Below are 115343 nucleotides of genomic sequence, written 5' to 3' on the forward strand. Positions count from 1 at the left end.
AAGGCCGGAACCCGAGCGAAAAATAGTAGCTCAGTACAAGTTGCTGGTTTTTTAAGCAGCAGATTAGCAGTATATTGCTACGATATACACGTCACTCTTCTGCTTCCCTGATGGGTTTTCGCTACGTTTTGCTGCTGGCGGGCAGCTTGGTTGGGTTCCGCGCCTCGGCCCAGGTGGCCGCTACTCCTATTGCGCCCGATTCCACTGTTGCCGGGGCCGCACCGCTGGCTCCGGTAGCTACTGGGCCGGCTCATCGGCCCTTGCAGCTGCTTACCCGACCTGCCACGTTGCGGGTAACCGTGCCGCTCAGTCTTATTGGGGTAGCTTGGCTGAGCAACCAAGACAACCTGCTGCGACAGACTAAACGGGAAATTCAGGAGGAAACCCTCGAAGCCTTTCCCACCTTCGATACCCGCCTCGACGACTACACGCGGCACGTACCGGTAGCGGCGGCCTACGCGCTGCAGCTGGCCGGCGTAAAAGGGGAGCGGGGCCTTGTGCCGTTTACCCTGATTTATCTGCTGGCGCACCACGTGAATATGGGCGTAACCAGCAACCTCAAGCGGGTAGTGCGCGAGCAACGGCCCGACAGTCCCACCGATTTCAGCTCCTTTCCCTCGTCGCACACCAGTGAGGCTTTCATGACGGCCACGCTTTTGCACGAGCAGTATGGCAAGACCAGCCCTTGGATCAGCGTGGGCGGGTATGCCGTGGCTACGGCTACGGGCACGATGCGCGTGCTGCACAACCGGCATTGGGTAACCGACGTGCTAGCCGGGGCCGGTATCGGGTTTTTGTCGGCCGAAGCGGTGTGGCGGGTATACCCGGCCCTGACGCGGCTACTGCCCGCCAAACTTTCCCAGAAGCTGCTGTTGGTGCCTACCTACGCGCCAGGCGGCGCACTGGGTGTGGCCGTGGCCATTCGCCAATAGCAGCCACGCACTAGAAACGCAGATAAGGCCGGAGCCGCTCCAGGGTTTCGGCGTCCAGAATCCGAATTTGGCGCAGGTCGTCGGCTTGCTTGAACGGCGGATGTTGCAGCCGGAAGGCCACCACCACCCGGGCCAGCCGCTTGCCCACGTACGGATGCACCTGTAGCACTTCAAAAGGAGCCGTGTTGATGTCAATGGGCTGGGGTGCGAAGGCGGGGTTTACGAACGTGTACTTGCGCAGGCTGTCGACCAAGTCGGGGGCGTCGCGCAGGCTGTAGATTTCGGTGAGCTGGTCTTCCCGCAGAAAGCCGCCCAGCTGCTGCCGGTACTCCACTACGCGCTTCGACAAGCCCCGCCCGATGCCCCGAATCTGCATCAGCTGGGTGGTATCGGCAGTGTTGAGGTCGAAGGGCGCCAGATTCGTTGGTTTGCGCGCGTATTTGCTGGCCGGGCGCGGCTCGTAGGGGCGTTTGTTATCGGCGTAGGCGGGGCGACTTTCCCGGGGCGGCAGCTGGTCGGGTAGCTGGATATAAGGAGCCAGTCGCGCGTACACCGAATCGGGCAGGCCGTAGGTACGCCGAATCTGCTCCTTGGCTTTGAAGCCCCCGATAACGTCGCGGAAATGCACCAGGCGCTGGGCCAGAAAGTACGGCATTCCCCGGGCTTCCCAATCGGTAGGTGTCAGCACGTTGGGGTCGAAGGGCGCCAGGGCCACTTGGGGCACGGCCACGCGGCGGGGGTAGGTGCGGCGGGGGTAGCGCGCGGCAAATACGTGCGGCTGCCGCTGGGCCGCCAATTCCGTAGCCAGTTGGTTGAGACGCTGCTGGTCGGGCGCGGGGTTGTAGACTGGCAGTGCCGGCAGCAGCAGCCACGGAGTGGCCAGGAGCCCTAGGATCAGCAGGAGCAGCAGAATGGTGCCGGAAGTTTCCCGGCGTGAAAACCCAAAATACCGACGCGCCCAACGCTGCCAGCCCGCTGGCGCAGTTGCCTGAATAGTTTTATGCTTCACAAAGGATATCGTAAATAACTACCGCAGTATAGAAAATTAGCCGCAGAGCAACTGCCCGCCCGACAGCTTATTTTTCAAAGAAATAGGAGCACGACTCTGCTAAGGTGGCCGGCGGGCCATTCGCAAAGAAAATGGCGGCCATACTAACCATATCTGAAATACCGGCTAGCGCGTAATTGCCAATAAACCGGCGTTAGGACGTAATATTACGCGCTGTTGCCGCTCCCCGTATTTTCCCTGCCTGCCATGAGTAAGTCTGCCCCGCGTACTACCGACTTCCTTGACCAACTCGCCGCCGACCTGCAAACCCTGCGGGAGTTGACGGTGCAGCGTTTTCGGCCCCTTTCCGACGACCAGCTCAACCGCCGGCCTTCCCCCGACAAGTGGAGCGTGGGCCAGTGCCTGGAGCACCTCAACATCGTGGGCGGCCATGTGCTGCCCGTGATGGTGCGCAAGCTGCGGCAGGCGCAGGACAGCGGTACGCGCCCCGCTGAAATCGTGAAGTCGGGCTTTATTGGCCGCAAAATGATTGACGCCATGCAAGTGCCGGCCAGTGAGAAGCCGCTAAAGTCGCCGCAGCAGTACGCGCCCAGTGGCAGCCGCCTGCCGCGCACGGTGGTTGAGGTATTTGGCCGCCAGCTCGATGAGCTGGTGAACATAGTGGAGCAGGCCCGGCAAGTCAACGCCAACGCTATTCGCATTCCCAATCCGGTGGTGCCGCTACTCTATCTGCGCCTCACCGATCAGCTAGAGCTGCTGGTGGTGCATATCAAGCGCCACGTAGCCCAGGCCGAGCGGGTGCTGGACAACAGCCGGCAGTAGAGAAAAAGTAACAGCCATAAAAAAAGCCCCTCACGATTGGTGAGGGGCTTTTTTGTATTTCCAAGGGGGAAATTACTCGCCGAAGAAGTATGAGATGCTCAAGTGGAATACACGGTTTTTTAACTTGTACTCCGGATCCTTGTCGTCTTCATCGTTAGGAACAAGATTCGACAAACCCAGGCCGTAGCCCAACTGTGCTTGGAGAGCACCCGCTTTGTACCCCACACCGGCATTCAAACCGAAATCCAAAGCGCGATAATATTCGGTTTTGTCGGCGTCACCCTCTTTGCTGGCAAATTTGATTTTGTCTTCGCCGCTCGACTTTTGGCCGTTATCATCTTCCTCGAACTTCGCTTTACCACCAATGCCGAAACCTGCGTAAGGGCCGGCAAATACCTGGAAGCCTTCGGTGCCGCCGGTGGTATACACCAAGTTTACTGGAATTTCGGCGTAGCTAAGGCGGGCAGTTGCCTTGTAAGAATAATCGTCTTCATCCTCTTCGATTTTGTAGCCTTTTTGCGAAAACAGCAAGGAAGGCTGAACCGACAGATTGCCAAACTGAGCATTCAGCGTCAGGCCAATCTGGGGCGCAAAAATGGTCTTCGTATCAATTTCAATACTACCGGGCAAATCGGTAGCAACATTGGCCACGTTCAGGCCCACGCGCGGGCCGAAAGTAATTTGGGCTTGGGCTGAAGTAGCGCCGGCCACTACTAGTGCGGCGGCCAACAGGCCACGCTGTAAATTCTTTTTCATAATTCCTTGGGGGAGAGAGGATGAAGAATAGGTGAAAAAAACTGTGCGGTTAGGCGGGCAAATATAGGATTATGAGAAGTATTTTATTTCATACTAGCGGAAAGTTAGGCTTAAAATAACAGCGAATAAGCCTGCTTTTGCATAAAGTATTGATAGACAAATATATAGTTGATTAATTGTGATTGTGGAATTGGGTTGTAGCTAGCATCATAACTTGCGCAACCCTTTCGTTTCCCCGCTATGCGCTCATTTCTGTTGTTTATTCTCTGCAGCTCCATTATGCTCCTCGGCACTTCTGCTCCCTCGCCTCCTTCGAAACCCGACCCGCAGAAGTGGAAGCGCATAGATGCTTTGCTGGCTAAAAACCAGACCGCCTCGGCCGCCCCGCTAATAGACCAGATCTACCAACTGGCCCGCCGGCAGCAGGACACGCCCGAATACCTGCGAGCTTTGCTCTACAAGCTGCGGCTGCTGGAGGCCAAGGAGGAAGAGGCCGACGAAAAAGCCATTGCTCTGGTAGAGGCCGACCTGAAAGCGGCGCAGTTCCCGGCCCGGTCCATTCTGCACAGCCTACTGGCCCAGCTCTATGCCACTTACTATCAGGAACACCGCTACCAGCTCTACGACCGGACCCGCACCGCTGCCGGAGTTGATACTGCCAACCCCAGCGCAGCCGATATCCGGACCTGGGACGCGGCCCGCCTCGGCAGCGCCGTGGTGCAGCACTACCGCGCCTCCTTGGCCGATGAGCCTGCCCGTCAGCAGCAGCTGAAACTGGCCACGCTGGGCTACGCCGTAACCGGCGCCGATGCCGAAGGCCGCGCCCTGCGCCCCACGCTCTACGACCTACTGGCCCACCGCGCCATCAACGCACTCGGCAACGATGAATACTATATAACGAAGCCCGCCGCACAGTTCGAGCTGAAAAATCCGGCGCTGTATGGCCCCGCCGCCGATTTTGTCCGCCTCAAGCTGGTTGCTCCCCAAGCCGATTCTCTCAACGGGCAGTTCCATGCCCTGCAGGTGCTGCAGCAGCTCACCGCCTTCCGTCTGGCCGACGCCGCCAACCGTGCCGCTTTGGCCGACGTGGACCTGCGCCGCCTGAGCTTCGTGGAGCAGCATGCTACGCTGCCCGACAACGCTGCGCTCTACCGCGCCGCCCTGGCCCGGGAAGCCGCCAACTACCAGGCCCTGCCGATTTCCACTGAGTTTCTGGCCGCCCAGGCCGGCAGCCTCGAAGCCACTGACCCCGCCCAGGCCCGCGAAATTGCCCTGCAAGCTGAAAAGCGCTTCCCCAAATCCCGGGGTGCCCAGCAGGCCCGGGCCCTGCGGCAGCGCATCGAGGCCGTTGACGTAAGCTTTACCACCGAAGAAGTAGTGCTGCCCAGCCAGCTGTGGCTGCTGAAGCTGGCCGTGCGCAACGCGCCGCGTCTCTACGCCAAAGCGTATCGGATAACCACGGCGCAGATGGTGCGCCGGCTGGAGCGTGCCCGCAACAACGAGCTGGACGGTACGCCGGCCGGCTTCCGCAAGTTCTACGCCCGGGCTTTAGCCGCTACTCCCGCTGCCGCCTGGGTTCTATCTGTATCCGGTCCCGCCGACTACCGCAGCCATACCGTGCAGCACGCCGGTCCGGCACTGCCGCTGGGGCACTACCTCATCGTGCTGAGCACCACGGACGAAAACCCGACGAAAGAAAGTGCCGGCGTAACCACCAGCTACGCTGAATTGAGCGTGAGTGAGCTGAGCCAGGTGCGGCGGGGCGTGGCGGACCAGGAAGCTGCGGCCCTGCTGGTGCTGCACCGGCAGAACGGTCAGCCCGTGGCCCAAACGGCGGTGCTGCCCTTTTACCAGTATTTCGACCAGAAAGCCCGCGAGTATAAGCAGCGCCGTGGCACCTTGCTGACCACCGATGCCGAGGGCCAGACGCAGGTGCCGGTAGATGCGGCTCTGGGGCTCAATAACCAGTTGCGGGCCGTGCTGCTCACCAAAGGCCGCGACTCCCTGCTGGTAACGGAAAGTGGCTACTACCCGCGCCGCCCCCACCTTGATGAGGACCGGCCCCAGCGCCGTACTTTCCTCTACACCGACCGCGCCATATACCGGCCCGGCCAGACTCTTTATTTCAAAGGCATTCTGGCCGAAACCCGCGCCGGCAAGTCGCAGCTGCTTACTGGGCAAACTGTATCGGTGCGCTTGGTAGACGTGAATGGCCAGACCGTGCAGACGCTGCCCTTTACCACTTCCGACTTCGGCTCCTTCCATGGCTCGGTAGTGCTGCCAACCAGCCTGCTAAACGGCGAAATGAGTTTGCAGACTGATGACGGCGGCACCAGCTTTGCGGTGGAAGACTACAAGCGGCCCACGTTTCAGGTTACGTTTGAGCCGGTAGCCGGCACGCCCGTGCTGGGCCAGCCGATTACCGTGCGCGGCAAAGCCACCGCCTACGCCGGCCAGCCCATCGACGGGGCCACGGTGCAGTACCGGGTAGTGCGCCGCACGTTTTGGCCTATGTTTGGTCGGGGCTTCGGCAGCAGTCAGCCCGAGCTGGAAGTGCTCAGCGGCACGGCCCAGACAGATTCGGCGGGCGGCTTCGCGGTGACGTTTGTGGCCCAGAGCGAAGCGCAGCCCGGCAGCAACAAGCGCGGCCCCTGGGGCCCGGGCTACGTATTTACGGTGACGGCCGACGTAACCGACGCGGCCGGCGAAACCCGCACCGGCGAACAGCGCCTGAGTCTCGGCAGCACTGCCCTCACGCTACGTCTGGAACTGCCCGAGCTGCTGAACCGGGAAGATGTGGCCAAATTGCAAGTGCTCAGTACCAACGCGGCCGGCGAGGCCCGCCCCGCCAAAGGCCAGCTGCGCCTCTACCATCTCACGCCGCCCAGCCGTGCACTGCGGCCCCGGGCCTGGGAGCGGCCGGAGCGCGAGGCTCTGAGCCGGGAGGAGTTCAAGCGCCAGTTCCCGCTGGATGCCTACGGCTCCGAAGACAACGACAGCACCTGGGCCCGCACGCTGGTGGCTACCCAGGAGTTTGACACCGATAAAACCCCACTGCTGAGCGAGCTGCCGGCTGTGCTGGCCCGGCAGGAGCCCGGCCGCTACGTGCTGGAAGCCACGGCTCCGGCCGCCGCGGGTGTGGAGGAGGTAAAAACCGAAAAAGCCTTTACGCTGTACTCGGCTGCGGCTACCACGCTGCCCGTGCCCACGCCCGACTGGTTTGTAGCCCTGCAAGACAGCGTGACGCCCGGCCAGCCGGCCCGCTTCCTGGTGGGCAGCTCCGAAGCCGGGGCGCGCATCCTGGTACAGGCCGAAGCCAAAGGGGGCAGTCTGCGCCAAGAGTGGCTCACGCTGCGGGCCGGCGAGCAGCGCGTAGTGGAAGTGCCCACCACAGCCGCCCTGGACGAGGCGCAGCTCTACGTGCACGTGGCGCAGGTGCGCGACAACCGCCTGTATCTGCACTCGGCTGCCGTGCAGGTAGCCACGCCGCCCGCGCCGCTGGTGCTCAGCGTTGCTACGTTTCGGGATAAGCTGCAGCCCGGCCAGAAGGAAACCTGGCGCGTGACCATTCACCAGACCGGCGGTCAGCCTGCCAAAGCCGAGCTGCTGGCCTCCCTCTACGACCAGTCGCTAGACGTATTCCGGCCGCACCGCTTTATGGAGCTGGAATTCCCCAAGCCCTATTATCCGGCCCTGCTGGCCTGGAACGGGCGGTTTGGGACGGAGAATTCGCAGGAACTATTCAGACCTGACCTGACCGGTGCGTATCCTGAAGTGCTGTATCCACATCTCAATATGTGGGGGCTGGCCGGTGAGGATATGCAGCAGGCTTACGGCGGAGTAGCTACCACAACGGTAAAAGGCAACACGGAAAACGCCGCCGAGGAAATGGGCTTGGCCGGCAGCGTAATGCCTTCCGCTGCCGCACCTGCACCAATGGCCATGAAGCGCATGGCAATGAATGCCGATGCTGCTCAGCTCAACGAAGTGGTTACAGTGGGCTACGGCACACAGAAAGCCGGGGCCGCCGCCGCGCCCGACCTCAGTGGCGTACAGGCCCGCAAGGACTTCCGCGAAACGGCTTTCTGGTTGCCCGCGCTGCGCACCAATGCCCAAGGCGAAACCGTGCTGGAGTTCCAGATGCCCGAAGCCGTGACGCGCTGGCAGCTGCTGACCCTGGCCCACGACCAGCAGCTGCACAGCGGTCTGCTGCGCCGCGAGCTGGTGACACAAAAGCAGCTGCAAGTAACGCTCAACGCCCCGCGCTTCTTCCGGGAAGGCGACCAGCTGCGCTTCTCCGCCAAGCTCAGCAACCTCACCGACCAGCCCTTGAGCGGCACGGCCCAGCTGTTTCTGCTGGATGCCCGTACCCAGCAGCCCCTCGAAAGCCGGGTGCTGCAAGGCGCGGCTCAAATGAAATTCGATCTGCCCGCCAACCAAAGCAGCGCGGTGGAGTGGGAGCTGCGCATTCCCGAAACCGCCGAGGGTCAGGTGCCGCTCGAAGCCATTACCTACCGCGTAGTGGCCCAGACGGAGCCTGCGAAAGGCAAAAAGCGCAAAGCCAAAAACCAGCCGCCCACCGAAATCTTCTCCGACGGGGAGGAAAATACACTGCCCGTGCTGCCCAACCGCCTGCTCATCACCGAAAGCCTGCCGCTGCCTATCGTGGGGCCAGCCACGCGCGAGTTTGAGCTCAAGAAGCTGACCAGCACCACCTCGCCCACGCGCCGCAACTACTCCCTGACGCTGGAAATGACGGAAAACCCGGCTTGGTACGCCGTGCAGGCCCTGCCGTACCTAATGGAGTACCCCTATGAGTGCTCCGAGCAGGTATTCAGCCGCCTATATGCCAACCTGCTGGCGGCCAAGATTCTGCAGAGCAATCCGCGCATCAAGCCTATGCTGGAGGAGTGGAAGCGCGCCGCCCAGAGCGGTGACAAATCGGCCCTCACCAGCAAGCTGGAGCAGAACCAGGAGCTGAAAAACCTGTTGCTGCAGGAAACTCCCTGGGTGCGCGACGCCCAGAGCGAAACCGAGCGGATGCGGCGGCTAAGTGAGCTATTCGACGAGCCCCGCCTGAAGGCCGAAACAACCCGCGCCCTGGCCAAGCTGGCCAAAATGCAGCAGCCCGACGGCGCTTTCCCGTGGTTTGAGCAAATGCCCGCTGACCGCTACATCACTCAGCTGATTGTGGCCGGTTTTGGCAAGCTGCGCAAGCTCGGCGCCTTCGATGCCACCCAGGATGAGCAGTCCCGCCCAGTGCTTACCAACGCCCTGCGCTACCTCGACGACCAGTTGCAGCGCGACTACGCCGAATTGCGCAAGCAGAAAGGCGTGGACCTGAAGCAGGACCACCTGGCCGATATCCACATTCAGGCGTTGTATGCCCGCAGCTTCTGGCTGACACAGCCGGTGCCGAAGTCGGCCCAGCTGGCGCTGGCCTACTTCCAGCAGCAGGCCGCCACGTTCTGGACCCGGCAGACGCGCTACCTGCAGGCCCAGCTGGCGCTGGCCCTGCACCGGCAGAAAAGCGCGGCCCCGGCCGTGAAGGATATCATGACCGGTCTGCGCGAAAACGCGCTGCACTCCGACGAACTGGGCATGTACTGGAAAGAGGTGCGCGGCGGCTACTACTGGCGCGAGGCCCCTACCGAAACCCAGGCCACGCTCATCGAAGCCTTCGACGAAATCAGCAACGACCAGAAATCGGTGGATGAAATGAAGCTCTGGCTGCTCAAGCAAAAGCAAACCCAGAACTGGGAAAGCACCCGTGCCACCGCTGATGCTTGCTACGCTCTGCTGCTGCGCGGCTCCGACTGGCTGCAACCCGTGCAGCCCGTGCAGGTAACGGTAGGCGGGGAGGCCATCAAGCCCACGACTAAGCAGGCCGGTACCGGCTACTTCAAAACCACTTTTGCCGCTGCCGATATCAAGCCGGCCCAGGGCAAGGTGACGGTGCGCAAAACCGACGCGGGCGTAGCCTGGGGCGCATTGTACTGGCAGTATTTCGAGCAGATTGACAAGATTACGCCCGCCACTACCGGCCTGCAGCTGGAGCGGCAGCTCTACCGCGAACAGCGTACCGCCGGCGGGCCGGTGCTAGAGCGCCTCACGGCCGCCGCCCCCGTGCGCGTGGGCGACGTGCTGGTGGTGCGCCTCGTGCTACGTTCCGACCGAAACCTGGAGTACGTGCATCTGAAAGACCAGCGCGCCGCCGGCCTCGAACTGATTGGCCAGACCAGCGGCTACCGCTACCAGGGCGGGCTGGGCTACTACGAAAGCCCCCGCGACGCGGCCACCAACTTCTTTATGGGCTATTTCCCGAAAGGCACCCACACGTTCGAATACCGGCTGCGGGCGGCCCAGAGCGGCAATTTTTCCGGGGGGCTCAGCCAGATTCAGTGCCTCTACGCGCCCGAGTTTAGCAGCCATTCGGCTGGTACCCGCGTGCAAATTGAACCACTTGTAAAGAGGTAGAAAGAAATTGCATTTTTCAGGACTGAATCGTAGCTCAGGCAGGCGAAAAGGCCTTTGCCGGAGTTTAAATAAAAGCGTCGTTTGGTATTAAAAAATGGCAATAGTAATTTTGCCGCTTCCTAGTCTTTTGGAACACTGCCTATGCGTACGATTTATGTTCTGGCCGGCCTGCTGTTTTGCAGCGTTTCGGCTTCTGCTCAGGAAGGAAAAAAGCCGGTTTCAGCCGACCACAAAAGTCAGTTGACGGCCACGCTACCCGGTGAAGAAAAGCTGACCGCTCGAGAGCGGGCCGAGCGTGACTTTATCATGCCCGTGCGCCGCAAGCAGGCCGCCGCCCTCAAAGCTGCCGCCCAGGAAGAAAGTGCCGCACAGGCCGCCGCCACATCAGCGGAGGTATCGGCCCGCAACTTTATCGGTCCGGAAGAGGCTAAGCCTGAAGAAGCCGCCGCTCCGGCCGTTAAGCCCGCCGCCCGTCCGCGGACTTACCACCGGCGCCGCTCGGCGCACCGTCGCTCATCGGCCTCCTCAGCCCGCAAGCATACCACGAAGAAGAAAAGCGGCTCAACGAAGAAAAAGACGACCTCCAAGAAGCGTCGCCGGTAAGAATTTACTCTGCATACCCCAACAAAAAAGGAGAACCGGTCTGGTTCTCCTTTTTTGTTGCTGCCCAGCGGTGACTTACGTGTTCTGGGGCATGAGGCGCACTACTAGGCCATCGAGGCGGCTGGTGATGCGGATCTGGCAGGAAAGGCGGCTGCCCTGCGTCATGATGGGCAGGCTTTCGAGCATGGCTAGCTCGTCGTCGCTGGGCTCATCGAGGGCGGGGCCGGCCAGCACCTCCACGTGGCAGGTGCCGCACAGGGCCATGCCGCCGCAGGTAGCCTGAATGTCGTAGCCGCTAGCCTTGAGCACTTCCATCAGGCTCAGAGCCATATCGGTGGGGGCCACCACCTCGCGCCGCTGGCTGGGCGCTTCCTCTACATATACGCGTACTTCGTCGGTCATCTTGGCTGTTAGTTGTTGGTTGTTAGTTGTCAGTTGTTAGTTATTCAGAGCATAGCAACCCTAACAACTGACAACCAACAACTAATAACTATAGAGTGGGTACCCCGTTGACGGTCGTGTACTTGAGCACGTACTTCTTGTCGGGGTTGATGTATTTGAAGGCGCCCTGGGCCATCAGCGCCGCCTCGTGGAAGCCGCAGAGAATGAGCTTGAGCTTGCCGGGGTACGTGTTGATGTCGCCGATGGCGAAAATGCCGGGGACGGAAGTCGAGTAGTCGAGCGTATTCACCTTCACTGCGTCGTCTTCCAGCTCCAGGCCCCAGTCGCCAATCGGGCCAAGCTTGGGCGTGAGTCCGAACAGGGGAATAAACGAGTCGACGGGCAGGGTTTCGGCCGTGCCGTCGTTGGCCGTGATGGTCACGGCTTCGAGGCCGTCGGCGCCGTGTACGTGCGTCACGTTCGACGACAGCACCAAGCGGGCCCGGCCGGCTTCGTGCAGATTTTTCACCTTCTCGGCCGAGTCGGCGGCGCCGCGGAAAGTGGTGCCGCGGTGTACCAGAGTTACTTCCTTGGCCACATCGGCCAGGAACACCGTCCAGTCGAGGGCCGAGTCGCCGCCGCCGGCAATAACGATGCGCTGGTCGCGGAAGGTTTCCGGGTCGCGCACCATGTAATACACGCCCCGGCCGCTTTCGTAATTTTCGAGGCTTTCGATGGCGGGCTTGCGCGGCTCAAACGAGCCCAGGCCGCCGGCAATGGCAATGGCCTTGCAGAAGATTTCGGTGCCGTCGGTGGTGAAAAGCTGAAACGAGCCGTCGTCGAGCTTCTCGAGGCGCTCTACCCGCTCGCCCAGCGTGAAGGTGGGATGGAAAGGCTCAATCTGGCGCATCAGGTTCTGAACCAGGTCGCCGGCCAGAATATCGGGAAAGCCCGGAATATCGTAAATCGGCTTCTTGGGGTAGATTTCGGAAAGCTGCCCGCCCACCTGGGGCAGCGCATCAACTACGTGACAGCGCAACTTCAGCAAACCGGCTTCAAATACGGCGAATAAGCCCACTGGGCCAGCCCCGATAATGCAGATATCGGTCGAAATGGAATTGGTCATGAACAAAGCAATAAAATGAGCGGCCCCCGGCCAGCAGCTTAACAGGTAAACTGCCGAAAACGTTGGCATAAAGGTCCATGCAGTGCCTGAAAACGGCGCTAAACGGTACCGGCTGGAGTGGCTTTGTGCTTTGGGCAAAAGCCTAACGGGCCGCAAAGATACAAACAAGCCGGCCGTTTTCGCAGCCCTCTTTACGCTTTGAGCAGCCAGGCTACGGCTTCCTCGGCAGTAGCGAAATAGCGGAATTTCAGCGGGGTGGTAAGGGCCTCGCCAATGGCCCGGGCCGCCAGCCGCCCCAGCGGTGTCTGGTTCTCCAGAATGGCGCAGTGGCTGTAGCTGGTTTCACGCATTGCCTGCGGAATCCACTCCTGAGCAATCCACTGCTGGGCCGTGAGCGGCAGGGGCTGGCGCCGGCGGTGGTCGGTGAGCAGGCGGCCGGTGCGGTGATGCTTCATGGCTTGCAGCGCGTGGGCGTAAATGGCACGCAGGTCGGCTTCGGTGGGCGGCGCGTCGGTCCAGAGCAGCTGCACGTAGCCCGGCGCGTGGTAGGAAATCGTGCACAGCGAATTGCGAAAATACACGGAGGAAGCGGCGGCGGGCTGGAGCATGGAGTAAAGAAACGACGCTCACATGAAGAACCAATGGAGAATTTCTGAACAAGTGAGTCTTTCCCGATCAAAGCTCCTTCGATTAGTGGACCAATGCCGACAGTACTTACCTTCAGGAGGAAGCCACAAATAGTGTGTTTTATGTATTCTTAAAAAACAATAAAAAAACGAAATTGTGCAGTAATATAGGATTGTTTCTCTTTCACTAGTAAATTGCGCCTTTCTGGTATTTTGATCTATGAGTTTTTCTGGTGATTTGAGCTGTATATAGTTCAGTATTTTCTGCAGATAGATTTGTCCGACTGCCCGAGGAGTTACAGAGTGAATTGTTCTTGACAGCCCTACTACCGGTTTAGTGGGGCCTTACGCCTCTTGCATTGATTAACGTTACAAAACCGTTTTTGCCACCTCTGGCTGAATACACCGATTATTTAAACCGCATCTGGGCCCAGCGCCGCCTGACTAATGGCGGCCCGCTGGCCGAAGAGCTGGAACTGGAGCTGGCTGCTTTTGTAGGCAATGAGGCTCACGTACAACTCGTGGCCAACGGTACAGTAGCCCTGCAATTAGCTATCCGGGCCCTGGAGTTGACTGGTGAGATTATCACTACGCCCTTTTCGTACGTAGCTACTACCGGCTCCATTCTCTGGGAAAAATGCACCCCGGTATTTGTCGACATCGACGAAAGCACTTTTTGCCTTGATGCAGCCAAGATTGAGGCGGCCATCACGCCCCGTACCCAGGCCATTCTGGCTACGCATGTGTATGGCTACCCTTGTGACGTCGTCCGGATTGCCGAAATAGCCGAGCGCCACCAGTTGAAGGTAATTTACGATGGGGCGCATGCTTTCGGTACCCGGGTGGCCGGCCGCTCCCTGCTCACCTACGGTGACATAACAGCGTGTAGCTTCCACGCCACCAAGCTGTTTCATATGGCCGAAGGAGGCGCCCTCGTGACGCGCGAACTGGCTCTGGCCGAGAAAATCGGGCTGCTTCGTACCAATGGCCACCACGGTGACCACTACGTAATGGCCGGTACCAACGCCAAAACCTCGGAACTGAATGCTGCTCTGGGCCTGTGCCTGCTGCCGCGCGTACCTGGTTTCATCGAGCATCGTGCTGCTCTCTACCGCCTCTACCGCGAAGAATTAGCCGGGCTGCCGCTGAGCTATCCGCTTCTGACTGTGGATGTAGACTACAACTACGCGTACTTTCCCGTGATATTTTCCACGGAGATGCAGCTGCTGACTACCAAGGAGCAGCTAGCCGCGGCGGGCGTGGGTACGCGGCGCTATTTCTTCCCGACGCTCAACGCCTTGCCCTACCATACGGGTGCGCCTTGTCCCGTTGCCGAGGATATCTCCCAACGAGTGCTATGCCTGCCGTTTTACCAAGAGTTGACCCCAAGCCAGGTACAGTTGATTGCCCAGCTCGTCAGAGTCAGTATGCCTGCTGAAGAGGCCGAGCTGGCTTTACTGTGCATAAATGAGTAGCCCCTCGCACCCGAAGGTAAGTGTGGTAATGCTGGCTTATAACCACCAGCAATTTATCCGGCAGGCCCTCGACAGCGTGCTGATGCAGGAAGTGAACTTTCCCTACGAAATCATCATCGGTGAGGACTGCTCAACGGACCAGACGCGGAGCATCGTGCAGGAATACGCCCGGCTCTACCCCGATATCATCCGGCCCATCTACCACTCACCCAACGGAGGAATGGGCCGCAACCTGCAGGCCTGCCTGGCCGCCGTCCGGGGCGAATACCTGGCCCCGCTGGAAGGCGACGACTACTGGACCGACGCCCGCAAACTGCAAAAACAGGTCGACTTTCTGGCGACGCACCCGGAGTATTCCATGTGCTTCCATGAGGTTATGGTCATCGATGAAGAGCCCTACCAGGTCCGGGGCATCACCAGCAACGAAGACGAGTACACTTTCGAAACGCTGCTCGCCTCCAAGCGCACCGTGCCCATGACCTGCTCATTACTGCTGCGCAACCGGCTGGCCGTGCTGCCGGAGTGGCTGTTCGCCGTACCCATGATGGATTATCCACTCGTTATTCTGCAGGCGGAGCATGGCAAACTCAAGCGGCTGCCGGACGTGATGGCCGCATACCGTAAGCATGCGGGTGGCAGTTGGTCGGCAGTGTCGCATAGCCAGAATCACCGGCGCTACATTGCTATGTATCAGCGGCTGGCGGCTCACTACGCACCTACTTCCCGTGGTGGCATCGTCCGGCAGGCCCTCTATCGGCACTGCCTGTACCTTGCTGACCATCTGATTAAGTCCGGCGAGGAGCCAACGGCTCCTTACTTCCTGCAACGGGCACTGGCCACCGGCCCAGGCCTGAGCCTTGCGAACCTGAAAAGCCTGGTGGGCGTGACGAGCCGGTACCTGCGGGCTAGCTTGGCGCCTCGTGGTTCCCGCCCCAATCAACTAGACGAAGCATGAAAGTTGTCATTTATGGTCTGGGCAAACACGCCCAGATGGTTCATTACCTCTTCACCCACGACAGCCCCGACGAAGTAGTCGCCTTTTGCGTCGATGCGGCCTATATGCCGGCCGACAATGGCCAGTTCTGCGGCTTGCCGGTGGTCAGTTTTGAAGACCTGCCGGCTCACTTTCCAACCACCGACTACGTGCTGCACATTGCTATTGGCCAGGTCAAGGGGCGGCGGCGCGTGTACGAGGCGGCTAAGGCGCGGGGCTATTCCTTTGCCAGCTACATTTCCTCCAAAGCCCAGACCTGGCCCGACCTGGTGGTAGGCGAGCATGTGTTCATCGACCCCATCTGCTCCATTCATCCGTGCGTGACCGTTGGCGACAACACGATGCTGCTAGGAGTAATCCTTGGGCATCACACCTACACCGGCAGCCACTCCACTATTTCGGCCTGCATCATCGGTGGCGGCGTTACCATTGGCGACGGCACGTTCGTTGGCATGGGTACGGTCATCAATGAAAACCTGGCTATTGGTAGTAACAACATCATTGGCTCGGGGTGCCTGCTTGCCCGTTCTACGGCCGACAACGCCGTGTTTTCGGCCCCGGCCACCAAGCCTCGGGCTATTGATGCCAACCGCATAGCTATGTTCCGCAGATAGCCGGGCTGGCACCGACGACGCTTCAGGCAAACATGCCCACGGCGTCCTTGCTCGGCAGGGCGGTTTTGCCCGTCAGCAGCGCGTCTACCCGGCGGGCCACCTCGCGGCCTTCCGAAATGGCCCACACCACCAACGACTGGCCCCGGCGCATATCCCCGGCCACAAAAACTTTGGGACGGCTGGTCGAGAAGTCACCTTCCCGGGCCTGCACGTTGGCCCGGTCGTCCAGCGCCACACCCAGCTGCTCGAGCATACCTTCGTACTGGGGCGCAGCAAAGCCCAAAGCCAGCAGCACCATCGTACAGGGAATTTCGCGCGCCGAGCCTTCGATTTCAGTAAAGCGCAGACGGCGGCCCAGTACGTCGGTTTCCCAGGTAATATCCGTTACCAGCAACGCCCGCAAATGGCCGTTGTCGTCGCCCAGAAAGGCTTTGGTTTGAATGCCCCAGTAGCGCTGGCAGCCTTCTTCGTGGGAAGTGCTGGTCCGGAAAATGGCTGGCTCGTGGGGCCAGGGCGTGTGGGCGGGCCTCTCGGCCGAGGGTTGGTGCATGAGGGCAAACTGCGTGACGCTGCGGGCCTGCTGCCGGTTGGCGGTGCCCACACAGTCGGAGCCCGTGTCGCCGCTGCCGATAACCACCACGTGCTGCCCTTCGGCCCAGAGTGGAGCGGCTTCAATGGGCAGGCTGCTCACGCGGCGGTTGTGCTGGGTGAGGTAGTCCATGGCGAAGTGGATACCCGTCAGCTCCCGGCCCGGAATGGGCAGGTCGCGGGGCAGGGTAGCGCCGCCGGCTAGCACTACCGCGTCGAAGGTGCGCGTAAGCTCCTCGGCGGGCAGGTCACGGCCGATTTCGGTGTTGCAGCGAAACACCACGCCGTCGTCTTCCAGCAGCTGAATGCGGCGGTCAATAACCCACTTGTCGAGCTTGAAATCGGGGATGCCGTAGCGCAGCAGCCCGCCGGGCCGGTCGTCGCGCTCAAATACCGTGACGCTGTGGCCGGCCTTGGTGAGCTGGGCGGCGGCGGCCAGCCCGGCCGGACCGGAACCTACCACGGCCACCGTTTTGCCCGACTTCAGCACCGGGGCTGTGGGCTGCACGTAGCCCCTGGCGAAGGCAATTTCGATGATGTGCTTCTCTATTTCCTCAATAGCCACCGGCGCCGAGTGGATGCTCAGCACGCAGGCTGACTCGCAGGGCGCGGGGCAGATGCGGCCGGTGAATTCGGGAAAGTTGTTGGTCGACGACAGAATCTGGTAGGCTTCGAGCCAGTCCTGCTTGTGCACCGCGTCGTTGAACTCGGGAATAATATTGCCCAGCGGGCAGCCGGCGTGGCAGAAGGGAATGCCGCAGTCCATGCAGCGGGCGGCCTGCTGGTTAAGCTGGGGCTCGGAGTAGGTGCCCACAAACTCGCTGTTGTGCTGAATCCGCTCCTGCGGGGCCGCTTTAGGCGGTAACTCGCGGCTGAATTCCTTGAAACCGGTGACGTGTCCCATAAGCTGGTATATCGTGGTAGTCATGATGAGAGCAGCGAAGCGCCCCGCTTTTCGTTGTTGCAGCACCGAAAACCGGTTTCGCCCGGCACTCCGACTGCGCTCAACATGACGTTCTTTTCTGAGTAGATGAAGTGCTTAGCCAGCCGTGGCGTACTGCGCGGCTTGCAACACCTTTTTGTATTCGGAAGGAAATACTTTCACGAAGCGCCCGGCTTTCTCCGGCCAGTTGCCGAGCAGGTAGGCCGCCAATTGGCTGCCCGTGAGCTGCTGGTGCTTCCGCAGCAAGGCCTGAATCTGGGCTTCGTCGTCGGCATCGAGCGGGTCGAGTTCCACCATTTCCTGGTTGCAGTTATCCGGGAACGTGCCGTGCGGGTCGTATACCCAGGCAATGCCGCCGCTCATGCCGGCCGCGAAGTTGCGGCCCGTGGCGCCCAGCACCAGGGCCCGGCCGCCGGTCATGTACTCGCAGCCGTGGTCCCCCACGCCTTCCACCACGGCCGTAGCCCCGGAGTTGCGCACGGCAAACCTTTCTCCGGCCTGCCCGCGCACAAACAGCTCGCCGGACGTAGCGCCGTAGAGGGCCACGTTGCCGATGATGATGTTGTGCTCGGGTACAAAGTTGCCGTCGGCGGCTGGGAATATGGCCAGCTGGGCCCCGGAAAGGCCTTTGCCCACGTAGTCGTTGGCTTCTCCTTCCAGCGCAAATGACAGCCCCTTCACGCTGAACGCCCCGAAACTCTGCCCGGCCGAGCCCCGGAAACGGAAGTTCACAGTATTCTCAGGCAGGCCCGCAGCGTGGTAGCGCTTGGCTACCTCGTTGGAAAGCAGCGTGCCGATGGTGCGGTCGGTGTTGTGCACGTCGAACTCGGCAAACACCGGAATCCGCTCCTCCAGGGCCGGGGTGGCGTGGGCTAGCAGCTGCCAGTCCAGGATGTTGTCGAGGCCGTGGTCCTGGGCTTCGCTGTGGTGCAGGGTGCCGCCCGAGGGGTTGGCGGCGGGCTGGAGCAGGCCGCTGAGGTCCAGTTTGCGGGCTTTCCAGTGCGTAATGCCCTCGCGCACCTTCAGAAACTGCGTGCGGCCCACCATGTCGTTTATCGTCCGGAAACCCAGCTCGGCCATGATTTCGCGCAGCTCCTCGGCCAGAAAACGGAACAGATTCACAATGTGCTCGGGCTGCCCGCTGAAGAGCTTGCGCAGCTCGGGGTCCTGGGTGGCCACGCCCACGGGGCAGGTGTTGAGGTGGCACTTGCGCATCATCACGCAGCCGCCGGCTACCAGCGCGGCCGTGGCCACGCCCCATTCTTCAGCCCCAAGCAGCGCGGCTACGGCCAGGTCGCGGCCGGTTTTCAGCTGCCCGTCTGCCTGCAGCACCACCCGGCTCCGCAGCTGGTTGCGCAGGAGCGTCTGGTGGGCTTCGGCTAGGCCCAGCTCCCAGGGCAGGCCGGCGTGCTTGATGGAGCTGATGGGCGAGGCACCGGTGCCGCCGTCGTAGCCAGCAATGAGAATCACGTCGGCGTGGGCCTTGGCAACGCCGGCGGCAATGGTGCCCACGCCGGCTTTGCTAACCAGCTTTACATTGATGCGGGCGGCGCGGTTGGCATTTTTCAAATCGAAAATCAGCTGGGCCAGGTCTTCGATGGAGTAGATGTCGTGGTGGGGTGGGGGCGAAATCAAACCCACGCCGGGCGTGGCGTGGCGGGTTTTGGCAATCCAGGCATCCACCTTGTGGCCCGGCAGCTGCCCGCCTTCCCCCGGCTTGGCCCCCTGCGCCATCTTGATCTGCAGCTCGTCAGCATTGGTCAGGTAGTGGGCCGTGACGCCAAAGCGGGCCGAGGCAATCTGCTTGATGGCCGAGCGCATGGAGTCGCCGTTGGGCAGCCGCTCGTAGCGCATTGGGTCTTCGCCGCCTTCGCCCGTATTGCTTTTGCCGCCAATGCGGTTCATGGCAATGGCCAACGTGCTGTGCGCCTCGTGCGAAATCGAGCCAAACGACATGGCCCCGGTAGCGAAGCGCTTCATGATGCCTTCGGCCGGCTCCACTTCCTCGATGGAAATAGAAGGGCGGTGGCGGGCAAAATCGAGCAGGCCGCGCAACGTAAACATCCGCTCGGGCTGCTCGTTCACCAGCTTGGCGTAGCGGCGGTAGGTTTCATAGTTGCCGGTGCGCGTGGCCAACTGCAGCAAATGCACGGTTTCGGGGTTGAACATGTGCGCCTCGCCCCGCCGCCGCCACTGGTAGATGCCGCCATCGGGCAGAAGCTGCTGCTCCTCGGGGGTGCTGCTCTTGAAGCCCTGAAAATGCTTATACAGCGTTTCACGGGCTATTTCATCCAGCCCCAGCCCGCCAATGCGGGTGACGGCGCCGGTAAAATAATTGTCTACTACCTCCTGATTCAAGCCTAGAATTTCGAACACCTGCGCCCCGTGGTAGCTCTGCAGCGTGCTGATGCCCATCTTGGAGAAGATCTTCAGCAGCCCGTCGCACACGGCTTTCACGTAGTTTTTTACCAGTTGGGGCGCGTCATGACTCGTGTTGAAATTGCCGCCCTGCTGCATGGTCTGGATGGTGGCCAGGGCCAGGTAGGGGTTGATGGCAGTGGCTCCAAATGACAACAAACAGGCAAAATGGTGCACTTCCCAAATGTCGCCGGCTTCTACCACCAAGCCCACTGAGCCCCGATGGCCTTTGCGGATCAGGTGATGATGCACCGCCGATACGGCCAGCAACGACGGAATAGGCGCGTGCTTGGAATCCAGGCCGCGGTCCGACAATATCAGCACTTCAAAGCCGTCATTCACGGCATCTTCGGCGTAGCGGCAGAGGCGCGCCAAGCCATCCTGCAGGGAGCCGGGCTTGCCATCGGCCTTGAAGTAGGAAAGCAGCGTTTTGGCGTTGAACATGCCGGTATCGATGCTGCGCATCTTTTCCAGCTCGTGGTTGGTCAAAATGGGCTGGCGCAGGGCTACGCAGTGGCAGTGCATCTTGTCCTCGTCGAGGATGTTCCCGTTGTTGCCGATAAAAGTGGCCAGACTCATTACCAGCCGCTCCCGAATCGGGTCAATCGGCGGGTTCGTCACTTGGGCAAAAAACTGCTTGAAGTAGCTGCTCAAATGCTGGGGCTGGTCGGACAGGATAGCCAGGGGCACGTCCACGCCCATCGAGCCGATGGGTTCCTTGGCTTCCAAGGCCATGGGCGTGATAATCGTGTCGATATCCTCGCGGGTGTAGCCAAACACCTGGTGGTACTTAAACACGGAGTCGGCGGCCAGGTCGGTAAACACTTGGCGGGGTTCGGGCAGCTCTTCCAGCCGGATCTGGTAGTCATTCAGCCACTCGCCGTAGGGCTGCTGAGCGGCGGCCTGGGCCTTGATGCCCTGGTCGGTGATAATTTGACCGGCCACGGTGTCAATCAGCAGCATTTTACCCGGCTGCAAACGGCCCTTCTGAATAACCGTTGACTCCGGAATGCCCAGCACCCCGGCTTCGGAAGCCACCATTACGCGCCCGTCGTCCGTCACGACGTAGCGCAACGGCCGCAGCCCGTTGCGGTCCAGCATGGCCCCGATTTGCTGACCATCGGTGAAAATCAGCGCGGCGGGACCGTCCCAGGGGGCCATAAACGTGGCGTGGAACTCGTAGAAGGCCTTTTTCCAGGGGTCCATCTGGGTATTGCCGTCCCAGGCCTCGGGCACCAGCATCATCATCACGTGGGGCAACGAGCGGCCCGAGTGCAGCAGGATTTCCACCACGTTGTCCAGGCACGCCGAGTCCGACTGACCTTCGTCAATAACGGGCAGCAGCATGTCCATTTCCTCCGGGGAAAAGTAGGGCGAGACGTAGCTGCGCATGCCGGCGTAAAACCAGTTCAGATTGCCCCGCAGCGTGTTGATTTCGCCATTGTGGGCCAGCAAACGAAATGGTTGGGCCAGCTTCCATGACGGAAACGTGTTGGTCGAAAAGCGGGAATGCACCATGCCGAAAGCCGACGTGACCCGCGCATCCGATAAATCGGGGAAGTAGCCGCGCACCTGGTAGGTGGTGAGCTGACCCTTGTAGACGATGGTTTTGCACGAGAGCGAGGCAAAATAAAAGTCGCCGCCGGCCTTGAGGTTGGCTTCCAGCACCAGCTTGGTGATGTAGCGACGTAGCACATAGAGCTTCCGCTCAAAATCCTCGGGGCTGGAAACGCCTTCGGGCCGGCCGATGAAGACCTGCTCCATGTCGGGCTCGGCGGCCAGGGCCGTGGGCCCGATACCGACCGGATTGACCGGCACCGGCCGGAAGCCCAGCACGGCCATGCCCAATTTCTGCGCGGCGTCCTGAATAAGCTGGCGGCAGGCGTCCTTGGTCGAGTGCTTTTTGGGCAAAAACACCATGCCCACGCCGTAGCTGCCGGGCTCGGGCAGCCGAATGCTCAGGGCAGTGCATTCTTCCAGGAAAAACCAGTGGGGCAGCTGGAGCAGAATGCCGGCCCCGTCGCCCGAATCGGAGTCGCAGCCGCAGGCGCCGCGGTGCTCCATGTTTTCGAGCATAGTCAGCGCGTCGTCAATAATCTGGTGCGACTTCTGACCGTTCAAGAAGGTGATAAAGCCCGTACCACAGGCGTCGTGCTCAAACTCGGGGCGGTACAGACCCTGGGCAGCTATAGCGGGATTCATCGGAAGTCGGTGTCGTGAAGAGAGGCCGTCGGGCGGGTATGGCCCGGCCGAATTGGCAAGATATTCTCCCGCCGCAGGCAGACACGCCCGACTTGGCCCCGGCTACGATTTCCAACGCCGCTTCTCACCTAGTCGGTGACCAAAAATAGCGGGATACAGCCCGATTATGCGGGTTTTGCAACCGGCTTTGCTTACAATAGCCGATGCCTTTCACCGGCAAGTAGAGAAGCGTATCGGGGTTTGCTGCAAAGCCGATATCGACCAATGAATAGCCTGGATTGGCGCGGGGAGCTGCAAAAGCGGTAGCCCGTAGCCTACAGGTTGCCACAACCGGGTTTGCAGCCCTGGGTTACGGCAACGACGTAGGCTACGGGCTAAGATTCGCGCCACAAGTCACTAACTATCGTCTGGATAAATCTAACGTCAGGCGGCGCGGTCTTCCAGGATATAACCGATGCCGTTGAGGGTGTGTATTAGCTTGGGGGTGAAGTCTTTGTCTACTTTCTTGCGCAGGTAGTTCACGTACACATCTACCACGTTGGTGCGGGTATCGAAGGCTAAGTCCCAAACTTTGTGCACGATTTCATGGCGGGTGAGGGCGCGGCCCTGGTTGTGCATGAAATACTCCAGCAACGCTAGCTCGCGGCCCGTGAGGTCGATGCGCTTGTCGCCGCGCTTCACGATTTTACTGCTGCCGTGCAGCTCCAGGTCGGCCACTTTCAGCACGTTCTGCTCGGGAGGGGCCGGGGCCGGATAGCGGCGGTGCAGGGCGCGCAGGCGGGCCAGCAGCTCCCCAAACTCGAACGGCTTCACCAAGTAGTCATCGGCTCCGGCCTCGAAGCCACGCAGCTTGTGCTCGGTATCGTTGAGGGCCGTAAACATGAGCACCGACAGCTTATCGTAGTGCTGCCGGATGTGGCGGCACAGCTCCAGGCCGCTGACCTCGGGCAGTTCCGCTTTGAGAATAACGGCCGTGTATTCGGTGGCGGCCAGCATATGGTAGGCCGAAGGCACATTCAGGGCCACGGCCACCGCTATGCCCTGCTGTTCCAGGCTGCTTTTCAGCAGCGCAGCCGCTAGTAAGTCGTCTTCAACTAACAATATTTTCATCCTCGCACAAGCAGTTGGCGGTACTGCCCCCGCCGATTGGGAAAACCGTCGGGGGCCGCAGCCGGGTTTAAAAAAACACTTTGGGTGGGATGGGAATCGGGTGGGGCAGTAATGAATAGTGGGGTTACGGCACGCCCAGGGCCGCGTCGCCATCGAAGGGCGGAATGGCAATGATGGGGCCGCGTCCGGTGCCGGTGCTTACCGAGTAGATGGACGGCGGCTGGTGCAGGTTGCCAGCCAGGCGGCGCAGCCCCTCGGGAGCCACCTGGTAGCGGAAAATGGTGTCGTACTCGGCAAAGTCCCGGCGCACGTCTACTTCCAAATCCCGGATGACGCCGCCGTGAATATCGTAAACCCAGCCGTGCAGGTGCAGCGGCGCGGCACCTTCGTAGGCCTGCTGTACGCTGGCGTTCTGGTGCAGGTTATACACTTGTTCGATGACGTTGAGCTCCACGAGGCGGCGGTACCGCTCGTCCTCGGTTTCCAGTTCGCCCAGCTCATGGTCGTGCTTATGCATTACCTCGCGCACCGTGCTCAGCCAGCTGTTCACCGCGCCTTCGTCCACGTTTTGCATGGCCGCCTTCACGCCCCGGCAGCCATAGTGCCCGCACACGATGATGTGCTGAATTTTGAGCACCTCGACGGCATATTGCAGCACCGACGACAAATTCAGATCGGTACTTACCACCAGGTTGGCCACGTTGCGGTGCACGAATACCTCACCGGGTGCGGTGCCGGTCATCTCACTTACCGATACGTGGTTGTCGGAGCAGCCGATGAACAGGAACTTGGGCGTTTGCTCAGCGGCGGCCTCGAAAAAGCGCGGGTTGCGGCGCAGCTTTTCGGCCACCCAGTTGCGGTTGTTTTCAAAAAGCTTGTAATAGGCCTCAAAGTCGGCTTCCTTGCCGCTCACGTGGGGCTGGCCAGCAATGTTCTGGGCGTAGTCTTCGCCTTTGCGCAGGAAAATGAGCTGGATATTACGCTGCCGAGCCGTTTCGCGGAAGTTCTCGATGGCACCCAGCACGTCGCGGTCAATGAAGGCGGAGTTGGTGCCGTCGATTTCCACGGTCGTATTCACCGGAATATCCTTGAGCACGGTCATGATGCTGGCCTTGTTGAGAAACGAGACATGCTCGCCCAGGCTGATGCGCAGGTGCTCCTGGCCTTCGACGGAATAGCTCTGGAAGAAGTGCGCGTTTTTGTAGGTTTCGCGCAGCACGAAGAACAAGCCGACAGCCGCGCCAATGCCGATACCGATGAGCAGGTCCGTGAGCAGAATGGCCACGATGGTGACGATGAAGGGTAGAAACTCGGTGATGCCCGCCTGAAAGTGCTGCTTGAAGATGCTGATGCGGGCCAGCTTATAGCCCGTAACAAGCAGGATAGCGGCCAGCGCGGCCCAGGGAATCAGATTCAGCAGGCGCGGAAACAGGATGACGCTCAAGAGTAGAAAGCTGCCGTGCATCAGGGCTGCCAGCTTTGTGCGGCCCCCGGCGTTGATGCTCACCGAGCTGCGCACGATAACCGAGGTAAGCGGCAGGCCGCCGAGCAGGCCGCTCACGAAGTTGCCCACGCCCTGGGCCTTCAGCTCGCGGTTGGTGGGGGTTTTGCGCTTCAGCGGGTCCAGCTCGTCGGTGGCTTCCACGGCCAACAGGGCTTCGAGGCTGGCTACCAGGGCAATAGAAAACGCGGCGGTGTAGATTTTGACGTTGGCCAGCTGCGAGAAGTCAGGCAGGGTGAAGAGGCCGATGAATTCCTCAGTACTCTTAGGCACCGGCAGTTGCACCAAGTGGGTGCCAGCCAGCATGTAAGCGGGGTCGAGCAGGCCAGCCAGGGTGTTTAGCGTGACGCCCAGAATGATAACTACCAACGCCGCCGGCACGGCCGAAAGCACGGGGTTCTGCTTGAAGAAGGGCTGTTCCCAGCCAATAAGTACGGCCAGGCTAACCACGGCAATAACCAGCGCCGTAGCATTGAATTCGCGCAGGGCGTGCTCCAGCAGGCCTTCCAGGTTGCCGCCGTTCCACGAAAACAAGGCCAGCGACTCTACCGCGTCGGCATCGTAGCCCATAATGTGGGGCAGCTGCTTCAGAATCAGGATAATGCCGATGGCCGCCAGCATGCCTTTGATAACCGACGAGGGAAAGAAGTTGCTGATGATACCGGCTTTCACCAGGCCCATGATGATCTGCATCACGCCGGCCACGCAGATGGCCAGCTGCAGCGCCTTAAACGAGCCCAGGGAGCTAAGGCTGCTCACAACAACCAGGATCAGGCCCGCTTCCGGCCCCGAAATACTGACGGCTGAGCGGCTCAGCGCCCCCACCACCAGCCCGCCGACGATGCCGGCGATGATACCCGAAAACAGTGGGGCACCCGAGGCCAGCGCAATGCCCAGGCACAGCGGTACGGCCACCAGAAACGACACCAGGCCACCCTGCAAATCGTTTTTGAAGTAAGAAAAATCCCAGGTTTTGGGAGTAGTTGATACGGTAGACATAAGCATTGGAAAAGGCATGAGAAATCCGGCGTGGCTTAAAAGCCGCGAAGGAGAAAACACTCGGAAGTGGGTGGGAAGCAGAGCCGGCCGCGTGGAACCGGTTGCGGTGGTGCAGCGCTAAAAAGAATTTCTAATCAGAGCAGGTCGGTGAAAAAACTTCGGAATCAATCAGTTGAAATTTCTATGACAAAGGTAAAGGCCAGAAACAGGCGTAGAATTAAAGGGATATTATAAGGTTATTAGATTTTCATTAAAGCATAATTAGAAAACGATAAGAGAAAAAAGTTATGGTTTTTGAGTAAATAGTGGGATAAAACAACTTTAAGCTTAATTTAATGCATTGAGTATTTATGGTGTATATGCATGAATATCAACAAGATATTTAAATTAAATTTGCCGCATAATGTTGATGGTTGTCGAAAAAATAGCTTTTAACATGCTATATGAAATTGCTTTAATCTGTTGTTAAAGCGTATTAATGTTGAAATTTAGCCGGTTCAGGGCTTCAAAAGTATAGTAGTATATTTTACTGGAAAGTACAGCGTAGATTAGCTTTCTCATCATAATACTAGCGAGAAACAGTGGGGTGCCAGAACGGACTGAGTGGCGGATAGCCACCAAAAAAAAATACCCCGCCAGCCATTCGAAAACGGCCAGCGGGGCATTGTAGCAATAAGGCGCAAAAGCTAGGCTTTCTGCTTGCGGCGGCCCTCCAGGATGCGGAAGAACGAGCGGGTCTGGATTTCTTCCAGCGTGAGGCCAGTAGCCAGTACTTCGTCTTCGGTAATGGCGCCGCAGTTCATAGCTTTCAGGAAGAAGTTGAGCAGGCCCTGACCCGTAGCGGCGTCGTCGAAGATGTCGCCGGTGAGGGTGGAAATGGCAGCCCGCTCCACAAAAGTTTTCAGCCGGTTCAGCGCGTCGTCGTAGCTGCTCAGGAAAAAGTTGTAGGTAGCCGCGTAGCGCATCGGCAGCTGGGCTGGGTTCAAATCCCAGCCCTGGTAGAGGCCGTTGATGAGCGAGTGGGTGGTGTGGTGGAAGCCCTGCCGCCAGGCGTTGTGCACCGAGTCGCGGTTTTCCTTGAGCTGCTCGAACGAGAGGTTGTCGCCGCGGTGGGGGCCGATGGGCATCACGTTGGTAGCCCCATCGGAGAGGAAGATGCCGGTGCCGCCCAGCGCCACCTTGGTCATGTGGTGGGCAAAGTCGCAGACGGGGTGAGCCATAGTCTGGTACTTGGCCGTAATGCCGGCCGAGGCCGTGTAGTCGTAGGTGCCGAAGTGGGCGGCCACGCAGCGGCCCTCACTGGCCCGGATGATGCGCATGAGCGGGTTGCGGCCTTCCTCATCCATGATGATCTGAGTGGCTTCCACCATCGTTTCCATCTGGAGCGTGCCGGCGGGCAGGTTGTTGGCCTGTTCGATGAGCTCAAACAGGCGTACCATCGTGGTCATCTGCTCGGGAATGGTCACTTTGGGCAGCATCACCACGAAGTTGTCGGGCAGCTTGCCGCCGGTTTTTTCCAGCAGCGTGGTCAGGAAAATATCCAGCGTGCGCACGCCCCGGGCCTTGAGGTCTTCGGTAAAGGGCTTGATGCGGATGCCGATGAAGGGCGACAAGGTGCCGTTTTCCATGCCCTTAGCTACTTCACCAGCGGCGCGCACGGCGGTTTCGTCTTCCTCCGCGTCGGGCCGGTTGCCGAAGCCGTCCTCAAAGTCGACCCGGAAATCCTCTACCGGCTCGCTCTGCAGCTTTTTGATGATCTTGTTGTAGACCGAATACGCCAGCCAGGCGTGCTCTTGCTTGCGTTCCTCGGGGCTCATGGCATCGAGGCGGGCGGTGAGGGCAATGATGTCTTTTTCGAGCGTGGGCAGGTGCTCGTGGCCTTTCAATTGCAGCACGCGGGCCAGCTCGGTGAAGTTGGGCGCGTAGCTTTTCAGGTTGTTGAGGGCAATTTCACCCATCCGCACGCAGGTATCCGACTTAAACAAATTAGCCCCGCCGTACACGGTATGCACCGGCTGGCGGTCGGGTTTGTCGCCGGGGTAGGTTTGCTGGAACTGGCGGTTGGCTACGCCGAGCTGGTCGAGCAGCTGGCTTTTTTCGGAATCCTGAAGGCTAAGTTTCATATGGGAAGAGTAGGCGGGAATTTGAAAAGTGGGGCAGCTAAGGCTAGAAATCTCGCGGAATCAGCTGCCGCGGTAGGTGCTGTAGCCGAAGGGGTTGAGCAGCAGAGGAATGTGATAATGCTCGGCAGCCAATACGTTGAAGACGATTTCCACGAAGGGGTAGAAGTTAGCCGTACCCTGCTGCTCGAAGTACTCCTGGGTGAAAAACTTCATGCGGTAGGTGCCCAGCGGCAGCTGCTGGTCTTTGGGCAGCAAATCGGGAATCCGGCCATCGGGGTTGGTGCGGCCCCGGGCCAGCTCCTGCCAAGCTTCGCCGTGCAGGGCGGAAAGAGCAATGGTGACGCCCTGCGCCGGGCGGCCCAGGGTAGTATCCAGAATGTGGGTCGTAATCTGACTCATGCGGCTAAGAGTTTTTCGAGGCGGATGCGGGTGATTTTGTCCTGCTCGCCCATGGCAATGTGAATTTCATCCTGGAGCAAGTTCGGCAGACGGGCCTGCAGCAAGGCCAGCATTTCCTCGGCCGACTTCCCCGTAGCGCACACGATAAAGATGTAGCCGAACTTCTGCTCGTACTCGTCATTACCGGCCGCCAGAGCTTCCAAGGTGTCCTGCGAAGCCTGCTTTACGGATGCCTGTTCCCCTTCGGCCCAGGTGCTGGTGCTGGCAAACTTTTCGCGCAGCGCGGCTACGTTGCCCCCGATTTTGGGATGGTGGGTAAAGGCCTCGCGCCAGTCGACCTCCGCGAGGCCGTACCAGATAGTTTTGGCCTGCTCAAACAGCGTATCGGCGTCGGCGACGGGGAAGATGCTGTTCATTTGCTCCACCCAAGCGGTAGCGCCGCAGCACTTGGCTAAGGCCTCGGCGCGGGCCGGGGCAGGGAGGGAATTGAGTTCGGAAAGGGTCATTGGGTTACTTTTCTTCTTGCCGCAGCTCCGGATGGCTTCGGGTGCGACTCATAAATTCGATGGTGCCCGAGTAGCGGCGGGCTTTTTCGGCCAGCCGGATTCCGATGCCGGAGCCGAGCAGTGCCACCAATAGGCCAATGCCCAGGCCCCACCACTCGGGCATATAAAGCCAGCTAAGCACGCCCAGAATAAGACCGAGGATGGTGGGCGAAACGAATACCTGCAGCCAGGCCAGTGCGGAAAGAAAACGGTGCAGAATATTCATTAGGCGTACATAGCGGCAGCTTACATTACCGTTGGGAAGCGGTTTACGTTCTTATAATAGATGTACACCGACGGCTCCTTGCCCATGGTAGTGGCCCACTGCTGGCAATAGGGCGCCATCCAGATCGAGTCGCCTTTCTTGACCGGGTACCATTGCTGGTCGAGCACGTAGATAGCCTGGCCTTCGAGGTACATCAGGCCGTGCTCCATGATGTGGGTTTCGACCATCGGCAGGTGGCCGCCCATGTCGTAGGTGAAGATGTTGACGGCCATATCGAAGCCCAGCTCGTTGGGAAGCAGCTCCTGAATGCGCAGCGCGTCGTCGTTCATGTAGATGGGCGCCTTGGCAATATCCCGCGCCCCAAACAGCACGCCGGGCGTTTCGTGGCCGGCCAGGGGCTCATACACTTTGTGGAAGGTCAGCACTTGGGTGCCTTCGGTGGGAGTGTGGAACCGGTAGCTCTTTTCCACCGGCACGTACACGTATTCGCCTTTGGCCAAAGTCTTTTCCTGGCCGTCGACGGATGCCTGCAGCTGGCCTTCTACCACGTAGAAGAATACTTGGGCGGCCTGAGTGGTGCCTTGTAGCTCGCCGCCTTCGCGCAGCGTAATCAGCGTCTGGGCCAGGCGGGCACCCATCTGCTCGTTGATGATGACGTTGACGGTGCAGTTCGTCCAGCCGGGCACGTTGCTGTTGATGTAGCCGTCGGGGGCAATAATGGCGTGGTTGTGCTTTACCACGGAGCGGGTCAGGGCGGAAATTTCCATCTAGTTCGAAAGGGAGTGTTGGTAGTGAGAGAAAAGCAGCTGCAAAAACCGCTCGGAAACCTGCACGGCGGCGGCCACGTCGGCCACTTCCACGTTTTCCAGCGGATTGTGGCTGATGCCCTTAAAGCAGCGGATAAACAGCATCGTAGCCGGCGAAACGGCCGAAATCGGCACCGCGTCGTGCCCGGCGCCGCTCACGAGCTGCACCACGTCGTGGCCCGCTTCGCCGATAGCCTGGGCCAGCAAGGTATTCATTTCCGCCGCGCAGCTTACGGGCGCCGTGTACTGAATCAGGTTCCAGTCGAGCGTCAACTGGCGCTTTTGGGCAATGGCCTGGGCTTTTTCGCGCAACTCCTCATAGGCCGTAGCCAGGCGGGCGGCGTCGGCGCTGCGCAAATCGAGACTGCACACCACCTCGCCGGCAATGACATTACTGGCCGAGTTGCGCACGTCGAGCTTACCGATGGTAGCTACCAACTCGTTCTTATTAGCCACACCAAACTGCTCGGCGGCCAGCACGAATTCGGCGGCGCCGGCCAAGGCATCCTGACGCATGTCCATCGGCACGGTGCCGGCGTGGCCAGCCATGCCGTGCCAAGTCAGCTCCACGCGCTGCTGCCCGGCAATGGCCGTGACGAGGGCCACCGGAATCCGGTTTTCCCAGAGCACCGGACCTTGTTCAATATGGGTTTCGAAATAACCCAGCCACTGGTCGGCGGCAATGGCGTCGGCGGCCAGCGTCTGCACGTTGCCGCCCATCGTGGTAATGGCCTGACTGAGCGGAATACCGTGGGCGTCGGTTTTGGTAAGTAAGTTCTGGTCGAAGGAGCCGGCTACTACTTTGCTGCCGAGGTAGGTGGTATGATACCGCACGCCTTCCTCGTCGCTGAAGGCAATCAGCTCAACGTGAAACGGTAATTCCACGGCGTGCTGCACCAATTGCTCTAGCAAATCGAGGCCCATGAGCACGCCCAGGGGGCCGTCGTATTTGCCGGCATTCACCACCGTATCGATGTGGGAGGCCATTACGAAAATTTTAGCTCCGGCCTGCCGGCTCACCAGCCGCCCGCGCACGTTACCGATACTGTCGATGTGTGTGCTCAGGCCGGCCGCGTCCATCCACGATTTGACCAGGGCGCTGCCCTGCAAAAAGGCCGGCGTACCAAATGTGCGTGTCACGCCCTGCGCATCTTCGCTGATGGCGGCCAAAGCCTCGATGCGGCGCAGGATTTTCTCGGCGCGGGAAGTGTAGTTGTCGTCCACCCAAATTGCGGGTTAAGGTTTGAAAAAGAAGCCAGCACGATGGAGACGCAACCTTGCGGCTCCATCGTTGCTGATGCTGTTACGGCGCGTTGCCAATCGTTCAACGAGGAGACGCAAGGTTGCGTCTCTACATCGTTCTATCGGTTAGCAGCTGGCCCTGGTTGAGTTGCACAAACTTCGGCCGCTCGTACACCAGCTGCCCGGCCAGCCACGTATGCTCGACCACGCCGCGCAGCTGCCGCCCCACGTAGGGCGACACCTTGTGGCGGTGCTCAATCATGTCGGCCGTCACGTTAAATGTCTGCTCCGGGTCCAGAATCAGCAAATCGGCATCGAAGCCCGCGGCAATCTGGCCTTTACGGTGGCTTTGCCCGATAAGCTTCGCCGGATTAGTGCTGAGCCAATTTGTCAAGTCGTTTAGCGTAGCGCCCCGTGGCTGCGCGGCCGTCCAGAGCACCGGCAGAGCCAGCTGTAGCGAGGCAATACCACCCCAGGCCGTGGTAAAGTCGCCGGTTTCAATCTGCTTGAGGTCGGGCGGGGCGGGGGAGTGGTCGGTGGCGACGAAGTCGATGATGCCCTGCTGTAGGGCGGCCCAGAGCTGGTCATTGTTGTCCTTTTCCCGAATCGGCGGGGCGCACTTGAACTGCGTCTGGCCGTCGGCAATGTCTTCGGCGTTGAAAAACAGGTAGTGCTGGCCGGTTTCCACCGTCAGCGGCAGGCCCTTCATCTTGGCTACGGCCACGGCGGCAATAGAATCGGCCGACGAGAGGTGCACAATGTGCACGGGGCAGCGGAACTCCTCGCAGAGCCGGATCATCAGATTCACCGCGTCGTCTTCCCAGTGCTTGGGCCGGGAGGCTAGGTAGTTCTGGTACGAGCGTTTGTCGCGCTGCTTCCACTCGGCGTCGTCGGTGGTTAGCTCGCAGTGTACCAGCAGCGGCAGGCCGTGCCGGGCCAGAATCGGCATTACTTCCCGCAAATCAGCCTCGGTAGCGTTGGGAAAGTCGTCGATGCCCGAGTGCGTCAGGAAGGCTTTGAACCCCAGCACGCCCCGGGCAATGAGGCCTTCAACCTCGGCCGCGTTGCCGGGCACGATGCCGCCCCAGAAGCCCACGTTGGTGTGCAATTGGCCCCGGGTAGCGGCCAGCTTTAGCTCGAAATTGGCTACCGACGTCGTTACCGGGGCCGAGTTCAGGGGCATGTCCACGAGGGTAGTGAGGCCGCCGGCCAGCGCGGCGCGGGTGGCCGTGTTGAAGCCTTCCCACTCGGTGCGGCCCGGCTCGTTGATGTGCACGTGCGGGTCGATGACGCCGGGCAGCACGGCGTGGTTCTGCACGTCAAGTATCGGGCAGCTTACGGCGGCATCAACGGGCAAAACGGCGACAATGCGGCCGTTTTTAATTAGTACCAACGCGGGCTGCTCCCCGTGGGGCAACACCACACGCTGGCTTTTTATGGCTACCTCTGACATACGGGATTTACTTTCTCTTTAAATTGGGGGCTTTTCCAAGCCAGTTCTCCCCGACTTTCCCCTCGCGGCACAGGTATTTATCTTGTTGTTCTGCGACCAGGAATCCGGCTTAGCCTGCTGCTAACGCCGAATTTTTGCCGGAAAGCGGCCTACTGGCCCGAAGAATCCTATTTCTCCCACCCTTCCCAAGGCCCCTTCCCGGGGCTGCTTTCTGATTGCATGACTCAAGTTTTACTTTTTTCTGCCTTCCTGCTGGGCCTCGTGCTACTGCTGGGAGCTACGTACGCGCTGCAGCGTTTTGCTAAAGTCGACAAAAGGGGCGGTAAGCTAGGGGAAAATGGCCTGACTATGCAAGGCTTCTCCTATGTTCTTATTCTGCTGACGGTTATTTACGTGCTGGCCGTGTTCTACATTCTCATCAAAGGCACGCCCTGGGAAGGCCATTTGATGGAATGGATGAACATTGTGGTGCGCCTGATGCACATCACCTTCGGCATTGCCTGGATTGGGGCCTCGTTCTACTTCGTGTTCCTGGAAAATGCCCTGAACCGCACCGATAACGTGCGCGACGAGCTGGCCGGCAACCTCTGGGCCGTGCACGGCGGGGGCTTCTACTACCTCGAAAAGTACAAGCTGGCCCCCAAGGAAATTCCCCGCGACCTGCACTGGTTTAAGTACGAGGCCTATTTCACCTGGCTTTCGGGCTTTAGCCTGCTCTTTGTGGTGTACTACTTCAACGCCGGCTCCATGCTCATCGACCCTAGCGTGCTGGCCATGGCCCCGCTCACGGGCGTGGCCATCGGCGTGGGCTCGTTTGTGGTAGCCTGGTTGATCTACGACGTGCTTTGCAAGTCGCCGCTGGTGAAGAAGGGAATGTGGTTTGCCTTGCTGGGCTTTCTGGTCATCGTAGGTTTTGCCTTCTTCTACTGCCAGGTGTTCAGCGCCCGGGCCGCCTACATTCACTTCGGGGCTATGCTGGGCACGCTCATGGTGGGCAACGTGTTCTTTACCATCATTCCGGCCCAGAAAGCCATGGTGAAGGCCGCTACCCTGGGCCAGCCCCTCGACCCGACGCTGGGTAAAAACGCTCTGACCCGCTCCCTGCACAACAACTACTTTACCCTGCCGGTGCTGTTCGTGATGGTCAGCAACCACTTTCCCAGCACCTTCGGCCACAGCCAGCCCTGGCTGATTCTGGCGGCCATTTCCCTGGGCGTGGCCGGCGTGAAGCACTGGCTGAACCTGCGCGAAAAGAAGCAGGCCACCACCTGGATTCTGCCCGCCTCGGTGCTGTTCCTGCTGGCCGTAGCCTTCGTTTCAGCGCCGCCGCGCCAGGCCGCCAATGGTGCCGCCGCCTGCACGCCTAATGTGAGCATTGCGCAGGTAAATGCCATTGTGCAAACCCGCTGCGTGCAGTGCCACTCGTCTAACCCTACCGACGACGTGTTCAAATCGGCCCCGAACGGCATCAAATACGACACACCTGAGGATATTATCCGCCTTCAGGACAAGATTATGCAGCGCGTGGTGGTCACTAAAACAATGCCCCAGAACAACAAAACCAACATGACCCAGGAGGAGCGCGACCTTATTCGCTGCTGGATAGAGCAGGGCGCCCAGAATAAGTAAGGCAAGTACAGCAGCCTCGCAACCACCGAAAAGGGCTGGCGGCTGTGCTTTAAGATTAGCCTAAATCGAGGAGCAAGGATGGGGCCTGCCCTGCGGTGCGGGGCTGCCTACTGAATGTAGGGCGCCAGCTCCCGCGCCGCCGAATCGTTGCTGGTGGCCAGGTGGGTGGCAATAGCGGCCCGCTCGGCCACCGACTTGTTCTGACTCAGCTTCTGCTGACCCTGCAGGGAAGTTACCTCCACTTCGAAGGCCACGATGCCGCGCATCATCCCCACTTTGTAGCTTTCGGGTAGGCTGTCCCACTGCGCCTGGTAGGCAGGCTCGTACGTGGCAATGAGCTGCTGCAAGGCCCGCGCCGTGTCGGCTTCGCTATCCAGCGGGCGCACTTGGCCGTAGGCGTGCACGGCGATATAATCCCAGGTGGGCACACTCTCCCGCTTGTCGTAGAGGGAGGGCGAAATGTAGGCGTGGGGCTCGGTAAAGATTACCAATACGTCTTGCCCGGCCCAGGATTTCCACTGCGGATTGGCCCGGGCCAGGTGGGAGGTAAGCCGCACCCGTGAGCCCTCGGCCGCGACGCTGAACGGCAGGTGAGAGGCAATGGGCAGTTGCTGGTCGATGCTGACCAGGGTAGCAAAGCTGTAGCGCTGCATGAAGGCCACGGCCTGGGCCTGATCGGTGAGCTGGAAGTTTGCGGGGATATACATCGGAGCAGGTGATGAAGGAAAGCGGGGCAGGGCGCAGCCGGGAGCCGCAAGGTAACAGTGCTTTAGCATCCGGAAGGTTCTTGGTAGAAAATCGGCAGGGAAGCTTTGCCCGCGGGTATTTTTCTTTTTGACCTTTCGCTACGACCATGCCGGCAGTATGGAATTGCGCGGTTACTTTGCCGGGCTCAACTCGGGGTTGGGTTGAGCAGAACGCGCTGAACACATACGGAATGAATTGGAGCACCGTGGAAGTAGCGCGGGTGCGGGGCCAGAGTCGCCTCATCACCTGCCACAACCGCCAGCCCCTAAAGCTGCTGAACCCGAAGTCGCCGACGCCGGCCTGCCACGTGGTGCTCAGCAGCTACGGCGGCGGCATGGTGGCCGGCGACGCCATCCGGCTCCGCGTCCACGTCGAAGTCGGGGCCCGGCTCTTCGTGAGTACCCAGGCCAATACCAAGATCTTTAAGTCGACCGACGGGGCCGTGGCCGAGCAGCACGTGGCGGGCACCGTGGCTGCCGATGCCCTGGCCGTGGTGTTTCCTGACCCCGTAGTGCTGCAGGCCGCCAGCCGCTACCGCCAAATTCAGCACTGGCAGCTGCACCCGGCGGCCACGCTGCTGCTGGTCGACTGGTTTCACTCGGGCCGCATGGATCAGGGGGAGAAGTTTGCCTTCACCAGCCTGCACTCCGAGCTGCGCGTGCACCGCGGCGAGAAACTGGTGCTGCTCGATAAGCTCAGCTTCGAGCCCGAGCACCACATTGCCGCCTCCCCCGCCAACTTCGCCGGTTACCAGACCTTCTTTTCGCTCTATGTAGTCGGAAATCCGGAAAGCACGCTTTTCCAGCGGCTGGCCGCTCGTCTGGAGCAGCAAAAGATGCCCGGCAGCACGGGCCCGCACTTCCAGATCAGCAGCCAGGAGTGCGTGGTGGCCGTGTCCAGGGCCAAGGACGACGTGTTTATTCTGCGGGCCGCCGCCCACAGCCGCGCCGCGCTGCAGCCGCTCTGTGAGCAGGTGCTAGCGGAGCTGGCCGGTGAGGAAATGCTGGGCTACAACCCGCTGCTGCGCAAGTATTAGCTTGTGGTAGAGAGGCGGGTTCGTATCCTGTCTATTTCCTCACTGTTCGAAAACGATTGTTTTGGGACGTTGAGGCGGCCTCACTGCTCCTAAACGATTGTTTTCGAGCAGTGAGGCCGCCTCACGGTCTGTATTTATTTGTTTTTGCCTTGTGAGGCCGCCTCACTGTTCGAAATCAATTGTTTTTGCCCGGTGAGGTTACCTCACTGCTCCTAAACGATTGTTTTAGGCCGTTGAGGACTTACCGCCGGTCTTCGCGCACTGAGGCCAGGGCGCGGGCCTTGGCGGCCTGGATATGGCCGATGATTTCATCCAGTCCGTGGCCGTCGATGGCGCGGGCGAAAAGGAAGGGGCCTTCGCCGCGCATCTTGCGCGAGTCGCGCTCCATGACGCCCAGGTCGGCTTTTATCAAATCCTTGAGGTCAATTTTGTTGATGATCAGCAAATCGGACTGGGTGATGCCGGGGCCGCCTTTGCGCGGGATTTTGTCGCCGCCCGATACGTCGATGACATAGATGGAATAGTCGACCAGCTCGCGGCTGAAGTGGGCGGCCAGATTGTCGCCGCCGCTTTCCACAAACAGATAGTCTAGCTTATTCTCGAAGCGCACCATCAGGCCTTCCAGCGCGTCCATGTTCAGGGAAATATCCTCCCGGATGGCCGCGTGGGGGCAGCCGCCGGTTTCGACGCCCACAATCCGGTCTTCGCTCAGGGCACTGTTGCGAATCAGAAAGTCGGCGTCTTCGCGGGTGAAAATGTCGTTCGTCACTACACCTAGCTCGTGCTCGTGGCGCATTCTTTCGCATAGGGCTTTGAGCAGGGCCGTTTTGCCGGTGCCCACCGGTCCGCCGATGCCCACGGTGAAGGCCCGCTGGCGAAAGTTGCGGTAGGAGGGCAGGCGGCGGGTTTCGCGCTGGGCAAAGTCGCCCGGCGACTCGTAGGCTTCGTGCTGGTGGCCGTGCAGCAGCAGGGCCAGCTTTTCGACAAATGCCATGAAGTGAAATGGTGAGGTGGTGAATGAGTGAGTTGTCGTTGTTTCTCAGTTCTGGAATAGCCGGGAGTAAATGTCCTCGTGCAGAACCTGGGCCACATCGAGTACAAAGGCGGAGCGGGTAGCTTCAGCGTAGGTTTTGCCCGCCTGGGCCGCTACAATATGCTCGAAGACGGCGTAGAAATCGTGTTGGAGCTGGTGGCCTTCCAAGGGGCCCAAAAAGCCCAGACGAATGGCAGCACTGAGCTGGTCGCGCAGCAGCATATGCAAGTACATTGTCTGGACCTGCTCGGCAGCAAAGCCGGCCCGCTGCAAGCCCAGGGCAAATACCAGCGTGAAGTGCAGGGGTATTTCCTGCTCGGCAAACCATTGACTGATGCCGCTCATGGCCGCGGCGGGGTAAAACGAGGTGAGCAGCTTGAGCCAGTTGCGGCCCTGTACTACACTGGCTTTGTGTAGGGCGGGTACCAGTAGCAGCGCCTCATATTCCTGGGCGGCGGGCCGCAACTCGTCTGTGAGGCCCAATTGAAAGCAGGAGTTGATAAAGGGCAATTCCAGGCTGCCGATTTGCTGGAGGTGGGAGTAAAGAAAGTTGCGCAGCTCCGATTGGGTGCGTACTAGCCCAAACGTAATGCTGCTTTCCAGCCCGTAGGAATAGGCAAACGAGCCCGTTGGAATGGACGAGTCGACGAGGTGCAGCAAGCGGGCAAATTGGGACATAAAGGGTAAAAGGTGTAGCGCAAACTGTGTAGTTCGCCTGTCAGAACGATTCTACCGGCGCGAGGACGCGAACTACACAGTTCGCGCTACTCTAAAACAGGCTGTAGAGCTGCGCCAGCGGCAGTTTCTTCGCCGGCTCACAGGTCAGATGCAGGCCATCCACCGTCACGCGGTAGGTTTCGGGGTCCACCTGGATATTGGGCAGGTAGTCATTCAGGGCCATGTCCTTTTTAGCCACCGTGCGGCAGCCCTGCACGGCTACCACCTGCTTCTGGAGGCCGTAGGTATTACGCACTTTTTCCACCGAGGCCGCCGATACAAATACCATCGACGCCTTGCCCATTGCTGAGCCCAACGCCCCGAACATGGGCCGGGAAAAGGAGGGCTGGGGCGTGGGAATGGAGGCGTTGGCATCACCCATCTGGCTTTGCGCGATGATACCGCCTTTGATGACCATTTCGGCCCGCACCCCGAAAAACTGCGGTTTCCAGAGTACCAGGTCGGCCAGCTTGCCTGCCTCAATGGAGCCGATTTCGTGGGCAATGCCGTGGGCCCGGGCGGGGTTGATGGTGTACTTGGCCACGTAGCGCCGGGCCCGGAAGTTGTCGGCGGTGCCGGCCGCATCTTCGGGCAGCGGGCCGCGCTGCTGGCGCATCTTGTGGGCTGTTTGCCAGGTACGGGTAATGACTTCACCTACCCGGCCCATGGCCTGGGAGTCGGAGCTGATAATACTCAGCGCGCCCATGTCGTGCAGGATATCCTCGGCGGCAATGGTTTCCTGGCGGATGCGGCTTTCGGCAAAGGCCACGTCTTCGGGAATGTTCTTGTCGAGGTGGTGGCACACCATAAGCATATCCAGGTGCTCGTCGATGGTATTGACCGTGAAGGGCCGCGTGGGGTTGGTGGAGGAGGGAATGACGTTGGGCTCCCCGCAGATTTTGATGATGTCGGGGGCGTGGCCGCCGCCGGCGCCTTCGGTGTGGTAGGCGTGAATGGTGCGCCCCTTAAACGCCGCCGTGGAGGTTTCGACGAAGCCGCTTTCGTTGAGCGTATCGGTGTGGATGCAGACCTGCACGTCGTATTCTTCAGCAATGGTCAGGCACTGGTCGATGGCGGCGGGGGTAGTGCCCCAGTCCTCGTGCAGCTTAAAGCCCAAGGCCCCGGCTTCCACCTGCTCGCGCAGGCCCTCGGGCTTGGAGGTGTTGCCCTTGCCCAGAAAGCCGAAGTTGAGTGGGTAGGCCTCGGTGGATTTGAGCATCATTTCCAGGTAGAAGGCGCCGGGCGTACAGGTGGTGGCCGTGGTGCCGGCCGCCGGGCCCGTGCCGCCGCCAATCATCGTGGTCAGGCCCGAGGCAAGGGCTTCGGGAATCTGCTGGGGGCTGATGAAGTGAATGTGGCAGTCGATGCCGCCGGCGGTGAGAATTTGGCCTTCCCCGGCAATAACTTCGGTGGTCACGCCCACGGTCATGCCGGGCGTCACGCCCGGCATGATGTGGGGGTTGCCGGCCTTGCCGATGCCGCTGATGCGCCCGTTCTTGATGCCGATGTCAGCCTTATAAATGCCGGTGTAGTCGAGCACCAGGGCGTTGGTAATTACTAAATCCAGTGCTTCGTCCTGACTGACACCGGCAGCCTGGCCCATCCCGTCGCGCAGCACCTTGCCGCCCCCAAACTTGCATTCCTCGCCGTACACAGTGTAGTCCTGCTCGACCTGGATCAACAAATCAGTGTCGCCCAGGCGAATTTTGTCGCCGGTAGTGGGGCCGTACATATCGGCGTAAGCGCGGCGGGAAATGGGTAGGGACATACGTGTATAGTTGAGAAGTACAGAAGTGGGTTACTGCCGGTTGCGGATGACAAAGTCCGCTATTCGTTCGTTTGCCTGCAGTTCCGGCCGTTCGTAGTAGTAAACAGTGTCGGTGTTATAGCTGACGGACTTGGCCGCCACAAGCACGTCGTTGCGGTAGTCTTCGGTGCGAAAAGCAAACAGCATGTAACCCTGCTCAATCTCATGCTGCAGATTCAACTCCCTTACGTTATCCGGGAGGTAGAAAACCGGTGCCTTAACGTCCGAATGCCACCCCTGAAAAAAGGCGGAAACAAGGAACACGTTAGAGAAGATAATTTCAAGTTTGTGGCTGTATGTTAAATCTTCACTACCAGCAATTATCAGCTCTGAACCATTGTAAGAAAGCACGTGGAAGTCAAGCCAAAGGTGTTTGCGAATCTCCTTGTCTATCTGTTCGACAATATGGATAATATCAGCCGCTCCAGTAGCTATACCTAAAGCATTGGTGTTGCTGAGCCTGCATTGGCAGCCTTGGCCAAAGCTGCCGGCTTGTTCTCCTCACTCAACTGCCCATCAATCCACCCATTGCCGCCGTACACGATTCTCTCGCCGCCCAGGGCTACCAGCGTCACCCGCTTCCGCTCGCCGGGCTCGAAGCGCACCGCCGTGCCGGCCGGAATGTTGAGGCGGAAGCCGTAGGCCGCGGCCCGGTCGAACTGCAGGGCCGCGTTGGTTTCGAAGAAGGGGTAGTGGGAGCCCACCTGCACCGGCCGGTCGCCGAGGTTTACCACTTCGATTTCCAACGTGTCGCGGTTTTCATTCAAAATCAGCTCGCCTTCCGTCAGCTGGTATTCGCCGGGCATTTCGTTTATCAGGTTGTCGGGCTGGGTTACGGCCGCCGTACGAGTCAGGCCGGAGCCGTAGAGGGCCAGGGCCGGGTCGCCGGTTTCGCGGCAGATGGGGTGGTGTACGGTCACGAGCTTGGTGCCATCGGGGAAAGTGCCCTCCACCTGCACCTCATGAATCATGGCGGCCACGCCGGGCATCACGTCCTGCAGGCCCAGCAGCAGCTTGCCCTTGTTCATGAGCGTGGCTACGGCCTCTCCGTCGCGGATAAACTCCAGCAGCTGGGTGGCCAGCAGGGCCAGGGCTTCGGGGTAGTTCAGCAGTAGGCCACGGGCGTAGCGCTTCTGGGCCAAGAAGCCGGCCTGGTGCAGCACCAGTTTATCGAGGTCTTTCGGAGTGAGGTGCATGGCGTATTGTTGATTGCGGTAAGATGATTGTTGATTGCACCGGGTTACTTGCGAGTAAGGGGCCGTTGGGCTTCTACTTAAACAACCAGTAATTGCAGTCAGCAACTAGCCCACGTTCTGCACCACCATCCACACCCCGTAGCCGATACACAGCGCTGAGGAAAGAAAGATGCTGCTGAATTTCAGGGTTTTATTGATTTTCATGCGGCGCGTAAACGGAATGCTGCACAGGCCGGCCACCACAAACATTCCCAGGATAGAGCCCACGCCAAACACCAGGATGTACAGAATGCCCGGCAGCGGCCGGCGAATTTCGCTCATCACCAGTAGCACCAGTGCTCCGCTGCCGGCCAGGCCGTGCAGCAGCCCCACGGTGTAGGCCAAGCGGTGCTGATAGCGCGTGGGCCGTACTTCAACGGGCTTATTCCAGTTAAGGAGCCGGCTCAGGCCCATCGTCACCAGCAGCACGCCCACGGCGGCCTCAAAGTAGCCCGACGTCAGGAACGTGGCCCGGCTCAGGATGATAACCGAACCCACCAGCACCAGCATCGTGGTGTGGCCCAGGCCCCAGTATATTCCGTCGCGCAGGGCCAGCACGGTACTATCCCGGCGCGACACCATGTTGCCCACGGCCAGCAGGTGGTCCGGCTCGAAAGCGTGGCCCATACCAGCCACAGAGGCAAACATAATCGGGACTAAAGCTTCCATTCCGGAGGGCGCATAGAGTAGGCTTACGGGCTCAATATAGAGAGGCGGCGGGCTTTCCAAGGCCTAACGGCCGATTTTTTACTTGCGCAAAATATTTCGCCGGCTCCGGTAGCGGCGTGCAACATAGGGGTTTCTGCATAGCTCCGGGCTGGTGTAGCTCGTCGGAAGAGCCGCCGCATTCCGTTCAACCAGCCTGAGCCGGTGTTGGGGCGGCAGCGGAACCGATTCAGCCAAAAATCCCCTTTCCCGTCCTCAAAGTCTATTTCTTGCATAGTTGCCCCATGTCGTAGTGCCCATCATGTCCGAAGTATCTTCTCTCCTTACGGCCCTGCCGCCCACCGATTTTGCCCAGGCCCAGGCGCGCATTGCTCAGCTCGAACAAGCGCTACAACAAGCCCAGGCTGCCAAGCGCGTTGCCGATGGCCGAATGGCCTACTATGCGGATTATCTGACGGAAGGAGTAGTGCTGCTGGACTCGGAAGGCCGGATTCTGCTTCTGAACGAGCCGTACTGCCGGTTTTTTGGCATTCCGCTGCCCACCAGCCAATGGGTGCAGCGCCCGGTGGCCGAGCTGAACGCCGCCATTACCCTCTGCAGTGACCAGACCCAGGAACTGGCCCACGAATTTGCGGCGGCGGTGCAAAGCGCGGTGCCTTCTCATAATGTGCAGGTGTGCCTCACCAGCGGCCGGGTGCTCGACCGCGACGTGGTGCCGCTGCAGGCCCTGGAGCCCGGCGCTACTAACGTGCTGCTGCGCTACCGCGACATTACCGCCCAGCACCAGGCAGCGGCGGCGCTGCAGGCTATGTCGCGCATTCCCGAGCAGAACCCCAACCCGGTGCTGCGCTTCAACCGGCAGGGCGAAACGCTGTTTATCAATGCGGCCCTGCGCCAGCTGCGCGACGGTATCGAGGCAGCGGAACGCGCACAGGTGTGGGAGCTACTGCTGCAGGCGGCCCTGCGGGCCCTCAACGACAATGCCCCGCAGAAACTAGAAGTATCGTTTGGGGAACGGCTATTCCGGGTAGTGGCTATGCCTTTCGCAGAAGAAGACTATGCCAACCTGTACCTGCAGGAAATAACGGAGCAGCGGCAGGTGGAGCAGCAACTGGCCGAGCAGCGGCAGTTCTATGAAACCATACTTGACGAGCTGCCGGTGGAAGTAGTCGTGCTCGATGAAGCGGAGCGCTACCTCTACGCCAACCCCTACGCCGTGCCCGATACCGAGCCCCGCGCCTGGCTATCGGGCCACACTATCACCGAGTTTTGCCAGCGCTACAATTATCCATTGGAACTGGCCGAGCAGCGCCACCGCATGTTTGAGTTGGCCCGCGAGCAGGATCAGCTGGTGGTGTGGGATGATATAACGCCTTATCCGGAAGGCTCACGCTGCCACCAGCGCCACTTCAAAGCCATTGCCAGCCCCGATGGCACGCTGCGCTTTATGCTGGGCTATGGTCTCGACATTACCGGGCGCGTGCAGGCCGAGCAGGAGTTGCTGGAGCAGCAGAAATTCACTCAGCAGGTACTCGACACGATTCCCAGCCTGATTTACGTGCGCAATGCCGAGGGCAACCTGATTTTTCGCAACCACGCCATGCGGCAGCTGCAGGAGTTCCGGCAGTTCCGCGCCCGTGCCCTGCAGGACCCCAACAGCATTCAGACCCGCGAAGAGCAGGAATATACCGCCGCCGATGCTCACGTACTGGCTACGGGCGAGGAAATCAAGAAGGAAGATGCCTACACCCTGCCTTCGGGCGAGGTGCTCTGGTTCCAAACCATCAAACGGCCCCTGCGCCGCCCCGATGGTAGCCTGGAAGTGCTGGGTGTCAGCACCGACATTACCGATTTGAAGACGGCTACCGAAGCCGCGCAGGCCGCCGCTACGGCCCGGGAAAATTTCCTGTCCAACATGAGCCACGAAATCCGGACGCCGCTGAACGGGGTGCTGGGTATGGCCGGGCAGCTGGCCAAAACCCAGCTCGACGTGCGCCAGCAGGAGTTGCTGAAGGTAATTCGTTCCTCGGGCCAGCACCTGCTGGGCGTGCTCAACGACGTACTCGATATGGCCAAAATCACGTCGGGTAAGCTGGAGTTCGAGCAGTCGGCCTTCAACCTCTGCGACTCGATGGGCCAGGCCGTGGAGCCGTTGGCGCTGCTAGCCGCCGAAAAGGGCCTGGCCTTCAAAGGCACTCCGCTGCGCGACAGTTGCCCCAATTCCTGGGTGGTCGGCGACCCTTTCCGCCTCAACCAGATTCTGATCAACCTGGTATCCAACGCCATCAAGTTCACCGAGCGGGGCACCATCACCGTGGGTGGCTATTTCGTGGCCGAAACCGATACGCACCTCACCACCGAGTTCCGGGTAACGGATACCGGCATCGGCATCGCGCCCGATAAGGTGGCGCGTATCTTCGAGGGCTTCACCCAGGCCTATGCCGATACCACCCGCCGGTTTGGGGGCACGGGCCTGGGCCTGAGCATTAGCCGGGCGCTGGTCGAAAAGCTCGGCGGCACACTTACCGTAACCAGCGAAATAGGCCGGGGCAGCACGTTTGCCTTCACTCTCACGCTGCCCAAGGCCGAGGCGCCCCGGGGCAAAAAAGAAGAAGTCGTAGACAATGGTTCCCTGGCCGGCCGCCGGGTGCTGCTGGTCGAAGACAACGAAATCAACCGCGAAGTGGCCCGCCTCATGCTGGAAGAATGGCAGGTAGAAGTAGATGAAGCCCCCGACGGCCTGGAAGCCGTGCAGATGCACGCCGACAATGCCTACGACGTGGTGCTGATGGACATTCAAATGCCCAACATGAACGGGCTCGAAGCCACGGCCCGCATCCGGCAGCACCCCGACGGCCGCCGCGCCCAGGTCCCGATTCTGGCCCTCACGGCCAATGCTTTCCGGGCCGACAACGAGCAGTACCTGGCCGCCGGCATGAACGACTGCCTGGCCAAGCCCTTCGAGGAAGATGACCTATACCAGAAGCTGGTAAGTCTGATAGCCACTACTGCCACCGGCAACCAGCGCAGCTACGACCTGACGGCCCTGCGGGAGTTGGCCCGGGGCAAAGAGGCGTTTGTCGACAAGATCATCCGCTCCTTTCTACGCAACATACCCGATACGATGCAGGAAATCCGACTGGCAGCCGCCGAAGGGCAGTGGCTGCGGGTAGCCGAGCTGGTGCATCACATCAAGCCCAACCTGGTGCAGCTAGGCGTGGAAGGCGTGGAAGAAGCCGTGAAGCAACTGGAGCAGGCCCGCCACGGCGTGGGAAACCCGGAAACCCGCACCGCCGCCGTGGGTCACCTCACCACCCGCCTCGACCGAGTGCTGCAGGAGTTGCCCGACGAGCTGCTGCCCGAAGCCTGATACACAACGAGCTAGAGGCTGCGCAGCTTGCGGAAAAAGTCGTCCTGGTAGGATTTGCCCACCGGAATTTCATACTCGCCCAGCAGCAGCTGGTTATCTTCCACGGCCTCAATACGCTTGGTATTGACGATAAACGACCGGTGGACGCGCACGAAATGGGTGAACGGCAGTCGGTCTTCCAGCGCTTTGAGCGTAATGTAGACGATGTGCTTCTGCTTCGGCGTCACGAAAATCGAGTACGTCGACATAGCTTCGATGTAGAGCACATCGTTGAAATCGAGCTTAATAAGCTTGTTATTCACCTTCACAAACAAATCGGAGCCTTCTGCACCAGCTGGCGTTTCAAGGGCAGGGTGTGAGGTGGGCAGAGTGGCGCGCTGGGCCAGCACCCGAGCCACGGCCTTGCTGAAGCGGCCATAGTCGACGGGCTTCACAAGGTAGTCGGCCACAGCTAGCTCGAAAGCGGCCACGGCAAAATCGGCGTGGGTAGTTACCAGCACTACTTCGGGCTGGGGCTGGGGCAGGGCCCGCACCAAGTCCAGGCCGCTGAGGTGGGGCATTTCAATGTCCAGAAACAGCAAATCGATGGGCGTACCGCTGCGCAGCATATTCAGGGCCTGCACCGCATCGGGCAGGGAAGCTACCAGCTCCAGCGAATCGGTCATCTCCACAAAATGCTCAAGGGTGAGCCGGTTGATTTCGTTGTCGTCGATAATGAGGCAGCGCAGGCGGGCAGGAGACAAAGGCATAGAAACGGGCAAGAGCAAATAAGAAAAAGCAGCGGCAGTAGGGCAGAAGGCAGGCGGCGCCCGGCGTTGGCATCGGTAAGAATAACACTCAGAGAGTAAAAAGGGCTGCTGAGCCAGAATGCCAACGGAGAGAAACTCTACAATTTACGTTTGTGCCGTTCAGTTTCACAAGCACTTCTCGCCAACCTAATTCTGCTGCCCGATGAAAAACGTACTGCACCTGCTGACCGGATTCACCCTCGCTGCAATTTTCAGCTGCGCCACCCCCGTGGCTACTGCCGCCCAAGGCGTTTCTTCGGGCAGCCAGCCATTGGCCCCCGCCAGCCCGGAGTGCCAGGCCCGCTCCCTGAAACTGACTTGCTACTACACCGATGCCCTGCGCCTGAGTAGCAGCCAGGCCGCTGCCGTGCGGCTGGCCACCCAGCAGGAGTTGCAGCAGCTTGAGCAACTGGAGGCAGCTATTGTTGACGAATCGGCCAAAACGTTGCCCTTCACAGCCACGCAGGTGCTGGCGCAGTACGATGCCCATATGCTGAGCATCCTCACGCCGGGCCAGTACAATGCCTTCCATCTGCTGCAGGAGCGGCAGGCCAGCCTGACGCTGATCAACCACGTAGCGCGGAAATAGCGGCGGTTAGTAGCTGCTCATGCCAGGGGCAGCAGGAGCGGCTTGCCGGCTGATTAGCAGGGGCTAAGAATAGAGAAAATAGTTTTTATTATTATTTTTCACTAATCTTAAGGGCCGCTTTTATCAACCCGCGCTCATGAAATACCTGGCTGTATTCTCGCTCCTGCTGGCCTCGTTCAGCTCCACTGCAGCACAGAAGGGCCAGGCCGGGCGCGTGCTGGAACAACGCCAGGCCGCCCTGGGCACCGATGTTCGCAAATTCCGTCACTTGGTGCCCGAGCGGGTAGAAGCCAGCACCCAGACGGTGTACTACACCAGTAAGCGCGAAAACCTGCGGGTAGGCTCCTACACCGTCACCGGCATAAGCTACGGTTTCTACAAAGACAAGCTTTGCTCGATTGAGTTGCGTGTAATGGGCGACAACAACTGCAAAGGCATTCATAGCCTGCTGCTCTCGCAGTATGGCCCCAGCCAGCGGGTAGCTGCCAAAAGCGAAAACTGGACTGACCCCCAGGTGACGCTGCGCTACACCGAAGTGCCCCAGGGCTTCGCTACCATCGTGCTGGCCAGCAAAACTCTAATGGAGCAGCGCCTGGCCGAAAGCAAGCTGCCGGCCTACCACAGCGCGTAACCATTTTTTTCTGTCATCTTGAGCCCTTGCGAAGGACCTGCCTCGCCTACCTCACTACAGTTTTGCCAATGTAAAAAGCCCCTTACTACTTGCGTGGTAAAGGGCTTTTTGCGTTGAAAGGCGCTTGACGCTGCGGCAAGAAAGGACCTTCGCTTGGCTTAGGATGACAGGCGAAGCGGGAATTGCTACTTCAGGCGGCGAAACTTGCGTTGCATGATTTCCTGCACCGGCACGTTCTCAATCTTACTTTCGAGCCAGGAAATAATGTCGAGGTAGAGGAAGGGGCGACGCTCGAATGGGTCGGCGGCAATGCTGATGAGCTGTTCCTTAAGATGGCTGAAGGCGGTTTTCAGTTCATCGGGGGCAATGTCGCCTACGCTGCGCAGAAACTGGAAGATGGCTACCTGCATTTGCTGTTGGTCGTTCATTTTTCCCAAAAAGCGGTACACCGACTTAATCTGATACTCCAGAGCCTCGTCGCGGCCGGCCTCGTAGTGCGCTATCAGGTTCAGGATGCGGGCAAAGCACTGAATATCCTCGCGCAGGCTCACATCGCGGAACTGGATTATTTTGGTGAGGTACTCAATAGCCTTGTCGTTGTTGCCGCTGCCAAAGTAGAGGCTGGCAATCTTGTAGTAGAATACTAGCCGCCGGTGCGAGTCGAGCTGCACCTGGAAACGGTCGAGGTTGTCGAGCAGGTCGGGAATGAGCTGCAGGCCCTGCGTGAAGCTGCCCCGCAGGAAGTGGGCATTGATGCGGTTGGTGTAGATGTACAAGAACAGCAGCATCTCCGTGTTCGGGTTGGTGCGCCGCTCCGGGTCGGCGGCGAAGGCCTCCAGAGTTTTCAGGACTTCGATGAACTTGCTGTAGTAGAGCAGGTTGTAGAGTGAAATCAGCAGGTTGTGCAGGCCCTTGAGGTAGAGCATGGCTTGCTGCTCCTTCATGCCGGGGTTCTGCTCAAACAAATCGACCCACTTCTGGGCGTAGCGGAAGCAGGCCGGGAAATTCTGGGTGATGGTGTGGTACCAGACGTGGGCCTGGTAATAGTAGAGCTGCTCGTAGAAACCGGCTTTCTGCATATCTACCAGCGGCAGCGCCTCCTGGAAAAATCCCGTGATGCTGTCATAGTCCTGCTGGTTGCGCACGTGCCCGATCTTGAGGTAGAGCCCATACATGCGCAGCGCCAGATTCGACAGCTCGTGCGTTTGGGCCACGTGGGCAGCCGTGTCGGAGGCCTCCATCGATAGCACCTCGGCCCGGCCGCCCAGGCTGCGGGTGATGTACTGGGCCTCGATGAGCTTCTCAAAATCGAGGGCCAGTAGCGCAATGTGGGGCATTTCGGCCTGCTGCGCCGTGGATTTTACCTTTTCCAGCATTTTAAGACTCTGCTGGTAAAGGCCGCGGTTGTAAAGTACCCGGGCATAATCGAGCTGCTCGTGGAGCTGAATGTCGAGGTTCTGGCCCGAGTGGTACATGCGCAGGCTCGCCAGGAGCTGCTTGTAGAGGTTGGCCTTGAGGTTGGCGACTTGTACTTTTTTAATGGCTGGCACCTGGGCCAGCACCCGCTCCTCATCGTAGGTGCTTTGATCGTCGAGGGCGTCGAAAAGCTGCAGAAACTTAAGGCCCTCGTTGGAACCCTGCCGGTTGGTAAACAGCCGGAAGTGCCGCTTTTCGGAGCGCGTCAGAGACTTTATTAGCTGAAAAACCGGGTCAAGACTTTCGTTGGGCATTGTATTCTGTTGTTTGTCAATAAATTGAATTTCAGTAATTTATAGATAAATAAGTCGTATTTGGAAATAGTTATACCTCTGAATATTGGTTTTCGCAGGGCGCTGCGGCGCTACTACTTGCGTGCAGCTTCGGGCAACAACCAGCCGCTGCCGGGCAAGTTACAACCGCTTCCGACTTTGGCCGATTGCCGCCAAAAAGTTCGGACCGTCGGGAGTTAGCTAAACAGGAAGCAGCGCCTGGTTATTGCTCACCAACCGGAATAGCTGACCGCCAATTTAAATGAAACCAAGTGGATTGTTGGGCCTCGCTTCGCTGCACGCATCAACCCCGCCAAGCTTCTAGTTGCCATGCAATCTACCGTTCTAGTCGTCATTCAGGTCATTATTCCGCTGCCGCCGGGCTGAAGGAACTGCTTCTGTTTTGCCAAGAACAAGCCTTTCTAAGCCCCGCGCTCAGGAAGGCTTTTTTACTGCCCAACCGCTGAAACCGCTTCCACTTAACGCCACCGTTCCTATGTATTTCAACAGTAACACCGTCGCTTTCCTGGATGGTGAATTCGTTCAGGCCAGTGAGGCCACCTGTGGGGTGTATGCCCAGTCGCTGCACTATGGGTATGCCGTTTTTGAGGGTATCCGAGCCTATAATACGCCCCAGGGCTCCCAGATTTTTAAGGCCCGGGAGCACTATGAGCGGCTGCACTACTCCTGTAAAGCCGTGGGTTTGCCACTGGAATACTCGGTGGAAGAGCTGACTCAGATCAGTTACCAGTTGCTGGAAAAAAACGGCCTGACCGACGCCTACATCCGGCCCTTGGTGTACGCGGCCACACCCAACATGAGCCTGAAGCACGCCACGAGTGGCAACCTGCTGATGGCCGTGTGGGAGTGGGGCAAATACCTCGGCGACCAAAGCCTGCGCCTGACCATCTCGCCCTACGAGCGGCCCAACCCCAAGGCCGTGCCCATTGAGGCCAAAGTGGCCGGGCACTACGTCAACTCCATCATTGCCAGTTCCGAAGCCAAGGGCCGCGGCTACGACGAAGCCCTGCTGCTGGACATGAACGGCTTTGTGGCGGAAGGACCGGGTGCCAACTTCTTCTTCGAAAAGGACGGCGAATTGTACACAGCCCCGGCCGGCAGCATTCTGCGCGGCATCACCCGCAACACCATCATCGACCTAGCCCGGGAAGCTGGCATTACCGTCTACGAAAAGTTCTTCACGCCCACCGAGCTACAGGGCGCCGTTGGCGCCTTTATGACGGGCACCGCCGCCGAGGTTATCGGCGTGTTGTCGGTAGATGAACTGGTGTTCGAAAAGCCTTTCGCCGAAACTCTGGGTGCCCAGCTGGCCAAGCGCTACCACGATTTGGTAACCGGCGTACTGACGCCCGCACTGTCGTCCAAATAACTTTTCCGAACTCCGAGTAGAACCGCTTTTCATGGCTCTGAATACCTACAGCCGCATTTATACCCAGGACGACAGCCTGCCCGCGTCCCAGGCCATGCTCATCGGCTCCGGCCTCTCGGAAGCCGATTTGCGCAAGCCGTTCGTGGGAATCTGCTCTACCGGCTTCGATGGCAACACCTGCAACATGCACCTCAACGGATTGGCCGACCAGGTGAAGGAAGGTGTGCAGGCCCACGGGCTGGTGGGGCTGCGGTTCAACACGATTGGCGTGTCCGACGGTATTACCAACGGTACGCCGGGCATGCGCTACTCCTTGGTGTCGCGCGAAATCATTGCCGATTCCATCGAAACCATCACCGGGGCGCACAACTACGACGCGCTGGCCTGCGTGGTAGGCTGCGACAAAAACATGCCCGGCTCGTTGATGGCTATGGCCCGCCTGAACCGCCCTGCGCTAATGGTGTACGGCGGCACGATTAAAGGCGGCTCGTTTAAAGGGCAGCAGCTTAATATCGTGTCGTGCTTTGAAGCCTATGGCAAAAAGCTACAGAATACCATTTCTGACGAGGACTACCGCGGTATTATCAACCATGCCTGCCCGGGCCCGGGCGCCTGCGGTGGGATGTACACGGCCAATACTATGGCCTCGGCGGCGGAGGTGCTGGGTATGTCGGTGCCGTTTTCATCGTCGGCTCCGGCCGTAAGTGCCGAGAAACGGGCCGAGTGCCTGCGTACTGGCGAATATTTGCTGCGGCTGCTGGAAATGGACCTCAAGCCCCGCGACATCATGGTGCGCGAGGCTTTCGAAAACGCCATGGTACTCATCACGGCGCTGGGCGGCTCCACCAATGCCGTCATTCACCTGATGGCCATTGCCGACGCAGCCGGCGTCAAGCTCACGCTCCAGGATTTTCAGAACGTGAGCAACCGGGTGCCCATGCTGGCCGACCTCAAACCCAGCGGCAAGTATCTGATGGAGGATTTGTCGGCCCTGGGCGGGGTGCCGGCCGTGATGAAAACGTTGCTCAACGAAGGCCTGCTAACCGGTGACTTGCCGACTGTGACGGGCCGGACGCTGGCCGAAAACCTGGCCGATATTCCGGCCCTGGGCGAAGAGCAGGACTTGCTGCGGCCGTTTTCCAACCCGATTAAAGTCGACGGCCACATCCAAATTCTCTACGGCAACCTGGCCCCGGAAGGCGCAGTGGCCAAAATCACCGGCAAGGAAGGCACCCGGTTTGAAGGTCCGGCCAGCGTGTTCGATTCCGAGGAAGAACTGAACGAAGGCCTAAGCAAAGTAGCGCCGGGGCAAGTGGTCATCATCCGCTACGTGGGGCCCAAGGGCGGGCCCGGCATGCCCGAAATGCTCAAGCCAACCTCGGCCATCATCGGGGCCGGGCTCGGCGACAAAGTGGCCCTGGTAACCGACGGACGCTTTTCGGGCGGTACCCACGGCTTCGTTATCGGCCACGTGAGCCCCGAAGCCTACGACGGCGGCCCCATTGCCCTGGTTCGCAACGGCGACCAGGTAGTGCTCGACGCGGCCAACAACACGATGAGCGTGCTGGTGGACGAGGCCGAAATGGCTGCCCGCCGCGCCCAATGGACGCCGCCGGCCGTGAATGCGCCGCGCGGAGTGCTGCGCAAGTACATCCGCACCGTGGGCTCGGCCAGCGAAGGGTGCATCACCGATTCTTGAGCAAGTAAAACGCACGAGCTATGTTGATTCAGGAAAAGCCAATTCAGCTGTTGCCAGAAACGGCCCGCCAGACGATGTCGGGGGCGGAAATGACTTTGCGCGCTTTGGTGGCCGAAGGCGTGGATACGATTTTTGGCTATCCGGGCGGGGCCATCATTCCGATTTACGACGCGCTGTACGACTTTAAGCAGGAGCTCAACCACGTGCTGGTGCGCCACGAGCAGGGCGGTATTCACGCGGCCCAGGGCTATGCGCGGGCGTCGGGCAAAGTGGGGGTCGTGTTTGCCACCAGCGGGCCGGGCGCTACCAACCTCGTAACCGGCCTAGCCGACGCGCTGATTGATAGTACGCCACTGGTGTGCATCACGGGGCAGGTTTTCGCGCATCTGTTGGGCACCGATGCTTTCCAGGAAACCGACATCATCAACATTACCACGCCGGTTACCAAGTGGAATTTCCAGGTGACGGAGGCCAGCCAGCTACCCGAGGCGCTGGCTAAGGCCTTCCACATTGCCCGCAGCGGCCGGCCCGGCCCGGTACTGATTGACATCACCAAAAACGCCCAGCTCCAGCAGTTCGACTTTCCCGAGTACCAGATATGTCACCACATCCGCAGCTACCGGCCCGCGCCCATCGTGCGGCCCGAGTACATCCGGCAGGCCGCCGAGCTGATTAACCAAGCCAAGCGCCCCTTCGTGCTCTGGGGCCAGGGCGTCACGCTGGGTCGGGCCGAAGCTGAATTCCGCGCCTTTATCGAGAAAAGCGGCATTCCGGCGGCCTGGACGATTCTGGGCGCCGGCGCGCTGCCCACCAGCCACCCGCTGAACGTGGGCATGCTGGGCATGCACGGTAACTACGGCCCGAATGTGTTGACCAATGAGTGCGACGTGCTCATTGCCATCGGCATGCGCTTCGACGACCGGGTAACCGGCCGGCTCGACAAGTACGCTCGGCAGGCCCAGGTTATTCACCTCGACATTGACCCCACCGAAATCGACAAGAACGTGGCCGCCACCGTGCCGGTGTGGGGCGACTGTAAGGAAACCCTGCCGTTGCTCACGGCGCTTGTCGAAGCCAGAACGCACCCCGAGTGGCGGCAGCGGTTCGAGCAGTTTCAGGCCGAGGAAGTGGCCGCCGTCATTCAGGACGAGCTATTTCCGACTTCCGACGAGCTGACCATGGGCGAAGTCATCCAGCAGCTCAATGAGCTAACCCAGGGCGAGGCTATTGTGGTAACCGACGTAGGTCAGCACCAGATGGTAGCCTGCCGCTACGCCCGCTTCAACCATGCCCGCAGCAACATCACCAGCGGCGGCCTGGGCACTATGGGCTTTGCGCTGCCGGCGGCCATCGGCGCCAAGTTCGGCCGGCCCGACCGGCCCGTGGTGGCCATTATCGGCGACGGGGGCATCCAGATGACGATTCAGGAGCTGGGCACGATCATGCAGACGGGTGTCGACGTGAAAATTATCATTCTCAACAACCAGTTTCTGGGTATGGTGCGCCAGTGGCAGGAACTGTTCCATGAGCGGCGCTACTCCTTTGTCGACATTGCCAGCCCCGATTTTGTGACCGTGGCCAGCGGCTACAGCATTGCCGGCAAGCGGGTTTCGGAGCGCCAAGAGCTACAGAGCAGCCTGCGGGAAATGCTGGCGCATCCCGGCTCCTTTTTGCTGGAAGTCATGGTGACGAAGGAAAACAACATCTTCCCCATGGTGCCCCAGGGCTGCAGCGTGAGCGAAATCCGGCTGCGCTAACGGTGAAGTTGTGAAAGGTGAAGTTGCGAAAACACCATAAGTATTTCCTCTGCTCGCCATTCATCCTTCGATGATTTCACAAGTTCACCTTTCACAATTTCCCCTTTATGAGTGAGCACCCCATCGACCGGCAGGAATATAATATCACGGCCTACACCGAGAACCAGATTGGCTTGCTCAACCGCATTGCCATCATCTTCTCGCGCCGTAAAATCAACATCGAAAGCCTGAATACGTCGCCCTCCGAAATCGAGGGAATTCACCGCTTCAACATCGTGATTCACGAAACGGAAGACGTGGTGCGCAAGATTGCCAAGCAGATTGAGAAGCAGGTGGAAGTGCTTAAGGTCTACTACAATACCAACCAGGAGGTCATCTGGCAGGAAATGGCGCTCTACAAGGTGCCCACCGACGTCATTGCCGAAAAAGCCTCCGTGGAGCGCCTCCTACGCGAATTTGGGGCCCGCGCCGTAGTCATCCGCAAGGACTACACCGTGTTTGAAACCACCGGCCACCGCGAGGAAACCGACCGGCTTATTACCGTTTTGCAGCCCTACGGCCTCATCGAGTTCGTACGCTCGGCCCGCATTGCCATCATCAAGCACAGCGACGGATTCAACCGCAAGCTGCGCGAGTTTGAGCGCACCGAGCCCGGCTCGGAAGTCGTGGAAAACGAGTTTTTGAACAACCGCGACGGAGTGTTTTCGATGTGAGTAAGCTCGGAATGACGGCCTGATAAACAAGAGTAAAATCAACAATAGTCAACCATAAAAACCCAACCCCCAACAACATGGCAACCATCAACTTTGGCGGCGTAGACGAAACTGTAATCACCCGCGACGAGTACCCGCTGTTCAAGGCTCAGGCCTATCTGAAGGACGAAGTCATTGCCGTGATTGGGTACGGGGTGCAGGGTCCGGGCCAGGCGCTGAACCTGCGCGACAACGGCTTCAACGTCATCATCGGCCAGCGCCAGGACTCGCCCTCCTGGGAAAAGGCCCTGCAGGACGGCTGGGTAGAGGGCGAAACGCTGTTTAGCATCGAGGAAGCCGCTGAGCGCGGTACTATCATTGCCAACCTGCTTTCGGATGCCGGCCAGATTGCGCTGTGGCCCACGTTGAAAAAGCACCTCACGCCCGGCAAAACGCTGTATTTCTCCCACGGCTTTGGCATCACCTTCAACGACCAGACCAACATCATTCCGCCCGCCGACGTGGACGTGATTCTGGTAGCGCCCAAAGGCAGCGGCACCAGCTTGCGCCGCTTGTACCTGCAGGGCGGCGGGCTGAACTCGTCGTACGCCGTGTTCCAGGATGCTACCGGTGAGGCCCTGGAAAAGGCCATTGCCCTGGGTATTGGCGTGGGCTCGGGCTACTTGTTCGAAACCGACTTTAAGCGCGAAGTATACTCCGACCTCACCGGGGAGCGGGGGGTGCTGATGGGCGCTCTGGCCGGCATCATCGAGGCCCAGTATCAGGTATTGCGCCAGCGCGGCCACTCGCCCTCCGAAGCCTTCAACGAAACCGTGGAAGAGTTGACCCAGAGCCTGGTGCCGCTGGTGGGCGAAAACGGTATGGACTGGATGTTCAGCAACTGCTCCGTAACGGCCCAGCGCGGTGCCCTCGACTGGAAAGGCCGATTCCGCGAAGCCACGCTGCCAGTGCTCAACGAATTGTACGACAGTGTGGCCTCGGGCCAGGAGGCGGCGCGTACCATTCAGCGCGGCTCTACGCCCAACTACCGTCAGGAATTGGAAGTAGAACTGAAGGAAGTGCGGGACTCGGAGCTCTGGCAGACGGGGGCCACCGTGCGCCAGCTCCGCTCCCTGAAGAAAACCGCCGAAGCCGATGCCTAGCGACACCATAGCCCCTTCAGCCCCTGCAGTGCTGCTCTCGAACGTGGAACAGGCCGCTAGCACCCTGCAGGGCGTGATTTGCGAAACCCTGCTCCAGCAAAACCTGGGCCTTTCGGCCGCCTATGGTGCGACGGTGTACCTCAAGCGGGAAGACTTGCAAGTAGTGCGCTCCTACAAAATCCGGGGCGCCTACCATAAGATTTCCCAGCTGGCCCGGGAGCAAAACCAGCCGGAAGTAGTGTGCGCCAGCGCCGGCAACCACGCCCAGGGTGTGGCCTACGCCTGCCAATTACTGGGGCTGAAGGGCTATATTTTCATGCCGGCCAACACGCCGGCCCAAAAAGTGAGCAAAGTGCGCCTGTTTGGTAAAGAGCAGGTCGAAGTCATCCTGACCGGCGCTACCTTCGACGACACGTTCCAGGCCGCCCGGCAGTTTTGCGACGAGCGGGGCAGCTCCTTTGTACACCCCTTCGATGATCTGGCCATTATTGAAGGGCAGGCCACCGTCGGGCTGGAAATCCTGAAAGCTGCTCCCGCGCCTATTGACTACGTGTTTATGCCTATTGGGGGCGGTGGCTTGGCCTCGGGCGTCGGCAGCGTGTTCCGCCAGCTCAGCCCCCAAACCAAACTCATCGGGGTGCAGCCGCTGGGGGCTCCGTCCATGCAGCAGGCTATTCGGGCCGGGCGGCGGCAGGCCCTAGAGCACATCGAAAGCTTCGTAGACGGCGCGGCCGTAAAATGCCCCGGTGCCCTGACCTTCGAGTTGTGCCGGGAACTGCTCGATGAGGTGGTGCTGGTGCCCGAAGGCCAGGTCTGCGAGGATTTGCTTCGGATGTACAACGAGGAAGGCATTGTGCTGGAGCCGGCCGGCACGCTCAGCATCTCGGCGCTACGGCAGTTTGCCGACGAAATCCGGGGTAAAACAGTGGTGTGCGTGCTCAGCGGTAGCAACAACGACATTACCCGGATGGAGGACATTAAGGAGCGGGCCATGCGCCATCAGGGCCTCAAGCACTACTTTATGGTAACCTTCAACCAGCGCCCCGGGGCGCTGCGGCGCTTCGTGAATAATGTGCTGCACCCCGACGACGACATTATTCACTTTCAGTATATCAAGAAGAACAACAAGGAAAAGGGGCCGGTTTTCGTCGGTATCGAAGTCAAAAAGCCCCACGAAATCGAGGGAATCCAGCAGCGGATGCAGCAGGAAGGCTTTGCCTACGAATACCTGAATGAGAAGCAGGATTTCTTGAGCTTACTGGTGTAACAGAGCGAATACTAGAACGTCATGCTGGGCTTGCCGAAGCATCTCTACCGCAATGCTAGCTTCTTCTCCTGTCATCCTGAGTGCAGCAAAGCGGAACGAAAGACCTTTCTCCAATGAGTGACAAGCGTAATTAAACGTGGCAAAGCCCTTTACCGCCCTGGTGGTAAAGGGCTTTGTTATATTGGATAAACCGCAGTGAGGAAGGTTCTTGGCAGGCGTACGCCAGATGAAGGATGACAGTCGACGAGTACATTCCCATTGCACGCGAGATTTCTCGCTCTGCTCGGAATGACGTTCAATGTAGTGTGCTGCCAACCACAATTTCTTCGTTAGCCGTTGTATTTCAACAATCAATAATGCATTGATAATCAATATATTATAAAATAAAATGCCGCTACTAGAAATAGTAGGCGTGCCGAAAATTTGTTTTCCCTGCCGCGCTTTGCCGGTGTACTTGCGAGCAGCAATTCGCTGAAAGTACTCCGAGAAACATGGCTGCTCAGAAAATTCAGATCTTCGATACGACCCTGCGCGATGGTGAGCAGGTGCCCGGCTGTAAGCTCAACCAGGATGAAAAACTGGTTATTGCCCGACAGCTGGAGCTACTCGGCGTCGACGTGATTGAGGCGGGCTTTCCCGTGTCGAGTCCCGGCGACTTTGCCGCCGTGGCAGCCATTGCCGCCCAAACCCGCGAGGCTACCGTCTGTGGCCTGTCGCGGGCGGTGGAAAACGACATTCGGGTGGCGGCTGAGTCGTTGCGGCACGCTCGTTACCCACGCATTCACACTGGTATCGGTACTTCCGAGTCCCACATCAAGTTCAAGCTGTGCTCTACGCCGGAGCAAGTCATTGAGCGGGCCGTGGCCGCCGTGAAGCTGGCTAAATCCTTCGTGGAAGACGTGGAGTTTTACGCCGAAGACGCCGGCCGCACCGACAACGAGTACCTGGCCCGCGTCTGCGAAGCCGCCATTCGGGCCGGAGCCACGGTGCTCAACATCCCGGACACCACCGGCTACTGCCTGCCCGAGGAATACGGGGCTAAGATTAAATACCTCTACGAAAACGTGCGGGGCGTGCAGAATGTGACGCTTTCCACGCATTGCCATAACGACCTGGGGCTGGCTACGGCCAATTCCATTGCCGGCGTCATGAACGGCGCCCGGCAGATTGAGTGCACCATCAACGGGGTAGGGGAGCGGGCCGGCAACACGGCCCTGGAAGAAGTAGTGATGATTCTGCGCCAGCATCCTTACCTCAAGCTCGACACCAACATCACGACGCAGCTCTTGGCCGAAACCTCGGCTATGGTTTCGCAGATGATGTGCATGGTGGTGCAGCCCAACAAAGCTATTGTGGGAGCCAATGCCTTTTCGCATTCGAGCGGCATACACCAGGACGGCGTTATCAAGCACCGCGAGACGTACGAAATAATTGATCCGCGCGAGGTGGGCGTGGCGGATTCGTCGATTGTACTAACCGCTCGTTCGGGGCGCGCCGCCCTGGCTTACCGGCTCCAAAAAATTGGCTACGACTTCGATAAAGCCGCGCTCAATAAGGCCTATGCCTCGTTTGTGCAGCTCGCCGACCGGCAGAAGGAAGTAGTGGATACCGACCTGCACCAGCTGGTGGAACAGGAAAACCTGGTAGCCGCCAACTAATACGCTTACGCTCATGAACATGCCCCTGCAACACAGCCAAGTCGAGCCCCGCAGCGCTACTCGCTCGTCGCGCTGCCCCGACTGGATAACCTACGCCGCGGAGCAAGTGCGCCAAGGCAACCGTCCGGCGGAAAACACGCCTTCCAAGGCTTCAAAATAAGCATCATGGCCAAGTCCTTATTCGACAAAATATGGGATGCTCACGTGGTGAAGGCCATTCCGGGCGGCTTGGAGGTGTTTTACATCGACCGGCACCTGATTCACGAAGTCACCAGTCCGCAGGCCTTTGATGAGCTGCAGGAGCGGGGCCTGCCGCTGAGCCGGCCGGCGCAGATATTGGCCACCGCCGACCACAACGTACCGACCCGCAACCAGCACCTGCCCATTCAGGACCCGTTGAGCCGCTCCCAGGTGGATAAGCTCACCGAAAACTGTGAGAAGTTCGGCATCGAATTGTTTGGGCTGGGCCACCAGTACCAGGGCATCGTGCACGTCATCGGGCCGGAGCTGGGCGTCACCCAGCCGGGCATGACCATCGTGTGCGGCGACAGTCATACTTCCACCCACGGCGCTTTCGGGGCCATTGCCTTCGGTATTGGCACCAGCCAGGTCACGCAGGTCATGGCCTCGCAGTGTCTGCTTATCAGCCGGCCCAAGCGCATGCGCATCACCGTGGATGGCGCGCTACAGCCCGGCGTGACGGCCAAGGACATCATCCTGCACATCATTTCGAAGCTCGGTACGGGCGGGGCCACCGGCTACTTCGTGGAGTACGCCGGCAGCGCCATTCGCGGGCTGAGCATGGAAGGCCGCATGACGGTCTGCAACATGAGCATTGAAATGGGTGCCCGCGGCGGCCTCATTGCCCCCGACGCTACCACGTTCGAGTATCTGCAAGGCCGGCCCTACGCCCCGCAGGGTGAGCGGTGGACGCAGGCCCTGGACTACTGGCAAACGCTTTATTCGGAGGAAGGCGCCGAGTTTGAGTCGGAGCTGACGTTTGATGCCGCCGCCATTACGCCCATGATAACCTACGGCACCAACCCCGGGATGGGCATCGCACTGAACGGCTCGATTCCGGTGCTCGGCACCGACGGGGAAGCTGCTAGTTTTGATAAGTCGTTGGCTTACATGGGCTTCACGCCGGGCGAATCACTGTTGGGCAAGGAAATCAACTACGTCTTTATCGGCAGCTGCACCAACTCCCGCATCGAGGATTTGCGGGCCGTGGCGGCCTACGTGAAGGGCAAGCACAAAGCCGAGCACGTGGAGGCCATCATCGTGCCCGGCTCCAAGATGGTCGAGAAGCAGGCCATTGCCGAGGGCCTCGACCAGGTGCTGGCCGAAGCCGGCTTCGAGCTGCGCGAGCCGGGCTGCTCAGCCTGCCTGGCCATGAACGACGACAAGATTCCGGCCGGGGCCTACTGCGTCTCGACCTCCAACCGCAATTTCGAAGGCCGCCAGGGCCCGGGCGCCCGCACCCTGCTGGCCAGTCCGCTGGTGGCGGCTATAACGGCCGTGGAAGGCCGCATCGTGGATATTACTCAGTATTTGAACTAACCAAAACGAACCACATACCCCTGCCATTCTGCCGCGGCTTCTGAGCCGCACGGCACGCAAGCGAGAGGAGGAATCGGCTGAGGCAGCTGGCCTCGGGCCCGCCGGACCAACTGGCTACCAACGCTGATTTCTCCTTTCACTTAACGCCGGCAACAGCATCACTCCATCGAATCCCACCCATGGAAAAATTTCAAACGCTCCGCTCGGGCGTCGTCCCGCTGCCCATCGAAAACGTCGATACGGACCAGATTATTCCGGCCCGTTTCCTGAAGGCCACCACCCGCGAGGGGTTTGGCCAAAACCTGTTTGCCGACTGGCGCTACCAGTCCGACGGGCAGCCCAAGGCCGATTTCGTGCTGAACAACTCGCGCTACCACGGCCAAATCTTGCTGGCCGGCAAAAACTTCGGCTGCGGGTCCAGCCGGGAGCACGCCGCCTGGGCGTTGTATGATGCGGGCTTCAAAGTGGTTATTTCCAGCTACTTCGCTGATATCTTCCGGGGCAACGCCCTGAACACCGGCCTGCTGCCCCTGCAGGTTTCCGATGAGGTGCTGCAGGGTTTGTTCCGGCAGATTGAGTTGGAGCCCGAAACCCAGCTGGTCGTCGATTTGCCCAGCCAGACCTTATCAATTCCGGTGTGGGACGCCACCATCGGCTTCGAGCTGGACGCTTACAAGAAGGAGTGCCTGATCAATGGCTACGACGATATCGACTACCTGGTGAGCCAAAAGGACGCCATTACCACCTACGAACAGCTCCGCAAATGGGTATTTTAAGCAAACGAATCGTGGTACTGTCGGGTGATGGTATCGGGCCGGAAGTGTGTCAGGAAGCGGTGCGGGCCCTGAAGGCCGTGGCCGACAAGTTTGGGCACGAGTTTCACTTCGACTACCAGCTCATGGGCGCCTGCGCCATCGACGCCACCGGCGACCCGCTCCCGGCAAGCACCCTCGACGCCTGCCGCGCCGCCGATGCCGTGCTGCTTGGGGCCATCGGCGACCCGAAATACGACAACGACCCCACGGCCAAAGTGCGCCCCGAGCAGGGTTTGCTGCGGCTGCGCAAGTCGCTGGGGCTCTACGCCAATATTCGGCCCGTAACAGCCTATGAGCAGCTACTGGAACACTCACCGCTCAAGAAAGACCGGATTCAGGGCACCGATATGCTCATCTTCCGCGAGTTGACCGGCGGTGTGTACTTCGGCGAAAAAGGCCGGAATGAAGATGGCTCGGCCTACGACAACTGCACCTACAGCCGCTTTGAAATTGAGCGGATTGCGCACCGGGCCTTCCGGGCCGCCGAAACCCGCCGGGGCAAGCTCACGCTGGTGGACAAGGCCAACGTGCTGGAAACCTCCCGGCTATGGCGCGAAGTGGTGCAGGAAATCTCGCTGCAATACCCCAAAGTGCTGGTTGATTACCTGTTCGTGGACAACGCGGCCATGCAGGTGATTCTGAACCCGAAGCAGTTCGACGTGATTCTGACCGAGAATATGTTCGGCGACATCATCTCCGACGAAGCCTCCGTTATTGCCGGCTCCCTGGGCCTATTGCCCTCGGCCTCCATCGGCGACGAAGCCGCACTGTTTGAGCCCATTCACGGCTCCTACCCGCAGGCCAAGGGCAAGGGCATTGCCAACCCCATTGCCACTATTCTGTCGGCGGCCATGATGCTGGAGCATTTCGGACTGCCGGAAGAAGCCGCTTCGGTGCGCAAAGCCGTGGACAATGCCCTAGAGCAAGGCGTGCTGACGCCCGAGTTGAACGCCAAAGCGCCCTACACCACCGAGCAGGTAGGTAGCTTCGTGGCCTACGGCATCCTGGATATTCTGGACTGTCAGCTCCACAAGAACAACATTGCCTTGGGATTGAGTACGATTATTTAAGATTGGTTTGGAATGTAAAAAGGCCGCTCCCAGTCTGGGAACGGCCTTTTTGCGTTTCGGGGGTGGCGGAACTCTACTCCGCTTCCTTGATAAAGCGGCGCGTTATGCTGGCTTGGCCCGCTGCCGAAATCCGCAGCGTATAGACTCCAGCTTTCAGCGTCGACACGTCCAGGTCGGTGGCCGCAAGCTGGCCCTGTAACACGGTGCGGCCGGTAATGTCAATTACCTCGAACGAACTGCCTGCTAAAGCCGATTCAGCGCGAAAATGCAGGGTGCGGGCCACCGGATTCGGGTACAACTCCAGACTACGCTCTAAGCTGCCGGCACCGGATGCGGCCAGCGTGGTACCGGCCGGCCGGGCGGCTGTGGCTACTTTGGTGATGCGCAGCCAATTGAAGTTCCAGCCGCCGGCCTGCGCGTACACGCCGAAGCTGTAGGTGCCGGCATTGATGGTCACCGTTTGAGAAACCGTGGTCCAGTTCTGCCAGCCGCCGGTAGCTGGAATAGCCACGTTGCCGAGCTGGATGCTGCCCGCGTTCAAATCAGAGGACAAGGTGCTGCCGCTGGGGCTGGCTACGCGGTACTCAATGGTGTAGGTGCCGCTGGTTGGGAAGCTCACGTTGGCATAGGCCAGCCAATCGGTGGCGTCGATGTAGCCCACATTCTGGCCGCCGCCCGCGTCGGTGGTGGCTTCCACCTGCACGCCCTGCATGCTGGTAAAGGCTTCGGCCTGAATGGTGGTAGCGGAGGTGGGCGGGGGCGTGGTGCTGGCAAAGTTGAGCCAGTTGACGTTGCAGCCCGTGGAAGCCGCCGCGTACAGGCGCAACGTCTGGCGGCCGGCGGGCAGCGTTACGGTGGCGTTGATGGTTTGCCAGCTCTGCCAGCCCCCGGTGTTGCCCACGCTGATGCTGCCCAATGTAGCTCCGCCGCTGTTGCGCAGCTGCAGCGTGGCCCCGCCCGTGGCACTGGCCACCCGGAAACCAAGCGTATAGGAACCCGCTGTGGCCACGTTGACGGAATAATCCAGCCAGTCGCCGGTGTCGAAGTATGATACGTTCTGGCCGCCGCCGGTATCGGTGGTAGCTTCGGTTTGGGCGCCCGTCTGGGCGGCAAAACGCTCGGCTTCTACCCGGCCTGGAACCGGGTGCACCGTTACAGTGGTGCCGTTGCGCTGCACCACTACCTGGTTGATGGCTGTGAGTAGCGAGTTGGCGCCGGTAGCATCCTGCGACAATTCCCAGATCATGATGCCGCTGCCCTGGTCGAAGGCCAGATTCGTTTTGCTCTTGATGGTGGGGATGCCATTGTAGCCCACGCCGTTGAACACATCGGCATTAGGACTGGCGCCGCGGGCCAGCAACTGGGCGTACGATTCCCAGGTGGGGCGGCCGTAGAAGGGCACGCCGAGCACAGTTTTATTGGCCGGCAGACCCCGGCCCCGCCAGTAGCTGATGGACTGCGCCGCGTAGTCGTAGGTGGAGTGGTCGAAGTTGTTGAAGTCGTAGGCCATCAGGTTCAGAAAGTCGACCGACGTGAAGACGCTGTTGAGGATGCTGGCCCCGTTGGTACCCACCACGGCGGCTGTGAGCAGCTTGCCGCGGCTGTGCATTTCGGTGGAGAGCTGCTGCATGAGCAAGGCGTGGTTGTTGGCCGAAGCACCGGCGTCGGGGTATTCCCAGTCGATGTCCACGCCGTCGAGGTTGTACTGATTGGCGAAGTTCACCAGGTTGGTTACGAAGGTGTTGCGGTAAGCTGCATTGCCACCGATGCTCTCGAAGCCGCTGTCGTTGCCGTCGTTCCAGCCGCCTACCGAAATCAGCACTTTCACGCCGTTGGCATGGGCCAGGGAAACCAGGCTTTGCAGCTTGGCCGGGTTTTCAATGGGCTGCAGCCCGCCGGTGGCCGTGGGCAACAGGAAGGCATAGTTGATGTGCGTCAGCTTGCTGTACTGCACGCTGTTCACGTCGCCGGCCCAGGAAGGCACGTAGCCGATAACCCGGAACTGGGCAAACGTGGGCAGTACCGCCAGCAGCAACAGCAGCAGGAGCAGCCCGGTTTTTGGAAGGGAAAAGCTCGTTTTCATACAGTGGGATTAGGTTGGAAAAGGACAGGAAAAGCCAAAAGTCAAAAGTGGCCTTGCCGATGAGGTACACCGCAACGCGGAGCCCTGGTGAGCCCCCAAACGTGCCCGACTCTCACTGGCAAGGCCACCACCGACCCGCAGGCTGGCAGGGTTTGCCTACTTCATAAAGCGCTTCGTGGGCTGCGCTTTGCCCTCAATAACGAGCCGGAGCGTGTACATGCCGGGCTGCAGATCGGCTACGCTCAGCCGGCCGGCAGCCGCCGAGCCACTGGCTACCAGCTTTCCCCAGGCATCCAGAATCTGGTACTCACTGCCCGCCAGGTTCTGCCCCGAACGAATCAGCAGCTGGTCGGTAACCGGGTTGGGGTAGATTTCCAGCGTGGGAGCCGCTGCCGCGAAACCAGCCTCGGTAGAAACTGACGCCAGCCGGGCCGTGCCTACTTTGCTCACGCGCACCCAATTGAGGTTCCAGCCACCAGTTTGGGCGTAGATGCCGAAATTGTAGGTGCCGGCATTCACGTTCACCGTTTTGGACACGGTAGTCCAGGTTTGCCAGCCGCCGGTAGCCGGAATGGCCGTGTTGCCAAACTGAATCGAGCCGGCGTTCAGATCGGCCGAGATGGTGCCGCCGCTGGGGCTGGCCACGCGGTATTCGATGAGGTAGGAGCCCGAGGTCGGGAAGTTGATGCCGTTCCAGACGAGGTAGTCGCCGGCATCCACGTAGCCCATGTTCTGGCCGCCGCCCGCGTCGGTGGTGGCTTCCGCCGTCATGCCGTTGTTTACGCTGGCTGTTTCGGCCTGCAGCGTCACGCTGAACGAGGACGTGGCGGCCTGTACCCGCAGCGAGGTGGCCTTGTCGTTCCAGTTGCCGGTAGCCAGGGCGTTGTTTACCAGGCAGGCATTGTTGGCCGTCACGGTCAGGGCCGCGCCACCGAAGTTGTCGTTTTCGTACAGCACCACCTGGTAGCCGCTGTTCACGGTGAGGGAAGAAATGTCATCGTTCAGAATGCCCCGACTTTGCAGCGCGGCCAGGTTATAGTCGCCGGCGGGCAAGGCTATGGCTGTGCCGGTGTAGTTGCAGTCTTTGTACATAGTGGCTACGCCGCCCGAAGCCGGCGCCGGCACGGTGCCCGAAATGTAGAACGTGCCGAGCGAGCCGTAGTCAGAATACCCGTCAGTAACCGGGTTGCCGTAGCTGGTGCCATCTATCTGTAGGTAATAGGTACCTGCCGCCAGGTTGGCGCTCAGCGTCGTGCCCAGGCTGCCCTGCGTGTCGTAGGTCCCGACGAGGCCGCCGCCGCTGTTGAAGAGCCGGCCCACGATGTCCAAGTCGCCGTGCCGGCTCACCGTGTTCAGGCCCAGACTCACCGCACCGCCGCTGGTCGAGAAAACGAAGTAATCCTGATCGGCAGTCCGCTCGATGATGCCCGAGCCGGAGACGCTGTTGCCGTTGCGGGCCAAAGCTGTAGCGCCGGCCGTGCCGTTGGCGTGGTCGTCGTTGCGGTAGCCCACGTTGAAAGTCGAGCCCGCCATGATGGCCAGGTCGTCCTGGGTCTGGCTGGCCGACGCATATTCGCCGCGGCTCCAGTGCGTGACGGGCTTGTAATAGCCCGCGCCCATAATCGGGGCCCAGTTGCCGGCCGAGCTGCGGGCATCGTAGTATTCTTCCTTGGGGTTGAGGCGGCCGTCGTGGCTAAGGCCCAGTGTGTGGCCCACTTCGTGCGCAGCAGCTTCCCCGCCGGCTTTGGCCGCCGTCATAAACACCCAGCAGGGCGTGTCGTCGTTCCAGTTGAAGCTGGGCACGTAGGCCACGCCGCCCGCGCCGGGCGCGGCCGTGTTGGTCGGCGTCACGATGCAGCGCATCCGCATGTTCTTCGGATACGAGTTGAACACCGCTTCATCGGTCGTCACGTTCAAGCTGAACGGGCGGAAATCCTCACTCACCAGCTCCCAGAACTCCTGAATCTGGGCGTCGCTGATGCCGGCCGGGGCCGCGTTGATGGGGTTGCCGTTGTTCCAGGGCGTACCGGCCACGTACTGTCCGTCGAAGTCCAGCATCACGCAGCCCCGGGCGCCGGGGTAGCTTTGCAGGGCAATAACGTTGGTCTTGCTGGCCGTATTACCCTGCACCGGCGCCGGGTTCTGGTAGCCTACGGGCTGGTTGTAGTCGATGCAGATAACCTTATTGATATCCACGGGCTGCACCCGCACGTTGCCGGCGGCATCGGCCGAATAGCGGTAGGCCTGCCGGGTGTTGCGCAGCACAATGTGGCCGTCTACCCGCGCGCCTTCAATACGCAGCATAAACGATGAGCCCGGCACGTTCTGGATTTCGCCGATGACGTATTCGCCGCTCGAAGACAAGTCCTGCCGGTAGTTGACTTTGCCCACAAACGCCTGCGTGGCCGAAACACGCAGCGCCACGGTCGGTACAGCTTGCCGGGCGGCGGCCGTAGCGGCCTGGGCTTCCAGCTGCCGCACCAGCTCCTGACTGGAGCCGAGCGGATACGCTGCCTGCTGCTTCTGGTCTTGGGCCCACGCCGGGCTACTCAACCCGCTGCCGAGCAGCAAGGCACTAAGCCCGTAGGAATAAACTTTTTTCATGGTGAGTTGGAAAGGAAGTGGATGGTGGAGTGGAAGCCGGAGTGGTGAACCCGGAAAATAAAGGGCGCGGAATAGAAGGCTGCCCCCAGGAGCAGCCTTCCAAGCGCAGATAGGCGAGGGTTATTTGCTGAAGCGGCGCGTCAGCTTCTGGTTGTCTTTCGTGACGATAACCAGCGTGTAGAGGCCATTTTTCAGGCCGGCCACGTCCAGGCGGCCGGTGCGGGTAGCGCCGCTGGCTACCACCTTGCCGCGCCCGTCCACAATCTGGTACTGGCTGCCGCTTAAATCCAGCGCCGACTGCACATTCAGCTGATTCGTGGCCGGGTTCGGGTACAGCTCGATTTCCGCAGCAGGAGCCGCCATAGCTGTTGAGGCCTCCGGAGCTGCCATTCGGGCACTACCGGCTTTGGTGATGCGAATCCAGTTGATATTCCAGCCGCCGGTCTGGGCAAAGACGCCGAAGTTGTAGGTGCCGGCATTCACGTTCACCGTTTTGGAAACGGTGGTCCAGTTCTGCCAGCCGGCGGTAGCCGGAATAGCCACGTTGCCGAGTTGAATAGAACCCGCATTCAGATCCGACGACAGCGTGCCGCCGCTGGGGCTGGCCACGCGGTACTCAATGGTGTAGGTGCCGCTGGTCGGGAAGTTGATGTTATTATAAGCCATCCAGTCGCCGGCATCAATGTAGCCCACGTTCTGGCCGCCGCCCGTATCGGTGGTGGTTTCGAGCTGCACTCCGTTCATCGAGCCATACGACTCGGCCTGAATAGTGACGGACGAAGTGGGTGGGGGCGTGCTGGTTTTCTGGTACACCCGCACGTAGTCCACGTACATCGTGGCGGGTAGCTTGCTTTCGTCCACGGTCTGGCCGGGCCAGTTGCCGGCCACTGCCAGGTTCAGGAGCAGGAAAAAGGGCCGGTGAAACTCCTCGGTCCCGCCCACGTTGTTCTGAATGCTCATCACGTGGTACTGCACCCCATCCAGATACCAGCGGATGGCACTGGCGTCCCACTCCACGGAGTAAATGTGGTAGTCGGCGGGCGTAGTGGTGGCGCTGCCGCCGTATTCGGCGTGGCCGTTGCTGTCCCAGTGGGGCGTGCCGTAAATCTTGTTTTCGGAGTTGATGTGCTCCATAATGTCGATTTCGCCGCAGGCCGGCCAGCTCACCTGGCTGATGTTGCCGCCCAGCATCCAGAAAGCCGGCCATAGGCCCTGGCCCAGCGGCAGCTTAATACGGGCCTCCATCTTGCCGTAGGTAAACTCCTTGATGCCCTTGGTAATCATGCGCGAGGAGGTGTAGGGCATGCCGCCCACGTTTTCCTTGCGGGCCGTAATCTGGAGGATGCCGTTGGCCACGGTGGCATTGGCGCGCTGGTAGTACTGCTTCTCGTTGTTGCCCCAGCCGCCGCCGCCGGTTTCAAATACCCAGTTCGAGCTGATGCCCGTGGTAAACTCGTCGGCCCAGACTTGCTGATAGGTTTGGGCTTTAACCGGAACGTGGCACAATGCCAGGAGGGCAGCGGCCCGCCACAGGGTGGTAAATACTTTTTTCATGATGTTGGTGGGGTTGGAAAAAAAAGGAGTGGACATGCCGGGCCGGGCCAGCAACATGCTGTGCCGATGAACCGGACGGGAAAGCAGAGTAAGAAAAAAAGCTAGGCGACGGCGCGAGCTGCTAAGAGAGCCGTGAAGATGAGCAACAGGTCGGTAGCAATAGGAGAGGTGTAGCCAAATATACCCCGCCGGGTGGCCTAAAAGCAAGCTGGAAACCAGCCGCTACGGCTTGCCAAGCAGGTACCCTCGCTGTATTTACACGCTTAGCACACACCTGGTAAACCGCGGTATGCGGTAAAATACGGCCGGCTGACTACTGCTTACGCACACATAGACACGGTTAAAAAACACGAAAAAAATATTCTGATATAACCTCTAGTATTGATATAATATCAATGGCGGTGTTATTATTTTGAAAATACGGCAATAAATCAGTCATCTTTGAGGCTTTCTTAATCACAACTGGTTAACCACCAAAACGCAAAAAGCCGGACGCAGCTACGTCCGGCTTTTTGCCCAAAAGGGAATTCTACTACTCAGCGCCCAAAGTCGTCCTGCACCCGCACAATGTCCTGCTCGTCGGAAGGCTGGCCGGCGTCGGTGTGCTGCCAGATTTCGGCTACCACGCCCCAGCCGTCGAGGCCAACCAGCCGGTGCCGCTCACCCTGCTGCAGCGTTACGGTGTCGCCTGGGGCATAGACTTCTACGGGTTCGAGGGCATCGGTGAGGCTGCGCACAATGCCCACTGGGCCCTGCACCACCCGCCAGATTTCGGCCCGGCGGTGGTGATATTGCCAGGATAGGCGCTGCTGGGGCGCTACCAGCAGCAGCTTTGGGCTCAGCCTGCCCGATATCCGCAGCTTGTCAATCGACAGGCCATCGAAGTAAAAGTCGGCAAACTGCTGGGCTTGGCTTTCGTCGATAACGAAAAACCCGCCCCATGGCCTCGAATGGTCTATTTGCTCAATCCGGAAGCCCTGCTGCTGCAATTGCGCGTGGGCTTCCAGAAACATCGTCTCTTTCTCGCTTTCCAAGGTTTCCAGTACTTCTTGCACGGTAGACTAATTTATAAGTGGATGAAAGAAAGTTCTAATATAACAAAACAAAGTATATCCGCTCTCCTTTCCCAAAAATTAGTTTTGCAGGTCACTCCTTACGCCGTCAGCTACTTATTATTACTTACTGCGCCTGGTATTTGGACTTGATGAAATCCAGCATTTCCTGAATCTGCTCATCGGTCTTCTGAGCCTGAATCTTCCAGAGCGCGTCAATCAGCAGTAGCAGCAGACTTACTTCCTTGTCTGGCTCATCGTAGCTGAGCTTCTCGAAGGCCCGGTGCAGCAGGGCCGGCACGGGCTGCAAAAACCGCTCGTGCTGCTTCTGGGCCACGTCGCTGTTGGTCAGCCGCGACTGGAGCTTCCAGAAGTACGGTTCTTCCTTCACCAGTTTGTAGGGCAGCTCAATTACGCTGTGAATCAGGCCCAACGGGTCGCGCTCTTCCAGCCAGCCGCGGTTGTGCTCGATAATGCGCTTGTAGCCGTTCTTGATGATAAACTCCAGGAGCTGTTCTTTGGAGCCGAAGTATTTGAAAATCAAGGCTTCCGATACACCCGCCTCCTTGGCAATAAGCTGGGTAGGCGTGTGTTCGAAGCCCTTGTCGCCGAATAGCTGCAATGCTACCTGGGCAATATGCTGCTTACGGTTCGTCATGGGCGCGTGTGGTTTCGTCGGGGTTTCCCGGCTATGCTGCTGACCAGCAAAAATGCTAAAAGTGCTGCTTAAGATAACTGAGCTGTGGCTTATACAGCGCACTACAGCGTTGGGCAACCTTGCAAATCTATTAATCTGCGGCTAGCTAACCTCAACTGCGGGCTACAAAAGGCAAGAGTTTTGCCAGTTTTGTCAAGCGGGGCGGCCGGCTATACTACAAAAAAAGCCCCCGCATAGTTTTGCAGGGGCTTCTTGGTAAGCAGTTTAGCCACTAAGGCCGCCGCGGGTTAGGGGCGGCGGTTGATGGCGTTCAGGTCTTCGAAAGCCTGCTTGAGACGCGCCACGAAGGTTTCTTCGCCCTTGCGCAGCCATACGCGCGGGTCGTAGTACTTCTTGTTGGGCGAGTCGGCGCCAGTGGGGTTGCCGATCTGGCCCTGCAGGAAGCCTTCGTTTTTCACGTAGTTGTCCTTGATGCCCTGCCATAATGCCCACTGCAGGTCGGTGTCGAGGTTCATCTTGATGGCACCGTAACTGATGGCTTCGCGGATTTCCTCCTGCGACGAGCCCGAGCCGCCGTGGAATACGAAGTCGATGGGCAAGGCCTCTTCGATGTTGTGCTTCTGGCGCAGAAACTCCTGGGAGTTGTGCAGAATCTTAGGCTGCAGCTTCACGTTGCCGGGCTTGTATACGCCGTGCACGTTGCCGAAAGCGGCGGCAATGGTGAAGCGGTTGCTTACCTCGCTCAGCTGCTCGTAGGCGTAGGCCACTTCCTCGGGCTGGGTGTAAAGCTTCGAGGAATCCACATCGGAATTATCTACGCCGTCTTCCTCGCCGCCGGTTACGCCCAGCTCGATTTCCAGCGTCATCCCGATTTTGCTCATGCGCTCCAGGTAGCGCTTGCAGATTTCGATGTTTTCCTCAATCGGCTCTTCCGACAGGTCGAGCATATGGGAGCTGTAAAGTGGCTGGCCGTACTGGGCGTAGTGCTTTTCGCCGGCTTCGAGCAGACCGTCAATCCAGGGCAGGAGCTTCTTGGCGGCGTGGTCGGTGTGCAGAATCACGGGCACGTCGTAGAGCTCGGCCATCAGGTGCACGTGGTGGGCGCCCGAAATAGCGCCGGCAATGCTGGCCTGCTGCTTGTCATTCGGTACCGACTTGCCGGCAAAGAACTGGGCGCCGCCGTTCGAAAACTGGATAATAACCGGCGAGTTAACGGCCTTAGCCGTTTCGAGCACGGCATTCACCGTGTTGCTGCCCGTCACGTTGACGGCCGGCAGGGCGAAGGCCTGGGCCTTGGCTACCTTGAACAGGGATTGAACTTCGTCGCCGTGGAGCACGCCGGCGCGCAGACCGGTAAGCGTTGATTCTGCCATTGAGGGAGAGAAAATAAGGGTGCGAAACGAGAATGGGAGGAAGGAAAGCAGAAATAAAAAGCTGCTGCCCCGGCGTGGATATCCTGGCAAGAAAAACTCGTTCCGGCCGGATTTTCAACTGCGAAGGGCGGCACTTTCAGTAAGTCGGACTGAGGCAGAATTCAGCGCGGTGCGCCAAAAAACCGTCCTCAGATTCCGAAGCTGGTAGGCTCCGGAATTGGGCTAAAGATAAGGCAGATTTCAAACAAGCATAAGCACGACGATGAAATAGGCTCTATCTTGAGCCCCGGCATCTGCCCAATCAACTTTTACGCGCATGGCAAACCGTCGGGCCTCCATTACCGATTTAGCAAAAACACTCGGCCTTTCCGCCTCCACCGTATCCCGCGCCCTAGCCGACCACAACGACGTGAGCGAGGCCACCAAAGAACGGGTGCGGGCCCTGGCCAAAGAGCTGAATTACCAACCCAACCAGCTGGCTGCCGCCCTGCGCCGGGGCCGCAGCAAAACCCTGGGCGTGCTCGTGCCCCATATCACCGGCAACTTCTTCCCGCACGTGGTGCACGGCATTGCTACCGAGGCCAGCAAATCGGGCTACAACGTGCTCATCTGCCAGTCGGATGAGGACGTGCGGCAGGAAAAGAAGAACATCGACCTGTTTATGAACGCGCAGGTGGAGGGCATTCTCGTGTCGTTGGCCAACACCACCCAGGATTTTGCCCACTTCGACGCCGTGCAGCACCAGCAGTTGCCGCTCGTGTTTTTCGACCGGATTATCGAAGGTTTCCAGGGGGCCAACGTGAGTGCCGTGGTGCTCAACGACTACCTGGGTGCCTACCAAGCCGTGTCGCACCTCATTGAGCAGGGCTGCTCCCGCATCGGCTTTTTTAGTGGCCCACTGCACGTCAACATCAACAAGAACCGCTACCAGGGCTACGTCGATGCTCTCACCGCCCACGGCCTGCCGCTGCGCCCCGAGTACATTTCCCACCACGCCGATATCAACCTGAAAAGTGGCAGCCAGGCTATGCGCAAGCTCCTGAAGCTTCCCCAGCGCCCCGACGCGGTGTTTGCCTCCAACGACTTGGCCATTGTGGGCGCCATGCAGGTAGCCAAGGAACACAAGCTACGCGTGCCCCAGGATATGGCCTTGGTGGGCTTCAGCAACGAGGCCTTTACCGAGCTGACCGAGCCCACGTTAACGTCCGTTGACCAGCGCAGTGAGCAGATGGGCCGCACCGCCGTGCGCCTCCTGCTGAAGCTCCTGAACCGCGCCGCCACTGCCCCGCCGCTCAAGCCCGTGGTACTGGAGCCCAAGCTCATTGTGCGGGATTCGTCGGTGCGGCTGGCCGGCAAAGCCAAGGCATGAGCACGCGGCTGGCCCGGTGGCGCCGCCGGTTGCGGCCGGCCTTGTGGCCCTTCAGCCGCCTGCGGACTATTTTGAGGAATGGTATGAAAAGCAGCAAGCACCCTAACCACGACCCCACGCCAGGCAGCTCCCGCCGGCGCGACAAGCTGAATGGCACGCTCGTGTCGACGGCGGCCCGGCTGCTGCCGCTGCTGGAGCTGGTGGAGCGCATCCGGCCGCATATGGACAATGATTCGGTGTTTACATCGCGCCGGGAGAAGATGAACGCGCAGTTGGCCATTATTCAGGAGCAGCTGAAATCGGACCGGCCCCGGCGCGAAACGTTGGTGCAGGCCTTCAAAACCCTGAGTGAGTTTGTGCGCGAAGAATCCCACGAGGTTAGCAAGGATGAAGTGAAGGAGTCGGCCAAGCGCTTCGTGCTGGTGGCCCTCAAAACGGCCCCCGACCTGATTCGGGCGGCGCACACGGCCGGGCTGTTTTCGTAGCTCAGCGGGAGAAGTAACCGCGGCATTGGTCGAGAAGGAGTAGGCGTTTGGTCGATTGGCCTTGGCCACGGCCGGCCGGCGCCCCAACTTGCTCTGACTGGCGGAACTTGGGGCGGTATCAAGCCTCAGTTTGGCCTCTGCTGCCTCGTCTACATCCTCCCTGCCACTTTGCGTACTGCGTTTCGCCCCATTTTGCTGCTGCTAATCTTGCTACTGGCCCTGTCGGCCGGGGCGCAGCAGGCACCGGTGCGCGTGAGTGGCTCGGTGAGCGACCAAGCCACGCGCCAAAGCATTCCGGGCGCTACGGTCTGGAACGTGAGCCAGCGGCGCGGCGCGGTAGCCAATGCCGAGGGCGAGTTTAACGTGAGCGTAGGGGCTTCCGATACGCTCGAATTCCGCACCGTGGGCTATGAAACGCAGCGCCTGACGGTGGGTAGCCCCGGCCTGGCCCAGCTGGTAGTGCAGATTCGGCTACGGCGGGCCACAATTCTGCTTACTGGCGTAACCGTGCGCGAAGCCGGCCGACCCACTGATGCCGTCATCAGCCGGGCCCTGCGTAATATGAAACGTCCGGTGCCGCCCGTCGTAAGCCAGGTAAAGCGCCCTGCCCTGCCCCAGCCCCTGTTTGCCGTCGACTCACTGGCGCCCCGAATGCCGGTGGCCACGCTGCAGAATCCGGTCAGCTTCCTTTATGACCAATTCTCACGGGCCGGCATGCAGCGGCGCAAGATGGCAGAAATACTGGTTCAGAAGCAACGGGAGGCCGCGCAACAGCAGCAGCGCAGCTACAATAAATATTTCATCGACAACCGCGGCTACGAGGTGGAAACTGACGTGCCAGCGTTGCCGGTAAAAGCCACCTACAAGCCCTTGGCTCCGGCCCATCCGGTGCAGCCGCCGGCTGGTAGCCTGTTGCCCAGCACGTAGTAGCTGCTAAAAATTAGCATAGCGGCGGCCGGGTGAAAACGTAGAAAGCGTCAACCGGCGCTTGAAGTGTACTGCGTAAGCCGCGGCCGGGTGCGTCCTGGCCGCGGCTTACGCTTTTGCCAGCAGCTTGCGGTGCAGTAGATCCTGCACGGCTTTGCGCTGCGGCCCGGTGCCCAGGCGCAGGATATCCACCAGGGCCAGCAGCTCGTGCCACTCAGTATCGAGGCGGGCGGCGGCGGGCGTAGTGGGGTAGAGCGGGCTGATGGCTAAGCCCCAGGCGGTGCCCTGGTCGTCGGCCCACACGTAGGCCGGCTCGGCCGGCCCACGCGCGGCGGCCAGCTCGGGCACGGCGCTCCAGGCCGTGGGCATGCCCAGCACGAAATCAGTGGGGTGGGCCGGAAACACGTAGGGCAGCCCGTGCTCCAGAAACCACAGCAAGGCCTGCCCGTGCACGGTGCGGCCATCGGGCCGGAGCAGGCGCGCATACTGGCACCGGCGCAGCGCGTCCGAAATTTCAGCAGGACTGATGAGTAGGGCAGCCGCAAGGTCTTTGCCTTGCCAGGCGGTAGTTGGGAAAGTCAGAATTCTGAGGAGCACTACCACATCCTGGGGCCGCATACCGTTGTGCTTACGCATCTAAAAACGGGGCTAGGAAGTCGGAATTCGCGATTCGCAAACTGCGAACCGGCTGTGGTGGGAAGGAAGTGAGGCGAAGGTAGGGGAGACAATCCAGCAAAAGCAACTTTATTTAAAATTATTCTAAATAAGCCTTGCGGCGTATCTAGCACCTACTACATTTGAGCATTGTTTAGAATATGTCTAAACAAAAATTGCATTCGGTCTTTCAGCTGCCGCCCACTCCGGGCCTGTTGTGCTCCCTTGTTTTATGCGCTCCACCGCTACTTTCTGTTTCCTGCTCATCGGCCCGCTGCCGGTCCTGGCCCAGCTACCCGCGGCCAGCGCCCCCGACAGCGCCACCCGGCACCTGACCCTGCGCGAAGTGGTGGTGACGGCTACGCGCACGGAACGAAACGCGGCCGAAGTGCCTATTCCGGTAACGGTTATCGGCCAGGCGCAGATCCGGGCAATGGGCGCGCTGCGGCTGGGTGACGTGCTGGGCGAGCAAACCGGCCTGACGACCGTAAATGACCACGGTCAGGGCATTCAGCTCCAAGGTCTCAACCCCGAATACACCCTGATTCTGGTGGATGGCGAGCCGCTGATTGGGCGCACGGCCGGCACGCTGGAACTCTCGCGGGTGGCCGTGGGCAATATCGAGCGGGTGGAAGTGGTGAAAGGCCCGGCCTCGGCGCTGTGGGGCTCGGAGGCGCTGGCCGGCGTGGTCAACATCATTACGGAAAAGCCCCAGCCCGGCACCCGCGGCAACGTGCGCCTGCGTTACGGCGCCAACCGCACCCTAGATGTGGGCGGCAGCTTCAATACCAAAGGCGAGCGGGTGGGCCTCACGGTATTCGTGAACCGCTACAGCTCCCAGGGCTACACGCTGACCGAAAACAGCACCGGCCCGACCCAGCCGCCCTTCAGCAGCTATACGGCCCAGAGCCGCTTTACTTACCAGCTCAGCGAGAAAACCAGCCTGAGCCTGGCCGGGCGCTACTTCACCGAAGGTCAGCAGAGCGACCAGACCGTGACGGGGGAAACCGGCGCGGCGGCGCGGGTGCGGGCCGAGTCGCGGCAGCACGACTACAACCTTAGCCCGGTGCTCACCCACCGCTTCTCCGACCAACTGCTGGCCACGGCCCGCCTGTACCACAGCGGCTACCGCACCCGGGAGGACTATACCTACCACGCCGACGGCAGCCTGTACGACGCCGCGTATTTCCACCAGACTTTTACCCGGCCCGAGTTGCAGGCCGACTGGCAGCTGAAACCCGGCCAGACGCTAACCGGCGGCGCGGGCTACCTGCGCGAAACGGTGGAAGCCACGCGCTACGAGCAGCGCCAGTTGCTGCGGGCCTACTACGCCTTCGGGCAGTACGACTGGCTGCTCACGCCGCGCCTGAACCTGGTGCTGGGGGCCCGCTACGATGGGCACAGCCAGTACAGCGGGCAGTTTAGCCCCAAGGTGTCGGGGCGCTACCAGGTGCGGCCCTGGCTGGCGGTGCGGGCCTCAGCGGGCCGGGGCTACCGCGCCCCCGACTTCCGGCAACTCTACCTGAACTTCTCCAACCCGGTAGTGGGCTACAGCGTGTTTGGCACCCACCAGGTGCAGGCCAAAGTAGCCCAGCTGGCCGCCCAGGGCCAATTGGCCGTGGATGCCGAAACCGGGCAGCCGGTGATTTACCAGGCCGTGCTGACCCAGGCCGGCAGCCTCACCGCCGAAAGCTCCTGGGCTTACAACGTGGGTTTGCAAATCGACCCGCACGCCAAAACGAGCATCACCGTCAATGCCTTTCGCAACGACCTGCGCAACCTGATTGAAACCGCCACGGTGGCGCTGAAAGCCAACGGGCAGGCCGTGTATTCTTACCGCAACGTGACGCAGGCCTACACCCAGGGCCTGGAAGCCGAGGCCCGCTACCGGCCTGTGCCCGGCCTGACGCTGAGCGGGGGCTACCAGCTGCTAGTAGCCAAAGCCAAAGCCGTGGAGGACAAGCTGGCGGCCGGGGAGATTTTCCGCAAAGACCCCCAAACCCAGCAGACGGAGCGGGTAAGCCCCGCCGACTACGGCGGCCTCTACAACCGCTCCCGCCACTCTTTCAACCTGAAGGCCTTCTACGAAAACGACAAGGCGGGCTGGTCGGCCAGTGCGCGGGGCCTCTACCGGGGCCGCTACGGCTTCGGCGACCTGAACGGCAATACCATTCTGGACGCGGCCGGTGAGTACGTGCCCGGCTACTGGCTGCTGAACGTGGCGGCGGCCAAAACTCTGGGCCCGCGCCTGAACCTGCAGGCCGGCCTCGACAACGCGCTGGGCTACACCAACCCCACTTACATCAGCACCCTGCCCGGACGGCTCTACTACGCCAGCCTCACGCTGGAGCTGGGCAAGCGCCCCTAGGGCATCCAACGGCTTTTCTCTGCTTCAATCCAACTTTTTTACTGCTTATGAACCACCTGTTTCTCCGCACCGCTCTGGCCGCTCTGGCCGTTTCGTCGCTCAGCCTCACTTCCTGCGACAAAGATGACGACACTACGCCGGGCGTAACGCCCACGCTGGAAGCTAAAACGGTCAGCAACCTGGCCCCACAGCCGGCACCTACCAGCGGCAGTGGGCAGCCTGGTACCCCGCGGCACTACACCTTCTTCAGCCTGGCCGAGGGCAAGGAAGTGCCCTACACCGACTCGGCCAGCACCAAGTGGGACCTAGCTTTCCGGGGCACTACCATCCTGACCAACGGCGGCACCAGCGGCCCCGGCCAGGGCGGCGCGCAGGTCAAAACCGGCCTGTTTGCCGAGCTGACCACCGCCCCTGATGCCGGCTACGCCCAGGACGCCGCTACGGGCAAGGCCATTCCGACGGGCTCGGGCAACGGCTGGTACAGCTATAACGCCACCACCCACATTATTTCCCCCATTGCCGGCCGCGTGGTGGTGGTCCGGACGGCTACCGGCAAGTATGCCAAGCTGGAAGTAACCAACTACTACAAAGATGCCCCGGCCACGCCCACCGAAACCACGCCGAGCGGCTACTACACCTTCCGCTACGTGTACCAGCCCGACGGCAGCAAAAACCTGAAATAACCCCTCATTAAGTCCGGCACGGGTAGCCTGGCCCTCCTGTGGTGGGTAGGTAATTACCAGGCCGCCCGTCGCCGGCACTACTTTTTACTACCGCGTATGCTTCCTTCCCTTCGTTTTCTGCGGAAAGCCAGTCTGCTGTTTGGCCTGTTGCTGCTGAGTATAGCCAGCCAGGCCGCCGCGCCGCCGCGCATTGTGTCGCTGAGCGGCACCGTGAGTGAAATTATCTGCGCCCTGGGTTTGCAAAGCCAGCTGGTGGGCGTGGACGTGACTAGCACCTTCCCGACGGCGCTGGCCAAGCTGCCCAAAGTGGGTCACAACCGCAACATCTCGGCCGAAGGCGTGCTGGCTTTGAGCCCGACCATCGTGGTGGGCACCACCGAGTCGCTGAAGCCGGAAGTGGCTAGCCAGCTCAAGTCGGCGGGCGTTACGGTGCAGCTGTTTGCGCAGGAATATTCGGTGGCCGGCACCAAGAAGCTGATTCAGCAGGTGGCTGCCGCCTTCAATGCCTCGGCCAAAGTGCCGGTGCTGCTGCAAAAGCTCGACGCGGACCTGGCCAAAGCCAAAAAGCCGGCTAAAGCGCCCAAGGTGCTGTTTGTGTACGCCCGCGGCACCGGTACTATGATGGTAGCCGGCACTGGCACGCCCCTGGAAAAGGTAATCGGCCTAGCCGGCGGGCAAAACGCCGCTACCGGCTTCACCGACTTCAAGCCCCTGACGGCCGAAGCCCTAGTAGCCGCCAACCCCGACGTGCTGCTGCTCTTCGACAGCGGCCTGCAAAGCCTGGGTGGCAAAGCCGGCCTGCTGAAAGTGCCCGGCGTGGCCCAAACCAACGCCGGCCGCACCGGCCGCGTGGTGGAAATGGATGGGCAGCTGCTCTCCGGCTTTGGTCCGCGCCTGGGCCAGGCTACCACCGAGCTGGCCCGGCATTTTAGTGGGTTAGTGAATCAGTGATTTAGTGAATTACGTCTGTCAGCTGCCATTTGCCCTATCCCAATACTTCACTCATTTGCTAAGTCACTAACTCACCGATATGCCCGCCCTTGCCCAACGCCCCGCTGCTTCACCGGCCACTGCCAGCCCGCCGCCTACTACCGCGGCCGACCTGCGGCAGCGGCTGTTGCTGCCCGTGCTGGCGCTGCTGCTGGTAGGGGCGGTGCTGCTTAGTGCCGGAGCCGGGGCCATGCCCATTCCGGTGGGAGGCGTGCTGGGGATTCTGCTTCACAAGCTGGACCTCACTACCGCCCTGGCTTTCGAGCCGCAGCAGGAAGCCGTGCTCTGGGCCATCCGGCTGCCGCGGGTGTGTCTGGGCGTGCTCATTGGGGCGGCGCTGGGGGTGGCGGGAGCGGCTATGCAGGGCCTGTTTCGCAACCCGCTGGCCGACCCAGGTCTGATTGGCGTGTCGGCCGGGGCGTCCCTGGCGGCCGTAACCACCATCGTGCTGGAAGCCACGCTGCTGGGCGTGGTGCGGGAGTGGCTGGGCTTTTACGCGCTGGCCGTGGCCGCCTTTCTGGGGGCCTGCGGCACTACAATGCTGGTGTATCAGCTGTCGAAGGAAAATGGGCGGTCGGTGGTGGGCACTATGCTGCTGGCCGGCATTGCCATCAACTCCCTGGCCGGCGCCCTCACCGGCCTGCTCACCTACACCGCCACCGACGAGCAGCTGCGCAGCATCACCTTCTGGGGGCTGGGTAGCCTGGGCGGGGCCTCCTGGCCCACGGTGCTGAGCGTACTGCCGCTGTTGGCCGTGCCCATCGTGCTGCTGCCCCGCCTGGGCAAGTCGTTGAACCTGCTAGCGCTGGGCGAAGAGCAGGCCTCCCACCTCGGGCTGCCCGTTACGCACCTCAAGCGCCAGCTCATCGGGCTGGCCACGCTGGCCGTGGGTACGTCGGTGGCCGTGGCGGGCACCATCGGGTTTCTGGGGCTGGTAGTGCCCCACCTGGTGCGCTTGGTGGCCGGGCCCGACCACCGCACGGTGCTGCCGGGTGCGGCCTTGGGTGGCGCGCTGGTCCTCACCCTGGCCGATATGCTGGCCCGCACGGTGGTGGCCCCGGCCGAGCTGCCCATCGGCATCCTGACGGCCCTACTCGGTACCCCCGTATTTCTCTGGATTCTGCTGCGCGAAAAGCGGCAACGCGGAGTATAAGTATTAGAGCCTGCTCATCTGCTTTCTACCTTCGCCATGCCCCAACCATCTTTCTCCTTGCAAGCCATTGTGGCGCAGCTACCCAGCACCAATCTGGAGCGCACCAGCCGCTACTACCAGCAGCTGGGCTTCTGGGAAACCGGCCGCCACCCCACATTTCTGCTGCTGAGCCTGGGCGGCCACGAGCTGCATTTCTGGCTGACCGACGATGTATACCTGTGCCAGAACAGCTCCTGCTACCTGCGCATCGAGGGCATCCAAAGCTTCTACCGGCAGTTGCCGCCGGCCGTGCTGCACCCCAACGGGGAGCTGCGGGAGTGCAGCTGGGGCATGACGGAATGCTACCTGCTCGACCCCGACGGTAACCTGCTCAAGTGCGGGGAGCCTACCGCCGCGGCCGGCCCCATCACCGATTCAGTTATTTCAACTCCCTAAAGAGTCATGTTCGACCTTCACCAAGTAAGCTACCAGGTCGGCCGCAAGCCGCTGCTGCACGAAGTGTCGTTGCAGGCACAGTGCGGCCGGCTGCTGGCCCTCATCGGGCCCAACGGGGCAGGCAAGTCTACGCTGCTGCGCGTACTCAGCGGCGACCTGACGCCCGGCTCCGGCACCGTGCAGTTTGAGGGCCGGCCGCTGGCCGATATTCCGGCCGCCACGCTGGCCCGCCGCCGGGCCGTACTTACCCAGCAGCACTCGTTGTCGTTGGCGTTTCGGGTGCAGGAGCTGGTGCTGATGGGGCGCTACCCCTACTTCCAGGGCCAGCCTACGGCCCACGACCAGGCCGTGGTGCGGCAGGCCCTGGCCGCCGTGGGGCTCAGCCACCTAGCCCAGCGCAGCTACCCTACCTTGTCGGGTGGGGAGCAGCAGCGGGCCCAGCTGGCGCGGGTGCTGGCCCAGGTGTGGGAAGCCGAAGCGGGCTTTCTGCTGCTCGATGAGCCCCTCACCGGCCTCGACCTCAACCACCAGCACCATACCCTCGACATTGCCCGCGCCCTCACCCGGCGCGGCTTCGGGGTAGTGGCCGTGCTCCACGACCTGAACCTGGCGGCGCAGTATGCCGATGAGCTGCTGCTGCTGCACCAGGGCCGGGCCGTAGCCAGCGGCACCCCGGCTGAGGTGCTTACCCCGGCCCACATTCAGCAGGCTTTCGGGATTGAGGTGGAGCTACTGGCTCATCCCCGGCTGGACACGCCGCTGCTGGTGCCTTTGCCGCGCCCGGCGGCCCCGGTCGAGTATTTTTCGTTGTAACCTACACCCCGTTTTTCCCTTTTGAATATGTCGCTAACTGATCTGCACCCCGCCCTGACTCTGGCCGAGCGGTGGGCCCAATTCAAGCTCGATAACCCCAAAACCCGCATCCGCGACGCGGCCCGCCTGCTGGGCAGCAGCGAAGCCGAGCTATTGGCTACTGCCTGCACTGGTCAGTCCGACGCGCCCGTGGTGCGCCTCACCGCCGACTTTGCCGCCCTGCTCAAAGACGTGCCCACGCTGGGCCCCGTCATGGCCCTCACCCGCAACGACAGCGTAGTACACGAGCGGAAAGGAGAGTACCAGAAGGTGTCGGTGAAGGGGCCCATGGGCCTCGTGCTGGGGGAGGACATCGACCTGCGCCTGTTCATGAGCCACTGGCACCTGGGCTTTGCCGTAAACGAAAACGGCCGCCGCAGCCTGCAGTTCTTTGCCCAGGATGGCGAGGCCGTGCACAAGATTTACCTGACCGAGAATAGCAACGATGCCGCTTACGACGCGCTGGTAAGCCGCTTCCGGGCCCCGGAGCAAAATCCCGCCGTGGCCACCCAGCCGCTGCCCGCAGCCGCCCCCGAAACGCCCAATGCCGACATCGACGTGGCCGGCTTCCAGCAGGCTTGGCGCGCCCTCACCGATACCCACGACTTCTTCGGCCTGCTGCGCGAGTTTGGCGTGAGCCGCACCCAGGCCCTGCGCCTGGGCCCACCCGAGCTGGTGCAGCGCTTGGGTAACGACGCCATCGTGCGAGGCCTCGAAGCTGCCGCCGCCGCCGAGCTGAGCATTATGCTCTTCGTGGCCAGCCGGGGCTGCATCCAGATTCATACCGGCCCGGTGCAGCGCCTGGTAGCTACCGGCCCCTGGTTCAACGTGCTCGACCCTGATTTCAACCTGCACCTCAAGCTGGAAGACGTGGCCGAATCCTGGCTCGTGAAAAAGCCCACTACCGAGGGCCTAGTACACTCTATTGAGCTCTACGACGCGCAGGGCCGCAACCTGCTGCTGTTTTTCGGCAAGCGCAAGCCCGGTATTCCCGAGCAGGAAGCCTGGCGCGAGCTGGCTACCAAGCTCTAGTCAAAGTCAGGTTTTCATCCCAACCAAACAGGCCTTCTCCCGCACTTACCATCCGCTTTGCTGGCGAGTGGTATGCGGGAGAAGGCCTACTGTTTAGAGTAGATATCAGACTGCTTTACTTGCCCAGCCACTCCTTAAACTCGGTGGCCCGGTCGCCGCTGACGAGCACCTGCTGGCGGGCGGTGGGCTGGAGCTCTACTTCCAGCCGGCCGGCCGAGTGGTTGTGAATAGTGCCGATGGCGGGCAGGCTGAGCAGGTACTGGCGGTTGACGCGAAAAAACTGGCGGGGGTTGAGCAGCTGCCCGAGCTTATCGAGGCTGTAGTCGACGGCCAGGCGCTGGCCCTGCTTCGTGACCATAAATGTGGCGCCTTCTTCGAAGCAGAAGTAGGCTACCTCCTGCGTATCGACGCTGCGCAGCCGGGTGCCCACCGTGACCAAGAACCGCTCCTTATACTCGGGCTCGGGAGCGGGGCTCACCAGACGCAGCAGGGCCGGCAGGTCGGCGGGGGTGAAGTGCTGGCGTAGGCGCTGGTACTTGTCGAGAGCCGCCACCAGCTCGTCGTAGTTAATGGGCTTGAGCAGATAGTCGATGCTGTTCACCCGGAAGGCCTGAATCATGTACTCATCGTAGGCCGTGGTGAAGATGATGGGCGTGCTCACCTGCACCTGCTCGAAGATGCGGAAGCCCAGGTCGTCTTCCAGGTGGATATCGAGAAAGAGCAGATCGGGGGCGGGGTGGGCCCGCAGCCAGGCCACGGCCGCCGCCACCGAGGACAGCCGGGCCAGCACCTGAATGGTAGGGTCGTGCTTGCGCAGCTGGCTTTCCAGGCGCCGGGCTGTCAGGTTTTCGTCTTCGATAATCAGGACGTTCATGCGGGAATCAGGGGGATGCGGACTATAAACTCGGCCTCGGTTTCGGTGGTGTACACGAAGGCCTCGGTGAGCAGGCGGTAGCGGTTACGGATATTATCGAGGCCTACGCCGGTGGAGGCGTAGGTGGCCGGGCGGCGCTGCAAGGTGTTGCGCACCACCACCGCGCTGCCTTCTAGCCTGATATGCACCAGCAGCGGCTTCTGCTGCGACATAGCGTTGTGCTTCACCGCATTTTCGACCAGTAGCTGCAGCGTGAGCGGGGCAATGCGGTAGGCCTGCCGGGCATCGTCGGGCACCTGCACTCGCACGTCGAACTTGTCTTCGAAGCGGATTTTGAGCAGAAACGTGTAGGCCTTGATGAAGTCCAGCTCGGTACCCAGCGGCACCAGGTCATGCTCGCGCTGCTCCAGGGTGTAGCGGTAGGCGCGGGAAAGCTGGTCGATGAACTGCTCGGAAAGGTCGGCATCGACGTGCACCAGGGAGGAGAGGATACTCAGGCTGTTGAAGAGAAAGTGCGGGTTGACCTGGCTTTTGAGGGCCGCAAACTGGGCCTGCAGGTTCTCGTTTTCGAGCTGCTGGGTGCGGGCATGAAAGGCGCGCACCCGTAGCAGCGCCCGGCTGTTGGCCACCAGATAGAAAGCCGACAGCATCAGCATCAGGAAAAACCCGTCGTTGGCGCGGTGGTGCAGGGCAATGTGCTCTGGGGCCAGGCCCGCGGTGCGCTGCGGTTTGAACCCGGGAATGAGCTTAAACAGCAGGTGCATCACACTGACGTAGGCAATGATGAACCCGGCGGCCAGCGCCATTGAAATCAGCAGCGTGGCCAGTTGGGCGGGCAGCTTGAGCTCCAGCAGAAAATCTTCGCCAAACCAGTTGAACAGCCGCTGCTGAATCCACTCCACCATGCTCAGCCACACGAAGTAGAAGAGCAGCAGCACCACCCCCTGTAGCACCAGAATCGGCAACGACCAGAGGAAGTCGTGCCAGTTGTAGTGCAGCTCGGGAAAGTTGATGTAAGTATGAATCGGCAGGTAAATAATGACCAGACTCAGGGCCAGCTTCCACTTTTGGCGGGCGCTGAGGTGGTAAACAGCCGAGGGGGAGAGGGAGGTCATGGAGGAGGGTAGGTGGGCCGTCAAGAACGGCATTCCGCAGTAGAACGTCAGGTCAAGGTTGCCGAGGAAGCTCGTCTGCTGACGTTGTTGGGAAAAGCACGTCATGTCGAACGAAGCCCGCGAGCTGCGCCGCCGCTGACGCCTTTATGGCCGGCCGCCGCTGGGCTGGGCCGTGGGGGTTTCGGTGCCTTCGCCGCCGCTTTTTAGGTCGTCGTTGTTCACCGACTTCTTGCGCCGCGTGGGGCCGGCCGTGAGCTTGCCGATGCGGTAGCTGAAGTTGGCCCGGAAGCCCAGCATCTGCATCGTATTCACACTGTTCTGGGTGACGAGCGGCGACACGACCTCGCTGCGTAGCTGGTATTTTGGGTTCAGGAAATTATCAACACCGAAGCCCAGGCTGGCTTTTTTGTCCCACAGGTCGCGCTTCAAACCCAGGCTATACACCCCGAAGCCGCTCTGGTAGCCCTGCAGCTGCACCTGCCGGCCGCGGTAGAAGCCAAAGAACTGCAGGCCCCAGTTTTTGGTGAAGTTGTAGGAGCCAAACAGCCGCCCGCTCACCACCCAGCCCTCGTTACCGGCATTGTAGAGCGGGTCGGAGACGTTGTTGCGCAGCACGGCATAGTAGAGGTCGGGTCCGCCGCTGAGGCTGAGCTTGCCGGCAATGTTGACGTTGGCAAACACGTTGATACCGTAGGCGTTTTCGTTGCCGATGTTGGCGTACGTCGTCCGCAGCGTGTCGCCGCCCAGCACGCTGCGCACGGCCTGAATAGAGCCTTCCGTGTTGCGGGCAAAGGCGCTGAAGTTGAGCGTAGTGCCTTTCAGGAAGGTGCTGTACGACAACTCGAAGCTATTGGTGTATTCGGGGCGGAGCAGCGGATTACCCTGCGTTACATTCAGCGGGTTGGCAGCCTGCAAATTGGGGTTCAGAAACTGCAGCGAAGGGCGCTGAATGCGGCGGTTGTAGGCCGCCTTGAGCACGTTGCCGTTGGCCAGCTTGCGCGAGAGGTTTACGCTGGGCACCAGCACGCCGTAGGAGGGCAGGGTCACGGTTTCGTTGGTCTGAAAATCCGCGTCGATAGTGGTGTGCTCGTAGCGGGCCCCGGCCTTGAGGCTGTAGCTCTTCAGGAAGCTCAGCGTGTACGATACATAGGCGGCGGCCACGTTCTGGTTGTAGGTAAATACGTTCGACAGGCTGCTGCTCGTCAGAGGCAGAAACGCGCCGTCGGGGCCGTCGGCGGCCAGGTAGGTGTACTGGCTGCGCACCCGCCGCATAATGTCCTTGCCGCCCAGCTCCACCAGCTGACTTTTGCCGATGGGTACCTGGTAGTCGGCCTGCACGGTTACTTCCTGGTTGTAGCTGTCGTTCTGGTTTTTGAGCCGCGCCGTCACGGCCTCGCCCGAACTCAGCAGAGCGTTGGTGAAGTCGTTGGTGGCGTTGGTGCGGCTGTAGAGCGTGAGCAGGCTGAACTCGTGCTGGGGCTGAGCGAAGAGGTGGGTGTAGTTTAGGCTCAGATCCAGGTTGTTGGTTTTGTCGGTCACCTGCACATTGCGCAGGCTGCTGGCCTGCAACGCACCGCCCTCGTAGGTTTGGGTCAGCAGGCCGTCCTGGTAATTGCGGCCGTTGCGGATGCCCAGCTGGGCGCCCAAAGCCAGGGAGCTCTGCTTGTTGATGTCGTAGTCCCAGCCCAGGTTGTAGCGGCCCCCAAACTGCGCGCGGCGGGTATCGGCCTGCTGGGTGGTGAGGCGCTGGCTGCCGTCGAGCGGGTCGGTGGTGAGCTGGGTGTTGCTGAACGAGCCGGGCGTGTTGTAGCCCGCCCGGCCGCCGCCGCCCAGCGAAAAGCCCATCTTGCCCACCCGGTAGCCCGCATTCAGGCCCAAATCGGCGCTGCGGAAACCCGCGCTGCCGCGCACGTCCAGGGTTTTGCCCTGCAGGTTGTCTTTCTTGGTGATGATGTTGATGATGCCGCCCGAGCCCTCGGCGTCATATTTGGCCGAAGGCGAGGTAATAACTTCCACGCTCTTAATCTGGTCGGCCGGAATCTGCTTTAGCGCGTCGGCCACGTTGCTGGCCGTAATGGTCGAGGGCTTGTTGTTGATGAGCACCTTGATGTTGGACGAGCCCCGCAACGACACGTTGCCGTCGAGGTCTACCGAGAGCAGCGGCACGCGCTTGAGCACGTCGGTAGCGTCGCCGCCGCGGGTGGTCTGGTCCTGCTCGGCGTTGTAGACGGTGCGGTCTACCTTTTCCTCAATCAACGCCCGCTGGCCTTCTACCACCACTTCCTTGAGCTGCTGCGCCGTCGATTCGAGCGTGAGCGTGCCCAGGCCTACCGTTTCGCCCTGCTCAGTAAACGTCACGCCGGGCTTTTCCAAAGACTTGTAGCCGATAAAGCTCACCTGCACCGTGTAGCTGCCGGTGGCCACGCCGCTGAGCGTGAATTTGCCCTTATCATCGGCCACGGTGCCATCCACGGGCTTGCCGGTAGCGGCGCTCAGCAACGCCACCGTAGCAAAAGGTACCGGCTGCTTATTGCCCGCATCCAGCACCGTGCCCGTGAGCTTGCCCCGGCCGGGCACGGCGGCCGGCTGGGCCTCAGCAGGTGCACCGGCGGGCCGCCCAGCGGGGCCGGTAGCGGGCCGCCCATCAGTGGCAGAAGCGGGCCGGCCCTCCGGACGCGGTTGGTTTTGGGCGAAAACAAGCCCGGGAACGGCCACAAGGGCGAGGCAGAGAAGCTGACTTTTCATAGCAGAAGGTTCCGACTGGTAGCCGGTAATGGAACGAAGCTACCGTCCTGCCTTCTGCTGTGGAAACCGATGTTGCTGAATGCCGCTTTTTCCGGGTTGAATTCCTCTAAGTAGCGCTGGAATCATTCAGTAGGCCTGGGGCGCGACTTGCACCACTACCGGCAGCAATCCGGATTCTTATCGGCCGTTGCGGTAGCCGCTAGCCGCCAGTGCAAGGCCCCGCCCGGCTAAAACTTTCGGGCGTGGCAGGCCGAGCAGTCGGCTGCCGTGGGCAGCATGTAAGAGTGCTGTTCAATGGCGGTGTCCAGGGCGTGGCGAAAGGCGACAAGCAGCTTTTCCCGCTCCACGGTCGGCATGTTCTGCAATACCTGTTCAATGGAGGCCCGGTAGACGTGCGCCATGAAATTGGGGCCGTAGGCGGCAAAAAAGCCGTTGTGGAGCGCATCAAACGTGGCTTTCTCGGACGTGGAAATCGACTGGGAAAGAGCTAGCCAGTCTTTGGCGTTGTTGTCCAGGCTAAGTTGCAGGGATTCGTTCATGGGCTTGCGAGCAAACTAGTAGCAGTGACAAGGGAAAAGAAGTGCCGGGGCAGATACCGCCCGGCCCGCAAAGCTTGCCTTTTGCCCGCCCGGGTTTCGTGACATACGTCATGTCGGGGTATGATGCTGCTCATCTTTTGCCGGGTTTCAAAGCCGCACCTTTGCTTTCGTACCTCACTGCTGCCCCATGAAAACCACGGTCTTTAGTACCAAGCCTTTTGAGCAGGCCTATCTGAGCGCAGCTCTCGACTCCGAGCATCCGCTACATTTCGTCGAAGCCAATCTGAGCGTCGAAACGGCCTCGCTGGCCCAGGGCTCGGAGGCGGTGGCCATTTTCAGCACCGATGATGCCTCCGCGCCGGTACTCGATGCCCTGTATGCGCAGGGCGTGCGGTTCATTGCCATCCGGGCCACCGGCCACGACCAGGTAGACCTGGCCCACGCCCAGCAGCTGGGCCTGCGTGTGGCCAACGTACCCGAATACTCGCCCTACGCCATTGCCGAACACGCCCTGGCGTTGATGCTGGCCCTCAACCGCCGCCTCATTCAGGCTGACCGCCAGCTGCGGGCCTACGACTTCCGGCTCGACGAGCTGATCGGCTTCGACCTGCACGGTAAAACCGTCGGCATTATCGGCCTGGGTCATATCGGGGGCATTGTGGCCGGCATTCTGAAAGGCTTCGGCTGCCGCCTGTTGGGCTATGACCCGCTGCCTAACCCGGAGCTAACTGCCCGCCACGGTCTGGCCTATACTACCCTGGACGAACTGTGCGCCGAGGCTGATATCATCACGCTGCACGCGCCCATGGTACCCCACGCGCCCTACCTGATCAATGCCGCCCGTCTGGCCCGGATGAAGCCGGGCGTGATGCTGATAAACACCAGCCGGGGCGGGGAGCTCGATACCGAAGCCGCCCTGGCCGCCCTCGATTCGGGGCAGCTGGGTTACCTGGGCCTCGATGTGTATGAGCGGGAACAGGCGCTGTTCTTTCAGGATCATTCGCAGCAGCCACCGGCCGATGCGGTATTTGCCCGGCTGCTTACCTATCCCAATGTGCTCATCACCGGCCACCAGGCATTTCTAACTCAGGAAGCGCTGCGCAACATTGCCACCACCACCCGCCAGAATCTGGATGCCTGGGCCGCTGGCAGGCCGCTAGCAACGGAGCTGACTCACGCTGAGCCTAAATCGGTGGTGTCCCAGCCGGGCTTGCTGGTGTAGTGCCGCCCCGAAACGTTTCTTTACTTTTCACCCTGTTTTTCGCACCTCAGCTATGGAACCCGCCCCAGTTTCTTCGCCGGACACTTCCTCCCGCGACACGCTCATTACTTCCGCCTTTATGGTCACGCTAGTGCTGCTGGCCGCCTTGGTCATCGGGCTACGCTAAGTGGCGAACTGCGACACCGGTTGAGGAAACCAGTGAGCGGAACCTTATAAAACAGAAAGGCCTCTAGCGTGCTGCTAGAGGCCTTTTCTGTGGTCGTATAAGGAGTCGAACCTTAAACCTTCTGATTCGTAGTCAGATGCTCTATCCAATTGAGCTATACAACCATTTACCGGTTTGGTGCTGCAAAGATAAGAGCAAAAAATCGGGTCAAGCAAACCTGAGGGGAAAATTCTTCTGAAAAAAGACCCTAAGAAAGCACAAATCGTTGAAAGTCAGTTTTAATATTTTTACTCCGCAGCGGTGCTGCGGCTCAAGGCTCGCTTCAAGGCGCGGTTGAAGATATAATAGAGCCCAAACAGCGAGATGATAATCAGCCCCACCAGTAGCAGTTTGCCCGCCGTGCCGGTGTCGGGGTTGCGGACCAGGGCAAACACGTCCTGGGCCTTGGTGCCGAGCCAGTAGAAAAACAAACTACGCGGCAGCATGCCCAGCACGCTGCCCAGTAAAAAGCGTCGCCGGTCGATGCGCATCACGGCCAGCACGAAGGTCATCAGGGCGAAGGGCAGCACTGGCGAAATGCGGGTGAGAATGATGAGCTGCAGGCTTTGGGTTTTCAGCTCCCGCATCACGGCTTCGGCCTTGGGAAAGTGGTGCAGAAAGGTGGTCATCTTGCCGTGGTCGAGGCGGGAAGCCACCTCGTAGCCCACCAGTGCCGCCAGGGCATAGGCCAGTACCATACCGGGCAGCCCGGCCCAATCGAAGTAAAAACCAGTTACCAGGGCCACGAATGTGGTAGGCGTGAGGGCAAAGGCCATGGTGACGCCAATGAAGGCGAAATAAAACAGCATCTGGCCCAGTGTTAGTCGGTGGAGCAACTCCTGGTTTTGGTAGAGCAGGTAGCTTAGCACCGAGCTGCCAACAACCGGCATGGCTACCAGCATACCCATCGAGAGTAGAGTAGAGGCGTTTTTTTGGAAAAGCTCTTTGAGAAAAGCCATAGGCAGCGGAAAATCAATTAGGCCGGCCAGCAGCAGCCGGCCCGAAGGTAGAACGAAAGAAGCGGCCGGAAGGCTACACCTACCCTTCAGCGGGAAAGCGGCTTCGGCTTCGTAGGCTAATCGGGACTGCTGCGCGGCGGCAGCTTTGCCAGAAAACACACGAATTAACATATGGGCGCTACCCAGCGGTGGCCCACAAGAATCGGGTAAACTTTTCTCTCGCCAGCCTTCTTACCTTTGGCGCCCTAACTCCGAGCACCAGCACCTTTTTTGATTCCGTAACAACTCACCCATGAAATTCGGTACCAAAGCCATCCACGCCGGCGTGCACCCTGACCCCACCACCGGGGCTATCATGACGCCTATCTACCAGACCTCGACCTACGTGCAACGCTCCCCCGGCGACCACAAAGGCTACGAATACTCGCGCACTCACAACCCCACCCGCACCCAGCTGCAGGATGCCCTAGCCGCTCTCGACAACGGCCAGCACGGCTTGGCCTTCGCCTCGGGCATGGCCGCCACCGACTGCGTGGTGAAGCTGCTACAGCCCGGCGACGAGGTCATTTCGACCAACGACCTATACGGCGGCTCCTACCGCATTTTCACCAAGGTGTATGAGCCCCTGGGCATCAAGTTCCACTTCGTACCCATGCACGATATGGAAGCCGTGCGGGCCAAAGTGAACGAGCGGACCAAGATGATCTGGGTGGAAACGCCGACCAACCCGCTGCTCAACGTCATCGACATTGCCGCCGCCGCCGCCGTAGCAAAGGAAGCCGGCGCGCTGCTGGTGGTCGATAATACCTTCTCGACGCCCTACCTGCAAACGCCCCTGGCCCTGGGCGCCGACATCGTGGTGTATTCGCTCACCAAGTATATGGCCGGCCACTCCGATACGGTAATGGGCGCGCTGGTGTACAACGACGACCAGCTGCACGAGCGGCTGAGCTTCTACCAGAATGCCTGCGGCGGCACGCCCGGCCCCCAGGATTGCTTCCTGGTGCTGCGCGGCCTCAAAACGCTGCACATCCGGATGCAGCGCCACTGCGAAAACGGCCGCAAAGTAGCTGAGTACCTCAAGGCCAACCCCAAAGTGGAAAAGGTGTTCTGGCCCGGCTTTGCCGACCACCCCAACCACGACGTGGCAGCCAAACAAATGAACGACTTCGGCGGCATGATTTCCTTCGTGCTCAAGGGCGACAAAAAGGAGGACGCCATTGCCACGCTGGAGAAATTCCAGCTGTTCTCATTAGCCGAAAGCCTTGGCGGCGTCGAAAGCCTCTCGGGCCACCCCGCGACCATGACGCACGCCAGCATTCCGGCCGAAGCCCGCAAAGCTGCCGGCCTCTCCGATTCGCTGATTCGCCTCAGCGTGGGCATCGAGGATGTGGAGGATCTGATTGAGGATCTGAAACAGGCCATCGGCTAAACACGACGCCGGCAACGGCCTCTGACGTAGCAGCCAACCAGAAAAGCTGGGTTTCCTTTCCGGAGGAAGCTCAGCTTTTTGGCTTTATAGTCCGGCAAGGCGGCAATCTGGAGCATGGCTAAAGGCGTATAGCTGGTAATCACCGTGGTTTCTGCTATGACTCGCCTCTTCTTTCTGTTTTCTCTGTTCCTGAGCCTCAGCTGCACCCGCAGCGGAGACGACGTACCCAAGCCCGCCAGCTCTGGGGCGGGCAGTACGCCTGCCTCGGGTAGTAGCCTGCTGTCGTTGGGCGACTCCTATACCATCGGGGAAGGCGTGCCGGAAGCTGACCGCTGGAGCGTGCAGCTGGCCCGTACGGCCGGCCTCGCTGCACCCGATATCATTGCCCGCACCGGCTGGACGACCGGGGAGCTGCAACAAGCCATTCGGGCGGCCAATAATTCGAAGACCTACGACCTGGTTTCCCTGCTAATTGGCGTGAATAACCAGTACCGCCGGCTTCCGCTGACTACCTACCGCACCGAGTTTCGGGAGCTGCTGCAAACGGCCGTGCGCTTTGCCGGGCAGCGACCGGGCCGGGTTTTCGTGCTTTCGATTCCGGACTGGGGCCGCTCGCCCTACGGCCAGGGCTACGACCAGCCGCGCATTGCCAGCGAAATAGACCAGTTCAATGCCGTGGCCCGCGACGAGTGCCAGCAGGCCGGCGTTGCCTTCGTCGATATTACGAGCTACACCCGGGCTGCCGCCGGTGATGCCAGCCAGTTTGCGCCCGATGGGCTGCACTATTCCGGCAAGCAGATGCAGCTGTGGGCTCAGCAGGCCTCACCAGTGGTAAAGACGTTGCTCCGCAACCCGTAGCGTCTGTTCCTTACCGGAATTAAAGTAAATCGTGGTGTTGTGCGTCTGGTAGGATAAGGCGCACTATTATGGCCTGCATCAACCGCATCATGAAAACACCTTCCCAGTTCAACGGCAAAAAATACCTGAACACCGTGCCCACCGGTATGTCGATGGACTATGGGCTGATGGCCCGGCGCTGGCTGCAGGGCAAAGAGGAGCGGGAGCCCAAAAAGCCTTTAGGGCCGTTTCGGGCCGATGTAGCCGCCCTGGCCGAGCCCGTGCCCGCCGCCGCGCTGCGCGTTACATGGTTTGGCCATTCCTCCACTCTGATTGAGCTGGATGGCAAACGGTTTCTGACCGACCCGGTGTGGCGCGAGCGGGCGTCGCCGTCGGGCGTGGTGGGGCCCAAGCGCTTCTTTGCCGCGCCGCTGCTACTCTCGCAGCTACCCAAGCTCGACGCCGTCATCTTGTCGCACGACCACTACGACCACCTCGACAAGGACGCTATCCGAGAGTTGAGCCGCACGGGCGTACCGTTTTTCTGCCCGCTGGGCGTGGGTGGCCACCTGCGCCGCTGGGGCGTGCCGGCCGCCCAAGTAACCGAGCTGGACTGGTGGCAGCAGGTGCCACTTGGCAACACCCACACGCTGGCCGCCACGCCGGCCCGGCACTTTTCCGGCCGCCGCCTCACCCGCGACAATACACTCTGGGCTTCCTGGTGCCTGCTGAGTCCCACGCACCGCGTCTTTTTCGGCGGCGACTCGGGCCCCTACGAAGCCGGATTCCGGGAAATCGGTGCAGCCTACGGCCCTTTCGACCTGACGATGCTGGAAATAGGCGCCTACGATGAGCTGTGGGCTGATATTCACATGGGCCCTGACCATGCGCTGGCGGCTCATCGGGCCTTGCAAGGCCAGGCGCTGTTGCCTTTGCACTGGGCCACGTTTAATCTGGCTTTCCACGCCTGGCAGGAGCCGGCCGAGCGTCTGGTAGCCGCTGCCGGCCCGGAAGTAACCCTGCTGCTGCCCGCGCCCGGCCAGCGTATCACGGTAGCTGATGGGCCGTTGCCGAAGCAGTGGTGGCAGCAGACCGCCCCAGGAAGCGCCAGCTGAGGGAGAATTGGCAGAACACCCGGCTCACTCGGGCATTCTGCCACTACCCACTAATCTTCGGCTTCGGCACAGTGGCCCGGGCCCGAGGCACCTTCGTTGTAGTTGATCAACGGTGTGGTAGCAGTGGTGATATAACCGGAATTCGCCCCGGAAATTGGAGTTGAGGCACTTGTATTTAATATATTCTGGCTGCCAATCTGGGCATCGGCCTGAGCAATGTAATCAGCTATGCCAGTCTCCTCGGCTCCTTTAGCCAGGTTTAGCTTGGCCGTAATCAGCTGGTGAGCTAGCATAATCAACTCGTTGCCATCGGCGGGCGTGAGCAGAATAGCGAGAGCCTGCAGGTCGGTGTATACTACCGAGCCCAGTTGGAGCGACGTTAAGCGCCATTCGTTCTGGTTGTTGCCAACCGGAATGGGGCCGTGGGTGCTCCAGTAAGATGCGGTATAAGTGCAGGTAGCACCAGCGTGGCAAGGCAGGGTAGAGGCAGGCGTGGCGGCCGTAAACTCGCTGCGCTGCTGCGTGTTGGTAGCATGGGCAAATGCCCGGAATACGTAATCCTGCACGGTGCAGCTCAGAGCCGTACCACAGTTGGTGGATGCGCCGTTGTCAAATAGCAGCTCCCCGACGTTGACGACTACCGACTGGCCCGGAGCCAGCTGATAGCGCGAGCGGTTGGCATTGCCAGAAAAAGAAGCCTTGCAGAGCTGCTGGTCGGAAGCCCAGCGGTTGCCGTTGGCCGCATAAGCCGCCGCACTCATCCACTGCAGTGTAAAGCCAGCTGGTGCGCCGGTGGTAGCATCAGCCGTAACCCGCAGGTTTATTGAGGTCTGAGTGGCGCTGGCGGGAGCTAGTGTAAGCGTGTTGAGGTCGGTTTTTTTGCTGGCATCCTGGCCGGTGGTGGTAGTGTGCAGTTCGTCGAGCTCCTGTTTCGAGCAGGAAAGGAGCGTTCCGCTGACCAACACGGCTACAACGATAGATTGGATAAACGTTTTCATGGTGGCTGAGGCAATAGGTGAGTAGAAAGGGCTGATACCGGAGGCAAATAATATCCGGGTGGGGTGGCGGCGTAAGCAGAGTAGCCTATGGTGGAAGGAGCTGGGTCATCTTATCATCTGATAAAAAGTACTGTCGAGTAGCTCAAATATATTTATATATGATTAAGTAAAGTTAAAATATGATTATTTATTTTTTAAAGTTATATCGATATAAGTAAAGTGTAATAAAATGGCTTTTACCTAGTGCGGTATATTTCAACCATTCGACAGGTATGTTATTCCCAAAGGCTGTGGCGGCGTAGTTGCCCGAACGTAAAATGGCCCCGCCGGCAGCCTAACAAGCTGCAAGCGGGGCCATTGAGCCGGAATAAAGAGATATTACGGCGTGTCGGTGCGCAGCAGGCGGGCCACCTGCCGGCCATCGGCGCTGCGGGCAAAGTAGAGCCCGGCTGGTACCGTCGCCTGGGGTTCCCACACTACCAGCCCATCGAGGCCGCTGTTGAGGCGGGCAACCTCGCGGCCTAATCCATCCGAAATCAGTACAGTTTGGGTGGTGCGGGAGGCTAGCCGAAACTGCACCTGCTCGTGAAATGGCACGGGAAAGGCATTCAGAACCGTAGGCTGACTGGTTTTGGTAGCCAGTACGACCCGGCTGACCCGGAAAGTAATGGTGCGGACTTCGGTGCCGTTGAGGGGGCAGCCGTTGTCGGCCAGCGTTACGGAGCAGGAGTAGAGGCCCGGGTTCAGGTTGGGCACCTGCCAGGTGAGCCGGGACTGGTTGGGGCCCGTAGTCTGGAAAGAGGCCCCGGGCATAATGCTGGCCACGTCACTGCTGAGGCGCACGGTTTGGCCCGCGTCGGGGTCAGTGGCATTCAGGGTCAGCGAAATGGTTTCTCCGGTAGCTACGTCGATGGGCAGGTTGAGTGGGTAGTCGGTGGTACCGTTGTTGATGCGGGCCGTGGCTACGGTAGGGTTGCGGTTGCCGCTGCCGGTGAATACCGAGTAGATAACGTCACGGACGACGCTGCTAATGAGCGTGGGGCGGCCGGCCAGTTTGCGGTACTCGTCCACGCGCACGGCTACTATATACGGGCCGATTTGCGAAATAATGGGAAACGCCAGCAGCTCGCCGGTTGTTCGGCTCAGCTCGAAGTAGGGCGTCGCTACACCATTGGTTACCTGGAAGGAAAACAGCGGAAAAGCCGCTGAGTACGTCCGGGCGGGGTAGGCCACCATCTGGCCCGTAGCCGGGTCCTGGAAGCTGCCCGCCGCGTAGCTCATGTAAGGAATAGGCACCCCACAGGAAGACAACGGGTCTGGCAATTGCTTGGCAAGCGGCTGCACCGACTGATATACCAGCGAGTCGCCATCCGCATCGAAGGCCGTGAAGCTGTAGCGGTGCGACTGGCTGGCGCACAAGTAGGGCAAAGTGGAGGAAGTGAAGCGGGCCGAGTTGTTGCGCAGGCCAGAGGAGTTGTCCAAAAAAGCGCCAACATTGAATCCCCTTAATATAGATTCAACAACGTTGCGCATACTCCCCGTGCGGTTTTCCTCATTAATGCTCAGCGACCAGCGGCCCGGGGGCAGTTGCACCACGCCTTCAAAAACAATGATTTCGTAGCTGAAATCCCCGGCGCAGCCGAGAGGAGAGGTGGTCGTAGTGGAAATGCGGGTGAGCGGAGTAAAGAAGCCTCCCGCTGCGGTAGCGTCGCAGCCATCCTTAGCTACGGCCAGCTGAACTGTGCCAAAATCGACAGCGGTAGTTTGATACTCCCGGTACAGCCGGGCCGTGACGCGGTACTGGTTGGGCGCGGTAGCCGTGCCGGCGTATTGGTAGGCTAGGTCGCCGCCCAGGATGTGGCTGGCTTGGGCCGAAGTAGCGCCACCAAGCCAGCAGAGGAGCAGCAACAGGAAAGAGAAGGAAGCGTGGATGCGCATAAACAAAGGCTGATAAGTGAATAGGAAACAGGAATTAGGCGACAATGAGCAAGCCGGTAAAGCCTAAAAGATATTCTGAAAGTACTATATGGCCAGCTTGAAAACAACGAAGCCGCTGATTTCCGGATGGTTAGTAACAGGCACCGGGCAAGCAACCCGGCTACCAGTGTGGCAAGCATTGTAGGCTGCCTGAAAATGGCCTTCCGGCTGCTGCCTGACGGTAGCACTGCTGGCAATATGTATTTATCTTATCCACAGAATGCTATATTTAAGAAAGACTAGCCGAACTCCAGCAAAACACCATTGTAACCGGGTGCGCGGCTTCCCGCAGTTTCTACATTAGCCGATATTTCAACCACTTACATTTTGGGTTTTATGAACAGACCACTACTCTTCATGGGCACGCTGCTGCTCTTGCTGCTGGCCCTGGCGGGCCACGGCCAGGCCCAGAATCTGACGGTAACGGGCCGCGTAACCGGCGCCGGCGGTAGCGGGCAGCCCGGCGTTACGGTGCTGGAGAAAGGCACCTCCAACGGCACTTCTACCGATTCCGACGGGCGCTACAGCATCAGTGTGCCCGGCACGGCCACGCTGGTTTTCTCGGCCGTGGGCTCGGCTGCCCAGCAGATTGCCGTGGGTGGCCGCACCAGCCTCGACGTGCGGCTGCTTGATGCCACCACCGATTTGAGCGAGGTCGTCGTGACGGGGTCCCGGGCTACCGAGGGCCGCTCCAATATTCTGACCACGGCGCCCGTCGACGTTATTTCGGCCCGGGAAATCAAGATCTTCGCCCAAACCGACGTCTCGCAGATTCTGACCTACGTGGCCCCGTCGTTTCAGTCGTCGCGCCAGGCTATTTCCGACGGCACCGACCACGTTGATCCGGCTTCCCTGCGCGGTCTGGGGCCCGACCAGGTGCTGGTGCTCGTAAACGGCAAGCGGCGGCATTCCTCGGCTTTGGTCAACATCAATGGCACGGTGGGCCGCGGCTCGGTGGGCACCGATTTGAACACCATTCCCAACGCCAGCATCAAGCGCATTGAGGTGCTGCGCGACGGAGCGGCGGCTCAGTACGGCTCCGATGCCATTGCCGGCGTCATCAACATTCAGCTCAAAGACGATACTACCGGCGTGCAGGCCAGCAGCACCGTAGGCGAAACCTACGAGGGCGACGGCCGCCTCTACCAGGCCGATGCCAACGTGGGCGTGGGCCTGAATGGGCGTGGCTACCTCGATGTGAGCGGGCAATTCAGCAACCGGGCCTATACCAACCGCACCGGTACCGACACCGCCCCGCTGATATACCTGGGCGGCAACGGCGGCAACTACCCCGGCAGCGCCGATACCGAGCAGAAGCGCCGCGAGCTGAAAGCCCAGGACGATGCACTGGTGCGGCAAAACGGCTACGACCGTAAAAACCTGCGCCTGGGCCAGTCGGAAGCCCGCAACTACGGCGGCTTCCTGAACCTGGGCTACACGCTGCTGCCCGCCATTGGGCTCGAAGCCTACGTAACGGCCGGGGCCACGCACCGCACCGGCAAGGCCGCCGGCTTCTACCGCCTGCCCAACCAGATTACCCAGACTGATGCCACGCTGTACCCCAATGGCTTTTTGCCCTTCATCAATACCCTTATCGACGACCAGTCCATCATTTCGGGGCTGCGCGGCCGCGTAGGTGGGTTCGATATTGACCTGAGCAACACCTTTGGCCGCAACGCGCTGCGCTTCGACATCAGCAACACGCTCAACGCCTCGTTGCCCATTGGCCTGAGCCCAACCAATTTCTACGCCGGCACCATTGCCTTCCGGCAGAACACGAGCAACCTGAACGTTGCCCGCCGCTTCACCGACGTGGCTGCTTTAAGCACCTTGAACGTGGCTTTCGGGTTGGAATACCGCGATGATAACTACCGCATTGAGGCTGGGGAGCGGGGCTCGTATGCCAACTACGGCCGCGTTATTGCGCCGGGTCCGCCGCCCACGTTTGCCGCCGCCGGGGCCCAGGTATTTCCCGGCTACCAGCCCTCCGACGCCCTGAACCGCTCCCGCACCAACACGGCCGGCTATATCGATCTGGAAAGCGACATTACCGAGAAGTTGCTGGTGAGCGTGGCCGGCCGCGCCGAGCGCTACAGCGACTTTGGCAACAACGTGAGCGGCAAAGTGGCGGCCCGCTACAGCGTGCTGCCCGACGTGGCGGTGCGCGGAGCCATCAGCAACGGTTTCCGGGCGCCTTCCCTACAGCAGCGGTATTTCACCAACACCAGCACCCAATTTGTGCAGGGCGCGCCCAACCAGGTGCTGACGGTGAACAACGACAACCCCATCGTGCGCAACAGCTTCACGCCGGGCGGCACGGGCCAGCAGGGGTTCGGCATTCCGGCCTTGAAGCAGGAAAAATCGACCAACTACAGCCTCGGCGTCACGGCTCGGGTGCTGCGCACGGCCACACTCACCGTGGATGCCTACCAGATTGACATCCGGGACCGAATTGTGCTGTCGTCGCAGTTTAGCCGGGCCAATGCCACGGTGGCTACCATTCTGGGCACGCTGCCGGTAAGCCAGGTGCAGTTTTTTGCCAATGCTATTGATACCCGCACCCGGGGCATCGACGTGGTAGCCAACAACCGCATGGAGCTAGGCCCCGGCCGTCTCACGCTCACGGTGGCGGCCAACTTCAACAAAACCGAAGTGCAGAAAGTGAACAGCTCGCCCACCATCGACGCCGACCAGACCGGGCTGCAAAACACGCTGTTTGACCGCCAGCAGCGCGGCCGGATTGAAAATGCCCAGCCCCGCAGCAAAGTCAACCTGACGGCTGGCTACGCCCTGGGAATGTTCAGTGCCGAGGCCCGCACTGTATACTTCGGCTCGGTCGAATACAAAGACGCCCGCCTCGACAACCCCGCCGCCAACAACGGCTTCCTGTTTTCCAGCATCGACCAGAAGTTTGCGGGCAAATGGGTGACTGACCTGACTGTGAGCGTGCAGCTCAACAAGGAAATCGGGCTGACGGTGGGCGCCAACAACATCTTCGACGTGTACCCCGACAAGTTTCGGGTGTACGAGCTCAACAGCGAGCAGAACTTTGCCGTGGGCGCCCTGGCCTACAATTCCTCCCGCGACAATACCAACCGGGGGCGCACCATCTACAACCCCAATCAGTTTGGCTACAACGGCGGCTTCTACTTTGCCCGCCTGCTGCTGAATCTGCCCACGACGAAGTAAAGCCGGCGGCTGGCCCGTCAATGCAATGCAGCCTAAAGAAAACAGCCGGCCCCGTATAGGAGGCCGGCTGTTTTGCTGTTGAGCAGTTAATTTCTGCGTAAAGCTTAGTTGGAGTCAGCGCGCAGCAGGCGGGCCACCTGCCGGCCGTCGAGGCTGCGGGCAAAGTAGAGGCCAGGCGCTACGGTAGCCGCCGGCTGCCAGATAACCAGGCCATCGGGGCGGCTGCTGAGGCGGCTTACTTCGCGGCCCAACTCATCGGAAATAACCACGGTTTGGGTAGCGCGGGTCGCCAGCTGAAACTGTACTTGGTCGTGGAACGGCATTGGAAAGGCGGCCAGCAGCATGTTTTGGCTGTTTTTAGTGGCCAAGGGCTGCACGCCCACCAGGAAAGTAAGCGTTACGGTTTCGTTGCCAACGAGGGGGCAGAAGTTGTCTTCGATGGTAATGGTGCAGCCGTAGCGGCCGGGTTTGAGCGTAGCCGGCACTTGCCAGGTAAGGCGGCCCTGCCCGTCGGCAACGCGCTGGAAGGTGGCACCCGGAATAAGGTCGGCCGCGTCGGAGCCCATCCACACCGTCTGGCCCGCGTTGGGGTCGGTGGCGTTGAGCGTAACAACAATCGTTTGGCCGGGCGCCACCGGAATGGGGCGGTTGAGGGGCAAGGGCAGCTGGTTGGTGCCAGTAGTCAGACTGGTCAGGACTGGGTTTTGGTTGGTGCCCCCATTAAACACGGTGTAGTATACATCCCGCATTATGCTGCCGATTTTAACCCAGCTGCCGTTCAGTTTCCGAAGCTCATCAACTCGCACGGCTACCACATACTGGCCGCTTTGCAGCCGAATCGGCAACGTCAGCAGCTCACCCGTAGCGGGGTTCAGCTCGAAGTAGGGTGTGGCTACTCCGTTGCTTACCCGAAAGGAAAACAGTGGCTGCGCGGCCGAATACGTGCGGGCAGGGTAGCTCACGGTTTGGCCCGTGGCGGGGTCTTGGAACGAGCCGGCGGCGTAGGGGGCGTAGTCAATATCGGTGGCGCAGGGGTCTTGCTCAAATACCGAGCTCTGGGGTTGCACTGAAGTGTACACCAACGAGTCGCCATCGGTATCGAAAGCACTGAAGCTGAATCGGTGCAGCTGGTTGCCGGCGGCATAGGGCAGTCTGACCGCGTTGAATTTTGGGGAGCTGTTGCGCAGGCCGCTCGAGTTATCCAGGTAAGCAGACAGGTGAAAGATCTTGTATTCAGCGGCAATAAGGTTGCGGATGCCAAATGAGCGGTTTGCTTCGTCGATGTTCATCAGCCAGCGGCCGGGTGGCAGTTCAATCAAGCCTTCGAATACAGTAATCTGATACTGAGTGCCGGGTGTGCAGCCCAGCGCCCCGTTCGCCAGCGCGGAGATGCGGTTCAGCGTGGCCGTGAAGCTGCCGGCCGTTGCCATAGCACAGCCGTTCTTGGTGACCTTCAGCGTCAGCTGCTGGCCGAAATCTACCTGCGTGTTGTAATCCCGATAGACCCGGGCCCTCACACGGTACAGATTGGGATTACTCGGAACTACGAGGTTCTCATACGTCAGCTCGCCGCCTAGAATGTGGCTGGCCTGGGCCGTTTGGGTGTTGCCCAGCCACAAAAAGCCCAGCAGAAGCAGTAGAATCGGTAGTCGTGTTTGCAAAAGCATAAAGAATGTAAAATGAAACAGATGCTCAAGTAGAAGTAGTCGGCAAAAATAGGGCAGCCCGAAAGCTGCCCTATCACAAGTACTAAGAGTAGTGCGCTACGGACGAAAAGCGGCGGCTTATTTGCCGGGAGTGGAAGTAGTCGAATTCGAATCCAGAATCTTGAGCAACTCGTTGAGCTTGGGCGTGAGAATGATTTCGGTGCGGCGGTTCAGGGCCTTGTTGCCCGGCGAATCGTTGGCGGCCACCGGAATGTACTGGCTGCGGCCCGAAGCCGTAATGCGCTGGGGCTCCACGCCACCGGCCGTGATGAGGCGGGCAATTTCGGTGGCCCGCAGCACGCTCAAATCCCAGTTGTCCTGCATGGCGGCGGTGGGGCGGCTGAAGGCTACGTTGTCGGTATGGCCTTCCACCACCACGTTTACGTCGGGCTGGGTTTTGAGCACGGCGGCCAGCTGCTTCAGCGCCTCCTGGCCCTTAGGGTCCACTTTGGTCGAGCCGGTTTTGAACAGCAGCTGCTCCGACAGCGACACGTATACTTTGCCGTCCTTCATCTTCACCTGCAAATCGGTGCCCTGGAAGCCGCGCAGGGCATTGGCCACGCTGGCCCGCAGGTCATTCACGGCCTTGTCTTTGTCGGCCAGGGCCTGGGTGAGTTCGGCCAGCTTGGCTTCGCGCACTTTCAGGTCGGCGTTCAGCTTGTCGATATCGGTTTTGCTGCGGCGCAGGTTGGTGTCCAGCTCGCCCAACTCGGCCTCGCGGCGGGCCAGGTCCTTGGCTACCTTGTTGTAGTCGGCCGATTTGTCGGCCATGGCCCGGTCGCTGTTTTTAAGCAGCTTGTCGTAGCTGTCGGTGAGCTGGGTATACAAGGAGCGGGTACGGCGCAGGGCGTTGCCGGTCTGGGTCGAGTCGTCCACGAGGCGTTTGTTGCTCAGGCGCATTTCAGCTAGCTCGTCGGTGGTCTTTTTCAGCTCGGCCACGGCCTGGCGCTGCTGCCGCTCGGCCTCGGCCTTGCCCTGCTCGGTGGCCGTTTGGCGGGCCCGCAGGTCGTCGTATTTTTTGGAAGCCACGCAGCCCGGCAACGCCGTACTGGCCACCAAGGCCAGGGCTACCAGAAGGGAAGAAGATTTTTTCACGCAGGTATTTCTTGAATAAGCACGATGGGGAGCCTCGATTAACGCCGAGGCCATATCCCCGGAGCAAGGTAGCGAGGCTGGGCCGAATCTGCCAGCCAGCGGCCCGGCGTGGTTGTATTTTCAACCTATATTTGCTTACGTTTAAGTGCTTCCTCTCTTCCCCAAACACCCCGCATGGCCACTCTTTCCAACCTGAGCGCCGAAACCGAGGCGCTGCTCCAGCACGAATGCAAAACCATTAGCCGCGAGCTGCTCCACGCCCCCGGCCCCGACTTTCTGGACCGCTGCTTCGTGCCCAGCAGCCGTCCGCCGCAGGTGTTGCGCAGCCTGGGCCAGCTCTACAACCACGGCCGCCTGGCCGGCACCGGCTATATGAGCATTCTGCCCGTCGACCAGGGTATCGAGCACACGGCCGGCTCCTCGTTCGGACCCAACCCGATGTACTTCGACCCCGAAAATATCATCAAATTGGCTCTGGAAGGCGGCTGCAACGCGGTGGCTACCACGTTTGGTACCTTCGGCACGGTGGCCCGGCGCTACGCCCACAAGATTCCCTTCCTGGTCAAAATCAACCACAACGAGCTGCTGACTTATCCCAATAAGTACGACCAGATTCTGTTCGGCTCGGTGGAAGAAGCTTGGAACCTGGGCGCCGCTGCCGTGGGCGCTACCATCTACTTTGGCTCCGAGGAATCCAACCGCCAGATTATCGAGGTCAGCCAGGCCTTCGAGCGGGCCCACGAGCTGGGAATGGCCACGGTGCTGTGGTGCTACACCCGCAACAACGCCTTCAAAACCGCCGACAAAGATTACCATATGGCCGCCGACCTTACCGGGCAGGCCAACCACCTGGGTGTTACCATCGGGGCCGACATCATCAAGCAGAAGCTGCCCGAAAACAACGGGGGCTTTTCGGCCCTGAAGTTCGGCAAAACCTTCCCGGCCATGTACGACAGCCTCTCGTCCGACAATCCGATTGATCTGACCCGCTACCAAGTGGCCAACTGCTACATGGGCCGCATTGGCCTCATCAACTCGGGCGGGGAAAGCAAGGGCGCTTCCGACCAGGCCGACGCCGTACGCACGGCCATCATCAACAAGCGGGCCGGTGGGCAGGGCCTCATTTCGGGCCGCAAAGCTTTCCAGCGGCCTTTTGCCGAAGGCGTGCAGCTGCTCAATGCAATTCAGGACGTCTACCTCGACCAATCCGTTACGCTTGCGTAAAAGCCTTCTGCGCCAGCCGCCGCGGGCATAGCAATGTATCCGGTGGCTGGCTTACCTTTGTAGCCCACACATTTGCTCAAAGTAGCCCCCGCAGTGGCTGTTGGCCTCTGCGAAGCGTACCTTGCAGCTTCCCACTAATCAGAATGACTTCCGCAATGTCTTGGTTTAAGCGCGTAGAGAAAGGCATCGTCACCCCGACGGAGCAGAAGAAGGAGACGCCCGACGGCCTGTGGTATAAGTGCCCCGAGTGCAAAACGGTGGCCTCCATGGCCGAGCATAAGCGGCTGCTGTATACCTGCGCCAAGTGTAACCACCACGACCGGATCGACTCGGCCGAGTACTTCGAAATCCTGTTCGACAACAACCAGTTCGTGGAGCTGGACGAAACCCTGACCTCCGGCGACCCGCTGCGTTTCGTCGATACCAAAGCGTATCCGCAGCGCCTGGCCGCCACCCAGAAAAGCAGTGGCCTGAAAGACGCCGTGCGCACCGCCCACGGCCAACTCAACGGCCTCGACCTAGTGGTAGCCTGCATGGATTTCAAATTCATCGGCGGCTCAATGGGCTCGGTGGTAGGCGAGAAGATTGCCCGCGCCATCGACTACGCCCGCCAGCACCGCATTCCGTTCCTGATGATTTCTAAGTCGGGCGGGGCGCGCATGATGGAAGCTGGCTACTCGCTGATGCAGATGGCCAAAACCTCGGCCAAGCTCGCGCTGCTTTCCGAAGCCGGTATTCCCTACATTTCCATGCTGACGGACCCTACCACGGGCGGCGTCACGGCTTCTTTCGCCATGCTCGGCGACTTCAATATTGCCGAGCCCGGCGCCCTGATCGGCTTTGCCGGCCCGCGCGTTATCAAGGAAACCATTGGTAAGGATCTGCCCAAGGATTTCCAGAGCTCGGAATTTGTACTGGAACATGGCTTTCTCGACTTCATCGTGGACCGCAAGGCCCTCAAGCAGCGCCTCGCCGACCTGATTACCATGCTGCGCCCAGCGGAAGTGCCTGCTACTCAGCGGGCCGCAACGCTGCGTTAAAAACGGGTAAATTTTCGGCAAGCTTTTTGGAAAAAGCCCATCCGGCGCATAACTGATGCGTCGGATGGGCTTTCCTTTTGGGGCCGGCGAAATTTTCCGCTTCTGCTTCAGCTGCGTATAGGTTACGGTCTATATTTGGCGAACATTTTGCCGGAAACTCAAGTATGCACCTCCGGAATGGCAAGCAAACCCGCTCTCTTTTTTCTTTCCACCAATTTTTCACTGATGAAATCTTCCAAATCACTTCTGGCAATGTTCATGGCTCTGACCATGTTCCTGGGCTCCTGCGCCTCGTCGCAGCCGGCCAGCCAGCCTGATCTTTCGACCAACAACGGTACCGGCGCCCGTAAAACCGGCATGAGCAAAACGGCCAAAGGCGGCCTGATTGGTGCCGGTGCCGGTGCCGCTGCTGGCGCCGTACTGGGCCGCGTAATCGGGGGCAAGTCGGGTACGGCTGCCGGCGCTATCATCGGAGCCGCCGTGGGTGGCACGGGTGGTGCCCTGATTGGCCGCAAAATGGACAAGCAGGCTGAAGAGCTGCAGCGCGACATGAAAAATGCCCGCGTAGAGCGCGTAGGCGAAGGTATCAAAATCACCTTCGATGCCGGTATCCTTTTCGACACCAACAAGTCTGACCTGCGGGCTGCTTCGCAAACCGAAATTCAGAAAATGGCTGAGGTGCTGAAGAAGTACCCCGACACCAACGTAATTGTGGAAGGCCACACCGACAACTCCGGTTCGGATGCCATCAACCAGCCCCTGTCGGAGCGCCGGGCCCAGGCCGTAGCCAACTACACCACCACCCAGGGTGTGGACGCTGCTCGCATCACCACCAAAGGTTATGGCTCGTCGCAGCCCGTGGCTGATAACACTACGGCTGAAGGCAAGCAAGCTAACCGCCGCGTGGAAATTGCCATCTTCGCCAACGAAAAGATGAAGAAAGCTGCTGAAAACGGCACGCTTTAATCACCTTGCAATACAGAAAAAGGTCGCGCCAGTTGGTGCGACCTTTTTTTGTGCCTTTTCACAAAAGGATGCTATAATTATAAAGCTGCCGAAAGTCTATTTACAATCGATACCTTGGATGAATAAAGTCCTGGAATATACTTGAAATTAGGATGAAGCTAACACAGGAAAAAACAGGTAAATAATACGATTTTTGCGCGACAAATAAACGAGTAATGGCTGCTGGTACAAGCAATAAAAGGAGCTGTTGCAACGTTTTTTGAAAAATATTTAATCCGTAAAAAGCCTGTTTGCAGGCACTTGAAGCGGGTTTTGTTAAATTTAAAGCTGTATGCTAAAATTTGGCAAGGTGGTTGCAAAAGTACTTAACACAGACGGTCGGCTACGGCACAAAAAAGTGCAGCAGAGAGCCTGAAAATAAAAAACCTCTGCATCTTTACATCCCAACGAAAACACAAACCCCTAACCCAATGAAAACTCTTCATTCGTATATCGCAGCTATGATGGCAGTGCTGCTGCTGGGCACCAACTACGCCCAGGCTCAGACCACGACCACCACGGAAAAGAAGCCCTGGAGCAAAACGGCTAAAGGCGCTGTAATTGGTGGCTTGGGTGGGGCTGCCGGCGGTGCCGTATTGGGCCGCGTAATCGGTGGCAAATCGGGTACTGCTAAAGGCGCTATCATTGGGGCCGTAGTAGGTGGCGGTGCCGGTGCTCTCATTGGCCGTCGGATGGATAAGCAGGCTGCTGAGCTGAAAAAGGAAATGGCTGGTGCCCGCGTAGAACGTGTGGGTGAAGGCATCAAAATTACCTTCGACTCAGGTCTGCTGTTTGCCAAGAACTCGGCTGCCCTGACCTCGACGGCCCAGGATAACATTGCTGAGCTGGCTAAAACCCTCATCAAGTACAACGACACCAACGTCATCGTGGAAGGCCACACCGATACCAGCGGTTCGGACGCCATCAACGACCCACTGTCGCAGCGCCGGGCCCAGGCCGTGGCCAACTACGCACAGCAGCAGGGTGTAGATGCTTCGCGCTTCACCGTATCGGGCTACGGCTCGAAGCAGCCCATTGCCGACAACTCGACCGAAGCTGGTCGGATTGCTAACCGCCGCGTGGAGGTTGCCATCTTCGCCAACGAGAAGCTGAAGAAAGCTGCTGAGAAAGGCACTATCTAAGCATCAAGCTGATACAAGTAGAAAGGCGGTACCCTCGGGTGCCGCCTTTTTTTGTGCCTTTTGCCAAATAAGTCGGCCGTAATACAACGTACTCCTGCAACCCGGAATCCGTTGGGGCGGTACAAGCAGGCATGACCGATGCCTATTCGCTGCCACCCGCCGACAAGACCTGGCAAAATCACGTTATCCTCAACGAGTTCTTCGGTCCGCTGGACCCTGCGCCCCGCCGCACGCCCATGCGTGAGTTGATCAGCACCCTGCTCTCGCACCGCACCACCCACCGTGACGAGGAACTGGCTTACGACCGGATGCTGGAGGCTTTCGGGGATTGGGAGGGCGTGCTGGCCGCGCCCACGGCCGAGCTGGCCCACGCCATCCGAACCACTCGTTGGCCCGATACCCAGGCTCCGCGTATTCAGGAGATCTTGCGCCGCATCAAGGCCGAGCATGGTAGCTTCACGCTGGACTTTCTAGCCGACTGGCCCGTGGAGAAAGGCCTGGAATGGCTGACGGATATGCCCGGTATCGGCCTGAAAACGGCTTCGCTGGTGCTGCTCTTCAACTACCAGAAACCGGTGCTGCCCGTCGATACCCACGTCCACCGGGTAGCGCAGCGCGTGGGCATGATTGGACCTAAAGTGTCGGTGGAAAAGGCGCACCAGCTACTGCTGGGCCAGCTGCCGAAGGATGCGCTGGTGCTGCTCAACTTTCATAAGCACAACTACTGGCACGGGCAGCACATCTGCTTTTTCACCAAGCCCGACTGCCCGAACTGTCCGCTCAAAGGCTTCTGCAACTACTATCTGGAGCACTACGGGCCGGCTACGGCCGAGGCGCTGGCGGCCACACCCGAGCACTGGGACGTAGCCCGTGGGGAATTACAGCACTAGCTCTTACCGCAGCTTGTTGAGGCGCACTTCCAACGTATCGGCAAAAGGGTGTAGATAAGCAGGCAGGTTGCGCTTCTGGGTGTCAATTAGCCAGTGGCGGCGCTTGCCAGCCTGGTTTACTTCCACGTAATAACCACCCCAGTCGCCAGCGTCCGGAGAGCCGATAACAGAGCCTTGCTCTTGCAGCAAACCGGCTGGTATCTGTTGGATCAGGTCTTTCACCAGATTGTATTCGGCTTGGCTGCGGGCCACAAAAGTGCCGTTGTAGGGTGCATCGCTACTGGGGTATGTGTCTCTGGTGTCTTCCTGCAGCGTTTGGGCCTTCGTGTCGAGCTTATAGATGTCAATGCATCCTTCGCCGGCACACTCACCGTAAAAGGAGCCGAAAAGAATGGCGCTTTGGTCGAAATCAGTGCTTTTCTCAACATTTTCCTTGCCGCAGGCACTGAGGCCAACGGTAGCAAGAGCAGCAACAGATAGGTATAGCGTAAAGACTTTCATCGGTAAAGAGTAAAGGTGAGAAGAGCCGCGCCGAACAGAATTAGTTGCATGCTGTTACCAGCCACATCTTCCTGCCTCGATACGCCCTGCCTGCTACTGCGTACCTTTAGCCTTACTATGCGTCTAGTTCGTCATCCGGTGCTCTGCAATTATTACGTTACGTACCGGTGCAATGCGCGCTGTTCGTTCTGTGATATCTGGGAGAAACCTTCCCCGTATATTCAGCTGGCCGATGTGGAGCAGAACCTGCGCGACCTCAAGCGCCTGGGCGTCAGCGTAGTCGATTTTACCGGCGGGGAGCCACTGCTGCACCGCCAGATTCACGAATTCGTGGGCCTGGCACACGATATGGGCTTCATCACGACGCTGACCACCAATTGCCTGCTATACCCGAAGTACGCGGAGAAGCTGCGCGGCAAGGTCGACATGCTGCACTTTTCCCTGGATGCATCGGAAAAGGAAGTACACGACAAAGGCCGGGGCGTGGCCTGCTACGACTTCGTGCTCGAAAGCATTCGGGTGGCCAAAGAGCTGGGGGAGCGGCCCGATATTCTCTTTACCGTGTTCCGCGAAAACCTGCACGACCTGGAGGCCGTGTACCGGGATATTGCCCAACCCAACGGCCTGATGCTCATCATCAATCCTGCCTTTGAGTACAACACCGTGGAAACCGGCGAGCAACTGACACCCGCCGAGCTGGACTATCTGTCGGCTTTCGGTAAAAAGCGTGGTGTATACCTCAACGAAGCCTTTATTCAACTGCGTAAGGATGGCGGCAACCACGTGGCCGCCCCCATTTGCAAGGCGGCCAGCACCACGCTCGTCATTTCGCCTTCCAACGAGCTGGTGGTGCCTTGCTACCACTTGGGCGAACAGAAATTTCCGATTCAGGGCCAGCTCTACGACCTTTACCACACCCCCGAGGTAGGCCGCATGATAGCCCTGGAAGGCCGCCTGCCACAGTGCGAGGGCTGCACCATCAACTGCTACATGCAGCCCAGCTTCGCCGTCGAAATCAACAAATACTTCTGGCAGGCCCTGCCCAGTACCCTCAAGTACAACGTGCAGAAAGGCACCTGGAAGCGCATGCTCACAAGGTGAGGCGGTGAAGTTGTGAAGAGTGAAATTGTGTAGAAGGCGCCAAAGCTCATTTTAGGATGTAAATTCACACCTTCGCCTTTCACAATTTTACCGGTATGCCTGCTCTGATTCTGCCCGTTCGAGGCGTTCTACCCACGCTGGGTGCCAACTGCTTCGTGGCCGATAACGCCACCATCATCGGCGACGTGGTGCTGGGTGTCGACTGTACCGTGTGGTTCAACGCCGTTATTCGGGGCGACGTGAACAGTATCCGCATTGGGGCCAAAACCAACATTCAGGATGGGGCGGTGCTGCACTGTACCTACCAGAAGGCCGCTACCACAGTGGGCACCCGGGTCAGCATCGGCCACAAGGCCATTGTGCACGGTTGCACCATCGAGGACGATGTGCTCATCGGTATGGGCTCCATCATCATGGACCAGGCCGTGGTGGGCGCGGGCTGCATTATTGCCGCCGGGGCCGTGGTGCTCGAGAATACGCACTGCGAGCCGGGTTACCTGTACGCTGGGATTCCGGCCCGAAAGATAAAGCCCGTAACAGAGGAACAGCGCGCCAACATCAGCCGCACCGCCGACAACTACATGCTGTATGCCAGCTGGCTAAAGCCGGAATAATCCCAACCGTAAAAGAAAAAAGGCCCGGCTGCGCAGCAGTCGGGCCTTTTTTATGGCTGAAGCCGTGGTTATAAATTCAGGGCTTCATCAGTGGTTTCGCGCTCTTCGCTGGTCGTTACGCGCAGCTGCACCAGCTCCACGGCACGGCGGGAGCGTTTCATCACCCGGAACTCGTAGTTGTCGAGTACGGCCACGTCGCCGACTTCCGGAATGTTGCCGTAAATCACATTGAGCAAGCCACCTACCGTTTCGTAGTCTTCGCCTTCAGGCAAAGGGAAAGGTAGGTACTCGTTGGCGTCGGAAATGGAGGTGGAGGTGTTGACGCGGTAATCGGTTTCCGAAATCTTCTCTACCACGGGCACCTCGTTGTCGTACTCATCCTGGATTTCGCCTACCAGCTCTTCCATAATGTCCTCAATAGTGACAATGCCCGACACACCGCCAAACTCATCCGAGACGATGGCCATGTGCATGTGTTTGCGCTGGAACTGGCGCAGCAGCCGGTTGATTTTCTTGGTTTCGGGTACGAAATAGGCTGGTCGCATGATCTTGGACAGCACGATGGGCTCGTTGCGGCGGATAATCTGCAGCAAATCCTTCACGTAGAGCACGCCCACGATGTTGTCGATATTGTCCTCGAACACCGGAATGCGCGAATAGCCTTCGTTGTACACGATTTCCAAGACGGCATCCTGGGCCGTATTCACGTCGATGGCCGAGAGCTTGGTGCGGGGCACCATAATCTGCTTCACCATCCGGTCGTTGAACTCGAATACGTTTTCAATCAGCTCGTGCTCCGAATCCTGAATTTCGCCGCTCTGCTTGCTTTGGTCCAGCAGCATGCGCAACTCCTCCGACGTGTGCACTTCGGTGCCATGGGTGGCCGTGCCGCCAAAGAAGCCAGCTACGATGTTGGAAAGCCGGTCGAGCAGCCAGATGAGGGGGAAGGTGATAAAGGCAAACGCCCGCAGCGGAATGGCAATAGCCATCGACGTAGTTTCGGGCTTCTGAATGGCCAGCACCTTGGGTGCCTGCTCACCCAGTACAATGTGCAGGATGGTAATGAGGGTGAACGAGGTGGCCAGCGCAATCTGATGCACAGCCGCGTCGGAGAGGGTGATGCCGAGCTGATGGATAATGGCCAGCACTACTTCTGCCACCACACTTTCTCCGATCCAGCCCAAAGCCAGCGAAGCCAGGGTGATGCCGAGCTGAGTAGCCGATAAATAGAAGTTCAGATCGTGCAGCATGCTCTGCACCAGCTTGGCCAGGCGGTTACCACTCTGGGCCTTTATGTCGATCTGCGAGATGCGGACTTTAACGAAGGCAAACTCTGCTGCCACAAAAAAGCCGTTCAGCAATACCAGCAGAACGGTAAATAGGATGTTTAAGATCATAGATGCGGGGCACGGCTCGACCGGCCTGGCTCCCTTTATGCTACAAAAGTACGAGATTCTGTCCAAGCGGTTCCGGCTCAGTTGCAATCCGCCGGAAAACGCGGCTCGAAAATGCCCGGGCAGCCGCCCGCCGATGGCCCGTAAGCAGCCTTCGTAGCAAGATTGTGACACTTCCTGCCGTACTTTGTTTATTCCTCAACGTTGTCGTTGTTTTAACTCTGCCTCATGCTTTTTAGTAAAAAAATAGTGCTGTCGGTATGGCTGCTGCTCTTGCTGGTAGCCTCGGCCACCGCTCAGGTGCTCACGCCGGCCAAGCTCGCCACGGCCGTTAGTCAGCCCACAGCCAAAGTGGGGGAGGAGCTCGACATCATCGTCAATGCCCGCATCGATAATACCTGGCACCTCTACGCCACCGACTTCGACCCCGACCTGGGGCCTACGGTTTTCACCTTCAGTTTCGCCAAAAGCCCGGCCTACGCGCTGGTGGGCAAGCCCAAGTCGGTAGGTGCCCAAAAGCACTTCGACGAGGTGTTTAAGGGCGACGTGACCTACTTCGAGAAAACCGGCCAGATCCGGCAGCGCATCAAGGTATTGCAGCCCGGCCCGCTCACCATCAAGGCCGACGTGGAGTACCAGAGCTGCACCGACGTAGACGGCCGCTGCATTCCCGGCAATGAAACGCTGAGCTTCGGCCCCATTGAAGTAACGGGCACCGCCGCCCAGGCCGCGCCGGCCGCTGCCACACCCGCTACCGGTGCCGTAGCTCCGGCCGCCCCGGGCGCTATTAGTGCTACCGCCGCCACCACTGCTGCGCCCGATACCGCCACCGTTGCCGCTGTTACTCCCGTAGCTCCTAACACGACAGCTGCCACTGCTGGTGTCGTGGCCCCAGCTGCCTCGGAAGCTGCGGCTAGTAGCAGCATTCTGGCCGCAGCGCCTGCCAACGCGCCGGCTGGCACGGGCCTGAGCTTGTGGAAATACTTACTGTTGGCCTTCGGCGCGGGCTTGGTAGCCGTACTCATGCCCTGTGTGTACCCGATGCTGCCCATGACGGTGTCGTACTTCACCAACAACAGCCGCAGCCGGGGCGAGGCCATCAGCAAGGCGCTGGTCTACGGCTTGTCTATCATTAGCATCTATACCGGCGTAGGCGTGGTGCTCAGCCTGGTTTTCGGGGCCGACGCGGCCAACGTCATCAGCTCCCACTGGCTACCCAACCTGCTTTCCTTCGTCATCTTCCTGATTTTCGGCATGTCGTTTCTGGGCATGTTCGAAATCAATGCCCCCAGCAGCCTGGTCAATAAAGTAGATGCGCAGGCCGACAAGGGTGGCTGGTCGGGCCTGTTCTTCATGGCAGCCACGCTGGTACTCGTCTCGTTTTCCTGCACGGTGCCCATCGTGGGCTCGGTGGCTATTGCGGCGGCCAATGGCGAGCTGCTGCGCCCCACGCTCGGCATGCTGGCTTTTTCCACGGCCTTTGCCCTGCCCTTCGTGTTGTTTGCCTTGTTCCCGACCTGGCTGAAGTCGATGCCTCGCTCGGGCGGCTGGCTCAATACGCTGAAAGCCGTACTAGGCTTCGTGGAGCTGGCCATGGCCTTCAAGTTCCTAAGCTCCGCCGACCTTTCCTACCACTGGGGGCTGCTGCCGCGGCCGGTGTTCCTGGCCATCTGGGTTGTGCTGGCCGGCCTGCTGGGCATGTATCTGCTGGGCAAAATCCGGCTGCCCCACGACAACGAGAGTACCAAGGTGAGCGTGCCCCACCTGCTGCTGTCGGCCGTGGCTTTTTCGTTTATGGCCTACATGGTGCCCGGCCTGTTTGGCGCTCCGCTCAACGGCCTGTCGGCGCTGGCCCCGCCCGCTACCCGTCAGGACTTCGCTTGGTTGAACAGCTCCGCTGGCGCGGCTGAATCAACGGCCTCGGCTACTACGCTGTGCAGCACCCCGCGCTTTGCCGACGAGCTGGAGCTGCCACACAACCTTTCCGGCTACTTCACGCTGCAAGAGGCGCTAGCCTGCGCCCGTGAACAGAACAAGCCCGTTTTCGTTGATTTCACGGGGCACAACTGCGGCAACTGCCGCGTAATGGAAGCCGCAGTATGGAGCGACCCGCGCGTGCTCAAGCGCCTGCGGGAAGATTTCGTGCTCGTAGCCCTCTATGCCGACGATAAAACCGAGCTGCCGGCCAGCCAGTGGTACACCTCGCCGCGCGACAAGCGGGTGAAAAAGACCTTGGGTGAGCAGAATCTGGATTTCCAGATCAGCCGCTTCAACATGAACGCCCAGCCTTACTACCTGCTGCTCGACCCGGCCAGCACTATCGAGAAGCCCGTGCTGCTGGCTCCGGCGGTGGCTTACGAGTCGGATGTGGCCAAGTTCCTACAGTTTCTGGATGCAGGTCTGGCCCAGCACCGGCAGCAAAGTCAGCCGGTAGCCAAGCGGTAGGTTATTTGTTCTACAACGCTTGCAACTTATCGGCGACGTTGCGACTCTGCCTGTTGGTGGATTTGCAAGTGCTGAATCCTGACTTTAGCCGTTTGAATTGACCGGTAGCCTATAACTCACTTCGATTTATTCTAGCCAAGGCCCCAATAAAGCCACCATCTGGATTCTAAAGCCGGCCGCCCAACCAGAGAAGTCCAATTTTGCCGAAACCGGCTATTATGGGGCTTTTTCTGGCTGGGCTTTCGGCTTGTAGGTTTTTTTGGTTTCCTTTGCACCCGATTGGACGACGGATGCAGTGCCAGCGGACTGCTTTGCTAACAGCCTGCCTGTTAACACAGAAAAGGCTGCACCCACCCAGATGCAGCCTCTTGAATGAGGACGCACCCACCCAGATACGTCCCAGTTTTTCCCTCCTCACATTATCCAACAAATCAGCTGTAGAAGAAGGGTTCGAACCTCCACGGTGTAGTTAGCCGGCCGCCGGACCAGTTTCTCCCAAATCACCACCCCCGAGAGAGGGGGGCATGTCTGCCAGTTTCATCATCCTACAGAATAGGTCCAGCACCGTCTGTGTTGGATTGTAACAAATTTAGTATTTCAATTGATTAAATAAAATATTGGCAGACATATGGTGTAAAATTTACATACTTTTTACTATTGCTTGTAAAGCTTTGCGAAATACGCAATTAACCTGTTGAAAAATGGCCCGCAATTACGAACTTGACGACACCGACCGCAAAATCCTGGCTCTCCTAATCGAAGACGCCAAAATCCCCTACACCGAAATTGCCCGCAAGGTCCATGTATCCGGCGGCACCGTGCATGTACGCATGGCCCGGCTGGAGGAGTTGGGTATCGTGAAGGGAGCTACCTTGAAGATTGATTATCAGAAGCTAGGCTACGGCGTGAGTGCCTTTCTGGGTATTTATCTGCTCAAAAGCTCGGTGTATGCCAGTGTGGTAGAGCAGCTGCGCGAAATTCCGGAAGTGGTGAGCATCCATTTCACTACCGGCGCCTACGGCGTGTTTGCCCGGCTGGTGTGCCGCGACACGCAGCACCTGCGCGACGTGCTCCACGACCGGGTGCAGCTCATCGAAGGAATTGAGCGGACCGAGACGCTGATTTCACTGGAAGAAACGCTAAACCGCGCCATTCAGCTCCAGTAGCTTTTTCAGCAGTCAGGCCCTGGGGTCAGTTTCCGTAGCAGAATTGCGGTAGCTGACCCTTTTGTGGTTATGGCCTAGGTCTGCGCTACGCCATTACAATCCCAGTAGGCAGCTGGTGACTTGGCGGCTGCCAAGGATTTTGTTTCTGCACTTTTCCTGGAAACGGTAACCGGGAAATGTGAGTATAGCTACTGTATACCCCGGGCCTAAAGCAGTAGATTTAACGTCTGGTATAGCGGCACTTGGCTATAAGAGGGTTAGTGAGTATCTTTCCTTTGCTGATTTTTGTCTGGAAATCCATGAAAGCGCTTCTCTTTGCATTTTTAGCCGCTACGGCCCTCCTGCCCACCGCCCGTGCGCAGAGTCTGCCCGCGGTATACCTGAATGCCCGGGACGAAGAAACCGTGCCCGATAGTGCCACGCACTACCGCATCGTGGACCGAAAGAAAGGCGAAGGCGGCTACGCCATGCGCGACTACGCCCTGAACGGCACACTGCTACTGCGCGGTACCATCACCGGTATGGAACCCGCCGTACGCAATGGCCTTTTTACCTGGTACCACCCCAACGGCACCAAGGCCGGGCAGGTCCATTACCGCAACGACGAGGCCGATGGCGTGTACGTGTCGTGGTACGAGGATGGCAAAGTAAGCCAGCGGGGCGAATACGCCGACGGCATGAAGGTAGGCAAATGGCTGAGCGTGCACCGCAATGGCCAAAAGCGTTCCGAAGGCACCTACGTGGCCAGCCGCCCCCACGGCGAGTGGCGCTACTACTATGATACCGGCCAGTTGAGTGCCGTTGAGAAGCTGGAAAACGGGCGGAGCACCAACCTCAAATTCTTCAACCTCGATGGGGAGTTGTACGCCGGTGTGCCCCGGCGGCGGCAGTCGGCGGAGTTTCCCGGTGGGCAGGCCGCGCTGATGCAATATCTGGCCCGCAATACGATGTACTCCAAAGCTGCCCGCCGCAAGAATATCACCGGCAAAGTCTACGTATCCTACACCGTGGGCGAAGATGGCCGCGTAAGCCAGGTGCGGGTAGTGCGCGGCCTGGCCCCGGAAGTCGACATTGAGGCCCGGCGGGTGGTAGCGGCGCTGCCGG

91 protein-coding genes and 1 tRNA gene (1 of these 92 only partly in view) are annotated in these 115343 nt (G+C 60.0%); 48 read left to right on the forward strand and 44 right to left on the reverse strand.

Features of this window, described 5'->3' with window-relative positions; translation table 11 throughout:
* The first annotated feature begins 110 nt into the window (after positions 1–110).
* Positions 111–932, forward strand: coding sequence for a phosphatase PAP2 family protein (locus tag LGH74_RS04675; RefSeq protein ID WP_226172681.1), 822 nt, complete (start codon positions 111–113; stop codon positions 930–932).
* A gap of 10 nt (positions 933–942) precedes the next feature.
* Here the strand turns inward: LGH74_RS04675 and LGH74_RS25055 are convergent, their stop codons facing one another.
* Complete coding sequence (locus tag LGH74_RS25055) at positions 943–1941, reverse strand: ComEA family DNA-binding protein (RefSeq protein ID WP_226172683.1); 999 nt, start codon at positions 1939–1941, stop codon at positions 943–945.
* 246 nt (positions 1942–2187) lie between these two features.
* Between LGH74_RS25055 and LGH74_RS04685 the strand changes: the two genes are divergently transcribed.
* Complete coding sequence (locus LGH74_RS04685; RefSeq protein ID WP_226172686.1) at positions 2188–2763, forward strand: DinB family protein; 576 nt, start codon at positions 2188–2190, stop codon at positions 2761–2763.
* Between the two features lie 72 nt (positions 2764–2835).
* Here the strand turns inward: LGH74_RS04685 and LGH74_RS04690 are convergent, their stop codons facing one another.
* On the reverse strand, positions 2836–3519 hold the full coding sequence (locus LGH74_RS04690) for a porin family protein (RefSeq protein ID WP_226172689.1): 684 nt from the start codon (positions 3517–3519) through the stop codon (positions 2836–2838).
* Positions 3520–3759: 240 nt separating this feature from the next.
* Between LGH74_RS04690 and LGH74_RS04695 the strand changes: the two genes are divergently transcribed.
* Both LGH74_RS04695 and LGH74_RS04700 read left to right on the forward strand, forming a co-directional pair.
* Complete coding sequence (locus LGH74_RS04695; protein WP_226172692.1) at positions 3760–9996, forward strand: alpha-2-macroglobulin family protein; 6237 nt, start codon at positions 3760–3762, stop codon at positions 9994–9996.
* A gap of 141 nt (positions 9997–10137) precedes the next feature.
* On the forward strand, positions 10138–10599 hold the full coding sequence (locus LGH74_RS04700; protein WP_226172695.1) for a hypothetical protein: 462 nt from the start codon (positions 10138–10140) through the stop codon (positions 10597–10599).
* Positions 10600–10674: 75 nt separating this feature from the next.
* Here the strand turns inward: LGH74_RS04700 and LGH74_RS04705 are convergent, their stop codons facing one another.
* The 3 genes from LGH74_RS04705 to LGH74_RS04715 form a co-directional block, all read right to left on the reverse strand.
* Complete coding sequence (locus LGH74_RS04705; protein WP_226172698.1) at positions 10675–11001, reverse strand: 2Fe-2S iron-sulfur cluster-binding protein; 327 nt, start codon at positions 10999–11001, stop codon at positions 10675–10677.
* 88 nt (positions 11002–11089) lie between these two features.
* Positions 11090–12106, reverse strand: a complete 1017-nt coding sequence (locus LGH74_RS04710) for an NAD(P)/FAD-dependent oxidoreductase (protein ID WP_226172700.1) — start codon at positions 12104–12106, stop codon at positions 11090–11092.
* Between the two features lie 191 nt (positions 12107–12297).
* Complete coding sequence (locus tag LGH74_RS04715; RefSeq protein ID WP_226172703.1) at positions 12298–12714, reverse strand: SpoIIAA family protein; 417 nt, start codon at positions 12712–12714, stop codon at positions 12298–12300.
* A gap of 401 nt (positions 12715–13115) precedes the next feature.
* Between LGH74_RS04715 and LGH74_RS04720 the strand changes: the two genes are divergently transcribed.
* Genes LGH74_RS04720 through LGH74_RS04730 form a run of 3 tightly spaced genes read left to right on the forward strand, consistent with a single transcriptional unit; the run spans position 13116 to position 15815 of the window.
* Positions 13116–14207, forward strand: a complete 1092-nt coding sequence (locus tag LGH74_RS04720) for a DegT/DnrJ/EryC1/StrS family aminotransferase (protein WP_226172706.1) — start codon at positions 13116–13118, stop codon at positions 14205–14207.
* Positions 14200–15162 (forward strand): glycosyltransferase family 2 protein, encoded by a 963-nt coding sequence (locus LGH74_RS04725; RefSeq protein WP_226172709.1) that lies wholly within the window; start codon positions 14200–14202, stop codon positions 15160–15162. The genes LGH74_RS04720 and LGH74_RS04725 overlap by 8 nt, the downstream gene beginning before the upstream one ends.
* Positions 15159–15815 carry an acetyltransferase gene (locus tag LGH74_RS04730; protein WP_226172712.1) on the forward strand — a complete coding sequence of 219 codons (657 nt, stop codon included), beginning with the start codon at positions 15159–15161 and terminating at the stop codon, positions 15813–15815. The genes LGH74_RS04725 and LGH74_RS04730 overlap by 4 nt, the downstream gene beginning before the upstream one ends.
* A 22-nt stretch (positions 15816–15837) precedes the next feature.
* Here the strand turns inward: LGH74_RS04730 and LGH74_RS04735 are convergent, their stop codons facing one another.
* From LGH74_RS04735 to allB, 11 genes are all read right to left on the reverse strand, one after another.
* On the reverse strand, positions 15838–17307 hold the full coding sequence (locus tag LGH74_RS04735; protein WP_226173744.1) for a glutamate synthase subunit beta: 1470 nt from the start codon (positions 17305–17307) through the stop codon (positions 15838–15840).
* Positions 17308–17442: 135 nt separating this feature from the next.
* Entirely contained in the window at positions 17443–21966 is a 4524-nt protein-coding gene (gltB, locus tag LGH74_RS04740) for a glutamate synthase large subunit (RefSeq protein ID WP_226172715.1), read from the reverse strand.
* Between the two features lie 423 nt (positions 21967–22389).
* Complete coding sequence (locus tag LGH74_RS04745) at positions 22390–23076, reverse strand: response regulator transcription factor (protein WP_226172717.1); 687 nt, start codon at positions 23074–23076, stop codon at positions 22390–22392.
* Positions 23077–23200: 124 nt separating this feature from the next.
* On the reverse strand, positions 23201–25576 hold the full coding sequence (locus tag LGH74_RS25060; protein ID WP_348532984.1) for a SulP family inorganic anion transporter: 2376 nt from the start codon (positions 25574–25576) through the stop codon (positions 23201–23203).
* Between the two features lie 686 nt (positions 25577–26262).
* On the reverse strand, positions 26263–27699 hold the full coding sequence (locus LGH74_RS04760) for a DUF6986 family protein (protein WP_226172719.1): 1437 nt from the start codon (positions 27697–27699) through the stop codon (positions 26263–26265).
* A gap of 60 nt (positions 27700–27759) precedes the next feature.
* Entirely contained in the window at positions 27760–28098 is a 339-nt protein-coding gene (uraH, locus tag LGH74_RS04765) for a hydroxyisourate hydrolase (RefSeq protein WP_226172721.1), read from the reverse strand.
* On the reverse strand, positions 28095–28604 hold the full coding sequence (gene uraD / locus LGH74_RS04770; RefSeq protein WP_226172723.1) for a 2-oxo-4-hydroxy-4-carboxy-5-ureidoimidazoline decarboxylase: 510 nt from the start codon (positions 28602–28604) through the stop codon (positions 28095–28097). Before uraD ends, uraH begins: the two co-directional genes overlap by 4 nt.
* A 4-nt stretch (positions 28605–28608) precedes the next feature.
* Positions 28609–28869 carry a hypothetical protein gene (locus LGH74_RS04775; RefSeq protein ID WP_226172725.1) on the reverse strand — a complete coding sequence of 87 codons (261 nt, stop codon included), beginning with the start codon at positions 28867–28869 and terminating at the stop codon, positions 28609–28611.
* A gap of 20 nt (positions 28870–28889) precedes the next feature.
* Positions 28890–29636 (reverse strand): (S)-ureidoglycine aminohydrolase, encoded by a 747-nt coding sequence (gene allE / locus LGH74_RS04780; protein ID WP_226172728.1) that lies wholly within the window; start codon positions 29634–29636, stop codon positions 28890–28892.
* On the reverse strand, positions 29637–30899 hold the full coding sequence (locus tag LGH74_RS04785; RefSeq protein WP_226172731.1) for an allantoate amidohydrolase: 1263 nt from the start codon (positions 30897–30899) through the stop codon (positions 29637–29639).
* 127 nt (positions 30900–31026) lie between these two features.
* Positions 31027–32370, reverse strand: coding sequence for an allantoinase AllB (gene allB / locus LGH74_RS04790; protein WP_226172735.1), 1344 nt, complete (start codon positions 32368–32370; stop codon positions 31027–31029).
* Between the two features lie 219 nt (positions 32371–32589).
* Here allB and LGH74_RS04795 point away from each other — a divergent pair, with 219 nt between their 5' ends.
* Positions 32590–33999, forward strand: coding sequence for a urate hydroxylase PuuD (locus LGH74_RS04795; RefSeq protein WP_226172740.1), 1410 nt, complete (start codon positions 32590–32592; stop codon positions 33997–33999).
* 107 nt (positions 34000–34106) lie between these two features.
* Here LGH74_RS04795 and LGH74_RS04800 read toward each other — a convergent pair whose 3' ends face one another.
* Complete coding sequence (locus LGH74_RS04800) at positions 34107–34706, reverse strand: FMN-binding negative transcriptional regulator (RefSeq protein ID WP_226172743.1); 600 nt, start codon at positions 34704–34706, stop codon at positions 34107–34109.
* Positions 34707–34936: 230 nt separating this feature from the next.
* On the opposite strand from LGH74_RS04800, the gene LGH74_RS04805 reads away from it, so the two are divergent.
* On the forward strand, positions 34937–35782 hold the full coding sequence (locus tag LGH74_RS04805; protein ID WP_226172746.1) for an urease accessory protein UreD: 846 nt from the start codon (positions 34937–34939) through the stop codon (positions 35780–35782).
* A gap of 241 nt (positions 35783–36023) precedes the next feature.
* Here LGH74_RS04805 and ureG read toward each other — a convergent pair whose 3' ends face one another.
* From ureG to LGH74_RS04835, 6 genes are all read right to left on the reverse strand, one after another.
* Positions 36024–36776: an urease accessory protein UreG gene (gene ureG, locus LGH74_RS04810; protein ID WP_226172749.1), complete on the reverse strand. Its 753-nt coding sequence runs from the start codon at positions 36774–36776 to the stop codon at positions 36024–36026.
* A 45-nt stretch (positions 36777–36821) separates the two neighbouring features.
* The gene (locus LGH74_RS04815) at positions 36822–37493 is read right to left on the reverse strand and encodes an urease accessory protein UreF (protein WP_226172752.1); all 672 of its coding nucleotides are present in this window, start codon (positions 37491–37493) and stop codon (positions 36822–36824) included.
* Positions 37494–37584: 91 nt separating this feature from the next.
* The gene (ureC, locus tag LGH74_RS04820; protein WP_226172755.1) at positions 37585–39300 is read right to left on the reverse strand and encodes an urease subunit alpha; all 1716 of its coding nucleotides are present in this window, start codon (positions 39298–39300) and stop codon (positions 37585–37587) included.
* 30 nt (positions 39301–39330) lie between these two features.
* Complete coding sequence (locus LGH74_RS04825; protein WP_226172758.1) at positions 39331–39690, reverse strand: hypothetical protein; 360 nt, start codon at positions 39688–39690, stop codon at positions 39331–39333.
* 86 nt (positions 39691–39776) lie between these two features.
* Complete coding sequence (locus tag LGH74_RS04830; RefSeq protein WP_226172772.1) at positions 39777–40535, reverse strand: urease subunit beta; 759 nt, start codon at positions 40533–40535, stop codon at positions 39777–39779.
* A 105-nt stretch (positions 40536–40640) separates the two neighbouring features.
* A complete protein-coding gene (locus LGH74_RS04835) occupies positions 40641–41243 on the reverse strand; it encodes an urease accessory protein (protein ID WP_226172775.1) in 603 nt (200 codons plus the stop codon).
* A gap of 298 nt (positions 41244–41541) precedes the next feature.
* Here LGH74_RS04835 and LGH74_RS04840 point away from each other — a divergent pair, with 298 nt between their 5' ends.
* Entirely contained in the window at positions 41542–44610 is a 3069-nt protein-coding gene (locus LGH74_RS04840) for a response regulator (protein ID WP_226172778.1), read from the forward strand.
* Positions 44611–44621: 11 nt separating this feature from the next.
* Here LGH74_RS04840 and LGH74_RS04845 read toward each other — a convergent pair whose 3' ends face one another.
* On the reverse strand, positions 44622–45359 hold the full coding sequence (locus LGH74_RS04845) for a LytR/AlgR family response regulator transcription factor (RefSeq protein WP_226172780.1): 738 nt from the start codon (positions 45357–45359) through the stop codon (positions 44622–44624).
* Positions 45360–45561: 202 nt separating this feature from the next.
* Here LGH74_RS04845 and LGH74_RS04850 point away from each other — a divergent pair, with 202 nt between their 5' ends.
* A complete protein-coding gene (locus tag LGH74_RS04850; protein ID WP_226172783.1) occupies positions 45562–45987 on the forward strand; it encodes a hypothetical protein in 426 nt (141 codons plus the stop codon).
* Between the two features lie 136 nt (positions 45988–46123).
* Positions 46124–46618, forward strand: a complete 495-nt coding sequence (locus tag LGH74_RS04855) for a hypothetical protein (RefSeq protein ID WP_226172787.1) — start codon at positions 46124–46126, stop codon at positions 46616–46618.
* A gap of 185 nt (positions 46619–46803) precedes the next feature.
* Here LGH74_RS04855 and LGH74_RS04860 read toward each other — a convergent pair whose 3' ends face one another.
* Positions 46804–48348 (reverse strand): hypothetical protein, encoded by a 1545-nt coding sequence (locus LGH74_RS04860; protein WP_226172790.1) that lies wholly within the window; start codon positions 48346–48348, stop codon positions 46804–46806.
* A 514-nt stretch (positions 48349–48862) separates the two neighbouring features.
* Here LGH74_RS04860 and LGH74_RS04865 point away from each other — a divergent pair.
* The 11 genes from LGH74_RS04865 (at position 48863) to leuB (ending at position 61437) form a co-directional block, all read left to right on the forward strand.
* Positions 48863–49756 carry a branched-chain amino acid transaminase gene (locus LGH74_RS04865; RefSeq protein WP_226172792.1) on the forward strand — a complete coding sequence of 298 codons (894 nt, stop codon included), beginning with the start codon at positions 48863–48865 and terminating at the stop codon, positions 49754–49756.
* Between the two features lie 31 nt (positions 49757–49787).
* Positions 49788–51455, forward strand: coding sequence for a dihydroxy-acid dehydratase (gene ilvD, locus LGH74_RS04870; RefSeq protein ID WP_226172808.1), 1668 nt, complete (start codon positions 49788–49790; stop codon positions 51453–51455).
* Positions 51456–51475: 20 nt separating this feature from the next.
* Positions 51476–53212, forward strand: coding sequence for a biosynthetic-type acetolactate synthase large subunit (gene ilvB, locus LGH74_RS04875; RefSeq protein ID WP_226172810.1), 1737 nt, complete (start codon positions 51476–51478; stop codon positions 53210–53212).
* 107 nt (positions 53213–53319) lie between these two features.
* Entirely contained in the window at positions 53320–53925 is a 606-nt protein-coding gene (ilvN, locus tag LGH74_RS04880) for an acetolactate synthase small subunit (protein ID WP_226172813.1), read from the forward strand.
* A gap of 77 nt (positions 53926–54002) precedes the next feature.
* Positions 54003–55067 carry a ketol-acid reductoisomerase gene (gene ilvC, locus LGH74_RS04885; protein ID WP_226172816.1) on the forward strand — a complete coding sequence of 355 codons (1065 nt, stop codon included), beginning with the start codon at positions 54003–54005 and terminating at the stop codon, positions 55065–55067.
* Positions 55060–56334, forward strand: coding sequence for a threonine ammonia-lyase IlvA (ilvA, locus tag LGH74_RS04890; protein WP_226172818.1), 1275 nt, complete (start codon positions 55060–55062; stop codon positions 56332–56334). Before ilvC ends, ilvA begins: the two co-directional genes overlap by 8 nt.
* 491 nt (positions 56335–56825) lie before the next feature.
* Positions 56826–57992 (forward strand): 2-isopropylmalate synthase, encoded by a 1167-nt coding sequence (locus tag LGH74_RS04895; protein WP_226172821.1) that lies wholly within the window; start codon positions 56826–56828, stop codon positions 57990–57992.
* A gap of 19 nt (positions 57993–58011) precedes the next feature.
* Positions 58012–58152 (forward strand): hypothetical protein, encoded by a 141-nt coding sequence (locus tag LGH74_RS04900; protein ID WP_226172822.1) that lies wholly within the window; start codon positions 58012–58014, stop codon positions 58150–58152.
* Between the two features lie 5 nt (positions 58153–58157).
* Positions 58158–59552, forward strand: a complete 1395-nt coding sequence (gene leuC, locus LGH74_RS04905) for a 3-isopropylmalate dehydratase large subunit (RefSeq protein ID WP_262904528.1) — start codon at positions 58158–58160, stop codon at positions 59550–59552.
* A 179-nt stretch (positions 59553–59731) separates the two neighbouring features.
* Positions 59732–60328 (forward strand): 3-isopropylmalate dehydratase small subunit, encoded by a 597-nt coding sequence (gene leuD / locus LGH74_RS04910; protein ID WP_226172824.1) that lies wholly within the window; start codon positions 59732–59734, stop codon positions 60326–60328.
* On the forward strand, positions 60316–61437 hold the full coding sequence (gene leuB / locus LGH74_RS04915; protein ID WP_226172826.1) for a 3-isopropylmalate dehydrogenase: 1122 nt from the start codon (positions 60316–60318) through the stop codon (positions 61435–61437). The genes leuD and leuB overlap by 13 nt, the downstream gene beginning before the upstream one ends.
* Before the next feature lie 73 nt (positions 61438–61510).
* On the opposite strand, the gene LGH74_RS04920 is transcribed toward leuB, so the two are convergent.
* The 6 genes from LGH74_RS04920 to fbaA form a co-directional block, all read right to left on the reverse strand.
* On the reverse strand, positions 61511–63520 hold the full coding sequence (locus tag LGH74_RS04920; protein ID WP_226172833.1) for a carbohydrate-binding protein: 2010 nt from the start codon (positions 63518–63520) through the stop codon (positions 61511–61513).
* A gap of 156 nt (positions 63521–63676) precedes the next feature.
* Positions 63677–66124 carry a carbohydrate-binding protein gene (locus tag LGH74_RS04925; protein ID WP_226172835.1) on the reverse strand — a complete coding sequence of 816 codons (2448 nt, stop codon included), beginning with the start codon at positions 66122–66124 and terminating at the stop codon, positions 63677–63679.
* A gap of 120 nt (positions 66125–66244) precedes the next feature.
* Complete coding sequence (locus LGH74_RS04930) at positions 66245–67714, reverse strand: carbohydrate-binding protein (RefSeq protein ID WP_226172839.1); 1470 nt, start codon at positions 67712–67714, stop codon at positions 66245–66247.
* 500 nt (positions 67715–68214) lie between these two features.
* Positions 68215–68691 (reverse strand): cupin domain-containing protein, encoded by a 477-nt coding sequence (locus LGH74_RS04935; protein ID WP_226173750.1) that lies wholly within the window; start codon positions 68689–68691, stop codon positions 68215–68217.
* Between the two features lie 166 nt (positions 68692–68857).
* Entirely contained in the window at positions 68858–69388 is a 531-nt protein-coding gene (locus LGH74_RS04940) for a TetR/AcrR family transcriptional regulator (protein WP_226172850.1), read from the reverse strand.
* A gap of 287 nt (positions 69389–69675) precedes the next feature.
* Complete coding sequence (gene fbaA / locus LGH74_RS04945) at positions 69676–70761, reverse strand: class II fructose-bisphosphate aldolase (protein WP_226172852.1); 1086 nt, start codon at positions 70759–70761, stop codon at positions 69676–69678.
* A 316-nt stretch (positions 70762–71077) separates the two neighbouring features.
* On the opposite strand from fbaA, the gene LGH74_RS04950 reads away from it, so the two are divergent.
* The 3 genes from LGH74_RS04950 to LGH74_RS04960 all read left to right on the forward strand — a co-directional run bounded on the left by LGH74_RS04950 (position 71078) and on the right by LGH74_RS04960 (position 73542).
* Positions 71078–72130 carry a LacI family DNA-binding transcriptional regulator gene (locus LGH74_RS04950; RefSeq protein ID WP_226172854.1) on the forward strand — a complete coding sequence of 351 codons (1053 nt, stop codon included), beginning with the start codon at positions 71078–71080 and terminating at the stop codon, positions 72128–72130.
* A gap of 83 nt (positions 72131–72213) precedes the next feature.
* Complete coding sequence (locus LGH74_RS04955) at positions 72214–72615, forward strand: hypothetical protein (RefSeq protein WP_226172856.1); 402 nt, start codon at positions 72214–72216, stop codon at positions 72613–72615.
* A 168-nt stretch (positions 72616–72783) separates the two neighbouring features.
* The gene (locus LGH74_RS04960) at positions 72784–73542 is read left to right on the forward strand and encodes a carboxypeptidase-like regulatory domain-containing protein (protein ID WP_226172858.1); all 759 of its coding nucleotides are present in this window, start codon (positions 72784–72786) and stop codon (positions 73540–73542) included.
* Between the two features lie 108 nt (positions 73543–73650).
* Here LGH74_RS04960 and LGH74_RS04965 read toward each other — a convergent pair whose 3' ends face one another.
* Positions 73651–74178: a hypothetical protein gene (locus tag LGH74_RS04965; RefSeq protein ID WP_226172869.1), complete on the reverse strand. Its 528-nt coding sequence runs from the start codon at positions 74176–74178 to the stop codon at positions 73651–73653.
* Positions 74179–74428: 250 nt separating this feature from the next.
* Between LGH74_RS04965 and LGH74_RS04970 the strand changes: the two genes are divergently transcribed.
* The 7 genes from LGH74_RS04970 (at position 74429) to LGH74_RS05000 (ending at position 81709) form a co-directional block, all read left to right on the forward strand.
* A complete protein-coding gene (locus LGH74_RS04970; protein WP_226172871.1) occupies positions 74429–76564 on the forward strand; it encodes a TonB-dependent receptor plug domain-containing protein in 2136 nt (711 codons plus the stop codon).
* 47 nt (positions 76565–76611) lie between these two features.
* On the forward strand, positions 76612–77247 hold the full coding sequence (locus tag LGH74_RS04975) for an HmuY family protein (protein ID WP_226172876.1): 636 nt from the start codon (positions 76612–76614) through the stop codon (positions 77245–77247).
* 96 nt (positions 77248–77343) lie between these two features.
* Positions 77344–78198, forward strand: coding sequence for a heme/hemin ABC transporter substrate-binding protein (locus LGH74_RS04980; protein ID WP_226172878.1), 855 nt, complete (start codon positions 77344–77346; stop codon positions 78196–78198).
* A gap of 79 nt (positions 78199–78277) precedes the next feature.
* On the forward strand, positions 78278–79390 hold the full coding sequence (locus LGH74_RS04985; RefSeq protein ID WP_226172880.1) for a FecCD family ABC transporter permease: 1113 nt from the start codon (positions 78278–78280) through the stop codon (positions 79388–79390).
* Positions 79391–79426: 36 nt separating this feature from the next.
* Entirely contained in the window at positions 79427–79825 is a 399-nt protein-coding gene (locus LGH74_RS04990; protein WP_226172893.1) for a VOC family protein, read from the forward strand.
* A 6-nt stretch (positions 79826–79831) separates the two neighbouring features.
* Entirely contained in the window at positions 79832–80638 is an 807-nt protein-coding gene (locus LGH74_RS04995) for a heme ABC transporter ATP-binding protein (RefSeq protein WP_226172896.1), read from the forward strand.
* A gap of 27 nt (positions 80639–80665) precedes the next feature.
* Complete coding sequence (locus LGH74_RS05000) at positions 80666–81709, forward strand: hemin-degrading factor (protein ID WP_226172899.1); 1044 nt, start codon at positions 80666–80668, stop codon at positions 81707–81709.
* Positions 81710–81824: 115 nt separating this feature from the next.
* Here the strand turns inward: LGH74_RS05000 and LGH74_RS05005 are convergent, their stop codons facing one another.
* The 4 genes from LGH74_RS05005 to LGH74_RS05020 all read right to left on the reverse strand — a co-directional run bounded on the left by LGH74_RS05005 (position 81825) and on the right by LGH74_RS05020 (position 86982).
* Positions 81825–82583 carry a LytR/AlgR family response regulator transcription factor gene (locus tag LGH74_RS05005; RefSeq protein ID WP_226172902.1) on the reverse strand — a complete coding sequence of 253 codons (759 nt, stop codon included), beginning with the start codon at positions 82581–82583 and terminating at the stop codon, positions 81825–81827.
* Complete coding sequence (locus LGH74_RS05010) at positions 82580–83698, reverse strand: sensor histidine kinase (RefSeq protein WP_226172905.1); 1119 nt, start codon at positions 83696–83698, stop codon at positions 82580–82582. The genes LGH74_RS05005 and LGH74_RS05010 overlap by 4 nt, the downstream gene beginning before the upstream one ends.
* 144 nt (positions 83699–83842) lie before the next feature.
* A complete protein-coding gene (locus LGH74_RS05015) occupies positions 83843–86413 on the reverse strand; it encodes a TonB-dependent receptor (protein WP_226172908.1) in 2571 nt (856 codons plus the stop codon).
* Positions 86414–86670: 257 nt separating this feature from the next.
* Positions 86671–86982, reverse strand: a complete 312-nt coding sequence (locus LGH74_RS05020) for a hypothetical protein (RefSeq protein ID WP_226172911.1) — start codon at positions 86980–86982, stop codon at positions 86671–86673.
* A gap of 187 nt (positions 86983–87169) precedes the next feature.
* On the opposite strand from LGH74_RS05020, the gene LGH74_RS05025 reads away from it, so the two are divergent.
* Positions 87170–88204, forward strand: coding sequence for a 2-hydroxyacid dehydrogenase (locus tag LGH74_RS05025; RefSeq protein ID WP_226172913.1), 1035 nt, complete (start codon positions 87170–87172; stop codon positions 88202–88204).
* A gap of 256 nt (positions 88205–88460) precedes the next feature.
* Here LGH74_RS05025 and LGH74_RS05030 read toward each other — a convergent pair.
* Positions 88461–88534 (reverse strand) — tRNA-Arg (locus LGH74_RS05030).
* Between the two features lie 123 nt (positions 88535–88657).
* On the reverse strand, positions 88658–89368 hold the full coding sequence (locus LGH74_RS05035) for a TVP38/TMEM64 family protein (RefSeq protein WP_226172915.1): 711 nt from the start codon (positions 89366–89368) through the stop codon (positions 88658–88660).
* Between the two features lie 292 nt (positions 89369–89660).
* On the opposite strand from LGH74_RS05035, the gene LGH74_RS05040 reads away from it, so the two are divergent.
* The 3 genes from LGH74_RS05040 to LGH74_RS05050 all read left to right on the forward strand — a co-directional run bounded on the left by LGH74_RS05040 (position 89661) and on the right by LGH74_RS05050 (position 92752).
* Positions 89661–90800 (forward strand): cystathionine gamma-synthase, encoded by a 1140-nt coding sequence (locus tag LGH74_RS05040; protein WP_226172917.1) that lies wholly within the window; start codon positions 89661–89663, stop codon positions 90798–90800.
* A gap of 156 nt (positions 90801–90956) precedes the next feature.
* Positions 90957–91658 (forward strand): SGNH/GDSL hydrolase family protein, encoded by a 702-nt coding sequence (locus LGH74_RS05045; RefSeq protein WP_226172927.1) that lies wholly within the window; start codon positions 90957–90959, stop codon positions 91656–91658.
* Between the two features lie 89 nt (positions 91659–91747).
* Positions 91748–92752, forward strand: coding sequence for an MBL fold metallo-hydrolase (locus tag LGH74_RS05050; protein WP_226172929.1), 1005 nt, complete (start codon positions 91748–91750; stop codon positions 92750–92752).
* A 50-nt stretch (positions 92753–92802) separates the two neighbouring features.
* Here LGH74_RS05050 and LGH74_RS05055 read toward each other — a convergent pair whose 3' ends face one another.
* Together LGH74_RS05055 and LGH74_RS05060 are read right to left on the reverse strand one after the other, a co-directional pair.
* A complete protein-coding gene (locus tag LGH74_RS05055; protein WP_226172931.1) occupies positions 92803–93750 on the reverse strand; it encodes a hypothetical protein in 948 nt (315 codons plus the stop codon).
* 378 nt (positions 93751–94128) lie between these two features.
* Positions 94129–95688, reverse strand: coding sequence for a hypothetical protein (locus tag LGH74_RS05060; protein ID WP_226172933.1), 1560 nt, complete (start codon positions 95686–95688; stop codon positions 94129–94131).
* 375 nt (positions 95689–96063) lie between these two features.
* On the opposite strand from LGH74_RS05060, the gene LGH74_RS05065 reads away from it, so the two are divergent.
* The gene (locus tag LGH74_RS05065; protein ID WP_226172935.1) at positions 96064–98916 is read left to right on the forward strand and encodes a TonB-dependent receptor; all 2853 of its coding nucleotides are present in this window, start codon (positions 96064–96066) and stop codon (positions 98914–98916) included.
* 104 nt (positions 98917–99020) lie between these two features.
* Here the strand turns inward: LGH74_RS05065 and LGH74_RS05070 are convergent, their stop codons facing one another.
* Both LGH74_RS05070 and LGH74_RS05075 read right to left on the reverse strand, forming a co-directional pair.
* Positions 99021–100583 carry a hypothetical protein gene (locus tag LGH74_RS05070; RefSeq protein ID WP_226172937.1) on the reverse strand — a complete coding sequence of 521 codons (1563 nt, stop codon included), beginning with the start codon at positions 100581–100583 and terminating at the stop codon, positions 99021–99023.
* Positions 100584–100700: 117 nt separating this feature from the next.
* Entirely contained in the window at positions 100701–101717 is a 1017-nt protein-coding gene (locus LGH74_RS05075; protein WP_226172940.1) for an OmpA family protein, read from the reverse strand.
* A gap of 174 nt (positions 101718–101891) precedes the next feature.
* On the opposite strand from LGH74_RS05075, the gene LGH74_RS05080 reads away from it, so the two are divergent.
* The 5 genes from LGH74_RS05080 (at position 101892) to LGH74_RS05100 (ending at position 107018) form a co-directional block, all read left to right on the forward strand.
* Entirely contained in the window at positions 101892–102941 is a 1050-nt protein-coding gene (locus LGH74_RS05080; protein ID WP_226172942.1) for a class I fructose-bisphosphate aldolase, read from the forward strand.
* 155 nt (positions 102942–103096) lie between these two features.
* Positions 103097–103981 carry an acetyl-CoA carboxylase, carboxyltransferase subunit beta gene (accD, locus tag LGH74_RS05085; protein WP_226173758.1) on the forward strand — a complete coding sequence of 295 codons (885 nt, stop codon included), beginning with the start codon at positions 103097–103099 and terminating at the stop codon, positions 103979–103981.
* 225 nt (positions 103982–104206) lie between these two features.
* Positions 104207–104947 carry a YiaD family glycine zipper/OmpA-like lipoprotein gene (locus LGH74_RS05090; RefSeq protein WP_226172944.1) on the forward strand — a complete coding sequence of 247 codons (741 nt, stop codon included), beginning with the start codon at positions 104207–104209 and terminating at the stop codon, positions 104945–104947.
* A 470-nt stretch (positions 104948–105417) separates the two neighbouring features.
* A complete protein-coding gene (locus LGH74_RS05095; protein ID WP_226172947.1) occupies positions 105418–106128 on the forward strand; it encodes a YiaD family glycine zipper/OmpA-like lipoprotein in 711 nt (236 codons plus the stop codon).
* A 131-nt stretch (positions 106129–106259) separates the two neighbouring features.
* Complete coding sequence (locus tag LGH74_RS05100; protein WP_226172949.1) at positions 106260–107018, forward strand: endonuclease III domain-containing protein; 759 nt, start codon at positions 106260–106262, stop codon at positions 107016–107018.
* A 3-nt stretch (positions 107019–107021) separates the two neighbouring features.
* On the opposite strand, the gene LGH74_RS05105 is transcribed toward LGH74_RS05100, so the two are convergent.
* Positions 107022–107519, reverse strand: a complete 498-nt coding sequence (locus LGH74_RS05105) for a hypothetical protein (RefSeq protein ID WP_226172952.1) — start codon at positions 107517–107519, stop codon at positions 107022–107024.
* A 117-nt stretch (positions 107520–107636) separates the two neighbouring features.
* Here LGH74_RS05105 and LGH74_RS05110 point away from each other — a divergent pair, with 117 nt between their 5' ends.
* Together LGH74_RS05110 and LGH74_RS05115 are read left to right on the forward strand one after the other, a co-directional pair.
* Complete coding sequence (locus LGH74_RS05110; protein WP_226172955.1) at positions 107637–108620, forward strand: radical SAM protein; 984 nt, start codon at positions 107637–107639, stop codon at positions 108618–108620.
* A 95-nt stretch (positions 108621–108715) separates the two neighbouring features.
* Complete coding sequence (locus LGH74_RS05115) at positions 108716–109234, forward strand: gamma carbonic anhydrase family protein (protein ID WP_226172959.1); 519 nt, start codon at positions 108716–108718, stop codon at positions 109232–109234.
* A 68-nt stretch (positions 109235–109302) separates the two neighbouring features.
* On the opposite strand, the gene LGH74_RS05120 is transcribed toward LGH74_RS05115, so the two are convergent.
* On the reverse strand, positions 109303–110631 hold the full coding sequence (locus tag LGH74_RS05120) for a hemolysin family protein (RefSeq protein WP_226172963.1): 1329 nt from the start codon (positions 110629–110631) through the stop codon (positions 109303–109305).
* Positions 110632–110856: 225 nt separating this feature from the next.
* On the opposite strand from LGH74_RS05120, the gene LGH74_RS05125 reads away from it, so the two are divergent.
* The 3 genes from LGH74_RS05125 to LGH74_RS05135 all read left to right on the forward strand — a co-directional run.
* Positions 110857–113073: a protein-disulfide reductase DsbD family protein gene (locus LGH74_RS05125; protein ID WP_226172965.1), complete on the forward strand. Its 2217-nt coding sequence runs from the start codon at positions 110857–110859 to the stop codon at positions 113071–113073.
* Positions 113074–113774: 701 nt separating this feature from the next.
* Complete coding sequence (locus tag LGH74_RS05130; RefSeq protein WP_226172966.1) at positions 113775–114239, forward strand: Lrp/AsnC ligand binding domain-containing protein; 465 nt, start codon at positions 113775–113777, stop codon at positions 114237–114239.
* 299 nt (positions 114240–114538) lie between these two features.
* On the forward strand, positions 114539–115343 hold the 5' portion of the coding sequence (locus tag LGH74_RS05135; protein WP_226172977.1) for an energy transducer TonB. 155 nt of this gene lie beyond the right edge of the window; only the first 805 of its 960 coding nucleotides appear in the window; the start codon lies at positions 114539–114541; the stop codon falls past the right edge of the window.

This window comes from Hymenobacter lucidus, assembly GCF_020447265.1.
Classification (GTDB): domain Bacteria; phylum Bacteroidota; class Bacteroidia; order Cytophagales; family Hymenobacteraceae; genus Hymenobacter; species Hymenobacter lucidus.

Coding starts and splice junctions, on each gene's coding strand:
- ilvN (WP_226172813.1), top strand. CDS start 53,320: ATGAGTGAGCACCCCATCGACCGGCAGGAATATAATATCACGGCCTAC.
- LGH74_RS04675 (WP_226172681.1), top strand. CDS start 111: ATGGGTTTTCGCTACGTTTTGCTGCTGGCGGGCAGCTTGGTTGGGTTC.
- LGH74_RS05040 (WP_226172917.1), top strand. CDS start 89,661: ATGAAATTCGGTACCAAAGCCATCCACGCCGGCGTGCACCCTGACCCC.
- LGH74_RS04695 (WP_226172692.1), top strand. CDS start 3,760: ATGCGCTCATTTCTGTTGTTTATTCTCTGCAGCTCCATTATGCTCCTC.
- LGH74_RS04760 (WP_226172719.1), bottom strand. CDS start 27,699: ATGAAACTTAGCCTTCAGGATTCCGAAAAAAGCCAGCTGCTCGACCAG.
- LGH74_RS04975 (WP_226172876.1), top strand. CDS start 76,612: ATGAACCACCTGTTTCTCCGCACCGCTCTGGCCGCTCTGGCCGTTTCG.
- LGH74_RS05095 (WP_226172947.1), top strand. CDS start 105,418: ATGAAAACTCTTCATTCGTATATCGCAGCTATGATGGCAGTGCTGCTG.
- LGH74_RS04830 (WP_226172772.1), bottom strand. CDS start 40,535: ATGCACCTCACTCCGAAAGACCTCGATAAACTGGTGCTGCACCAGGCC.
- LGH74_RS04815 (WP_226172752.1), bottom strand. CDS start 37,493: ATGTCCCAATTTGCCCGCTTGCTGCACCTCGTCGACTCGTCCATTCCA.
- LGH74_RS05035 (WP_226172915.1), bottom strand. CDS start 89,368: ATGGCTTTTCTCAAAGAGCTTTTCCAAAAAAACGCCTCTACTCTACTC.
- LGH74_RS04920 (WP_226172833.1), bottom strand. CDS start 63,520: ATGAAAACGAGCTTTTCCCTTCCAAAAACCGGGCTGCTCCTGCTGCTG.
- LGH74_RS04865 (WP_226172792.1), top strand. CDS start 48,863: ATGTATTTCAACAGTAACACCGTCGCTTTCCTGGATGGTGAATTCGTT.
- LGH74_RS04940 (WP_226172850.1), bottom strand. CDS start 69,388: ATGACGAACCGTAAGCAGCATATTGCCCAGGTAGCATTGCAGCTATTC.
- ilvC (WP_226172816.1), top strand. CDS start 54,003: ATGGCAACCATCAACTTTGGCGGCGTAGACGAAACTGTAATCACCCGC.
- LGH74_RS05080 (WP_226172942.1), top strand. CDS start 101,892: ATGGCCACTCTTTCCAACCTGAGCGCCGAAACCGAGGCGCTGCTCCAG.
- LGH74_RS04860 (WP_226172790.1), bottom strand. CDS start 48,348: ATGCCCAACGAAAGTCTTGACCCGGTTTTTCAGCTAATAAAGTCTCTG.
- LGH74_RS05110 (WP_226172955.1), top strand. CDS start 107,637: ATGCGTCTAGTTCGTCATCCGGTGCTCTGCAATTATTACGTTACGTAC.
- LGH74_RS05000 (WP_226172899.1), top strand. CDS start 80,666: ATGTCGCTAACTGATCTGCACCCCGCCCTGACTCTGGCCGAGCGGTGG.
- ilvA (WP_226172818.1), top strand. CDS start 55,060: ATGCCTAGCGACACCATAGCCCCTTCAGCCCCTGCAGTGCTGCTCTCG.
- LGH74_RS04930 (WP_226172839.1), bottom strand. CDS start 67,714: ATGTCCACTCCTTTTTTTTCCAACCCCACCAACATCATGAAAAAAGTA.
- LGH74_RS05025 (WP_226172913.1), top strand. CDS start 87,170: ATGAAAACCACGGTCTTTAGTACCAAGCCTTTTGAGCAGGCCTATCTG.
- LGH74_RS05010 (WP_226172905.1), bottom strand. CDS start 83,698: ATGACCTCCCTCTCCCCCTCGGCTGTTTACCACCTCAGCGCCCGCCAA.
- LGH74_RS05130 (WP_226172966.1), top strand. CDS start 113,775: ATGGCCCGCAATTACGAACTTGACGACACCGACCGCAAAATCCTGGCT.
- LGH74_RS04745 (WP_226172717.1), bottom strand. CDS start 23,076: ATGAAAATATTGTTAGTTGAAGACGACTTACTAGCGGCTGCGCTGCTG.
- ilvB (WP_226172810.1), top strand. CDS start 51,476: ATGTTGATTCAGGAAAAGCCAATTCAGCTGTTGCCAGAAACGGCCCGC.
- leuB (WP_226172826.1), top strand. CDS start 60,316: ATGGGTATTTTAAGCAAACGAATCGTGGTACTGTCGGGTGATGGTATC.
- ureG (WP_226172749.1), bottom strand. CDS start 36,776: ATGGCATTTGTCGAAAAGCTGGCCCTGCTGCTGCACGGCCACCAGCAC.
- LGH74_RS05045 (WP_226172927.1), top strand. CDS start 90,957: ATGACTCGCCTCTTCTTTCTGTTTTCTCTGTTCCTGAGCCTCAGCTGC.
- LGH74_RS05090 (WP_226172944.1), top strand. CDS start 104,207: ATGAAATCTTCCAAATCACTTCTGGCAATGTTCATGGCTCTGACCATG.
- LGH74_RS04685 (WP_226172686.1), top strand. CDS start 2,188: ATGAGTAAGTCTGCCCCGCGTACTACCGACTTCCTTGACCAACTCGCC.
- fbaA (WP_226172852.1), bottom strand. CDS start 70,761: ATGGCAGAATCAACGCTTACCGGTCTGCGCGCCGGCGTGCTCCACGGC.
- LGH74_RS05055 (WP_226172931.1), bottom strand. CDS start 93,750: ATGAAAACGTTTATCCAATCTATCGTTGTAGCCGTGTTGGTCAGCGGA.
- LGH74_RS04995 (WP_226172896.1), top strand. CDS start 79,832: ATGTTCGACCTTCACCAAGTAAGCTACCAGGTCGGCCGCAAGCCGCTG.
- LGH74_RS04700 (WP_226172695.1), top strand. CDS start 10,138: ATGCGTACGATTTATGTTCTGGCCGGCCTGCTGTTTTGCAGCGTTTCG.
- LGH74_RS25060 (WP_348532984.1), bottom strand. CDS start 25,576: ATGTCTACCGTATCAACTACTCCCAAAACCTGGGATTTTTCTTACTTC.
- LGH74_RS05115 (WP_226172959.1), top strand. CDS start 108,716: ATGCCTGCTCTGATTCTGCCCGTTCGAGGCGTTCTACCCACGCTGGGT.
- LGH74_RS04985 (WP_226172880.1), top strand. CDS start 78,278: ATGCCCGCCCTTGCCCAACGCCCCGCTGCTTCACCGGCCACTGCCAGC.
- LGH74_RS04850 (WP_226172783.1), top strand. CDS start 45,562: ATGAAAAACGTACTGCACCTGCTGACCGGATTCACCCTCGCTGCAATT.
- LGH74_RS04900 (WP_226172822.1), top strand. CDS start 58,012: ATGCCCCTGCAACACAGCCAAGTCGAGCCCCGCAGCGCTACTCGCTCG.
- LGH74_RS04725 (WP_226172709.1), top strand. CDS start 14,200: ATGAGTAGCCCCTCGCACCCGAAGGTAAGTGTGGTAATGCTGGCTTAT.
- LGH74_RS05060 (WP_226172933.1), bottom strand. CDS start 95,688: ATGCGCATCCACGCTTCCTTCTCTTTCCTGTTGCTGCTCCTCTGCTGG.
- LGH74_RS04795 (WP_226172740.1), top strand. CDS start 32,590: ATGACTCAAGTTTTACTTTTTTCTGCCTTCCTGCTGGGCCTCGTGCTA.
- LGH74_RS05020 (WP_226172911.1), bottom strand. CDS start 86,982: ATGAACGAATCCCTGCAACTTAGCCTGGACAACAACGCCAAAGACTGG.
- LGH74_RS04735 (WP_226173744.1), bottom strand. CDS start 17,307: ATGGGACACGTCACCGGTTTCAAGGAATTCAGCCGCGAGTTACCGCCT.
- LGH74_RS05120 (WP_226172963.1), bottom strand. CDS start 110,631: ATGATCTTAAACATCCTATTTACCGTTCTGCTGGTATTGCTGAACGGC.
- accD (WP_226173758.1), top strand. CDS start 103,097: ATGTCTTGGTTTAAGCGCGTAGAGAAAGGCATCGTCACCCCGACGGAG.
- LGH74_RS04990 (WP_226172893.1), top strand. CDS start 79,427: ATGCCCCAACCATCTTTCTCCTTGCAAGCCATTGTGGCGCAGCTACCC.
- leuC (WP_262904528.1), top strand. CDS start 58,158: ATGGCCAAGTCCTTATTCGACAAAATATGGGATGCTCACGTGGTGAAG.
- LGH74_RS04835 (WP_226172775.1), bottom strand. CDS start 41,243: ATGGAAGCTTTAGTCCCGATTATGTTTGCCTCTGTGGCTGGTATGGGC.
- LGH74_RS04955 (WP_226172856.1), top strand. CDS start 72,214: ATGAAAAGCAGCAAGCACCCTAACCACGACCCCACGCCAGGCAGCTCC.
- LGH74_RS05125 (WP_226172965.1), top strand. CDS start 110,857: ATGCTTTTTAGTAAAAAAATAGTGCTGTCGGTATGGCTGCTGCTCTTG.
- LGH74_RS04705 (WP_226172698.1), bottom strand. CDS start 11,001: ATGACCGACGAAGTACGCGTATATGTAGAGGAAGCGCCCAGCCAGCGG.
- LGH74_RS04845 (WP_226172780.1), bottom strand. CDS start 45,359: ATGCCTTTGTCTCCTGCCCGCCTGCGCTGCCTCATTATCGACGACAAC.
- LGH74_RS04855 (WP_226172787.1), top strand. CDS start 46,124: ATGAAATACCTGGCTGTATTCTCGCTCCTGCTGGCCTCGTTCAGCTCC.
- LGH74_RS05050 (WP_226172929.1), top strand. CDS start 91,748: ATGAAAACACCTTCCCAGTTCAACGGCAAAAAATACCTGAACACCGTG.
- LGH74_RS04895 (WP_226172821.1), top strand. CDS start 56,826: ATGGCTGCTCAGAAAATTCAGATCTTCGATACGACCCTGCGCGATGGT.
- gltB (WP_226172715.1), bottom strand. CDS start 21,966: ATGAATCCCGCTATAGCTGCCCAGGGTCTGTACCGCCCCGAGTTTGAG.
- leuD (WP_226172824.1), top strand. CDS start 59,732: ATGGAAAAATTTCAAACGCTCCGCTCGGGCGTCGTCCCGCTGCCCATC.
- uraH (WP_226172721.1), bottom strand. CDS start 28,098: ATGAGTCAGATTACGACCCACATTCTGGATACTACCCTGGGCCGCCCG.
- LGH74_RS05065 (WP_226172935.1), top strand. CDS start 96,064: ATGAACAGACCACTACTCTTCATGGGCACGCTGCTGCTCTTGCTGCTG.
- LGH74_RS04840 (WP_226172778.1), top strand. CDS start 41,542: ATGTCCGAAGTATCTTCTCTCCTTACGGCCCTGCCGCCCACCGATTTT.
- LGH74_RS04800 (WP_226172743.1), bottom strand. CDS start 34,706: ATGTATATCCCCGCAAACTTCCAGCTCACCGATCAGGCCCAGGCCGTG.
- LGH74_RS04965 (WP_226172869.1), bottom strand. CDS start 74,178: ATGCGTAAGCACAACGGTATGCGGCCCCAGGATGTGGTAGTGCTCCTC.
- LGH74_RS04690 (WP_226172689.1), bottom strand. CDS start 3,519: ATGAAAAAGAATTTACAGCGTGGCCTGTTGGCCGCCGCACTAGTAGTG.
- LGH74_RS05005 (WP_226172902.1), bottom strand. CDS start 82,583: ATGAACGTCCTGATTATCGAAGACGAAAACCTGACAGCCCGGCGCCTG.
- LGH74_RS04715 (WP_226172703.1), bottom strand. CDS start 12,714: ATGCTCCAGCCCGCCGCCGCTTCCTCCGTGTATTTTCGCAATTCGCTG.
- ureC (WP_226172755.1), bottom strand. CDS start 39,300: ATGTCCCTACCCATTTCCCGCCGCGCTTACGCCGATATGTACGGCCCC.
- allE (WP_226172728.1), bottom strand. CDS start 29,636: ATGGAAATTTCCGCCCTGACCCGCTCCGTGGTAAAGCACAACCACGCC.
- LGH74_RS04935 (WP_226173750.1), bottom strand. CDS start 68,691: ATGTTTCTGGAAGCCCACGCGCAATTGCAGCAGCAGGGCTTCCGGATT.
- ilvD (WP_226172808.1), top strand. CDS start 49,788: ATGGCTCTGAATACCTACAGCCGCATTTATACCCAGGACGACAGCCTG.
- LGH74_RS04970 (WP_226172871.1), top strand. CDS start 74,429: ATGCGCTCCACCGCTACTTTCTGTTTCCTGCTCATCGGCCCGCTGCCG.
- LGH74_RS05070 (WP_226172937.1), bottom strand. CDS start 100,583: ATGCTTTTGCAAACACGACTACCGATTCTACTGCTTCTGCTGGGCTTT.
- LGH74_RS04775 (WP_226172725.1), bottom strand. CDS start 28,869: ATGAATATTCTGCACCGTTTTCTTTCCGCACTGGCCTGGCTGCAGGTA.
- LGH74_RS04730 (WP_226172712.1), top strand. CDS start 15,159: ATGAAAGTTGTCATTTATGGTCTGGGCAAACACGCCCAGATGGTTCAT.
- LGH74_RS04805 (WP_226172746.1), top strand. CDS start 34,937: ATGAATTGGAGCACCGTGGAAGTAGCGCGGGTGCGGGGCCAGAGTCGC.
- LGH74_RS04950 (WP_226172854.1), top strand. CDS start 71,078: ATGGCAAACCGTCGGGCCTCCATTACCGATTTAGCAAAAACACTCGGC.
- LGH74_RS05105 (WP_226172952.1), bottom strand. CDS start 107,519: ATGAAAGTCTTTACGCTATACCTATCTGTTGCTGCTCTTGCTACCGTT.
- uraD (WP_226172723.1), bottom strand. CDS start 28,604: ATGACCCTTTCCGAACTCAATTCCCTCCCTGCCCCGGCCCGCGCCGAG.
- allB (WP_226172735.1), bottom strand. CDS start 32,370: ATGTCAGAGGTAGCCATAAAAAGCCAGCGTGTGGTGTTGCCCCACGGG.
- LGH74_RS05100 (WP_226172949.1), top strand. CDS start 106,260: ATGACCGATGCCTATTCGCTGCCACCCGCCGACAAGACCTGGCAAAAT.
- LGH74_RS04980 (WP_226172878.1), top strand. CDS start 77,344: ATGCTTCCTTCCCTTCGTTTTCTGCGGAAAGCCAGTCTGCTGTTTGGC.
- LGH74_RS04710 (WP_226172700.1), bottom strand. CDS start 12,106: ATGACCAATTCCATTTCGACCGATATCTGCATTATCGGGGCTGGCCCA.
- LGH74_RS04925 (WP_226172835.1), bottom strand. CDS start 66,124: ATGAAAAAAGTTTATTCCTACGGGCTTAGTGCCTTGCTGCTCGGCAGC.